This is a genomic window from Sinorhizobium medicae (assembly GCF_007827695.1).
Classification (GTDB): domain Bacteria; phylum Pseudomonadota; class Alphaproteobacteria; order Rhizobiales; family Rhizobiaceae; genus Sinorhizobium; species Sinorhizobium medicae.
In genome coordinates, this window is record NZ_VITA01000013.1 from 1 (window position 1) to 114,535 (window position 114,535).

A 114,535-nucleotide genomic window follows, 5' to 3' on the forward strand; every position below is an offset into this window, starting at 1 on the left:
AACACAAGATCACCGTGCTCTTCCTCGTCGGCGATGCGGGCGCACCGGTCGGCATCCTGCATATTCACGATCTGCTGCGCGCCGGCGTCGCCTGATCCTTCATCTTCACCGGCTTTTGCCGGGGCGGGGGATCGACGAAGGCACCGGGCTCATTGACATCGTTGCGATGCAGGCGCTCGGCGATCGCCTTGGCGCCGGCGTCCGTTCCTGCACGGGAATAGAAGTTGCCGCGCACCTGGATCGAAGCGGCCATCAACCTGAACGTTGCCGTGGCCAGGGCGGGGTCCGGTGCCTGTGGTGCCTCCCAGAAAAGGTCGAGTGGCTGCTGATCCGTCAGGCCGGCGATGTCGAAGACCGCCGTGCCCAGGATCTTCACGGGCTTGCCCTGCTTCAGGGCATGCAGTCCGGCGGTCGAGTTGACCGTTACCATGCCGGAACTGTTCTGCATGAGAAGGTCGAGATTGCCTCCATCGAGAAAGAAAACCCTCTCCCAGATGCCGAGCGAGGCGGCGATGCCTGCAGTGATCTTGCGCCAGGGGATCAGGCCGTTGTCGAGCGGGTGTAGCTTGATGGCCAGCCTGGTTCCAGCGGGCGCATGCCGCGCGAAAGAGGCAAGGATGGCGTCGATCGCTTCCCGCTGACTGCTGAAAGGTGAATGCGCACGCAACTGGTAGTCCGTTTCGAGCTGAAGCGGGTAGACGAAGTATGGCGCACCTGCACCGGCCAGTGATCGGATCAGTGCATCCGACTTCCGCCGTTCAGCCCTGCCGGTCGCCAGCCGCCGGATCCAGCCGGCATATTCGGCAAGCGGGTGGAAGATCGCGTGACGGCGATAGCCGGGAAAGAGGAAACAGAGAAAGACGTTCGGCAGATTGTAGAGGAGGTCGTAAGCAGCTTCGGCAATAAAGGTCTGACGGTAACGCCGCTTCCAGTCCGGCTCGGGCAGTCCTGCCGATGCACGCAGGATTTGCACGGGGTCCGTCGGAAAATGCGAGTTTGACGACATGCCGCCGCGCTCGAGGGTCAGCCAGTCGGGCCTGAGATATCCCATCTCGACGACGAAGACGCGAATGCCGGCGTTTCGCGCGGCGGCTGTGGCAGTGCGATGATAGGGGCGCTCTTCGCCAAGCAGCACAAGATCGGTGACGGAGTGGCGGCGGATGAAGGTCTCCACGAAAGCCGGCCATTCGGCAAGCGAGCCACGATAATCCTGGCCGCCCCGGCGGCGCCAGAATATCCGGTCGCCGACATTGAGATTGATGCGAAGACAGGTGTTGCCCAAGGCCTCGAGATGCCCGGCAATCTTGGCGAAGATCGGCGACGACGGACCCTGAAGGAACAGGAAGGTCCTTGGCGTCGCAGGGTTGTTCATCTTGTCTGCCGTCATCGGTGGCGAAAGGCGCTATTGCAGCGCGTCCTTGTGCAGATTGGCGTGCTTCAGCATGGACCCGAGCAGGTTCCAGGGATCCTCGTCTTTCGCTTGCTTCGAGCTATGGGCCGAAGCGCGCGCCTTGGCGAGCGGCACGATGAAATAATCCGAGCGGGGATCCGGGAAGGGGTCCGCGAAAGACTTCAGAAGGGGCGCATGGTCGCCATAGAAGACGAGCCAGACCGGCCGGTCGAGCTTGTTGAGGCCGTCGACCAACTGCTTCAGCGCGGCGTCCGACTGCTCGAGAATTGCCAGATAGATGTCGACCGGGTTGGTGAGCGTTCCGACACGTCCTGGCTCCCAGGGGCCGTGGTTGGCCATTGATGCGACGAAGAAGAAACCGCTTTCCTCTTCCGGCAGCTTCTGGACCTCGCTCAGCACGCGCGCCGCCAGCGTCGCGTCGGAGACATAGAGTCCGTCACGCTCCGGATTGTGGTCGAAGGCATCGAGCATGGTCAGCTTCTCGAATCCGAGAAGGGGCATTGCCTTATGCCTCAGGAAGAATGTCCGGTCGTAGGGGTGGATGAAATGCGTGCGCCAACCGGCACGCTTCAGCTTTCCCGGCCAGACGACGTCGGCATAGTGCGCGGCGCGGAGATAGGGATAGCTTGCGTCGACGTGAATATCGTCGGGAACGAGGCCGCTGAGGACCGCAAACTCGGTCCGCAGCGTATATCCGCCTTCGAAGACATTGCTCAATCGGCCCCATTGCACCGCCTGCTTGCGCAGCCGGTCGATCGTCGGAAGCTTGATGGAATCGACGCCGAAGTGCCGCATGTCGATGAAGGACTCCGATTGCCATACTACGATGAGCGGGGCTTCCTCGTGACCGATGAGGTCGTGTACTGCGGCGCGCAGCATTCCCGACAATTCGGCGACGATCTTGTCGCGCTTGACGCCGAGCCAGATGATGAAGTGGAAGACGACGGAAGCGAAGGTGCCGAAACGCACCGTGTTGATCTTGACGTTGATCGCCTTCACAAGCCTCTGCACGAGAGCGGCTGTCGGGCGGTTGACCGGTCCGTAGAACAGCAGGGCCCAGGGCCCGGCGGCAATTCCGATCAAGACGAGAACCCAGAAGAGCCGGTTTCTCTCGGGCAGGATAGCAGGCTCGAAATACATATAGAGCCCCGACACGCCAAACACGTACAGGAAGGCGACGATCCAGAAGACGACGTTCAGTGAGGTCGCATAGAAGATGGACTTGTATTTGAATACGTCCGCGACCAGGGCGATGTCGGAAAAGACCAATGGCTCGCGGATGAACTTGTACTTGGCGCGGGAAATGCCGGTGAAGATGATGAAGAAACTCATCGTTCCGGCAGCGGCATAGAGCGGCCTCCACGAAATAGCGAAAAAGCCGGCGAAAACGAGTGCGATGACCGGCAGCCGGGCGAGGCGGTCTATCCTGTCGTGATGGCGACCATATCGAGGTGCGTTCTTCCGGCGTTCGCGCGCCGGCAGAGCGAAACGGTCCGTATGGAAGATCACCGCGCAGGCCAGCAGATAGCAGCCAAGGGTCAAGGCTAAGGGGTAGTCATGCAGTTGGAAGGGAATGAGCGCCAAGCCGTTACCTTTTAGCCGTTTCGCCGCCGTCTCCGTCTCGGCACAAGACCGTTCCGCGAGAGTTAGGGTCGTTCTGCTTTATCCGAAGCGCGGAATCGCCCAGACTTTATGTTCTCCCGCAATTTCAGGACGGAAACCGCCATGCACTTGTCCTGGAATTGCTCTAAAGCCTAATGATAACCGGCACAAGCATTCCGGGGGACATCGGCATCATCGTCCACTGCGACGCGCAATCGCCCGATCGAACCACCAATCGATGAGGGGCCGGACCGCTGGCCCGAAGCGGCCGAGCAGATGCAAGGCCATCCCGAAATAGATCTCGAACCGCCGCTGGTCGACACCCTTGACGATCTTCCGCGCGACCGCCTCGGCCGTCCATGGCCGGACCGCTCCCATGACCACGCTTGCCTCCTCGGGTCGGGCGGCAAGCTCTCTCCTGAACTGCGGCGTCTCCGTATCGGGCGGAAAGCAGATCGATATCCGGACATTGTGGCAGCGCGCTTCGCTGCGCAGCGCCTGGGCGAACCCGCTGAGCGCGAACTTCGAGGCGCAATAGGCGGTATAACCGTATATGCCGATCAGTCCGGCACCCGAAGAGACCAGCACGATATGGCCGTTGCGCCGTTTCACCATCTCGGGGTAAACGGCGCGGATGGCGTGCACCGAGCCGGAAAAGTTCGTCTCGATCTGGCGGGTGAAGGCGGCGCCCGGCAAAGCCTCGAAGGCGGCAGGTTCGACGATGCCTGCCGAGGTCACGAGAATGTCGCAGGGCCCGAACCTGTCCATACAGCGCGAGATCGCCGCTCCGACCTCCTCTTCCTTGGAGACATCGGCGGCTTCCACATGAACCGCTCCGGTCTCTATGCCACCTTCCTGCACCAGCTTCTGCGCCGCCTGCTCCAGGAGGTCGCGGGACCGGGCGATAAGCGAGAGCCTGGCTCCACGTGCAGCATAGATCGAGGCGAGTGCCAACCCGATCCCGCTCGAGCCGCCGGTAATGATCACATGTGTCATGGACAAACCCGTTGGCGGACTGCTTGCAGCAGGTTGTGATCAGCGTGCAGAGAGTGCACTCAGCATCTTCTCGATATCGACGCCACCGAGGCCGAAATTCCGATCGGTAAGATCCTTCAGCCGTTCAGCCGTCAACGCGACGGTGCGGCGGATCTGTTCGTCCGTATGGTCGCAGGTGATGAAGAAGCGCAACCGCGCCAGACCTTCCGGCACTGCCGGGTGGATGATCGGCAGCACGTTGACGCCGGCTGCGAGCAGGTCGTTCGAAAGCTGGACGGCGCGAAGCGAATCTCCGACGATGACGGGCACGACCGAAAAGCCGCCGCTCAGACCCGTGTCGAGGCCGGCCTCCTTGGCAAGTTTCAGGAACAGGCTGCCGTTGCGTCTCACCGCCGCCGTGCGCTCCGGCTCTCTCGCCAGGATGTCGAGGCTGGCGACAGCCGATGCGGCGAGCACGGGCGCGAGACCAACGCTATACACGAAGCCGCCGGCGGAAGCCTTCAGGACGGCCGCAAGCGCGGCGCTTCCCGCTATGTAGCCGCCGCAACTCGACGTGGTCTTCGACAGCGTTCCCATCCAGATGTCGACTTCGTGCGGATCGACCCCGAAATGTTCGGCAAGGCCCCTGCCGTGCCGGCCGAGGACCCCAAGCGAATGCGCTTCGTCGACCATGAGCCAGAAGCCGTATTCGGCCCGAAGCTTCAGAAGCGCCGGCAGATTGGCGACATCGCCATCCATCGAATAAATGCCCTCGACGATCACCAGTATGCGCCGGTAATCGCCGGCGACGGTGCGCAGGACGTGCTCTAGATCCGCTGTGTCGTTGTGCTTGAAGAAGCGGCGTGTCGCGCCGGAAAGCTTGATGCCGGCAAGCGCGCTGTTGTGGATGAACTCGTCGTGGATGACGAGGTCCTTCGGTCCCATCAGGCAACTGATGGCAGCGACATTCGTCAGATAGCCGCTTACGAAACAAACGGCGGCATCGACGCCGTAGAACTGCGCGATCTTGTCTTCCAGCTCCACATGCTGCGGCCGCTCGCCGGCCACGAGGCGGCTCGCAGAGGCGGAAATCCCGAAATCGGCGATCGTGTCACGCGCCCGCTCGAGAACGTGAGCATGTCGATTGAGACCGAGATAGTCGTAGGAGGCAAAGTTGATCAGCTTGCGGCCGTCGATCATCGTCGTCGCGCCGGCTGCCGTCTGATGGGCGCGGTAAAACGGATTGGCGATGCCGAGCTGCTCGCTGGCGATCTTTTGTGTAAGAACCTGCTTATATTCAGGCAGGTCCTCGAACCGCGCCTGCTCGCGGCGCGGGGCAGGCGGCAGCTCCCGTTCCGAACGCGCCATTCGGTTGCGCTCGGACGACTGATGGGTGTTCCTCATCCTGTCCAGCAGGCTCTCCTTGAGCGTGCTGTTCATTTTGGGGAAGGTCTGGCCTTTTCCGTCGCTCATTGGGTCAGTGCTTTTTCCTTGGCCGCGCCGACATGACGCTGCGTGAGCGCTGTTACGATCTTGTCGTCTCCGGCCTCGCCCTCATTGCTCTGGTCGCGCTTGCTTACCTTTTCATGCAGCTTGCGTGCGATATCGCCGACCGTCGTGTTATCAGCGACGCCGCTCAACGGCATGTCGAAGCCGGTGTTCTGCTGGAAACTCATGCCCAGTTCCACGGCCATGAGGCTGTCCAGGCCGATCTCTTTCAAGATCTTTCCGCGCGTGACCGTATCCTTCGACACGCGCAGGATGGCAGCGATCTCGCCGGCCACCAGATCGAAGAGGATGTCCTCGGCCTCCTGTGGCGACTTGCCTTCGATCATTGCGACGAGATCCATCTTCGTGCCCTCGGCGCCGGCGGCATGCTGATCGGCGCTTCGCAGGATTACCTCGAAGAGCGCGTTGCGGGCGACCGGCAAATTGCGGGCAGCCGTCCAGTCGATCTCCGAGATCATCACGACGGCCGCGTCGACAGTGCCCGGATCCGCGGCAATATGGCTTTCGACCATGTCGAGTGCCAGCTGAGCCTTCAACGCCGTTTTACCGATTCGCTTGGCAAGCAGGTCGTTGACTTCGGCGTTCTGCGTGAGGTAGCCGGCATCGGCGATCGCGCCGAAGCCCACGGCAAGGCCCGCAAGGCCCTCTTGGCGCCGTGCGCGGGCAAGGCCCTCGAGATAGCCGTTGGCGGCGACGTAATTCGCCTGGCCCGGATTGCCGACCAGCGTCGTTGCCGACGAGAACAGGATGAAGTTGTCGAGCCTGTCGCCACGGGTGAGACGATCGAGAATGGCCGCTCCCTTGGCCTTTGTGTCGATGACCGGGCGGTTGCGCTCGCGATTGAGATTGCTGATCAGCGCGTCGTCGAGCACCATCGCCGCATGAATGACGGAGCGAAGCGGCGCTTCGGAACGAAGCGCATCCAGAAGCGTCTCCACGGCCGCGGGATCCGTGATGTCGCAAGCGTGAACCGATGCGACGACGCCGTCGTTCTGCCAGCGTTCGATCATGGCGCGCGTTTCCGCATCCGGCAGACCGCGGCGGGAGCACAGCGCAATCCGGCGCGCACCTCTTTCTACGAGCCAGTTGGCGGTGACGAGGCCGAAGCCGCCGATGCCGCCCACGACGAGATGGATGCCGTGCGGATCGACCTTCATGTCTCTCTCAGGCTTCTTCATTACCTCGTGCCTTCCGGCCACGGGCGGCAGCACGACGATCTTGCCAATGTGTCCGGCATTCTGCATCAGCCGGAAAGCGTTGCCGATTTCATCGTAATCGAAGGCGCGGTAGGGAAGCGGCGTAAGCTTGCCTTCCTCGAACAGCGCTCCAATCTCCATGAAGATGCGTTTCGTCAGATCCGGAGCCTTCACGAGCAGCTGGTCGGCATCGATACCGAAATAGCTGACATTGCGGCGGAATGGCCTCAGCCCGATCTTGCTATCGGCGTAGTAGTCGCGCTTGCCAAGCTCCAGGAACCGGCCGAAAGGTTTCACCAGCGAGAGGCTCTGCTCCATCGCCTCGGCAAAAAGTGAGTTGAGCACGAGGTCCACGCCTTCGCCGCCGGTGACCGAACGGACATCGTTGACGAAGCCGAGCGAACGAGAGTCGAAGACGTAGTCGGCCCCGAGCATCGTCAGGAAGCGCCGTTTTTCGCGCGTTCCCGCCGTGGCGATGACCTTGGCTCCCTTCAACTTAGCGACCTGAAGCGCGGCGAGACCGACGCCGCCGGCAGCACCGTGGATCAGGATCGTTTCCCCGGCCTGAATGCGGCCGAGTTCGACAATGGCATAATAGGCGGTAAGGAAGGCGACCGGTAGGGTGGCCGCGGCCACCGGGTTCATGGCGCGCGGCAACTTGGCAATGCCGGCGCGAGCGACAATCGCATGTGTCGAGAACGCGGAGGAGGCGATCGCCATCACCGCATCGCCGACGGCGAGGTCGTCGACCTCTTCGCCAACCGCGACCACATGGCCGGAGAGTTCCATGCCGATCGTCGCTCCGGCAAAGCCATCCTCCAACGCCTCTTCGGGCAGCAGACCCATGGCCCACATTACGTCGCGGAAATTCAGGCCGGTCGCCGCGACGGCAACGAGGACTTCACCGCGACCCGGCTCCGGTATGTTCGTCTCTTCCCAGGCGATGCTTGCGATCTGAGAGCTGACACGCTGGCGAATGGTCGCGGCCGTGAAGGCGGTCGTTTTACCATCAGCCTTGTTCGTAGCGCCGGGAACCGCCCGGAGCTCGGAAAGCAGGCCCGTCTTCCGGTCAAACAGCCATTCCCGGTTCAATCCCGAAACCGTCAGCAGGGGGATCGCCAAGGAGAGAATATCCTTGCGGCCGATATCGGCATCGCCGGCAAGATCGAGCGTATGGATATCGATGAACTCATATTCGTTCTGCAGAACCCGGGCAAACGCCCACAATCCGGAATTCAATCCGCAGCTTGCCGACGCCTTGACCGGAGCGCCGCCCGGGGCCACGAGCACGAGGCGCGGCCGGTCGTCGCCATCGGGTTCTGCACCGGCCAGGTGCTGTTTCAGTGCCTCGGCGAAGGCGCTGAGCGCCAGCACGCGGGACTGCAGCAGGGCAGAATCCTCATCTGCGGCGCGGTCCGCCTCGGACATGAAGATCGCGCGGACCGGCCTGTCGCCAAGGGCTGCAAGGGCGTCGCGCAGGGTCGCAAGATCTGCGGCAATGTCGCCGGTCACACGGACGTGGTTAGCCCCCTTACCGGCGGCCAAAATCTTCTGCGTTGCGGGCTCTATCAGCAGATATGGCGCCGCGCCGCCGCCCGGCACTTCACCGACGCTTGCGGCTGCTGTGCCGCGGGCTTCGATCAGGATGGTGCTGCCATGAGGGCATTCGCGATCCGTCACGACAACGTCGCCAAGGTCCAGGTCTTCAAGGCATTTCTGCCAATGCGGTACCGCCGCGATCTTGCCGATAGGGAACTCCGCCGCCTGGCTGCGCTCGAACCATCCGCCCGAGAGACCCAGGGCGAAGTCGGCGAAGATGGAAGGGGCACTGACGGCCGCAATGAGGCCGCTTCCGGGAAGCATGGAGCGAAGGGCCGATCGCACCCCGCTCCCCTCTTCGATCAGATGGTAGAGATTATCCGAAGCGCTGACGGCGAGGTCGAACGAGCCGATATCGGCGAATTCGCTCTTCTTGAGCACGCGCACATGCGCATCCTCCTCGAAGGCGATTTCGAGGTTGCGCTGTGCATTGTCGCGCGGCTCGAAAATGGAAAGCGCCGCACCATGGCGGGCCGCGAGATCGGCCAACCGGCGGCTGAAGCCGGCAGAGACGCTGCCGAGTTCGATAAGCCGCAGACGGGACCCGGCAGGTTGGGCAGCGAGAGCGCCTGCAAGCGTATGAAGAACGTGGTCCATGCGCGATCGGCTCGCCGCGGAATGCACGGCCTGATGGTCGAGCGTCGCTTCGCTCATGAAAGCGGCATTGAAAGAAGCCGACGCGTCACCGGCCGGTGCCGGCGCAAGCAGCGCATCGAGACGGCTGAGTGCTTCCGTATAGGCGTTGTTGACGAGGACCGCTTCTACGGCACGATCGGGGCGATCGCCGTAAAGTTCGCCAAGGATCTCCGGCACGGTCGGAAGCATGAACTCGGGGGCGACCTTCCAGGTGCCGTTCTGGTGCTCGCAGAGTCCCGCATCCTCGAGCGTCAGGAGGCAGCTCGTCAGGAAGCATTGGAAATCGAGGTCCCCGGGCAGCGCGTCACTGCGAACCGTGGCTGTCCCCTTGCCGAGCTTCAGGGCGATCTCCTGACAGGCGCGATATATGGCGGCGTTGAAGAGCAGGGTCGCATTGTCGAGGCCATCGTTGTCGATTGGCTCAACCAGCTTCGCAGGCATGGCGGCTGCGCGTTTCATGCCGGGCACGAGCACGTCGGAAAGCACGGCTTCATAGTGGAAGGAAAGACCTTCCAGCGTCTTGTGCTTGCGCAGATAGGTACGGCGGAAGCGGCAATCCTCGAAATGCGCGATCGCGGCGCCGGTCTCGTCGAAGAAATGGAACTTCGCCTTGATCGAATTGGCGCTGACCCTCTCTATCTCGATCATCGCGCGGGCGATCCGCCGGCCGGCATTGACGACGCGTACCGAGCCGAAGCGGACAGGAATGTAGGGCGCGCCGCCCCTGTCGCCGGTGAAGCGGTCGAAGAGCGCGACCAGTCCGTGAAAGGTCGCATCGACCGAGATCGGATGAAGCGCATAGGTGAGGTGGGGGTGCCCCGATGCCTGAGGTTGCTTCAGCTCGACCTCGATGAGCCGGTCTCCATAGGCGACCGCTTTGGAGAGAAGCTGGAAACGCGGTCCGTAGTCCAGACCGAATTGCTTCGCGGTTCCATAGGCTTTGGCTGCAGAAACGCTCGCCGTCCTCGCCAGACCCTTGGTGGACGGACACTCGTTGCGCGTCGCCGGCAGAGGTTTGCGGCTTCGGGCGACGGCATGCACGGTCCAATCGTCTTCCGAGAGGCGCTCGCGCGAGCGGATTTCTATGTCTCCGGTCTCGGGCGACAGGATGGTCGAGAGCTCCATGATACGGCTGTCGCTGAGTTCCAGCGGGCGAACGATCTCCAGATTGGTGATCTCGACCTCGTCGCTGCCGTGATATTGCTGTGCGGCGGAGACGGCGATTTCGATGAAACCGCTGCCCGGCAGAATGGCCTTGCCATCGACCACGTGTTCGGCGAGATCCGGAAACAGATGCGCGTCGACGTGGTTCTTCCAGCTGCCCGCATTGGGGTCGCCACGCCAGCCGTTGAGGCGGTAGGGCTTTGCGGAGCGTCCGAAGAGATCCGTTGCATCGGTCGTGGTGGCCGGTCGCAGTTCCACGGGCTCGAAGGGCAGGGCGGGCAGTTCGACGAATGCATTCCGCTTGCCGTAGACGCGTGACCGGTCGACGGCGGCGCCATGAGCGACGGCGCGCGCCATGGATGCCGAAATCGGGTCGTGGCCGCTGCCGCCGGCGTCGCGCAGCAATGTCGGTACGACCAATGCCGGCACGGCCGCCTGCTTGATCGTCTCCTTGACGTAGGATCCGAGGATCGGTCGCGGCGAGATCTCGATGAACAGCCTGCAGCCGAGTTCGAGCGCGGCCTCGGCGGCGGCCTGGAAACGGACCGGCTCGCGAACGTTCTTCCACCAGTAGTCGGGATCGAGCTCGGTCCCGTCGAGCGCGGCACCGGTGACGGTCGAGAGATAGGTCAGTTCTGTCCGGCGGGGGGCGATGTCCGGGATGTCGGAGAGGAACGCCTCTTTCGCCCGATCGATGATCGGATGGTGGAACGGATAGTTGATGTCGAGGATTTGAACCGGGATTTTCGCCTTGCGGGCCGCGTCCCGGTAAGCCGAGATCTCGTCCGCCGGACCGGAAATCGTTACCGAATTATGGGCGTTGATCGCTGCGACGCAGATATCCTCGAGCCCGCGCTCCGCCGCAAAGGCCTTGGCTGCCTCTGCGCCGAACATCACGGCGGCCATCGTGCCCTGGCCTGCCAGAAGGTCCTGGTGCAGCGATCGCTTGGCGACGATCGACACTGCGTCGACGAGCGACAGCGCCCCCGCCGCATAGGCAGCCGCGATCTCGCCAACCGAGTGACCGAACACGGCCGTCGGCTTGATGCCCATCGCCACGAGCGAGTCGGAGAGCGCGGCCTGGATCGCGAACAGCAGTGGTTGGGCGACTTTCGTATCCGCGAGCTTCCCGTCGAGTTCGGGGTCGGTCAGAAGGTCGGTGAGGACGACATCCGAATGGAACCGGAAGAGGGCGCTGACCGAGGTGAACGATTGACGGAAATGCAGGTTCTCGCGGAACGCCTCGATGCCCATGCCTGCCCATTGCGAGCCGTTGCCTGAAAAGACGAAGGCGACCTTTGCGTCCTTCGCCGCCGCTTCACCCGTCTCGCCGATATCGGATCCGGGCTTTTCGAGGTGGTTGGCAATCGCCCGGACGATATCCTCGGGATGGTCGCTGCGGACCGCAAACCGATGGCGCAAATGCGTCCGATTGGCGCCGGAGGCGGCGACGATGGCCCGCATCTCCTCCTTGTTCGCGTGCGCGAAGGCGGCTTTATAGTCTCTGAGCAGGTTTTCGAGGCTCGATACTGTGTGGGCGCTTGCGAGGAACACGTGGCCCGCCGGCGAGGTCGTGGCCTTTTCTCCCTGAGCCGGATCCGGATCGCTGATGACGACATGGGCATTGGCGCCGCCGAAACCGAAGGAATTGATGCCGGCGAGCCGTGCCCGCTTGCCCTTCAGAAGCTCGATCGGGTTGGCGGTCACGCGGACATTGAGGCCATCGAAGTCGATCTGCTCGTTCGGTGTCTCGAAATGCAGCGAGGCCGGCAGGTAGTTGTTCTCGAGGGCCAGAACCGCCTTCATCATCCCGAACAGGCCGGAGGCCGGCTCGGTGTGGCCGATATTCGACTTTATCGAGCCGATCGGCACCGGAGCCCGGCGCTTGGCGCCGATCACCGTACCGATGGACCATACCTCCGCCGGGTCCCCCACCTTGGTGCCGGTACCATGGCCCTCCACGAAGGCGACCTGATTGGCGTCGATGCCGTTGCCTTCGTAGATCATCTTCAGAAGATTGGCCTGCGCCTCGCGGGAGGGCAGCGAAATGCCGTTTGTGCGGCCGGCCGAATTGACGCCCGAGGCAACGATCCGTGCGTAGCTGCGGTCACGTTCGCGCTGCGCCCTGTCGGTGCGGCGCAGAACGAAAACGACGCCGCCTTCGGCGCGCACATAGCCGGCGCCGTCGTTGTCATAGGCGCGGCAGAGTCCTTCGGGCGAGAGCATGCGCGCCTGAGCGAAGCCGACGAAGGGTAGCGGGTGGGCAAGGACATTGATACCGCCGACGATCGCCGTGTCGATCTCGCCCGCGTTCAGCGCCCGCATCGCCTGATCAAGCGCCACGAGCGAAGAGGAACAGGCCGTGTCGACGGTCATGCTCGGACCGCTCAGGCCGAAGACGTGGGAAATACGGTTGGAGACGATCGACAGGGTGTTCCCCGTCATGAAATAAGGTCCGGCGGCTGCCGGATCGTCGACCGTCAGGTTGGCGTGGTCGAGGCTGGAGGCGCCGACATAGACGCCGACATTTTCACCGTGCAGCGAGGCGACGGAGATATTGGCGTCCTCGAGCGCGCGCCAGGCGAGCTGCAACAGAACCCGCTGCTGCGGGTCCATATACATGGCCTCGCGCTGCGACATCCCGAATACGGCGGGGTCGAAATCATAGATCTGGTCGAGAACGCCCGCGGCAAAGGAATAGGTCTTGCCTGGGGTGCCCATGACCGGGTGCCAGAATCGCGCCATATCCCAGCGGTCCGCAGGGACGCGTGTCACGGTGCATTTGCCCTGACGAAGAATTTTGAACAGCGCCTGCGGAGATTTCGCTCCGGGTGCAAGGCATGCACGCCCTATGATTTCAACCGTCATGTATGATCGAACGCTCTGAACTGCCGTTAAAATTGTTCTAGCCCATTGCAACCTATAACGTAAATTGCAACCGGTGACATTCTGTTCTTTGGGGGGCCCTGCTTTTTCCCCTCCGCTGTATTAGGGAGCTTTTAACTCATAGTGCCTAGCTTTCAACCCCGAAGGGCTAGATATACGTCTCCTGCGGGCCATCCAATACAATTACCGCGACGGTCCGTAACCAAGATCGAGGCAGTATGGCCGGAATGGCGCAGTCCCGATTATTTTGCCGGCTGTGGCGGCGAGGTGGCTTGTTGTGGGACGACCTTTGTGCTTTTCAGTGACCGGCGGATTCCCTGCCGGGAAAATGCGGCGCAGATATCTGTTTGGATTCATTGCTGTGCCGAAGACGGAGTGTCGTAGTGAAACGAGTGACTGCCCTTCTGCTCTGTACCGCGCTTGCGGGATGCCAGGCCGTACCGGGCGAGGGCCCTTTGACAACCGATATCGTGTCGGATGCCGGCCAGTCCGGATCCGAGATCGGCAGAAGGAATGCCACGGTTTTTGATATCGTCGATGTCGACGGGCAGTCGGCGCGGCTTGTTTCCGAGTATGTTTCCACAACCCTCAGCCGCCGCTTCGGGATTGGCGGTGGCGTCGGCCAAGTAGTCATCGGCATCGGTGACCAGTTGAAGGTCACGATCTTCGAGGCGGGCAGCGACGGCCTGTTTTCCACAACTGAATCGAAGCAGACGAGCATCGACCTCGTCGTCCAGCCCGATGGCAAGGCCGCGATTCCCTATGTTGGATCTGTCCGCTTTGCCGGTCTGACGCTCGAGCAGGCGCGGCAGGCGATCCTGGAGGCGCTGAAGCAGAAGGCGGTGGAACCGGATGTGATCGTGACGTCGACATCGACGGCATCGCGCAACGTGACTGTCTCCGGCGCGGTCGGCCGCCCCTCGGTCGTGCCGCTCAATCTCGTCAGCGAGACGATCAATGAGGTGATCGCCAAGGCGGGCGGCCCCTCGGCGCAGCCTTACGAGACCTACGTCACCCTCGTGCGCGGCAAGAAGACCGGCACGGTCCTGCTGAAGTCGATGATTGAAAGCCCTTCGGAAAACATTCACGTAAAGCCCGGCGACCAGATCTTCGTTACGCGCGATCCGCGCACCTTCACGGTCCTCGGCCAGGTCCGGGCCAATCAGCGCGTCGAGTTCGGCGCCAACGACCTCAACCTGCTCGAAGCCGTGGCGCTCGGAGGCGGCGGCTCGGATCGCACGGTGGACGCCAAGGGCTACTTCGTCTTCCGGTTCGAGGAGCCGGACATCGTCATGAGCCTGCTTGGGCAGGAGCGTTTCCATCAGATGCTGAGCAAGGGCATGAAAGCCGATCGCGTGGGGCGCTATCCCATCGTCTACCGGTTCGACATGACCAACCCGGACAGTCTCATCGTCGGCCAGACCTTCCCGATCAAGAATCGCGACGTCATCTACGCCTCGCGCCATCCCTCGGTCGATATCACGAAATTCCTCGACTTCGTCGCACGTCCGATCGGTATCGTGAATTCCGGCGTAAACATCGCCGACAATATCGACGACTTCAGAAACTGAGGCTGCAGGGGCAACTGTCACCCCCTTGCGCCGCGATGCTGCGATGTTCTGCAGCATGCCGCCAGAATCCCGCGGCGTGCGCCGAACATGCTTGCCGCCGGGCGCATTCTATGGTTGGACTGGGTTTAAATCGATTTGTGGAAGGCCGGTGCGGCTCGGGATTGCGAGGAGGCCATGGCTGACGAAGCCCTGATCGTCATCGATATGCAGAACGACTTCTGCCCGGGCGGCGCACTCGCAGTCGACGGCGGAGACGAAATCATTCCTGCCGTCAATCGCCTCATCGAGACGTCTCCGCATGTCGTGCTGACGCAGGACTGGCATCCGGCCGACCATTCGAGTTTCGCCTCCAGCCATCCTGGCAGGCTGGCGTTTCAAACCGTCACGATGCCCTATGGCGAGCAGACTCTCTGGCCCGCGCATTGCGTTCAGGCAAGCGTCGGCGCCGATTTCCATCCATCGCTGCGATGGACCTCGGCGGAACTCGTCATCCGCAAGGGTTTCCGCCGCGAGATCGATAGCTATTCGGCCTTTTTCGAGAACGATCACCGGACGCCGACGGGGCTTGCAGGCTATCTGCGCGAGCGTGGCATATCGAGCGTGACGCTTTGCGGCCTCGCCACGGATTTCTGCGTTGCCTTTTCGGCACTCGATGCGGTCGCACAAGGCTTTTCTACATCCGTGGTGCTGGACGCCTGCCGCGGCATAAATCTGAACGGCTCGCTGGCGGCCATGACGTTTCGCATGCGCGATGCCGGCGTCAGGCTGAGCTAGCCCACCGGTGCGGGAAGCGCATATCCCGGCACCGCTTTACGAGATCGACCGCGATGGCCCGTTTCAAAGGGCTGTCATCACGGTTCAAGAGGAGCATGTCGCAGATGCCAAAGACCGATATCGCGCGGCGGGTCTATAACCACACCTGGAAGCTCGATCCGATTATTCGCAGTCTGCTGGACACGGATTTCTACAAGCTTCTGATGCTGCAGATGATATGGCAGCTTTATCCGGACGTCGACGCGACCTTTTCGCTGATCAACCGTACGAAGACCGTCCGGCTTGCCGACGAGATAGACGAGCAGGAACTGCGGGACCAGCTCGACCACGCGCGTGGCCTGCGCTTCACCAAGAAGGAAATGATCTGGCTAGCGGGTAACAGCTTCTATGGCCGCAAGCAGATATTTGCGCCCGAGTTCCTCGTCTGGCTGGCGAAATTCCGTCTCCCGCCATACGAGCTGTCGCGCCGCGACGGTCAGTTCGAACTGACGTTTCGTGGCCGGTGGGCCGAGACGACGATGTGGGAAATTCCTGCGCTCGCGATCATCAACGAGCTGCGCTCGCGCGCGGCGATGAAGGGGCTCGGCCCCTTCACGCTGGACGTTCTCTATGCCCGGGCCAAGGCCAGGATGTGGTTGAAGGTCGAGCAGTTGCGGGAGCATCCGAACCTTCGCATTTCCGACTTTGGAACGCGCCGGCGGCACAGCTTCCTGTGGCAGCGCTGGTGCGTCGAGGCGCTCAAGGAAGGCATCGGCCCCTCCTTCACCGGGTCGAGCAACGTGCTTCTGGCGATGGACAACGATCTCGAGGCGGTCGGGACCAATGCGCATGAGCTGCCGATGGTGGCCGCCGCGCTCGCCCGCAACGACAGGGAGCTTGCGGCCGCACCCTACAAGGTTCTGCAGGATTGGAATCAGCTCTACGGCGGCAATCTCCTGATCGTGTTGCCGGACGCGTTCGGGACGGCCGCATTCCTCCGGGATGCGCCCGATTGGGTCGCCGACTGGACCGGTTTCCGGCCGGACAGCGCGCCGCCGATCGAGGGAGGCGAGAAGATCATCGCCTGGTGGAAGAAGATGGGCCGGGATCCGCGCGAGAAGCTTCTGATCTTCTCCGACGGCCTCGACGTCGATACGATAGTCAAGACCTACTGCCATTTCGAAGGGCGCGTGCGGATGAGCTTCGGTTGGGGAACCAATCTGACCAATGATTTCGCCGGCTGCGCTCCAACCGAAATCAACGGTCTCAACCCGATCTCCGTCGTCTGCAAGGTCAGCGAAGCGAATGGCCACCCGGCCGTCAAGCTCTCGGACAACCCGCGCAAGGCGACGGGGGATCCCGGCGAAGTCGAGCGCTATCTCAGATTTTTCGGCTCCGAGGACTTTGTGGAGCAATCTGTACGGGTGTGATAAAAGCCGAAAAAACCGGCGGATGCGGATTCGAATTTGCGAATCATATGACTTATTGCGGTACCTCACTATTCCCTTGAATTTCCCCCCGGATACCCCATGATGAGGAGGTCGAGGTACACCTTGGGAGGGGTTCGTGCGTCAGGCCTATTCTCCGGATGACGTGGATGTCATGCGTGGAGCGCTCGATATCTGGTGCGCTTTGCACAATGTGGGCAGGGATGGTGCGGAGGCCAACAGGGCCGCCAAACGCATTCTCGACCTGATGGACAGGAAGAAATGCTCCTGCGACGAGCTGCTGGCGCAGCTGGGTGACTTCGGCCCGGAACAGCGCCGCCGGGTGTCCTGACCGATTGCGCAGCGCTCGCGCCTCTGAGCTTCACGATTGGATCGGCCGGAGCGCCTGGACGAAGCCGTCTGCGGCGCTCGATCGTTTTTCACCGGGGTATCGACGAGGTGATTTCACCCGACACGCCGGCCTGTGCTTCCGGCCGGTAATTGGACAGGGCAAAATGAAGGACGCCGCTGACTGCGACGGACACGATGAGAACCGCGACGGTTACGCCAAGCCCCGATTTGATCATGCCATCTTCTCCAGCCGTTGTTTGCGCATCCGAGAAAGCGTGAAATGGAGTTATTCCTGTGGCCTCGATCCGGCTGTTCCCCAAGGAACGTCGGACAGGGTTAACAAACTCTTGCCTTTTTCGGCGGCAAGGCGCCGCGGCTGCGAATGGCGAGCCTGTGTTCGAGGACGTGGCGCGATCATGTTTTGGACATCTTTCTGCGAACGACTGCGGGGCAGATGCTGACTGCGTAAATGCAATGGCTTGATCGAGAGCGAGATGGCGCAAAGCGATGCCGGATCTGATGGTCCGCCCGGGGGCGACGATGCGGATTCCGGTCTTTCCCCGGATCGTCCGTCCCCCCGGGATTGTCCACCTGCCCCCGAGGCGGCGGTATTCGCCGAGACGGGGAGGGCGCTTGCCGGACTGGGGCATGCGCTTTTGAGGCTCGGTCGGGCCATTCGCGAGGAAGTACCTGCCGCCTCGCGCCGAGCGCTGCAGATATTTGGCGGGCTCCGACGGAATAACACGAGGTTGCCAGCTGTTTTCCGTCCGCAATCGCGGCAAAGCGAAGCCCCTGCGCGCGATCGGAGTTCCACGCGAAAGCACCGGCGCAGCAGGCGGTTGGTGCTGTTGACGAGGGCCGCCGCTGCGGGTGCTGCATGTCTTCTGCTTCTTGCGGCCGTATTTGCCTGGGCTTTGCGCGACGTGCCGTGGGACGAGATCGCCGAGGGTTCGCTGAAGCCCGTCGTGGTGCTCGAGACGGCCGACGGCAAGCCGCTGGTGAGCCAGGGGCCGTTTCAGGGCTCCTATGCCGAGCGAAAAGACTTTCCGCCCCATCTTGTCGACGCAGTTCTCGCTAGGGAGGACCGGCGTTTTTACGAGCATTCCGGGATCGATTTGAGGGGCATCGCCCGAGCCATCTATAGGAATATCGGGGCCGGCGAAGTGGTGCAGGGCGGCAGCACGATCACGCAGCAATTGATCAAGATCCTTTATCTCGAGCGCGACCGCACCTGGAAACGAAAGATCCAGGAGGCGGTGATCGCCTTCTGGCTGGAAAAGAAGCTCGGCAAGGACGAGATCCTCACCCGCTATCTGAACAACATCTATCTCGGAGCCGGCGCAACGGGCGTGCCTGCCGCTGCCCGCATCTATTTCGACAAGGACGTGCAGGAACTCGACGTCGCCGAATCGGCGATGCTTGCGGCGATCATCCGCGCACCCTCGCAGCTGAATCCGCTCACCAATCCCGAAGGCGCGCGCCAGCAGACGGAACTGGTCCTCGATGCCATGGTGAGGAATGACCTGCTCACCCCGGAACAGGCGAAGAGCGCGCGCGCCGACTTCGGCAAGTTGCAGCCTTCCAGTCCGGCGGTCCGGTCCGGAAGCTGGTTCGCGGACTGGATCATCCAGGATGCCCGCGAACTCGCCGGTCCCTATAGAGGCACGATCAAGATCAGGACGACGATGATACCGCGGCTGCAGGTGATCGCCGAGAAGGTGGTTGCGGAAGCGCTCGGACGCGAAGGCGGCAAGGTGGGCGCGTCGCAGGCTGCCCTCGTGGCGATGACGCCGGAGGGCGCCGTGGTCGCCATGGTGGGCGGCCGCGACTATAGCAAGAGCACCTTCAACCGGGCGGTTTCCGCCATGCGTCAGCCGGGCTCCACCTTCAAGCTGTTCGTCTATTATGCCGCCCTGAAGGCAGGCCTTACGCCTTATGATCCGGTCGAGGATGCTCCCATCGATATCAACGGCTGGTCTCCGGAAAACTCCGGTGGCGGCTATAGAGGACTCGTCAGCATGGCGGAGGCCTTTGCGCGTTCGCTCAATGCCGCGACCGTCGCCCTGGCGATGGAGGTCGGCATCGACAAGGTCGCCGCAGCGGCTCGAGAGCTCGGCATCGACGCCAATCTTTCGGAGACCCCAAGCCTCGCGCTTGGCTCTTCGGAGGTGAACCTGCTCGATCTCACCGGCGCCTATGCCTCGGTTCGGGCAGGCAAGGCTCCGATCGAGCCCTGGGGCATCGAATCCCTGCACGCTGAGGATCAGCCGCAAGCCTTCCGGGTTGGACCGTCCACGCAAGCTTCAACGGATGTCAGTCAGTACAGCCCTGATCTGGTCGGAATGCTCAGGCTCGTCGTCGAACGGGGCACGGGCCGCGAAGCCGACATCGCAGCGCCGGCGGCAGGCAAGACCGGAACCAGCCAGAACAACCGTGACGCCTGGTTCGTAGGCTTCACCGAACAATTGGTGGTCGGCGTCTGGGTGGGCAATGACGACGAAACTCCGATGAAGGACGTCACCGGCGGCAAACTGCCGGCGCGGATCTGGCGAAACTTCATGACCGCGGCGATGGCGGAAGGCGATCCGCTGGAGCCGGGCGCCCAGGTGACGGGCCCCGCCCCCGCCTGCAACTTCCGCGCCTGCGCCAGGGCCTATCGTTCGTTCCGGCCGGACGATTGCACCTTCCAGCCCTATAGCGGGCCGAGGAGGATTTGTGAGAGATAGCGTTTGGGGCGGGGTCTGAAGTGTTGGAAGTGCAGGCCTTCGGCATGCCCCGGCTCGCCTGGTCTCGATTCTTCGAACCGCCCGTTGCGATCGCATGCCGGGTGATTTGGCAGAGCGGTCATAAAAACCGACTCCTATGCCGATCTGTATTGACTGGTGAACGCATGAGTTGCAATCTCGCTGTTGTTGGTAGCGATGAGGGTAAATCGTGAATTTCTTCAAATGCGTGTTGGCGCTTTCGGGCGCTTTCCTTCTTCTGAGCGGAGCGGCACAGGCTCGTGACTGGGGCACCGAGACCAAGGAGGATGTATTCACCGGCAAGCAGACTGCCGTCATGATCGCTGGTCTCTCCAAGCCGATGTCGCTGTATTTCAGCTGCGATGCCGATCACCAGGTACGGCTTGCCGTTATCTTCAAGGTCAACGAGGTCGCGGAAGATGTACCCGCCACACTGGTGATGAAGGTCGACAATGGGGAGGCGGTCAAGTTTGACGTGACTTCCTACCAGCACAACGACGAGTATGGCGGCTTTCATACTGTATCCGGCAACATTCTGGTCGCTGATTTGGTCAAGTCTGTCGGGCAGGCGAAGAGCCGGCTGCTCGTCGGTCTTGATATCCCTTTGACGGGCGTTAAGGACTCTGACGAATTCTCAATTCGCGGTTCCACTGCAGCTGCGAACGAATTCATCAAGGCCTGCGAAATAAAGTAGCTATCGATCTGCCTTCTGCAGCGGTGTTGGCGGCAGATCACCTGCACGGGCCGCGACAGCTTCGTGATCGTCGCAGACTGCAGCCGGCGCGAATTGCTCCAAGCGTGTGTGACGAAAATTGCCAGCGATGACTTCAGGCGGAAGAATGCCGGTTAACGAGCCGGTGATGATAGCTTTAGAGGAAAACTGGTGCTGCTAGAGAGATTTGAACTCTCGGCCTCTCCCTTACCAAGGGAGTGCTCTACCCCTGAGCTATAGCAGCATCCGGCGGCTCTTCGTGATGAGCCGCAGCAGGCGAGGGGCCTATTGCCATAGCTTGACGGGGAGCGCAAGCCGCATTTCGAAGTTTTTGGGCGGGCCGCGCCGGGAAGATGGCGGGACCACGAGGTCCGGGATACCGAAGCTCTGCCATTGCAGGCTGTCGCGGCGCGGAACAACGCGGAAACAGCTTTGCGTTTTTCCCCGGTTTCGCTTCCGTCTGAACCGGCTTGACGCTTCCGAAGCCCCCTGTTTTGCGGTAATGGATGGCCATGAAGAGCGACGATCATAAAAACAGGGCGGCAAAGGGCGGGGCGCATTCGAAAGAGGCCGAGGCGAAGCGGCAGCGGCTGGCAAAGAACCTGCGCGACAATCTTCAGCGGCGCAAGCAGCAGATGCGCGCGCGCCGGGCAGGTGCTGCCGACGAGACATCCGGGCTGCCCGCCGCAAAAACGGACGAATCGCAAGATTAGGTCCTGCAGCCGGCGGCAGGCGGGGCCGTCCGGCTCCGCGCTTCCCCACCCGCAAGGTACTTCTAATTTCACCGCATCTCCACTAAGAGACGCCCTTCAACAATGCCGGTCGGCATCGATTTTCCAGAAAGGCGGGCAGCGCCCGTGCGAGAGGTCTCATGGATCGCATCAGGATTGTAGGCGGAAATGAACTCCACGGGGTGATCCCCATCTCCGGCGCGAAGAACGCCGCCTTGCCGCTGATGATCGCGTCGCTCCTGACCGATGACACGCTGACGCTCGAAAATGTGCCGCATCTCGCCGATGTCGAGCAATTGATCCGCATCCTCGGCAATCATGGTGCCGACATTTCCGTCAATGGCCGGCGCGAGCGTCAGGGCGAGAGCTACGCCCGCACGGTCCATTTCACCAGCCGCAACATCGTTTCGACGACTGCACCCTATGAGCTCGTCTCGAAGATGCGCGCGAGCTTCTGGGTCATCGGGCCGCTGCTCGCGCGTGAGGGCAGGGCGCGCGTGTCGCTGCCCGGCGGTTGCGCCATCGGAACGCGCCCGGTTGATCTCTTCATCGAGGGGCTGACCGCGCTTGGCGCCAGCATTGAGATCGACGGCGGCTACGTCAATGCAACGGCACCGGCGGGCGGGCTCATCGGCGGGCGTTACACCTTCCCGAAAGTTTCCGTCGGCGCGACCCATGTGCTGATGATGGCGGCAACGCTTGCCAATGGCACGACGGTGCTCGGCAACGCCGCGCGTGAGCCCGAAGTGGTGGACCTTGCCAAATGCCTGAACGCCATGGGCGCGAAGATCAGCGGCCAGGGGACGAGCACGATCACCATCGAGGGCGTGCGCTCGCTCTCGGGCGCCCGCCACCGGGTGCTGCCCGATCGCATCGAGACAGGGACCTATGCGATGGCCGTCGCCATGGCGGGCGGCGACGTCATTCTCGAAGACACCGAGGCGAGCCTCCTCGATACAGCGCTTGAAGCGATCCGCCGCGCCGGCGCCGAGATCAGCGACACGAACAACGGCATCCGGATCGTCCGCAACGGCGCCGGCATCAGGCCGGTCGACATCGTCACCGATCCCTTCCCCGGCTTCCCGACCGACCTTCAGGCGCAGTTCATGGGGTTGATGACCCGGTCAAGCGGCGTTTCCCACATCACCGAGACGATCTTTGAAAACCGCTTCATGCATGTTCAGGAGCTGGCGCGGCTCGGCGCCAAGATATCGCTCTCCGGCCAGACGGCGAAGGTCGAGGGTGTATCGCGGCTGAAGGGCGCACCGGTCATGGCAACGGACCTCAGGGCTTCCGTCTCGCTCGTCATTGCGGGCCTCGCGGCCGAGGGCGAAACCATGGTTTCGCGGGTTTACCACCTCGACCGCGGCTTCGAGCGCCTGGAAGAGAAGCTCACGCGTTGCGGCGCCCATGTCGAGCGCGTCAGCGACTGATTGTTCAGCTCAGCGCCGGGAGCCGTTGCGGTTTCCGGCGCAACGTCCTATGTCCTACAGCTGTAGCATGACAAGGACGGGGTGGATCGCATGGATGCTTTGAAACTGCTGGCACTCGACGGGGAAGACCTTGGTGTCGTCTCGGCCCATGTGCAGGACGCAGTGTTCAAGGTGGGGGGCATCGCCTATGACGCGCGCCGTCGGCAGTTCACCCTGGTGGTCAACCGGTTCGTCTGGGAAAAGGCGCAAGGCAAGCGCCGCAACTTCGAGCGGCGTCGCGCCGTGCTTCTGTTCAAATGCGTTACGGCCGTGCGCTCCGTCGGCTTCGATCGTGCCGACGCGGAGGCAGTGCTCGATCTCCTCGCACTGCGCTTCGACGTGAAGGGAGAGGGGCCGGAAGGTACGATCGAGCTCGTGCTGGCGGGCGACGCATCGATCGAGCTCGATGTGGAGTGCATTGAGGCGCAGCTTGCCGACACGGGCGGCGCCTGGGAGACGGCGTTCAAGCCGCGTCACCCCGAAGGCGCCTGAGCCTCTCCGCTTGAGCACCTCCGCCGGCCAACATCCAAAAGGATCATCGCATTGGCAATCAGGCTGAACTATCTCGATACCGGCTTTGAGCGCGATTTCGCCGCATTCCTGACGACCAAGCGGGAAGTTTCCGAAGACGTAAACGCCGTCGTGCGCGACATTATCGACGATGTCCGCGCGCGCGGCGATGCGGCGCTTGCAGATTATTCGGCGCGTTTTGACGGAATAGACTTCAATGTCACGGGCATGGCGGTGACGGCGGCGGAGATAGATGCGGCGATCCACGCCGTTGCTCCGGAGGTTCTCGGCGCCCTGAAGGTCGCCGCGACCCGCATCGAGGCGCATCACCGGCGGCAATTGCCGAAGGACGACATCTATGAAGACCAGATGGGCGTCGGCCTCGGCTCCCGCTGGACGCCGATCGATGCGGTGGGCCTCTATGTTCCGGGTGGCACGGCGAGCTATCCGAGCTCGGTTCTGATGAACGCTCTGCCGGCAAAGGTCGCCGGCGTCCCCCGCATCGTCATGGTCGTGCCGGCAATGGGCGGTGCGGTCAATCCTGCGGTGCTTGCGGCGGCGCGGCTCGCCGGCGTGGAAGAAATCTATCGCATCGGTGGTGCCCAGGCCGTCGCGGCCCTTGCCTACGGGACCGGGACGATCGCGCCGGTGGCCAAAATCATGGGCCCCGGAAACGCCTATGTCGCGGCCGCCAAGCGACAGGTTTTCGGCACCGTCGGCATCGACATGATCGCCGGACCTTCGGAAGTGCTGGTGATTGCGGATCGCGACAACGATCCGGATTGGATCGCCGCGGACATGCTTGCTCAGGCAGAGCACGATGCCGGCGCTCAGGCGATCCTGATCACCGACGATGCCGCTTTCGGCGATGCAGTCGAAGAGGCTGTGGAGCGTCAGTTGAAGACGCTGCCGCGTGCCGACACGGCGGCAGCGAGCTGGCGCGATTTCGGTGCCATCATTCTGGTTCCGGATTTCGACAAGGCCATCCCGCTCGCCAACCGCATCGCTCCCGAACATCTCGAACTGGCGACGGCCGATCCGGACGCGATGGTCCCCGCCATCCGCAATGCCGGCGCGATCTTCATCGGCAGGCACACGCCCGAAGTCATCGGCGATTATGTGGGCGGTTCCAACCACGTGCTGCCGACGGCGCGTTCGGCGCGCTTCTCGTCCGGCCTCGGCGTGCTCGACTATATGAAGCGAACGTCTATCCTGCGGCTCGATCCGGAACAGTTGCGCATACTCGGCCCCGCCGCGATCGCGCTGGCGAGATCGGAAGGGCTCGAGGCTCACGCCCGATCGGTCGCAATCCGCCTCAACCTCGGGGAAAAGGGATGAGGGCCGATCGCAATCTGCGCCTCTGCGATGTCGTGCTGGACGAGACGATCGGCCGCTCGACGCCGGATGTGGAGCACGAGCGCGCAGTTGCGATCTTCGACCTGCTCGAAGACAATATGTTCGAGCCCGTCGGGCATCCCGGAGGGCCTTACAGGCTCAATCTATCGCTGGTCGACGCCAAGCTGGTCTTCCGTATTTCGACCGACGGCGGCGCGGACGTCGCCACGCACATACTCTCACTCACGCCCTTTCGCCGGATCGTGAAGGACTATTTCATGATCTGCGAGAGCTACTATGAGGCGATCCGGTCGGCGACGCCGAGCCAGATCGAGGCGATCGACATGGGACGGCGCGGCATCCACAACGAAGGCTCGCAGACCCTGATGGACAGGCTGTCCGGTAAAATAAGACTGGATTTCGATACGGCACGCCGGCTCTTCACACTCGTCTGTGTGCTCTACTGGCGCGGCTGACGGGGAGGCGGACATGATCGGACCCGCCACATCGCAATCCAAGACGCTCCGCTCGGTTCTGTTCATGTGCGGTATGAACGCCATCCGTTCTCCGATGGCCGAAGCGCTCGCCCGCGCGGCACTGCCAAAAGGCACCTATGTTGCCTCAGCCGGCGTCCGCCAGGGCGAGCGGGACCCCTTCGTGGACGTGGTTCTCGACGAGATTGGACTGACCATCGGCCGGCATCAGCCGCGCACCCTCGAAGAGCTCGAAGACGATTACTTCGACCTGATTGTGACGCTCGCGCCCGAAGCCCACCATATGGCGCTCGAATTGACCCGCTCCATGGCGGTCGATGTGGTATATTGGCCCACACCCGACCCGACGGTTGCGACCGGGACACGGGAACAGATCGTGTCTGCCTACCGGTCGGTGCGGGATCACCTGGCCGCGCTGATCGCAAGCCGTCTCGCCGCCGAGGACCACCGGAAAGGCAGTCCTCCGGCGGCATGATCCCGGTCCTTGTACGGTGATCCGGGGCGCACGGATCGGGTACCCGAAAAAGCCTTATCAAAGCGGTTCACAAAGCCGCGGCGATTGTGTAGTTTCCGGCAACTTTTTGAGGATGCCTGTTGCATCCGCTATTGAACACGAGAAAGAACATTTCTGCATGGCGAAAGAAGAAGTCCTCGAATTTCCGGGCGTGGTCACCGAATTGCTTCCCAACGCGACATTTCGCGTGAAGCTTGAAAACGAGCACGAGATCATCGCCCACACGGCGGGCCGCATGCGCAAGAACCGTATCCGGGTTCTGGCCGGCGACAAGGTGCTGGTCGAGATGACGCCCTACGATCTGACCAAGGGCCGTATCACCTACCGCTTCAAGTAGGCCCCGGCCAATTGCACGTCGCCCAGAAGTGCAAAGCCGTTTTGGGCAGCGACATGCATGACATTGGCGCAAACCTCCGGGAACCACGGCTCGCATCGATGGCAGTGACCAAGAAACTGATACTGGCGTCCGGATCGCCGCGTCGCGTCGAGCTCCTGGCGCAGTCGGGGATCGAGCCCGCGCGCCTGATGCCCATGGACCTCGACGAAACGCCGAAGCGCTCGGAGCATCCGCGGTCGCTCGCCCGCAGGCTGTCCGCCGAAAAGGCGAAGGCTGCGCTTTCCGCCATCACTGGCGATCCTGCCTGGGAAGGCAGCTACATTCTCGCAGCCGACACCGTCGTGTGCGTCGGCCGCCGGATTTTGCCGAAGCCGGAACTGGTGAGCGAGGCATCGGCCGCATTGCACCTTCTCTCGGGCCGCAGCCATCGCGTCTATACGGGCATCTGCCTCGTCACGCCCGACCGCACGCTTCGTCAGAAGGTGATCGACACCAAGGTGCGCTTCAAGCGGCTTTCCACGATGGATATCGAGAGCTATCTCGCGTCCGGCCAATGGCGCGGCAAGGCCGGGGCTTACGGCATCCAGGGCATTGCCGGAAGCTTCGTCGTGAAGCTGGTCGGCTCTTACACCAATGTGGTAGGCTTGCCGCTTTATGAGACTGTCAATCTCCTGGTCGGCGAAGGATACGACGTGCACGATCGTTGGCTGGAAGGCTGAGAAGATGCGCGGCGGAGGCAAGAAAAACGCTTCGAACGTAGAACCCTTGCGCGCAACGCGGCCCTGTGCGGAATGCGGGCGGCCGTCCGTGCGCGAGCATTATCCCTTCTGCTCCGAGCGATGCCGGAACGTCGACCTCAATCGCTGGCTATCCGGTTCCTACGCCATCCCGGTTGCCGACGACGAGTCGAAGGCCGACGACGAAGACGAGCGGTAGGAACGCGGCCCTCATGCGGGCTTGCCCGCCATCCGTTGCCTTGATCCTTCTGAATTTCTTCAACTTTCGCGTCATTCCCATCAGCAGCTAAATTCCTTCGAAAAAGTGTCATTTGGTGCTGGACACGGCCGAACAAGATGTTATAACCCCGCTCGCTTCCGGGGCGAACGACACGCCCCAGCGGTTTCCAAAAGGGAACTGCCGCCGTCAAGGCAGGATGCCCGGATAGCTCAGTTGGTAGAGCAGCGGATTGAAAATCCGCGTGTCGGTGGTTCAAATCCGCCTCCGGGCACCATTCACCTAGTTCATTGAAATGCTTGAAGCTCTCTTGATTTTCTCCTGTTCCGTCGGAACCCTTTGTTTTGGCGCTTGGGGCGGAAAACGGCCGCGCCTTGGAGCCTTGTCCGGAGACAGGGAAGACGTATCTGTTTCGTGTGGACCGATCAGGGTCCGGCGGAAGTTGGGATTGTGGATCATCACCGAGGTCTGGCTAGGAGCATGATCAAGAATCCTGTGCACCCGGATCGAACGGCGGCGAGCACAGGGTGCTGAGGGTCATGGGCCAGATGATGCTCGCGGCGGCCCTATGGTGCTTTCTGCGATCGACCCCATGAAGCCCCGATCATCCGTTCCGAGCCTCTTTCGGCCAGGCGGTGACCGCCAGAACCCATAGTCCTATGATGTTCGCGAGCGGGATGAATGCAAGAATCGCCCACCACCCGGAAAAACCGATCCGCTTGAGGATTTTGGAGAGTGGCAAGCCGACCGCCAGTAACCAAACGATCACCATCAGCCAATGCCATATACTGAAGGAGCCCATTGCCAATTCCCTGTTGCAGCCGAGTTGTCCTGCAATCCAATACAACTTAAGAGATATGTAAAGTTCTGCCGCCTACAATGCCGGCCTGTGCCGCGAAGCGGAACGAGGAAAACTGGCTCTCACCCAAGCTGTTTATTTCATCGGCGAATAATATATCTTTAGCAGTATCCATTGGAGTACTCAGCGTTAAAACGCGCCAATGGGGCTGGCGGGAGCGTATATTTTCGATCACAAGTAAGGAATCTGTGAGGCGAGGTTGGGATGAAGTTCCGCGTCTCCGATGGGGCACGATTTTTTCTGCTTGGACAACGCAAGACTATTTTCGTTGAAGCGTCGCAGCAGATTTTTGAGGTCGATGATCTCACGGCCTATCTCACCTGCGTGCTCGCCGTGCCTGCGTCTCAGCGCCAGCTCGAAGTCGATCTCGTCGCGCGTGGCGCCGAACGGGCCGAGGCCCGGAGATCGGTGCGGGAATATCTTCACTACTGGTGCCGCCATGGTCTGCTGGAGATTGCCTTCGACGCCGAGGAGGGGGAGCCGCTGCACACGCATGTGCTTGATTTACAGGGAGCTGCCGCCTCGATAGCCTATCACGACAAAGGGCTCCTCGATCTTCTCCTGCCCATATTCGGTCATCTGGCATCACCGGGCCTCAAGCCTTCCGTCTCCTATGGCGTGGCAAGGTTCGGCAGCCAAGCGTGCATCAGCCGCAACCGTTCCCCAGGCCGAATCGTCCGGGTTGAAGAGGTGGCGCCGGTGCTGAAAGCGCTGCTGACGGAGGATGTGCTGGCAAGCCTCGGCCCTGACGTCGCGCTTCACGCCGCTCTTCTGGTCAGGAACGCAAAGGGCCTTCTGATTTGCGGCGCGCCCGGGGCGGGCAAATCGACGCTAACGCTTGCGCTCCTCGAAGCAGGCTTTGCCTGCGGCGGTGACGATATCACGCTGATGAGGCCAGACGGCCTGCTTCAGGGCGTGCCCTTTGCACCCGCCCTGAAGCGCGGCTCCTGGCGCCTTCTCGAAAACATGCGCGCTTCGGTCGAGGCGGCGCCGGTCCACCGTCGCCTCGACAACAGACATGTCCGCTATCTCGCGTCGATCCCCTTCGCATCCGACGATCCCGTCAAGCTCGGCACTATCGTGCTTCTGCGCCGCCGCAAGGGACGGGCGGCAATTGCCGCCGTCGAGCCGGCGCGGGTTCTGTCGGAACTCTTTCGCGGCGCTTTCACTCCGGCACGCGGGCTCGGTCTGCCGCAATTCGACGCTTTGCTGAGTGCTGTCCGCGGCGCCAGCGCCATCGAGCTATCCTATACGCGGCTGGATGAGGCCGTAGAGATGCTGAGCAGCCATCATGAAGGCGCGTAGCTCCGGAAATCTTCTTGCGCTTGCATCCTGCCTCAATGGCAGGCCTCCGACCGGCGTCGATTGGGAGCAGGTCATCGCACTTGCGAATGAAAGCCTGACGGTTGCTTCCCTGGCGGTCGCGGCGAGAAAATACGCGGATGACATACCAGAGGATGTCCGCCAATACCTATCGCTGATCTACGACAGAAATGCGCAGCGCAATCGCAGATTGCTGGCGCAGCTGACGGAGGCGGCATCTTGTCTCAATCGCATCGGCGTCGAGCCCGTCCTGATGAAGGGCGCGGCAATCCTGATCTCTCAGAAAATGGACGAAATCGGAGCGCGGATGCTGACGGACCTGGACATTCTCGTCCGCCCCGCCGATATGGTCTCATCGATCGGCGCGTTGAAGGACATCGGATACGAGGTTCGGCTTGCCGGGGGCAACGGGTCCTGGCCGGGCAACCGCAAGTTTCACCTGCCCGCCGTGCTGGAGCGCCCGACGGATGCGGGAAGTATCGACCTTCAATGCCGGCCGAAGGGCCCAGCCTCCTTCAGTGACATGGAATGGCTGGACGGGCACAGCCGCAAGGTCGACCTTGATGGAGGAAAGTTCCATATACCGTCGGCTTTTGCCCAGATTGTTTTCCTGATCTTGCACGATCAGTTCCAGGACGGGGACTACTGGCGCGGCCTGATCGATCTGCGACACCTTCTCGATCTGTCGAAGCTCGCAGCTTCGGAAGATGTCGACTGGAAGCAGTTGATGTCGCTTTTCGCCAGAGGATACGAGAGAAATGCGGTTGAGACACAAATCCTGACGGCTGACAAATTGTTCGGGATAAATGGTGCTCCCGATTTGTCCGCCGGGAAGCTGCCGCGGTTTCAATTGCAAAGGCGATGGGTCCAGCTCGGAAGGGATTATCTTTTCGTCCCCTCCACGGTTTTCACGCTCCTGAGCGAGCTTTCCCACTACCGGTCCTGGGACCGGTACGGCGGTGAGCCATATCCGTCGCGGCGTCAGGAGGCGGGTCGCAAGATCCGCGAGCTGCGACGCGTATTCCGCCCGAGGGCGTCCGGAAAGATCTAGCCACATCAATATTTCAAAGTGAAAATACCATGCGTCTTTGTATCGTACGAAAGATAAGGCGAATTATTCCTTGTAGCGTCTTGTGATTAATCAATTTTGATTATCGAATATTCTATATTGCAGGGAAGAGCCCAAATGTAACACTATGTATGGATCGAATGTTGTTGTACCATTCGGCGAGATAGTCAACGCGCATGGGAGTCTTTCATGAATTCCGAAATGCCAGAAGAGCTGCCGTCGCGCAGTGACGAAGACCGTCGTGAGTTCCTGAAAAGCTGTGGGCGCTTTGCGATCGTGACCCCGCCGGCCGTCACCATGCTGCTTTCCACGAGCCTCACCTCGAATGCGATCGCCAAGTCGGGTGGCGGCGGTGGTGGCGGTGCGAAGGGCAATAACGGCTACGGCAACGGGCCGGACGGAACAAATCCCGGTAGCGGGCATGGCGGCGGCGTTTCCCAGGGCGGCCCGGGAGGCGGGCAGTCGCAGAGCGGTTCGAAGTCAGGCGGCGTCCTGCGTTGATCGCGCGCCTTGCGGAGTTATGGGCGGAGCAAGCCGCTGATGGAAGTGATGGTTTGTTAACCACTTTGCTACAAAATTCTTGACGCCGATGAGGACGGGTCAACTGGCCCGTCGGACCTGGCGCAGGTGCGGCATTCGTCTTCCTGGGGAGTCGGGTAGGATGTACGACATGACGGAACACATGATGAAGGTGCTGATGACCATCATCGCTGCACTGTCGCTCGGATCCGTCGTGTTCCTGATGGCGGTCCTTTAGAGCATCTCCGCTGTTCTCCGAATCGCGGAATCTCTCTAGCCATTTGTTTTTAGGCCTTTAGGTTCTGATAGTCTGGAGAGGGATGCCGCTGGCTCGCTCACGGATAAAGGTAGAACTGGTCCCACTTCTCCCGGGGCACACGTTCGCCGATCTTGTATTCGAAGGACAGCACCTCGAGGTGCTCGGAATCCGTCTTGCACCTGAATGCCAGTTTGTACCAGTCGCCCTTGCTTCGGAATACCGCGCCCGTCGCCTTCATCTTGTCGCCTTTCATGACGGGATCGGCGAAGGCATAGGCAATGACCTTGTCCGGCTCGAACCGATTCTTGTCGGCGCCGATCCGCTCCATCGCCTCCGTGTCGCAACGCTGCTCCAGCCGCGTCTGGGGATCAAGCTTCTCGAATTGCCGGACGAGGGACCGGTCCATCGCTTGCGTCGGGTACGCCGCCAATGTGGCCAGGGTAAAGGCGCATGCGAGTGCTTTCATTCTCCATACCACTCCAGATCTACAGCGCGGCGGCATTCCGACTCATCGGGCTGCTGCGCGGGTGCTGTCAGCATTCAGTTAAACTATGTGGCCATTCCAAGGCAGCTGTTCCAAGCTCTGCCTCGGGTCAAGCATCCGGTGTTGGAGACCTCAAACTGCCGAGACGTCGATCCATTCCGCGCCGGTCAGCTCGGCCATGCGCGCCGGGCTGATATGGACGGCCGCATTGGTCGCACCGGCAGCGGGCACCACCACGTCGAACGACTTGAGAGACTCGTCACAATAGATGCTGTGGGGTTTTGCAAGACCGAAGGGGCAGACTCCGCCGACCGGATGGCCGGTTTCCGTCTCGACCTCGCCAAAGTCCAGCATGCGCGCCTTGGTCCCGAACCGCGCCTTGTATTTCTTGTTGTCCAGACGCGCGTCTCCGCGCGTGACGATCAGGATGACTTCGTCGCCGACCTTAAGTGCGAGCGTCTTGGCGATCTGCGCCGGCTCGACGCCATGGCCCTGCGCCGCCAGCGCCACGGTGGCGGTGCTCTGTTCGAGCTCGATGACGGCAATGTCCGGTGCGTGTTGGGAAAAGAACTGTTTGACGGAAGCGAGGCTCATTCTGGCACTATGGTTGTGGGTGAAGAATGTCTTTGACGACGAATGAGGCGACGTCGCTTAAGGAGCGACACGCCTCAATCGTCGTTTGAAGCGTCAAGATCCTCGGGACGCAGCCCCTCTTGCCGCGATGGCAGGTAGCCATGACTTGCGAACCAGTTTTCGAGGATGGTGGAGATAGCCTGTTCGCGGGTCAGGGTACCGGGGTGGTCCGCGATGTAGGACTTGAGCGCGTTCTCGATCTTTTCCGCATAGCATCCGGTCATTTATGCCTCCGCCCGTTGACTTGCGATAGCCGGTCCGCGCTGCCGCGGACCGGCCGCGCGCATCAGGCCTGTTTAACAACGCGAATCAGTACCAGAAGGATCACCGCTCCGATCGTCGAATGAATGATGGCGGAAAAGATGCCGGTACCGATACTGATGCCGATGGCCGGAAAAAGAAGGCCGGCAATGAAGGCGCCGACGATGCCGATGACGATATTCCCGAGCAGACCGAAGCCGCCCCCGCTGACGATCAGCCCGGCAAGCCAGCCGGCAACCGCGCCGACAATCAGGAACACCAGAATGCTTTCGATACCCATGAATCAGTCCCTCTCTATGCATTTCGAAGGAGAGGATAGACCATGTTTCGGAATCGGACAGGGGGTATTTCAATCATGCGTTGATTTTCCCGCCGTGATCGGAGCGGCCCCTCTGCAAGGGGTAACCCGAGGAGAGGGGCGAATGCTGCCGGATCAGACTATACCGCCGCCTCCGCCTGCGACCGCCGGCCGCTCGGCCGCTACCCGGGCGCGATAGCCGCTTGCCCGGTATGCCGCAACCGGCGCGATGGCGCCGCCGTTTTCGAGACGGGCCATGGAAAGGATCGGCTCGACATCCGTCCGGAACGCGGCCTTCAACGTTTCGGATGCCATTAGCGCATCGTTGTCTTCCTGGAACCCTGCAAGTGCCGAACGATCGACGATGAGCGCCTGCGCATAGGCGCGGCCGACCTCCATGGCGCTTGTCATCAGGCTTTCGATCGGATCCGTGACGTTGTGGCTCTGATCGAGCATGTGCGCGGGGTCGAAACCATCCGCCGCGCGTGCCTCGGCATCGACGAGTTCGTTGAAGACGAGGAAAAGGCGATAGGGGTCGATCGAGCCGGTGTCGAGATCGTCGTCGCCGTATTTGGAATCGTTGAAGTGAAAGCCGCCGAGCTTTTTGAACTGGATGAGCCGGGCGACGATCATCTCGATATTGACGTTCGGTGCATGGTGCCCGAGGTCGACGAGGCAGAAGGCCTTGGGTCCGAGTTCCCGGGCGATCAGGTAGTTCGTTCCCCAGTCCTGCACGACCGTAGAGTAGAAGGCAGGTTCGAACATCTTGTGTTCGGTGAACACGCGCCAGTCATTCGGAAGCCCCGCGTAGACAGCCTTCATCGAGTCCAGATAGCGCTCGAAGGTCCGGGTGAAGTGGCTCTGCCCGGGGAAATTGGAGCCGTCGCCGATCCAGACCGTCAAGGCCCTGGAGCCGAGCGCCGTGCCGATCTCGATGCATTCGAGATTGTGCTCGATCGCCTGGCGGCGGGTCGCGGCATCCGTGTGGGACAGAGAGCCGAACTTGTAGGAATGTGCCTGACCTGGGGCGTCCGAGAAGGTGTTCGAGTTCATCGCGTCGAAGGTCAAGCCGAGGGCGGTGCCCTTCTCCTTCAGCTCCTTGAGGTCAGAGACCTTGTCCCAGGGGATGTGAAGCGATACGGCGGGCGTCGCCCGCGTCAATTGGTGGATGACGGCGCAATCCTCAAGCTTGTCGAAGATGTTGCGCGGCTCGCCTGCTCCGGGAAAGCGGGCAAAACGCGTGCCGCCGCTACCCACACCCCACGAGGGAACCGCAACGCCGTAGGCCGCCACCTTGTTTTTCACGGCGTCGATATCGATGCCGCGGCGGGACAGCCGCTCGCCCAGGCTTTCGTAGTCCCGGCCGAGGGCATCGCGCCGGGCCGCGTTATCGGCGTCGAGGACGGATGTGCTGATTATCGGGGTCATCGGAGCCTTCTCCTCAGCGCGTGAACGACTGGGCATTGCCCGCGTCGACATTGACGATGTTACCGGTGGACTTCGCCGACATGTCGGAAGCAAGGAAGTAGATTGCCTCGGCGATATCTTCCGGGAATACGCTGAGCTTCAGCATGGAGCGCTCGCGGTAATGCGCCTCCAGTTCATCGACGTCCATATTGTAGGCGGCGGCGCGCTGTTCCTTCCATTCGCCGGTCCAGATCTTGGAACCGCGCAGTACCGCGTCGGGATTGACCACGTTGACGCGAATCTGCGCCGAAGCCCCCTCGAGCGCCAGGCAGCGGGCGAGGTGGATTTCGGCCGCTTTGGCAGTGCAATAGGCAGAAGCTCCGGGCGAGGCCGCAAGCCCGTTCTTCGAAGCGACGAAGACGACATTTCCGCCGGTCTTCTGGTTGCGGAAGATGCGGAAAGCCTCGCGCGAGACCAGGAAATAGCCCGTCGCGAGAATGTCCATATTCTTGTTCCAGAGCGCCAGCGTGGTGTCCTCGACAGCAGCCGACGTCGCGAGACCCGCATTGGAGACGAGAATATCGAGACCGCCGAAGGCCAGGAGCGCGTCGCCGAAACCCGACGCGACGGCCGCCTCATCGGTGACGTTCATGTTGACGGAGCGGACGAAATCCTTGCCATAGCGGTTCGAAAGCTCGTTCTGCGCAGCCTCGAGCGCCGTTTCGTCGATATCTGCAAGCACGACGCAGGCGCCTTCCTGCATCAGCCGGTTGGCTGTCGCCTTGCCTATGCCGCCGGCGCCGCCGGTGACGAGAGCGATGCGCCCGGCAAGGCTCTTCGGCTTCGGCATGCGCTGAAGCTTGGCTTCTTCGAGCAGCCAGTATTCGATGTCGAAAGCTTCCTGCTCCGGCAGGCCGACATAGGTCGAGACGCCGGACGCGCCGCGCATGACATTGATGGCGTTGACGTAGAACTCCGCGGAGATGCGCGCCGTCGCCTTGTCCTTGGCGAAGGTGATCATGCCGACGCCCGGCAGGAGATAGACGACGGCGTTCGGATCACGGATCGCCGGGCTGTCGGCGCGCTTGCAGCGGTCGTAATAGGCCGCGTAATCGGCGCGATAGGTCGCGATCGCCTCGGGCAGGCCCGCAAGCGTCTTTTCGAGGTCCGGCTGGGCCGGGTCGAAGTCGACGATCAGCGGGCGGATCTTGGTGCGCAGGAAGTGATCGGGGCAACTGGTGCCGAGTGCTGCCAACGGCTCCAGATTTGTAGAGGTTACGAAATCGAGCACGGCCTCGCTGTCGTCGAAGTGCCCGACCTTGCTTTCCGCTCCGCTGATGAGACCGCGGATGACAGGCATCAGTTTCCTGGCGATGGCGACGCGTTCACCGCCGGCGAGCGCCGGTTTCGCCGGTCCACCGAAGGCCGGACCCGTGTTTTCCGTCTCGAACCAGGCAATGGCGCGATTGATGATTTCGATCGTCGTCTCGTAGGCCTGCTTGGCCGTGTCGCCCCAGGTGAAGAGGCCGTGGCTTTCGAGCACGACGCCGCGCGCTTCCGGGTTCTCACGGCAGAATCTTTCAAGCCAGAGACCGAGTTCGTAGCCGGGCCGTTTCCACGGCAGCCAGCCGATCTCAGTTCCGAATATCTTGCTCGTCAGTTCCTTGCTGTTCTTCGAGGCGGCGATGGCAATGATCGCATCCGGATGCATGTGGTCGACATGCACCTTCGGAACATAGGCATGCAGCGGCGTGTCGATCGAAGCGGCGCGCGGGTTGAGATTGAAGGTGCAATGCGGCAGATACCCGAACATCTCGTCTTCGAATTCGACCCCGCGATAGATGCCCTCGAGGGCCCGCAGCTTGTCCATATAGAGGGTGGCGAAGCCGTCCATCTTGATCGTGCCGACGTCGCCGCCGGAGCCCTTGACCCAGAGGACCTCGACCATCTCGCCCGTCAACGGATCCTTTTCCATGACCTTGGCCGAGGTGTTGCCGCCGCCGTAATTGGTGATCCTCTTGTCAGATCCGAGCAGGTTCGAGCGATAGAGGAGCCTTTCAGGCTCGGTCATTCCTGCCGCCTTGCCGTCGTCCCAAAGATTGGCAAGGCGCGCGCCCTGTTGCTTGCCGAGCATGTCAAACTCCTCCCGCTGAGCTGGCCGCCGCCACATGGGCAGCTGATGATCGGCATCAGATCACACGCTGAAGACGCGCGTGTCAATCAAAAACGATCAAAAACCCTCATGATGCACCGCACAATGAAAAAACATGATTGTTTGTGATTGACAATGCTCGGGAGTGATGGAAGCATGCGGAGCATCGGAGGAGCGCATGCACGAGAAAGAAAGACATAGGATCATCCTGTCGGCCGTACAGGAAAAACCGGTCGCGACCGTGCCTGAACTCGTCGATCTCACCGGCAGCTCGGAGGCGACGATCCGCCGGGACATTGCGGCGCTGCATGTGCAGAAGCGCCTGCGACGCGTCAGGGGCGGCGCCGAGGCGATCAACCCGCCGCAGTTCGTCGGCCTTGCCGGCCGGCCCTTCAGAGTGAACGAAGGTTTGCATGCGCGGGAGAAACAGGCGATTGCCCGGGAAGCGGTGGCGCTTTGTCAGGACGGCGAACCGATCATCATCAATGGCGGCACGACGACATTTCAAATGGTTCATTTCCTCGCCAATCGCCGGATGCAGGTCTTCACCAATTCATTTCCGATCGCCGAACACCTGCTCAAGCATTCCAAGAACACCGTCATGTTGTCGGGCGGGACGATCTATCGCGAGCAGAACATCATATTGAGCCCTTTCGAAAATGACGTGACGCGCAACTTCTATGCGCGGCGCATGTTCATGGGGGCGCAGGGGCTCGGGCCTCTCGGGCTGATGGAAGCAGATCCCCTGCTGATCCAGGCCGAGCAGAAGCTTATCGACCAGGCCGACGATCTCGTCGTGCTCGTCGACTCCTCGAAGTTTCACAGGCGCTCGAGTCTCATTCTGTGTGGCCTCAAGCGCATCGCCACCGTCATCACGGACGCGGGCATCGAGGACCGTCATGCCTCGATGCTTGAAAATGCCGGCGTCAGCCTGATCGTCGCCGCTCAGAGCGCTAGGGCCGATGCCGAAAAGGCTTCGACATCCGCATGAGGAATGGGCGGAGGAGCTGATGTCCCGAGCTTCCGGATGAAGATCGGGAAATGATTGTTCGGGCAGGAAGACGCAGCCACTCCGGATGCGGGCCCATGGGAGGAAGAAAACGATGAAAATACTGAAATCATTGATGGTGACGGCCGCCGTTACCGCGGCGCTGATGGCCAATGCAGCGCATGCGGAAAACAAGAAGATAGCGCTTGTCGTCAAGGCACTGGGCATCGGCTTCTTCGAAGCCGCCAACAAGGGTGCGCAGGAGGCGGCGAAAGAACTCGGTGACGTCGAGATCATCTATACCGGCCCAACCTCGACGACCGCGGAAGGCCAGATCGAAGTGATCAACTCGCTGATCGCTCAGAAAGTCGATGCCATCGCCGTGTCGGCCAACGACACCGACGCGCTCGTTCCGGCGCTGAAGAAGGCGATGGACCGCGGCATCAAGGTCATCTCCTGGGATTCGGGCGTGGCCAAGGAAGGCCGCATGATGCATCTCAACCCGTCATCAAGCCCGCTGATCGGCAACATGATCATCAAGCTCGCTGCCGACAATCTGCCCGAGGGCGGCGATGTCGCGGTGCTTTCGGCCTCGGCAACAGCGACCAACCAGAACACCTGGATCGCCGAAATGAAGAAGGTCCAGGGCAACTACAAGGGCATCAATGTGGTCGCTACCGTCTATGGCGACGACCTAGCGGACAAGTCCTATCGCGAGACCCAGGGGCTCATCCAGTCCCATCCGAACCTGAAGGCCATCATTGCCCCGACATCCGTCGGCATCGTCGCCGCGGCGCAGGCCGTGACCGACGCCGGCAAGATCGGTCAGATCAACGTCACGGGCCTCGGCCTTCCCTCGGAGATGGCAGGGCATGTGAAGTCCGGTGCCTCGAAATCCTTCGCCATCTGGAACCCGATCGACCTCGGTTATTCGGCAACGATGATCGCCTATGAGCTCATCAACGGTGCCGAAGCCAAGCCCGGCGCGGAACTCAAGATGGGCCGCATGGGAGCCGTCAAGCTCGACGAAAACAATGAAGGCGCCATGGCCGACCCGTTCGTCTATGATGCTTCGAACGTCGAGGAATTCGCGAAGATCTTCTGATCGGCGGGGGGGCGTTTGCCCCCTCATCCGGCCTGCCGGCCACCTTCCCGTTCTACGGGGAGAGGGACACAAGCGGCGCCACCTGAACCCGCCGTCACCGCGCCCCTACCGAGGAGCGAGCGGGCGCAGCAAGCCCCTTCTCCCCGCCTGCGGGGAGAAGGTCGCGGCAGCGGGATGAGGGGCGGCAGCGGACGGAGAGGTTTTTACACCCTTCGTTCTCGCGGTGACGGCACGGCTCCTTGAAACGACCGAGATATTGGTGGACCCACTCTTGTTGCAGGACACAACCACATCGCGGATGAAGCCCGCCATCGCGCTTGAGGGCATATCGAAGTCCTTTCCGGGCGTGCGCGCGCTTTCCGATGTCTCACTCGCGCTCTATCCGGGCTCGGTGACGGCGCTCGTCGGCGAGAACGGCGCCGGCAAGTCGACCCTCGTGAAGATACTGACCGGCATTTATCAACCCGATGCGGGCGCAATCCGGCTCGCTGACAGGGAGACGACATTTCCGACAGCCCTTGCCGCGTCCCGCGCCGGCGTGACCGCGATCCACCAGGAGACGGTCCTCTTCGACGAGCTCTCCGTCGCGGAGAATATTTTCCTCGGTCATGCTCCGCGCAATCGCTTCGGCCTCATCGACTGGAAGAAGCTCAACGCCGACGCCAAGACCCTGTTGAACCGGGCAGGCGCCGATTTCGACCCGACGATCCGCCTCCGCGACCTCGGCATCGCCAAGAAGCACCTGGTCGCGATCGCCCGGGCGCTCTCGGTCGATGCGCGCGTCGTCATCATGGACGAGCCGACGGCCGCTCTGTCGCACAAGGAAATTCACGAGCTCTACGCGCTGATCGAACGGCTCAAGGCCAACGGCAAGGCCATCCTCTTCATCAGTCACAAATTCGATGAGATCTTCCGCATCGCCGACCGCTACACCGTCTTCCGCGACGGAGCGATGATCGGCGAAGGGCTGATCGCCGATGTCAGCCAGGACGATCTCGTCCGCATGATGGTCGGCCGCGCGGTCGGCTCCGTGTACCCGAAGAAGGAGGTGGCCATCGGTCAGCCGGTGCTTACCGTTTCCGGTTATCGCCACCCGACCGAATTCGAGGACATCAACTTCGAGCTCAGGCGCGGCGAGATTCTCGGCTTCTATGGCCTCGTCGGCGCGGGACGTTCGGAGTTCATGCAGTCGCTGATCGGCATCACCCGGCCGTCGGCCGGTGCGGTCAAGCTCGATGGGGAGGTGCTGGTTATCCGCAGCCCGGCGGAGGCGATCCGCGCCGGCATCGTCTATGTGCCGGAAGAGCGCGGGCGGCAGGGGGCGATCATCGGCATGCCGATCTTTCAGAACATCACGCTGCCATCGCTCTCGCAGACCTCGCGTTCGGGGTTCCTGAGGCTCGCCCAGGAATTCGCCTTGGCACGCGAATATACCTCGCGTCTCGACCTGCGCGCCGCCTCGCTCGATCAGGATGTCGGCACGCTGTCCGGTGGAAACCAGCAGAAGGTGGTGATCGCCAAGTGGCTCGCCACCCGGCCGAAGGTCATCATCCTCGACGAGCCGACCAAAGGCATAGACATCGGATCCAAGGCTGCCGTCCATGCCTTCATGAGCGAACTCGCCGCCCAGGGCCTGAGCGTCATCATGGTATCCTCGGAAATCCCGGAGATCATGGGAATGTCCGACCGCGTCATCGTCATGCGCGAGGGCCGCGTCGCCGGAAGGTTCGAACGATCGGAACTGACTGCCGAGAAGCTGGTGCGGGCTGCCGCGGGCATCGAAACGCAAGCCGGCGGGGGAGCAGCATGATGGCCAAGCTCCTCAAGAACCGTGAAATCCTGCTCGTCGTTGCGATTGCGGTGCTGCTCGCTATCATCGCCTTGCGCTTCCCGGCTTTCGTGGCGCCGTCCAATCTCGCGCGCGTCTATAACGACACCTCGATCCTCGTCATCCTGGCGCTTGGACAGATGGCGGTTATTCTTACCCGCTGCATCGACCTGTCGATGGCGGCCAACCTCGCGCTCTGCGGCATGGTGGCAGCCATGCTGAACAATTTCTTCCCCGGCCTGCCGATCCCACTCATCATTTTTGCCGCCATGGCGCTGGGCGGGTTCCTCGGCGCGATCAACGGTACGCTGGTCTGGAAGCTCAACATTCCGCCGATCGTCGTGACCCTAGGGACTTTGACGATCTACCGCGGTCTCATCTTCGTTTTGACGAACGGCAAATGGATCAATGCGCATGAGATGAGCGACCCCTTCAAGGCGCTGCCGCGGCTGGTCGTCGCCGGCATGCCGGTGCTTTCCTGGCTCTCCTTCCTCATGATAGCGCTGATGTTCCTGGTCATCGGACGTACGCCGCTCGGCCGCGCCTTCTATGCCGTCGGGGGCAATCCGCATGCGGCCGTCTACACCGGCATCGATGTCGGCCGGACGCGCTTCTTCGCCTATTGTCTCTCGGGTACGCTTGCGGGCCTGTCAGGTTATCTCTGGGTATCGCGTTATGCCGTCGCCTATGTGGACATCGCCGCCGGATTCGAGCTCGACATCATCGCGGCCTGCGTCATCGGCGGCATTTCGATTGCCGGCGGCATCGGCTCCGTGGCTGGTGCGGTGCTCGGAGCACTCTTCCTCGGCGTGATCAAGAACGCGCTGCCGGTCATCGATATCTCGCCCTTCGCGCAGTTGGCGATATCCGGAACGGTCATCATCATCGCGGTTGCCGTCAATGCCCGCGCCGAGCGGCGCAAGGGCAGGGTCATTCTCAAGAAAGCGGAGGCGGTCTGATGGCTGACGCGCAAATCTCTCCCCGCAACATTCCCGACCGACTGGAGGGGCGCGGCGCTCGCCTCCTGAAGAGCTGGGAAGCGCTGCTCGTGGTGGTCGCCGCCGTGATCTTCCTCGGCAATTCGCTGGCGTCGCCTTATTTCCTCGATCCTTGGAACCTCTCGGACGCCACGTTCAACTTCACCGAAAAGGCGATGATCGCCTTTGCCATGGCACTGGTGATCATCTCCGGCGAGATCGACCTGTCGGTTGCGTCCATCATTGCGCTCGCCTCGACCGCCATGGGTTACGCCGTGCAGTTCGGTTTCGACACCCCGGCGCTCGTCGCGATCGGGCTCGGCGTCGGTCTCCTCTGCGGCCTCGTCAATGGAGTGCTGATCACCGGTCTTGACCTTCCGTCCATCGTGGTGACGATCGGCACCATGAGCCTGTTTCGCGGGCTCTCCTTTGTCGTCCTCGGCGATCAGGCCTTTACCGGTTATCCCGAAAGCTTCGCCTGGTTCGGCCAGGGCTACGTCTGGTGGGTCTTCTCCTTCGAATTCACTCTCTTCGTCGTACTCGCCGTCATTTATGGAGTTCTTCTCCACAGAACGAATTTCGGTCGCGCCGTCTATGCCATCGGCAACAATCAGACGGCCGCGCTCTTCTCCGGCGTGCGCGTGCCCCGGGTCAAATTCACGCTCTTCCTGTTGACGGGCCTGCTGGCCGGGCTCGCCTCGGTCTGCCTCACCTCGCGGCTCGGCTCTACACGCCCATCGATCGCGCTCGGCTGGGAACTCGAGGTCGTGACCATGGTGGTGCTTGGAGGCGTCAGCATTCTCGGCGGCTCCGGCACGATACCCGGTATCGTGTTGGCGGCGCTGATCATGGGCATGGTCACCTTCGGCTTCGGCCTTTTGAACGTGCCCGGCATCGTCATGTCGATCTTCATCGGCCTGCTCCTGATCTCGGTCATCGCGCTGCCGATCCTCTGGCAGCGTGCCCGCCGCCGTCCTGTTCATTGAGGTGGAAGTCATGGAAAAATACGCCTTCCGCATGCGACTCCATCCCGGCAAGGCCGCCGAATACCAGGCGCGTCACGACGCGATCCGGCCGGAGCTGGTGGCGCTTCTGAAGGACGCCGGGATTTCCGATTATTCGATCCACCTCGATGAGGAGAACGATCTGCTCTTCGGTGTGCTCTGGCGGTCCGACGATCACAAGATGGCCGATCTTCCTTCGCACCCGGTGATGCGGAAATGGTGGGCGCATATGGCCGATATCATGGAGACGCATGCCGACAACGAGCCGGTCGCCGCACCGCTCAAGACGGTCTTTCATCTGAGATGACAATGAAGACTGTGGCCGTCATCGACATCGGAAAGACGAATGCCAAGATCGCCTTGGTCGAACTCGAGCGCTTCGAGGAGATTGCCGTGCGGAAGGCGGGCAATGGCGTCAAAGATGACGGACCTTACCCGCATTTCGACACCGAGCGTCTTTGGCGCTTCATTCTCGACAGCCTCGCGGCGCTCAACCGTGAGCACCCGATCGACGCGATTTCGGTCACCACCCACGGCGCGACCGCCGTGTTGCTCGACAGTTCCGGTGCGCTCGCTTTGCCCGTTCTGGACTATGAATTCGCCGGCCCAGATGCGCTCGCGGACGAATATGACAAGGTGCGCCCCCGTTTCTCCGAAACCGGCTCGGCGCGCCTGCCTATGGGGCTTAATGTCGGCGCTCAGCTCTTCTGGCAGCAGCGCATGTTTCCAGATCATTTCGCCCGCGTCGCCACGATACTCACCTATGCGCAATACTGGTCCTACCGGCTGACAGGCATCAGGGCCAATGAGCTGACGTCGCTCGGCTGCCACACCGATCTCTGGAACCCGGCGACGGCGGACTTTTCGTCGATGGTCGATCAGCAGGGCTGGCGCCCTGTCTTTGCGCCGGTCCGACGGGCGGGGGATGTGCTTGGTCCCGTGCTTCGGCAGGTTGCGGATGAAACAGGCCTGCCGCCGGAAACGCCCGTCCATTGCGGCATTCATGATTCCAACGCCTCGCTGCTGCCGCATCTGATCACGCGCCAGGCGCCATTCTCTGTCGCCTCCACCGGGACCTGGATCGTCATGCTCGCAGTGGGCGCCAGACCCGTGAAACTCGACGAGCGGCGCGACACGCTGATCAATGTCAACGCGCTTGGCGATCCGGTGCCTTCGGCCCGTTTCATGGGTGGCCGCGCCTTCTCCCTGCTCATCGGCGGCGATCCGCCGCCGGCATCGCCCGAGGCCGAAGCGAGCGTCCTGGAGAACGGGCATATGCTGCTGCCGTCGTTGCCTGGGGGATCGGGGCCTTTTCCGACTTCGAGCCCGCGTTGGACGACCGACGAAGACAGGCTCACGCCTGCCGAAAGGCTTGCGGCCGTGTCCTTTCATCTCGCTCTGATGACGGCGACCTGTCTCGACCTGATCGGTGCAAGGGGCGAAATCCTCGTCGAGGGACCGTTTGCTTCCAACGAGGCCTATTTGCGGATGCTCGCCGCGGCTACCGGCCGGCCTGTCCTTGCAAACAGGCTGAACAGCACCGGAACGAGCCTCGGCGCCGCGTGCCTCGTCGCGGGTGCCCACGTAAGAACGGGGGCCGAGCCGGTCGCGCTGCAGATGCCGGTCGCCTATGCCGGCTATGCCGATTTATGGCGCCGGCTCACGGCTGCGCATGTGCAGGCTGGTTCGCAGTAGGTCGGTTCACAGGGATGAAGAAGAAGGACCGCGCAGGTTCTCAGAAGACGGATGTTCTGCTCGCTATCCGGCTCTGATCCAGATTGACGACGATCGAGATCGCCGTCATGGCGAGCGTTGCGGTGATGATGGCGCCTATTCCAAGAACAATCATTGTTCGCGTCCCGTGGCGCTTCGTCATGATGCGCCTGTGCCTGAAGATGCTACTCAACGCGTATTTCGCGCCATTCCCTGCATGCTTGATCCCCGACCGATCCAGAAACATGCAGCACCTCAAATGCTGGAGTGACCCCGCGCGTTAGGACGCACGGCGCACTATGCTTCGATACTGGACGCCGGTTAGATCCACAATCCCTGAACAATCATCATTGAAAACCTGTGGCTGCACTCGGCAAAAACGTTGTATCGTCAGCGTCCGATACCGCCACGGTTGAATTTTAGCGATACCGGTTAAGAGCCATGTGCCGTTAACCTTCAGGCAAGGAATTAACCATAAACATGGTCCAACACGGCGGAATGGGAAGCCTCGGCTTCTCCTCAAGGCATGATGCCGCACCGCCGTACCGGTCTAGGTCCGGTATCCATTTTCACTGAAATCACTGTGGACGAACGATGGCGGGCGCTTCGGAGCGCGCTGTTCTCATCGCTTGCGTGTGACCGGCCGCCGGCTGCGATCCTCTTCCCGGGACGATTTCTATCAGGCGCGCGTCAATAGCCGGGGACCAGCGTGAAACAGGAAGCGTCAGAACAGGCGAGAAGGGGTCAGGCGGCCAGTCTGCTGGAACGCTTGCGCTTTGCCGGTCTCGACGAAGATGCCTGCGCGCTGCTTCGCGATCACCGGCAGGCTCTTTCGCCACGCATCGAGCTTGCGCTGCGTGCACTCTCGCACCGCCTGCAGACCCATCCCGACGCGGCGCGTCATTTCGACAGCGACCGACAGGTCGACCGTCTTCACGATCTGCAATCATCGCACTGGAATGTGCTCACGGACGCCCGTTTCGACGGCCTTTATGCCGAGCGAGTGAAGGTGCTTGCCGACACCGAGAGCCGCATGGGTCTCGACCCGCGCTGGCAGATTGCAAGCCACGCCGTCGTGCTCGAGCACCTGATCATGGGCGCGATCGAGGACGCCTGGCCGAAATCGATCATCTCCCTCGGCAAAGCTCGCAAGAAGGAACTGCGCGACCTGGTCGCTGCGCTCGTGCGCACCGCATTCGTCGATACCGAAATTGCGGTCTCCCTCCGCTTCAACGCGTTGCGCCAGCAGCACCAGCGGCAGCTTTCCCAGAGCCGGCGGGACGGCGAAGCCGAGCTGCAGGCGCTCTTCGCGGATTTCCTGAATGCTCTCGCGGAGGGCGACCTAACCGCGCGGCTTCCCGAGGATGCGCCGGAAACCTACATGCCCATCGTCGCGGGCCTCAACACGGCACTGGGCGAGATCAGGAATGCGCTGGTCGCGGCGGATGAACGCGCCGCGGCGGCCGAGGCCATCGTCTCGGATCTGCGCGGCAGCGCCGCCGATTTATCGAGCAAAGCCGGGGCAGAGGTGAAAACGCTCGATCAGCATCTCGCGACCCTCGTCAGCGCGACCGAGCGTATTCGCTCCGGTTCGATCCGTATCGGCGCCACCGAGGCCAAGGCAAGCGAGACCCGCATTGCGGTGGAGCGCAGCGGCGAGATCGCCGGCCAGGCGATCTCTGCCATGGCGGACATCGAAGCGTCTGCCGAAAAAATCGGGCAGATCATCGGCGTCATCGACGAGATCGCCTTCCAGACCAACCTCCTGGCTCTCAATGCGGGCATCGAAGCGGCCCGGGCAGGCGAAAGCGGTCGCGGTTTCGCGGTTGTCGCACAGGAGGTGCGTGCGCTCGCGCAACGGTCCGGCGAAGCCGCGCGCGAGATCAAGCAGCTCGTGACAGGAACGAAAGGCCAGGTCGCGGCCGGCGTCGAGACCGTCGGACGGACCCAGCACGCCATCAGCAGCATCGCCGAACAGGTCATTTCCATAAACGAGGCCGTCACCGGCATCGCACGTGAGGCGGAATATCAGGTGAGGGATCTTTCCTCCGCAGCCTCGGAAATCGGCGCGGTCGCCGAGGCGATGAACCGAAGCACCGCACTCGCGGAGGTGGCACTGGCGTCCTCCGGCGACCTTCACGACGTCATTATGGAACTGGGCGAGACCGTCCGTCGCTTCCATCTCGAGCGTGAGGCGAGATCGGGCGCGCGCTTCTTACCGTCAAGAGTAGAGGCGACCGACGACCAAAACGAAATGCCGTTCGGCGAGGCCGCGTCCGAACGGCACTTCGCCGGATGGCGACGTTAGTGCACGCACTTGAAGCGAGGGAAAAATGGCCAGCAGAAACACCGCAGGAAAAACACTGAAGCTCGCTCCGGTATTGGACCTGAACGAGGCAACGGTGCTGCATGAGAGGCTCCTCGCCCTGAAGGGCGGGGCGGTGACCATCGATGCGTCCGGTGTTGAGCGGGTAGGGGCACTTTGCGTTCAGGTCCTGATGGCGGCTGCAAAGAGCTGGGAAGAAGACCGCTTGTCTTTCACCTTTGCCGAGGCGTCGGACGCTTTCGTTAAAACGACACAGCTCATCGGGGCGGAGATCGGTCCCCTGATGGCAAAGGAGATTTGAGCAATGAAGAAGAGAGTTCTGACTGTCGACGACTCCCGGACGATCCGCAACATGCTTCTCGCCACCCTCAACAATGCGGGATTCGAAACGATCCAGGCGGAGGATGGCGTCGAGGGCCTCGAGAAGCTCGACACGGCCAACCCCGACGTCATCGTGACGGACATCAATATGCCGCGTCTCGACGGTTTCGGATTCATCGAGGGTGTGCGCAAGAACGACCGCTACCGTGCAGTGCCGATCCTCGTCCTGACGACCGAGAGCGATGCGGAAAAGAAGAACCGCGCGCGGCAGGCGGGTGCCACGGGCTGGATCGTGAAACCGTTCGACCCGACCAAGCTGATCGATGCCATCGAGCGCGTAACGGCCTGAATCCGGGGACAGCCATCCAATGGATATGAACGAAATCAAAGAGATCTTCTTCCAGGAATGCGAGGAGCAACTCGCGGAACTGGAAACGGGTCTCCTAAAGCTCAATGACGGCGATCGCGACCCGGAAACGGTGAATGCCGTTTTCCGTGCGGTCCATTCCATCAAGGGTGGCGCCGGCGCTTTCGGGCTCGACGATCTCGTCTCCTTCGCGCATGTATTCGAAACGACGCTCGACTGCGTTCGATCCAACAGGCTGGAACCCACTCAGGACGTTCTGAAAGTCATGCTGAGATCGGCGGATGTGCTCGCCGATCTGACCAATGCCGCCCGCGACGGCGGCAGCGTCGACGGGGGGCGCAGCCGTCAGCTCATCAAGGAGCTCGAAGCGCTCGCCAATGGCGAATTGCCGCAGGCCGCTACCGAGCCTGTGCCGAAGGCGGTCCCGTCCGCCGCTGCCCCCGTTGCTCCCGTCGTCAACGAGGAAGGCTTCCAGCCGGTTGCCTTCTCCTTCGACGATTTCGAAGCGGGCGACGAGCTGACCATCGAGCCGGTCGCCTATGAGATCGTCTTCAAGCCCAAGTCCGACCTCTACGCCAAGGGCAATGATGCCACGCTGCTCCTGCGCGATCTGTCTCGGCTGGGCGAGATGAGCATCCATTGTGACATGGACGGCCTGCCGCCGCTGGATCGGCTGAATCCGGAGGAGGCCTACTTCTCCTGGAAGATTTCGCTCAGCACCGACAAGGGCGAGGAAGCGATACGCTCGGTGTTCGAATTCGCGGAGTGGGATTGCGACCTCGAGGTCGCGGTCGCCGGCGGCTTGATCGGGATGGACGAGGAACTGCCGATGCAGCCCGTACCCTTCGATCTGTCGATCCTCGATGAAGAAGCCCAGATGCCTGCCGGGGAAGAGGATCGGGCATATCCTCACGAGGGTGAGGCCCAAAATGCGACCATCCCGGCGGCAGAGACGGCGAGCAACGTGCTGCAAATGGCGCAGTCCGCGGCGCGTGTCTCCCCGGAAAATGTCAGGAATCCGACATCGGCATCAACGGCGCAGAACATTGCCGCGCAACAGGCCGCTTCGGCCGCGACCCCGACCATTCGCGTCGATCTCGATCGTGTCGATCGTCTGATCAACCTTGTCGGCGAACTCGTCATCAACCAGGCGATGCTGTCTCAGAGCGTAATCGAGAACGATACCAACGGCACGTCGTCGATCAATATGGGGCTGGAGGAGCTGCAGCAGCTTACGCGCGAAATCCAGGATAGCGTCATGGCGATCCGCGCGCAGCCGGTAAAGCCGGTCTTCCAGCGCATGTCCCGCATTGTCCGCGAAATCGCCGACATGACCGGCAAATCCGTTCGTCTCATCACCGAGGGTGAAAACACGGAAGTCGACAAGACGGTCATCGACAAGCTCGCCGAGCCGCTCACGCACATGATCCGCAACGCGGTCGATCACGGCCTGGAAACGCCCGATAAGCGCATTGCCGCGGGCAAGAGCCCCGAAGGCACCGTGCGGCTCACGGCCAAGCATCGCTCCGGACGCATCGTCATCGAGCTGGCAGACGACGGCGCCGGCATCAATCGCGAAAAGGTGCGCCAGAAGGCGATCGACAATGATCTCATTGCGGCCGATGCAAACCTTTCCGACGAGGAGATCGATAACCTGATCTTCCATGCGGGTTTCTCCACGGCCGACAAGATATCGGATATTTCCGGCCGCGGCGTCGGCATGGATGTCGTCAAGCGCTCCATCCAGGCGCTCGGCGGGCGCATCAACATTTCGTCGAGGCCCGGCCAGGGTTCGATCTTCACCATGAGCCTCCCGCTGACGCTCGCCGTACTCGACGGCATGGTGGTGACCGTCGCGAACCAGACGCTCGTCGTGCCCCTGACGGCAATTGTCGAGACGCTGCAGCCGGAAGCCTCCGCTATTCACAGCTTCGGCGCCAGTCAGCGCCTGATTGCGATCCGCGACTCCTTCTGCCCGCTCGTTGACGTGGGCCGCATCCTGAACTTCCGCGGAGCCCAGGCCAATCCGGTCGAGGGTGTGGCACTTCTCGTCGAATCCGAGGGCGGCGGCCAGCGCGCGCTGATGGTCGATGCCATCCAGGGCCAGCGCCAAGTGGTGATCAAGAGCCTCGAAGCCAACTATACGCATGTGCCGGGCATTGCCGCAGCCACCATTCTCGGCGACGGACGCGTGGCGCTCATCCTTGATGTGGACGCCATCGTTGCTGCATCGCGCGGACAATCCTTGAGACCCGAAATGCCTCTTGCTGCTGCCGGATGATGCCCATGACCAATGCCGCTAAACACCTGACAAATGGCGGACGGGAGCTGATCGCTTTCCGCGTCGGCGACCAGGAATTCTGCGTGAACATCATGTCGGTGCGCGAAATTCGCGGATGGACGCCGGCCACTCCGATGCCGCATGCGCCGTCCTATATGCTCGGCGTCATCAATCTGCGCGGCGCGGTGCTGCCGATCATCGATTTCTCCGCGCGTCTCGGGATGCCGCCGGCCCAGCCGACGGTTCGGCACGTGATCATCGTGGCGCAGGTCAACCGCCAGGTGGTCGGCCTGCTGGTCGATGCCGTTTCCGACATACTGACCGTTTCCGACAGCGATATTCAGCCGACGCCGGATATCGCGTCCGAGTTTGATCGGAGCTTCGCGCGTGGTGTCTTGGCGATCGAGGGCCGGATGATCTGCCTCGTTGAACTCGACTCGGTTTTCCAGGGCGAGGAAAGGGAGGCTGCATGAGGATCCAGGCTGCGCACGAACAAAGATTGCCGCCGGACGAATGTCTTGCGAGCGGCGAATATCCCCTGACACGCCGCGACCTCGGCGAGATCGCTGCGATGATCTATGCGGACGCCGGCATCTATCTCAACGAATCCAAGGCGTCGCTCGTTTATTCGCGGCTTTCGAAACATATCCGCAATCTCGGGCTGAAAGGGTTCCGCGACTATTGCCAGCTCGTCGCTTCGCCTGCCGGTGCGGCGGCGCGCCGCGACATGCTCTCGCATCTGACGACGAATTTCACCCGCTTCTTCCGCGAGAACCATCATTTCGATCACTTGAGAACCGACGTCCTGCCGGGTCTCATCGCCCGCGCGAAGAGCGGCGGCCGTGTCCGCATCTGGTCGGCGGCGTGCTCGGATGGGCAAGAACCCTATTCGATAGCGCTGACGGTCCTGTCGCTGCTGCCCAATGCCGCGGACTACGACTTCCGCATCCTCGCGACCGACATCGATCCGAAGATCCTGGCGCTTGCCCGCGCGGGCGCCTATGACGCGACGGCGCTCGAGACGGTGAACCCTGCCATGCGCAAACAATGGTTCAGCGAAGTCGAATTCGGCGGCCGGCGCAAGTGGCAGGTCGACGACCGGGTCAAGCGGCTGATCACCTTCAACGAGCTCAACCTGATGGCGAAGTGGCCGATCAAGGGACCGTTTGACGTCATCTTCTGCCGCAACGTCGTTATCTATTTCGACGAGCCCACGCAGATGAAGATCTGGTCGCGCTTCGCCGGCGTTCTCGATACCGGCGGCCACCTCTATATCGGCCATTCGGAACGCGTATCGGGTGACGCCAAAAGTCTATTCGACAATATCGGCATCACGACCTACCGCCATACCGGCAGGTTCCACACAGGCCGGTTCCACGGAGATACGGCATGAGCGTTCCCGCACGTGTTCTCGTCGTCGACGACTCGGCCACCATGCGCGGCCTTATCTCGGCCGTGCTCAACGCCGACCCGGATATTACGGTCGTCGGCCAGGCTGCCGACGCGCTGGAGGCGCGCCAGGCGATCAAGCGGCTCGATCCCGATGTCGTGACCCTCGATATCGAGATGCCGAACATGAATGGTCTCGAATTCCTCGACAAGATCATGCGACTGAGGCCGATGCCGGTGCTCATGGTTTCGACGCTTACCCAGAGGGGTGCCGAAGCAACGATCGCCGCGCTCGAGATCGGCGCCTTCGACTGCGTCGGCAAGCCCCGGCCGGGGGATCCGCATCCGTTCGGCGATCTCGCCGATAAGGTCAAGGCGGCCGCCCGTTCGCAGCGCAAGGCCATGATCACCAGCAACAGGACGGCTGCGCCGGCCGTGGCGACGGCTTCCGACTACCGGGCAGGGCGCAAGATCATCGCGATCGGCGCCTCGACTGGTGGGGTCGAGGCCCTGATCACGGTGCTGCAGAAGTTCCCGGCGAATTGCCCGCCGACGGTGATAACCCAGCACATGCCGCACACCTTCACCAAGAGTTTCGCCGAACGGCTGAACCGTCTTTGCGCCCCGACCGTACAGGAGGCGACGGATGGCGCCCGGCTCGAAATCGGCAGGGTCTACCTGGCTCCGGGCGGCGAACGGCATCTTCAGGTCGCCAACGCGTCCGCACCGTGCTGCCGTCTCGTCGATCACCCGCCGGTCAACGGACATCGTCCCTCGGTCGACGTTCTGTTCGATTCGGTCGCCGAACTGGCCGGGCGGAACGCCATCGGGGTGATCTTGACCGGAATGGGCCGCGACGGTGCCGCCGGACTTCTGAAATTGCGGCATGCCGGAGCACGCACCTTCGGCCAGAACGAAAAGACCTCAGTCGTCTACGGCATGCCGCGCGTCGCCTATGAATTGGGTGCTGTCGAAACGCAGCTCCCCCTCGGATCGATCGGGGAGGAGATATTGAAGACGGCGGCAGCCCGAAAAGAAGGAATGGAATAATGTCCCTCGCCGAAAAGATAAAAGTTCTGATCGTCGACGATCAGGTCACGAGCCGGCTGCTGTTGGGCGATGCGCTCCAGCAACTGGGCTTCAAGCAGATCACTGCGGCAGGTGACGGGGAGCAGGGCCTGAAGATCATGGCTCAGAACCCGCATCATCTGGTGATCTCCGATTTCAACATGCCGAAAATGGACGGGCTCGGCCTGCTGCAGGCGGTGCGTGCGAACCCTGCCACGAAGAAGGCGGCTTTCATCATTCTGACGGCGCAGGGTGACCGTGCACTGGTGCAGAAGGCGGCCGCCCTCGGCGCCAACAACGTGCTGGCCAAGCCATTCACGATCGAAAAGATGAAGGCGGCGATCGAGGCCGTGTTCGGGGCGCTGAAATGAACACCGAGGCTGCCGGCAAGCGCGTCCACGTCATTCAGGGCGAGTTCAAGGTTGTCAACGATCCCCATATCGTGCTTTCGACCATTCTCGGCTCCTGCGTGGCCGCCTGCCTGCGCGATCCGGTGACCGGCGTCGGGGGCATGAATCACTTCCTGCTGCCGGGCTCCGCAAGCTCGCCGAGTTCGGGTGCGGACGCAACGCGCTACGGCGTGCACCTGATGGAGCTTCTCATCAACGGCCTTCTGAAGCAGGGGGCGCGCCGCGATCGGCTGGAGGCGAAAATTTTCGGTGGCGCCCGGACGATCGCGCGCTTCTCGAATGTCGGCGAGCAGAATGCCGCTTTCGCGCGCCGGTTCCTGATGGACGAAGGTATCCGCATCGTCGGCGAGAGCACTGGAGGCGACCACGGACGCAAGCTAGAATATTGGCCGTCGTCGGGACGGGCCCGCCAATATGCCCTGACCGGAGTGGAGGCACAGCGCGCCATGCAGATGGACCAGCGGCCCGCCGCGCCGAAGCCGGTAGAAAGCTCCATTGAATTCTTCTGATCGTGCCGGTCGTCAGCGCCGGCGATTTCGTCTCGCATGCCTCGTGAGGAAATAATGAAGCCAGACCACAACCATGTACCTCATGCGGAAGAATCCTTGCCGGACGTGCTGGTGCGGGTCGTCACCGAACTCCACGATGTGGCTCGTCTGATCGAGCGCATAGAGCCTCAGCTCATGAGCGCGGAGGCTGCAAGCGCGGAAAGAGTGATGGTGTTGCAGGGAATCGATCTTGCGGTTCAAAAGACGCGCGGACTTGCGGAATTCCTGGACACGATCACCGCCTCCATTCCGGACACGTGTCTGGTCGACGTCACCACGGCCGTTAATCTGATCAAGCTCGGCGACATGAAAAGGGCGCTCGGCACCGGCGTCCTGCAGCACGGGCACTCGCATCCGCTGACGAAGACCTCAGGCGATTTCGAGGCGTTCTGAAGCGGAGACAAGCTCCGGAGCGGGATAAAGGATTGCCGCACCGGTTGAATGACCGATCCCGCCCTCCCACCAAGTTCGCGCAAGTTTCGTCCCCTAGCTTCGCTTCCGGGGCTGGTAGATTCGCGGCTAATGCAGAACGGCCAAGCGCAGGCCGTTTTCCAGCAAACCCGAATGTTGGATCTGCGCAGGGCATCGGCCGGGTAACCGGAGCGGGTGCCGTGCGACACTGGGTGCGGAAACAGAATGAATCTGTTCGATCAATTCTCGACGTTTACCAAGAATCTGAGCAATCTCGGACAAGGGAAGCTCATTGCGCTGGCCGTGGCCGGCATCGTGGCGATCGGCTTCGTCCTCGGGGCCGGCGTCTATGTCAATCGGCCGTCCTTCGAGACGCTATATGTCGGGCTCGAACGCAGCGACGTCACCCAGATCAGCATTGCGCTTGCAGAGGCCAATGTCGATTTCGAAGTCGGTACCGACGGCGGCAGCATCCAGGTGCCGGTGGGCATGACCGGCAAGGCTCGCCTGCTGCTTGCCGAACGCGGCTTGCCGAGCAGCGCGAATGCCGGATACGAACTCTTCGACAATGTCGGTTCGCTCGGGCTCACCTCTTTCATGCAGGAAGTCACGCGCGTCCGAGCACTCGAGGGGGAAATCGCGCGCACGATCCAGCAGATCTCCGGCATCGCCGCCGCGCGTGTCCACATCGTGATGCCGGAACGCGGCAGCTTCCGCAAGGCCGAACAGACGCCGACCGCCTCCGTAATGATACGCGCAAGCGCCACGGTCGGTCGCAGCGCCGCCGCTTCGATCCGCCATCTGGTCGCGTCCTCCGTGCCGGGCCTCGACGTTGATGACGTCACCGTGCTCGATTCGACCGGCCAGCTTCTTGCATCCGGCGACGATCCTGCAAACAGCGCGCTCAACCAATCGCTTGGCGTCGTCCAGAACGTCCAGACCGATCTTGAAAAAAAGATCGACAATGCGCTCGCGCCGTTCCTCGGAATGGACAATTTCCGCACCAGCGTGACGGCCAGGCTCAACACGGATGCGCAGCAGATTCAGGAGACGGTTTTCGATCCGGAATCGCGGGTCGAGCGTTCGACGCGTGTGATCAAGGAAGAGCAGAAGTCCAGCCAGCAGCAGCCGGATAATGCCGCAACTGTACAGCAGAACGTGCCCCAGGCGGCGCCAACCGGCGGAGCCGGCCAACAGTCGAGCGACGAGGCGGCGAAAAAGGAAGAACAGACGAATTACGAGATCAACAGCAAGACGATCGCGACCGTCAAGAACAGCTATTCGATCGAGCGGCTTTCGATCGCGGTGGTCGTCAATCGCGGCCGCCTCGCTGCCATGGCCGGCGAACCGGCGGACCAGGCTAAGATCGATGCCTATCTTGTGCAGATGCAGAAGATCGTTGCCTCCGCCGCCGGTATCGATCCTGGTCGCGGCGATGTCGTTACGCTGAACGCAATGGACTTCGTGGAGACACAGCTGCTCGACCAGGCGGTGCCTGGCCCGGGGATGATGGAAGTCCTGACACGGAACATCGGCGGCATCATCAACGCGCTTGCTTTCGTTGCGGTTGCCTTCCTGGTGGTATGGTTCGGGATGAGGCCGCTTGCGCGGCAGATGGGCTTCGGAGGTCAGTCGGGCCAGCTCGCAGGCGAAGCCGCCGGTCTGGAACTGCCGGACTTCTCACCCGCCGCTGCCGGTGCAGGAGGAGCACTCATGGAGGGTTTTGGCTCCGACTTCGGCTTCGACGGTGGCGACGACCTTCTCAATCTCGGCGACGAGGCCGGTTTCAACCGCCGCGTCAAGGAAGGGCCGGAACGGCGACTTGCCCGGATGGTGGAGATCAGCGAGGAGCGTGCGGCAAAGATCCTGCGAAAATGGGCACTCGACCGCGCCGCTTGATAACCTCCGGCAGATCTGCATCAGAAGCAAGTCCCGCTCCGCAGGCGGGCCTTGCTTGTTTTTAACGCGCGCCCCCGTCCAAGGCCGGTCAGGCGGACTTTCTGCGAGTATTGGCGAGTCTAGGTCGGCCCGGCGGCGGTGCAGTCGAGTCGGCACAAAGAATCCGGCGGGCGCCTGGAGGCGTGTCGGCTGTTTGACGGAAAATTTAAACAAATTTTAACGGATTTAGATTCATGAGCCGCGCGTCAGGGCGCGGCGACCGGTCCGGGTTACTCCACGTTGTTTGGTTCTCAAGAGATACGTCTAACTATATATGCAAAGGAATCAAATACAGTTTGACGCCCGCTCTTTCTCTTCGCCCTGGGTTGCTTCGAAGAGTCACGCGGCGATTGATGCATTTGGGCAACATCTTCCCTCATAAAGTTTAGACCAGCTGAATAAGTATGGCGCCACGCAAGCATTCGCCTGCAACGAGAAGACGAATTTCCTTCCGGTTTCCTTGCTCATCAATGGCCAGATAATCTGCAGCCGTTACATTATCTCTTTTATTATCAATGGCTTGTTTAGTAGTGCGGCTGTCCGGGAGGATTAAAAACCCCTTTGAGGACTCACGCAAATGCGAAAGAGTTCAAGGCAGGGTTGCCAAGTATTCGCGTTGGCGGACGCCGTGTTTTTTTGGGGGCGCCGATGTAAAGTTTAGCAATTGATTCGCGTCCTGAGATTCGCTTGGTGGCAAAAATACCGGCGAAGCCGGCTGTCGAGGACGACAGGGCAAGCGTGAGATTTCAAGGCGTCGAATTCGGCACGGGGGCTGAAAGTTATGGAGATGTCGCGGTCAGACGCAGTCTGGTCTTCGGAGACCGCTGCGCGGCGAATGTATGGTCGCAGAATATCGAGGGAACAACTGATCCGAAGGCTGGGCGAGTTGGCTTCGGGTACGGGCCTCGGCAACGGACTGGCCGTGCTGACGGAATATGTCGGCGCCACGCATTACCTTCTCGCCCGGCACGATGTTTCGCAGGACGGTGGCCTCGATTTTGTCGTCTGTTCCGACTGGCCGTTCGACATCGTCCGGCGCCTCTCCGGCATCATCGCGGGGCTCAATTCCAAGACCACGGAACTGGAAAAATGCCGCGCACAGCTGCAGCCGGTCTTCCATGCGATGCCCGATGATATCGGTTTGCCACGAGGCGTCAGCCGCAGCTATTGCGCTGTCACCTTCAGCATCGGGCCGACGCGGTTTTCCTTGATGCTGCTCTTCCCCGAGGACGTTATCCTCTCGCAAGACGCACTGCGCGATGTCGCGGTGCTTGCCGGATACGTCGCCAGTCACAAGATCAAGGCCGACGTGCGGCATGATCGGGAATGCGAGTTGACCGAACGTGAGCTCGAATGTCTGTTCTGGATTGCCGAAGGCAAGACCAGCGACGAAATCGCGGTCATACTCGGGATCTCCCGCAACACGATAAACAATTACATCACCAGTGTGATGCGCAAGACGGCGACGCGAACGAGGTCCGAGGCGATCGCTCACGCGGTGCGCAACAATCTGGTTTAGGAGCGGGAAAATGACTTATCTCGTGACCGAAAACCGTGGCTGCGACGCTGGCCGGCCGGGCCGAAACGGGCGCGCGGCGCAAGCGGCGGGGCTCGTGACGCGACTGCAGGCCATGCAACGGCAGATCAACGCGAGGAACTTCGCGGTTCTGCGGACGAATGGAAGGGGCTTGCCTGCAGCGCGCAAGCTAACCTGCGTGCTCCACAACTGGGGAACCTCTTGCGAGGAAATCGCGCGCGATCTGATAGATCATTATGGCGAGGAACTGCTTCAGCACCTCGACCATTCGCTGCTGCCGGTGCTTTGGGACGGCAAGGGCGAGCACCAGACTGCCGAAACCTCCGATTTCGGTCCCTTCACGCGCCGGCTGAAGGACCGCAAGCTCCCATATTCGGGGATCGCGTTGCCGATACGGCTCGGCGCGCAAGGCAACGGCTACGTGGTTTTCGCCGGAAGCTACATCGATGCTTCGGGCGAACAGATAGTGGAGCTGCACGGCCGCAGCGCGCAGATCATGACAGACCTGCTGACCTTTGACGAGAAGCGCCCGCTCAAGGCCGAGGCCCTGAGCGATCGCGAAATCTCCTGTCTGCAGATGGCCGGCGACGGTCATATAAGTGAAGAGATCGCCGAAAAGATGGGTCTCTCCGTGCACACCGTGAACGCTTATCTCGGCGCCGCGACGACGAAGCTCGACTCGGTCAACCGCATACAGGCGATCGCCAAGGCGATACGGCTCGGCTATATCAGCTGACTGTTCCATCGGCCCGCTCAACCGCCGCATCCTGCGCTTGATCGCCATGTTTCGAGGTCGGTTCGACCTGAAAACATGGCGATTCAGCTCGCGAGCGTCAGCGGATAGGATCTGACGAATTTCGCCTCCGCCAGGCTCCTGGCGAGAAAGGCCGTATTCTCGTCCGGGTCGCTCGATGGCTGTTGAAAATTGATATGGCTGATTTCGATGCCGGCCGTATTGCCCGCAAGCACGAGGCGTATATAGACCGTTACGCCGCGCGGCTTCAATTCGAGGTCGAGGATGATCTCGGGGCGGCTGTCCCAGTCGAGACTGTAATTGCCGCCGAGGCCGAAATTCACGGTGCCGGGCAGAAAGTAAAGTTCTGCCGCAGAGTCCACCAGGTCGGCGATGCTTGCATAGGACTCGAACCGCAGGAGCGCGATGAAATCCGCAGCATCGATGAGGCGCAGTTCCGTCGCAACCGGACGGATTGCCTCCGCAACTATCTGCTCTCGTTGTTCGGAGAATTGGCACTTTTTCAAGATCATGTCACCCGTCTTTGTTGCGGCTGAGCTGCATAAACCCGGTGGATCAGTTCGGCGACTGCCTTGTAAAACACCGGCGGAATGACACTATCCACCGAGACTTGTGCAAACATGGAGCGTGCAAGCGGCGGATCCTCGAAGACGGGAATACCGTTCTTCTCCGCGGTTTCACGTATCTTCAGGGCGACCAGGTCCTTCCCCATGGCGACGACCACCGGAGCATCGCTCTCCTCGCGCACATAACGGAGCGCTACGGCATAGTGGGTCGGGTTGGCGATGATCAGGGTCGCCCGCGGCACGGAGGAGATCATCCGCTTGCGGGCACGGTCGCGCTGTAGCGATCTGAGCCGCGACTTGACGATGGGGTCGCCCTGCGACTGTTTCAGCTCGTCCTTCACCTCCTGCTTCGTCATCTTGAGTTCCGTGTACCAGTGATGGCGCGTCCAGAAGAGGTCGACGATGGCGAGCGTTGCGGTGGCGAAGAGAACGACGATGATGATCTGCTTGAGATCGGAGGTCATGGTGGTGAAGATCATGACCGGATCGGAGAACATCATGTCGAGCGTGGCGAAGTAATCGTTCCAAAGCACGAGGACCACGACGATCGAAACGACAATCACCTTGAACAGGGATTTTCCGAATTCCACCAGGCCCGGCACACCGTAGATCCGTTTGAAACCGGCGACCGGCGAGACGCGGTTCCATTTCGGCTGGATGCGGTCGAGGACCGGCCGAGGCAGGTTCTGGAAGATCGACGACCCGACACCGAAGAGGATGAGCAGGATGAAGATCGGCATGAGCAGAGTGGCGGATTTCAGAACGACATGCGAAATCAGGGCCACGGCGTCGGTCGCCGTATCGAGACGCCAGGCTTCCGGCTGCTCGAAAATGTCCTTCAGCGCCTCGGCCACGTTTGCCGCGCCGTCGGCAAGGAAAAAGACGACGAAAATATAGATGGCGAGCGTCGAGGCGAAGGCAGTCACCTCGCGCGAGAAAGGGACATTGCCTTTGTCGGTCGCGTCGGAAATCTTCTTCTCCGACGGTGCTTCGGTCTTACTGTCCTTGTCCTGATCATCTGCCATGAATCAGCAAGCTCCCCATCCGCGGCAACTTCAACGAAAGCCTCTACGAATTGCGCGGCTCCCCGTTGGTGAGCCTCGGCAGCCTCTTGCGCAAGAGCACGGGCGTGACCAGCCCGCCCGGGTCAACAGAAATCGCAACAGGAGGCGGCGGATACCGGGCAGGGCGGAGGCGTCAGGCCGCCTCCGGTTCCTTTTCCTTGAGCTCGAGTTGTCCGTTGGCGGAGAGGCGAATCGCCTCCTGCGTGATCGAACGTCGCGCTATCGCGATATCGCGGGGGTTGATGCCGGCCTCGCCGACGGCGAGGTCCGATTCGATCATGCGCCGCTGCCGCGCGCCGATCGACGCGAGAATGGACTCGCGCAGCTCCGAAGCAGATCCTCTGAGCGCCATGGTGATGACATCGGTGGAGACGTCGTTGAACAGCTGCACGCGGCTCCTCTGCGGCATGAAGAGGATGTCGTCGAAGAGGAAGATCTTCGGCCGGACCTTCTTGGCCGAAGCGGTGCTTATCGTTTCGAGCGAGGCGAGCAGCGTGTCGACCTGCGGTTTGTCGAGCTCGTTCATCACTTCCGCGATCTTCGCCGGGCCGGGCGAGTTGCGTTCGGCCTCCATCTCTTCGATGATTTCGAACACCCGTGCTTCGATAATGGCGGCCGCCTTCGGGTTGACGTTCTTGATGTTGACGGCACGGTTGAGGATCTCCGGCCGCTGCTTGTCGGAAAGCTGCAGCAGCACCTTGGCGCCGAAGCTCGACGGCATCATCGACAGAACATAGGCGATCGTCTGCGGATGTTCCTGGGCGAGCAATCGGGCAATGATGATCGGATCGCAATCCATCAGCCGGTCCCAGATGTTCGCTTCGTAGGACTGGAAGGTTGCTCTGCGCCCAAGGAGCCCGTCCACCTCGTCCGGCGTCAGGCCCTCTTCGAGTATGCTCTCCATGGCCTTGGCATTGTCCATGAGGCCTGCACCCTCGGTGAAGAGGTCCTCGAATTCGTTGACGAGGGCTTCCAGCTCGTGCGGCGGAACGGCTCTGAGCGACTGAGCCGCGGCGATGATGGCCTGCAGCTCGCTCTGCGTGAAGAATTTCAGCAGCTTCCCGGCAATCGACTTGCCCATGGCGAGCAGCACCGCGGCGGCCTTTTCCGTCTGGCTCAGCGGCTGGGCAAGTGCCTGAGCCTGTGCCTCGAAACTTCCGAAATCCGTCATGGATTCATCCCTCGCCCTATCATCGGGTTCTCAATACGTTGAAGCGGATGCGGGCGGAAAACCGCTTACGCTTTCCCTCATCCCGCCCTATTTCCTGCTGCCTTTGATCTCAAGGAGCTTGACGCCGAAGCGGGTCACATCGCCCTCGAGAACGGTGATTTCTCCGCGGCCGATCACCCGCCCATTGACCATGATCTCTACCGGTTCGCCGATCTTGCGGTCGAGCGCGATCGTTGCGCCCTCGGTGAGGTTCATGAGGCTGGAAACCTGCATCCGGCTGGTCCCGAGCACGATCTGGATATCGATCGGGATATCCATGATCAGGTCCAGATTAGCGCTCATTCCGCTGCCGGGCGTTGGTTCGGCAGCAGCCGGCGTCGCATCGAACTCGCCGCCGGCAAACCCCGGACCCGCGGCGAAGCCTCCGCTCACTCCGGTTTCGGCGAAATCGCCGCCAAAACCGCCGTCAAAGGAGGCGTCAGAAAGATCGCCGAACCCGGCTCCGCCGGAGGGAGCGAACCCGCTGCTGAAATCCATCGACTCTTCGAGCGGCCCCGAAGCGGCGGAATCGGCGCCGAAGTCAGGCGTTTCGCCGTCCTTCTTCAGGACGCCGCGCAGGTCGTCGATCGCCTGGTCGAGCTCGGCGTCTGCCGCGAATACGGCCGGTTCTGCGATGGGTGCTGCTTTCTTGGGTGCCATGTGCCGAATATTCCAGTTGAAGCTTGCCTCAGGCATTCTGCCGGGTGAGGGCGGATTAACTCATGATGTGGCGCAGGATATCCTGTTCGGAGCCGTGGGTGTCCTTGACCCGCACGGTGTATTTCGATCCGGAACGCCCGAACTCGCAGACATAAAGGTCGCGTCCGTTGGCGCTCACCTCCACGCGGACATCCTGTCCGTCGTGGAAGGGAATGACATCTCCGGCCTGCAAACGGGCGATCGTGTCGAGCGTCAAGCTTTCGAGCCGAATTCGTGCCTCGAGGGCGACAGCCGAGCGGCGGACCTGCTCTTCCAGCTGTTCCGTCCATTCGGTCTTCGCATTCTGGTCCTTGCCCGCACCCTTCGGAGAGACGAACCGCGTCTTCAGAAGCGTGCTTTGCGGCACGATGACCGAGAAGGTCGAGAGCACCGGCCCCAGGCCGATGGTCATGTCGATGGAGGCCGCGTAGACATCTTCGAGCGCCGGGTCGGGCTTTGCCCGCTCCGCACTGTTATACGGACGGCCGACGACGGGCTCGAAGCCGCCGGGCGCGTTCACCGCGATGCGCAGGACCTCGGCGATGCCGTGGAATACCGGCAAAGCAACATCGATCTCGATCTTCGACAGCGAGCGCGGCGCCGGCTCCTCGATCCCAGCGGGTTCGGCCCCGAGCAGAGCCTCCACAAGGGCGATCAGAACCGGGCTGTCGCAACCGATCTGGAAGTCGGTGCACCAGTTGCGCAGCGAAAGATCGCCGATAAGCACCCCGTCGCCAAGTCCCGCGACGAGCTCGTTGCGGAGCCCCGCTCGGAAGCCCGCATAGGCGATGGTGACGTCGCAGCCGGTCTCAGATCGGAGCACCCCCGGCAGAAGTTCGTCGAAGATCTGCGCAAGCTCGAGCGCGAGACGGTCGATGACCTTGTCGTCGCCGAGCGCACCGATCATGCGCGCGAGCAGCCTTTTGTCGAATGCGTGGATGTTTGATGCGGTGTTCATACTCATCTCAGGCTGCCTTGCTCTCGCTGCCGCCGCCTGGATTCATCATTTCCTGTTCGACCGCGTCGATGGACGGCCGTTCATAGGCGGAGATGGTCTTGCGGCCATATTCGAGTGCGACCTGCGGAACCGAGCCGTTCATGTAGGCAAGCAGCGTCTGCTTGACGATGACATAGAGCCGGTTCTGCTTTTCACGAACGGATTTGATGTTTGCGACGAGAGGGCCGACGATCGAATAGGAAAGGAACACGCCGAGCAGCGTTCCGACGAGTGCGGCCGCGATCTTGGCGCCCAGCACTTCCGGTGCCTCGCTGATCGCGCCCATCGCCTTGATGACGCCGAGGACCGCAGCGACGATACCGATCGCCGGCAGCGCGTCGCCCATGCTCGTCAGCGCGTGGTAGCACTTCATCTTGTCGTGGGTGATCGTCTGGATTTCCTCGTCCATCAAAGCTTCGATCTCATGCGAGCGGGCGTTACCGATGATGATCAGCCGCACATAGTCGCAGATGAAGGCGGTCAGCTCCTTGTTCTGCAGAACGGTCGGCGCGGACTGGAAGATCGAGGATTCTTCCGGGTTGTCGATGTGGCTCTCGATTTCGTTGCGCGACTTTGTTCTCAGGTCGCGCATCAGGCTGTAGAGGACGCCGAGCGTATCGAGGTATTGGCGTTCCTTGGGCACCTTGTGCTTGAAGGCTTCGACGAGCGCCTTGCCGGTGTCTTTGACCACCTTCATCGAGTTCGCCATGATGAAGCCGCCGATACCGGCCCCGCCTATGATCATCAGCTCGAAAGGCTGGTTCAGGACTTCCAGGTGGCCGCCCATGGCCATGTAGCCGCCGAGGATACAGCCGAAAGTCACAAGAAGCCCGATGATGATGTTCATTGCCGATACCTGCCGCGATCGTGATTTTCCACCGATGGCATAGGGTTCGATCCTTGCGTGAGGCTGGCCCCGGAGACTGTCGGAGACTTGGGGGGGCGGACGTCCGGGACAGGTTCGCGCAAGCCAATTCGGTCAGGGTTGGCCAATTCATTGCGACAGGGCGGCCGACCGTGACGACGACCTATACGAGCTACAAGCTGATCACTGCCGATCTCACGAAATCGCTTGAGCGCGTTTCGGAGCAGCCGGATGTTGCCCGTGAGACGGAATATTACCTTTCGAAGATCGGCAGCATCAAAACGCTCGACGAGTTCTTCGCCGACAGCCGGCTTTACGACTACGCTATGAAGGCGCACGGCCTCGAGGACATGGCCTACGCCAAGGCGTTCATGCGCAAGGTGCTTGGCGAAGGCATAGACAGCGATGATGCCTTTGCCAATAAACTGGCGGACGGGCGCTACAAGTCTCTGGTCGAGTCGTTGAATTTCGCTCGGCACGGCGAAGCCGCCACGTCCTTCGAGCGGGCGCAGAAAGGCGTGGCCGAAAAATACACTCGGCAGACGCTGGAGCAGAAAGCCGGAGAAGAAAACACCGGCGTGCGGCTTGCGCTCTATTTCCAGCGCATGGCGCCGACAATCGCCAATGGCTATGAAATCATTGCCGACGAGGCTCTCTCGCATGTGGTCCGGACCGTCCTGCAGCTGCCCGAGGAATTCGCGGCCACCGACGTGGATCGCCAGGCGGCGGCCTACGAGTCGGCGGTCGACCTCAAGGATTTCCAGGACCCACACAAGGTCGCCGAGTTTCTGGACCGCTTCACCGCCCTTTGGGAGATCGACAATTCTTCCGACGGCTACGATCCGCTTGCGGTTTTCGGCTCCTCCAGCGGATACGGAATTTCTCCCGACCTGCTTCTGACCATCAACAATCTGAAACTCGGGGGACGCTGACTTGCAGACCGGTCTTTATGTCGCGCTTTCGTCGCAGATGGCGCTTGAAAAGCGCCTGAACACGCTGGCTGACAACATTGCCAACTCCAACACGGTGGGCTTCCGCGCGACGGAAGTGAAGTTCAACCAGGTGCTTGGCGACACCAAGCCGACCAAGGTGTCCTACGTGTCCGAGGGCGAAGAATTCCTGAGCACGAAAACCGGAGCGCTCGCGCGCACGGGCTCCGCGCTCGACTTCGCGGTCAAGGGTGACGCCTGGTTTTCGATCGACACGCCCGGCGGTCCGGCCCTGACGCGCGACGGACGGTTCACGCTGACCGAGGCCGGCGAGCTCGTGACGATCAAGGGATATCCGGTGCTCGACGCCGGCGGCGCGCCGATCCAGCTGAACGGCGGTGCCGGCGAAATTACCGTCGGCGCCGATGGAGCCATTCACCAGAACGGTGTCCAGGTCGCTCTGCTCGGGCTCCACGAGGCGGATTTCAGCAAAGGCTTCATGCGTTACGACAACAGCGCCGTCATGCCGGCCGCTCAACCGGAACCGGTCGTGGACCGTTTCGATGTCGGCGTGATGCAGGGCTTCCTGGAGGAGTCGAACGTGAACGCCGTCCAGGAAATGTCGCAGCTGATCATGATCACTCGGGCCTTCGATAACGTCACCGCGCTGATGCGCGATAGCGAGGGATCGATCGACAAAGCCATCGAAACGCTCGGCGGCAGCCGTTGATGATTTCGATGCAATCTTAGGCGGGACGGAACGGAATTCGGGATGGCACGTGAAGCCACTGAAAAATCTGCGGCATCGACGTCGCTGGCGGCGCTCGCCGGATTGGTCGAGCGCTATGCGAACCCTGAATTCGCCATCGCGCCCGGGGGTCATGTCCAGACGATCTCTCCCGGGCATTACACCGTCAGCGGTCTGTCGCGGCACGTTCGGCTTGGCGACTTCGTCGCGCATAAGAGCGCAACCGGAACCCATCTCGGCGAAGTCGTCCGCGTCGAGCCCGAGCGGGTGGTCGTCTGCCCGATCGAACCCGGGGACCCGATCGGCATCCATGATATCGTCATTCGCAAGGGTGCCTTCCGCATAGCGCCGACCGACAAGTGGTGCGGCCGCACCATCAACGCGCTGGCCGAGCCGATAGACAGTCTGGGTGTGCTGCTGCAGGGCGACGTCCGCCGCTCGATCGCGAACGTGGCGCCCCCTTCCATGACACGCAAGCGGGTGGAGCACGGATTCAAGACGGGTGTGCGGGCGATAGACATCTTCTCCCCGCTCTGCCTCGGACAGCGCCTCGGCATCTTCGCAGGCTCCGGCGTCGGCAAGTCGACGCTGCTCTCCATGCTGGCGCGGGCCGACGCCTTCGACAAAGTGGTGATCGCGCTGGTGGGCGAGCGCGGCCGTGAGGTGCGCGAATTCATCGAAGACACGCTCGGCAGCAATCTCTCGAAATCCGTCGCCGTGGTCGCTACCAGCGACGAGAGTCCCATGCTTCGGAAGATGGCACCGCTGACCGCGGTGACGATCGCCGAACATTATCGCGATCAGGGCGACAACGTGCTGCTGATCGTCGACAGCGTTACCCGTTTTGCCCATGCGATTCGTGAGGTGGCGACCGCTGCGGGGGAGCCGCCGATCGCCCGCGGCTATCCCGCATCCGTCTTCACCGAACTGCCTCGGCTGCTCGAGCGCGCCGGACCCGGCGCGGAGGGGACCGGTACGATCACCGCCATCATTTCGATCCTGGTCGACGGGGACAACCACAACGACCCGGTCGCCGACTCGGCGCGCGGCATTCTCGACGGGCACATCGTTCTCGAACGCAGCCTTGCCGAAGAGGGTCGCTACCCTCCCGTCAATCCGCTTTCTTCCATCTCGCGTCTTGCCAGAAAGGCCTGGACGCCGGATCAGGAGAAGCTCGTTGCCCGGCTGAAATCCCTGATCCACCGCTTCGAGGAGACCCGCGATCTCAGGCTGATCGGCGGCTACCGTCCCGGCGGCGACGCCGACCTCGACATGGCGATCAGGCAGGTCCCGGTTATCTACGACGTACTGATGCAGACACCCGGCGAGAGGCCCGCCTTCGACGCGTTCACGGACCTCGCCAACGCCTTGAAGGCGGCCGCGACGGGCAATCAGCCGGGCGGCGCCGGTCCGCGCGGAAGGGGATGAAATTGACGGATTTCGATGCAGACGAGGTCGTGCGCCAGATTCACCGCGAAGTCGGGATGCCGCTGATCGACAAGCTTCTCGGGGCAGTCGGTCTGGCCATGGCTGCCTGTGCCACATTCCTGCCGTGGTACGTTTATCTGCACCCGGAGAAGTTCTCGATGCCCTCGCTCTGGCAGGGAACGATGCGCGACCTGCCGGAGGGCCAGGAACGGTCGGTCGTGTCGGTGTCGCCGCTCGCGATGACGGACATGGACGAGGAGACCGCCGCCACGGTCGATCGCCTGACGACGGCTACGGTGCCGGGACTCGAGCGGGATCCCCCGGAAAGCCGCGACATAGGCGCCCCCGATCAACCGTTCCCCGGTCGCGCGAGCTTCAAACTCATGCATGTCGCCAATGGGCGCGCCTTGATCGAGGATGAGAGCGGCATGTATATCGTCCGGATCGGTTCGCTCTTGCCGGACCACAGCCGGCTTGCCACCTTCGAAGAGCGCAACGGTCGCTGGGTGATGATCACGTCCAGGGGCGAGGTCTACGAGGCGAGGAATAGACAGGCGATAAGGTGGCGGGGCTAGCTCCCGTCGCAGCTTGTCCCTCATCCGCCTGCCGGCACCTCCTTCACTGCAGTCCTTCCGCACTTCCCGACAAGTCCCACGCAAGATTACCGCCCTAAGGTCGGCCTCATCAGCAGGAGCTCTTGATGGAACCGATTCAGCTTTTCGAACTCGCGTCGCGGCAGGCCCAGTGGCTCTCCGTTCGCCAGAACGTCGTGGCGGGCAACATCGCAAATGCCAACACGCCGCATTACAAGGCGAGAGACGTCCAGCCCTTCGAAAGCGTGCTCCAGAACACCGGGGTGCAAATGGCCGCGACCCATCGCGCCCATTTTACCGAGAGTGCGGATGCCGCGCAGGTCACAGAGGTCAGCGCTCTCGACGATGTCGCCGTACAGCAATCCGGCAACACGGTCGCGCTCGAAGAAGAATTGATGAAGACCGGTGCGATCAAGCGCGACTACGAGCTCAATGCCGGGCTCGTGAAGTCCTTTCACCGGATGATACTCATGACGGTACGGAAGTAAGTGCAATGGACCCTTTGACTTCGGCCCTCAAGGTCTCGGCCTCCGGTCTCCAGGCGGAATCGACGCGCTTGCGCATCGTCTCGGAAAACATCGCCAATGCGCGCTCCACCGGCGACGCCCCCGGAACCGACCCCTATCGCCGCAAGACGATCAGCTTCGCCGCGGAAGTCGACAGGGCAAGCGGCGCCTCGCTCGTGGAGGTCGAACGCCTCGGCACGGACGATTCGGATTTCAACGTCGAGTTCGACCCAGGCAATCCGGCTGCCGACGAGAAGGGCATGGTGAAGTTGCCCAACGTCAACATCCTGATCGAGATGGCCGACATGCGCGAGGCCAACCGCGCTTACGAGGCCAACCTGCAGACCATCAAGCAGGCGCGCGATCTCATCTCCCAGACAATCGACCTGTTGAGGGCTTCGCAATAATGATCGATGCAATTCAGTCCATAGGTGCGTTTTCGGCCGTCAAGGAGACCGAAGCCGCCGGTTCGAGCTCGTCCGCCTCGCTCGCAACGCCGGGTACAGGCGCGGCCGCTCCTCAGGCGGGCAGCTTCGCGGAAGTCCTCGGAAACATGACCACGGATGCCATTCGCTCGATGAAATCGGCCGAGGGCGTCTCGCTCCAGGCGATCCGCGGGGAAGCGAATACGCGTGAGGTCGTCGACGCCGTGATGAGCGCCGAGCAGTCTCTCCAGACGGCGATCGCGATACGCGACAAAGTGGTCACCGCCTATCTCGAAATCGCGCGCATGCAGATCTGAGGAAAAGAGACATGAAGGCCCTTTCCATCGCCGCCACGGGAATGAATGCCCAGCAGCTGAACCTCGAAGTCATCGCGAACAACATCGCGAACATCAACACGACCGGCTACAAGCGCGCGCGCGCGGAATTTTCGGACCTGCTCTATCAGACCGAGCGGGCGCAGGGCGTCCCCAACCGCTCCAACCAGGCGATCGTGCCGGAAGGCGCGATCATTGGTCTGGGCGTCCAGACCTCCGCCGTGCGCAACCTCCATATCCAGGGCAGCCTGGTCAATACCGGCAACGACTACGATCTCGCGCTTGTCGGCCGCGGATGGTTTCAGATCGAGACGCCCGACGGCGAAACGGTCTACACCCGTTCGGGCGCCTTCAACACCAATGCAACGGGGCAGCTCGTTACGATCGACGGCTACACCGTCGTCCCCGGCGTGACCGTGCCGCAGGACGCCACCGAGATCGTCTTCACCTCGTCGGGCCAGGTGATGGTGCGCATCGGTAACGACACGGAACTGCAGGAAATCGGCCAGTTGACGGTTGCCAACTTCGTCAACGAGGCGGGTCTCGAGCCGATGGGCGAAAATCTGTTCCGACAGACACCGGCTTCCGGCGATGCGATCGTCGGCACGCCGGCCGATCCGGGCTTCGCGCAGATCAAGCAGAACTATCTGGAGTCCTCGAACGTCGACCCGGTCAAGGAGATTACCGACCTCATCTCGGCCCAGCGCGCCTATGAGATGAACTCCAAGATCATTCAGGCCGCGGACGAGATGGCGGCCACAGTGAGCAAGAACCTGAGGTAACAGGAAGAGGAGGCAAACATGATGTTTCGCCGATCCGCCGGAGGAAAAGCAATCGCAGGCGGTCGCGCGCGGCCAGTCCGTGCCGTCCTGCTTGCCGCGGTTGCGAGTTGCATGCTTCCGCCGGCCTCTGCCCTCGCAGAGAAGCCGACGGCCGTCATCCCGAAGCAGACGATCTATCCCGGCGAGACGCTCGATGCGAGCATGCTGGAGGTGGTCGACGTGACCAACCCGGACCTGCGCGACGGCTATGTGCGCTCTCTCGACGAGGTCGACGGAATGGTGACCAAGCGGACCCTTCTTCCCGGTCGGGTGATCCTCGCCTCGGCGCTGCGCGAGCAATATGCGGTGGAGCGCGGTTCCACGGTTCGAATCGTTTTCAGCAATGGCGGTCTGACGATAACGGCCGCCGGCTCGCCGCTGCAGGACGGCGCCATCGGCGAGTTGATCCGCGTTCGCAATATCGACACCGGCGTGATCGTCTCCGGGACGGTGATGGCGGACAGCACGATCCATGTGGTGGCGAAATGAAAATGCGTGCATGCAAGTGGCTGCTGACCCTCGCCGTGGCCTTCGCCGCGACACTGAGCTCCGCCTACGCGGCTTCGCGCATCAAGGACGTAGCGTCCCTGCAGGCGGGCCGGGACAACCAGCTCATCGGTTACGGTCTGGTGGTCGGTTTGCAGGGAACCGGCGACAGCCTGCGCTCCTCTCCTTTCACGGATCAGTCGATTCGCGCAATGCTGCAGAACCTCGGCATCTCCACGCAGGGCGGGGATTCGCGCACGCGCAACGTCGCGGCGGTGCTCGTCACCGCGACACTGCCGCCGTTCGCGAGCCCCGGCAGCCGCCTCGACGTGACCGTCGGCTCGCTGGGTGATGCGACGTCGCTGCGCGGCGGGACGCTGGTCATGACCTCTCTCTCGGGCGCCGACGGTCAGATCTATGCGGTGGCGCAGGGATCGGTGGTCGTCAGCGGTTTCAACGCACAAGGGGAAGCCGCCCAGCTGAACCAGGGCGTGACCACTGCGGGGCGGGTCCCGAACGGCGCCATCATAGAGCGGGAACTGCCGTCGAAGTTCAAGGACGGCTTCAACCTCGTGCTGCAGCTCCGCAATCCGGATTTTTCGACCGCCGTCGGCATGGCCGCGGCGATCAACAGATATGCTGCCGCCCAGTTCGGGGGCCGAATTGCCGAAGCCTTGGATTCGCAATCTGTCCTGGTTCAGAAACCGAAAATGGCGGATCTCGCGCGCCTGATGGCGGATGTGGAGAACCTGGTGATCGAGACGGACGCACCGGCCCGCGTCGTGATCAACGAACGCACCGGCACGATCGTCATCGGTCAGGACGTCCGCGTCGCTCAGGTGGCCGTGAGCTACGGCACGCTTACCGTCCAGGTCAGCGAAACACCGACGATCGTCCAGCCGGAGCCGTTTTCGCGCGGCCAGACCGCATACGAGCCCAATACCACGATAGAGGCGCAATCCGATGGCGGCACGGTCGCGATCCTCAACGGCTCAAGCCTGCGTTCGCTCGTCGCGGGTCTGAACAGCATCGGCGTCAAACCGGATGGGATCATCGCGATCCTCCAGAGCATCAAATCGGCGGGAGCCCTACAGGCGGAGCTTGTTCTGCAATGACCGGACACTTCGAAGATTTTATCGCCAGGGCGCGCCGCGCGCTCCTGGGCTCGGTCGCCGGCGCATTCCTGCTTTCGATTTCAGGTGCTTTCGCACAGGACGTCACGGCGCCGCCGGCCGACAGCGCGGCGGCCAGCGAAATCGAGAAGTTCTGCACCAACATCGCGGATGCCGCGCGCGACCAGCGCTATGTTCTGCAGCGCAAGGACCTGGAGAAATTGAAGGCGAATGTCGACGAGCGGATCGCGACGCTGGAGACCCGCCGGGCGGAATACGAAGACTGGCTCAAGCGCCGCAACGATTTTCTCAAGCAGGCGGAGCTCGGTCTCGTCGACATCTATAAGTCGATGAAGCCGGATGCCGCCGCGGGCAAGTTGGAGATGGTGCGCCCGGAAATCGCGGCTGCGATCGTCATGCGCCTGCCGCCGCGCCAGTCGTCGCTGATCCTGAGCGAGATGAGCGACGAGAAGGCGGCGATGCTCACCAATATCATTTCGAGCGCGAGCGATCCCGATACCTCCAAGGAGCCATCATGAGAATGCGAATCACGGCCATATTGGCCGCAGGGCTCCTGGCGGGGTGCCAGAACCAGGCCTTCAACGAGATCGGGCGAGCGCCGGCCATGAGCCCGATCGGCAGCGGACTGCAATATACGCAGACGCCTCAGCTCGCCATGTATCCAAAGCAGCCGCGCCACGTCACGAACGGATATTCGCTCTGGAACGACCAGCAGGCGGCCCTCTTCAAGGATGCACGCGCGATCAATATCGGCGACATATTGACCGTGGACATCCGCATCGATGACAAGGCTTCCTTCGAAAACGAGACGGACCGCAGCCGCAAGAACTCGAGCGGCTTCAATCTGGGCGCCAGCGGGGAGTCGCAGACGAGCGATTTTGCCTGGTCGGGCGATCTCGAATACGGCTCCAACACAAAGACGGAAGGCGACGGCAAGACAGAGCGCTCGGAGAAGCTCAGGCTGCTCGTCGCGGCGGTCGTCACCGGGGTCCTCGAAAACGGCAACCTCCTCATCAGCGGCTCGCAGGAAGTGCGCGTCAATCACGAGCTGCGTATCCTCAACGTGGCAGGCATCGTCCGGCCGCGCGACGTGGATGCCGACAACGTCATCTCCTACGACCGCATCGCCGAGGCACGCATCTCCTATGGCGGCCGCGGCCGCCTGACGGAAGTCCAGCAGCCGCCATGGGGACAGCAGCTCGTCGACCTCGTCTCGCCCCTCTGATCGGCCGGAACGCACAATGGAAGAAATCGAGAGCAAAGAAACGAAATCGCCTTCGCGGGTGATGACCATCGCGGCGGTGGCGGCGCTGACGCTCGTCGCCGGCGGTGGCGGCTGGCTCGCAGGCATGCTCCTGGCACCGCCCGCGGCCGAGAAGACGGAAGCCGCGGTCGAGCTTCCGGCGAATGCGACCGGCGAGGAGGAAATAGCCAGGATCGCAACGGTCGCGAACGGCATCGTGCAGCTCGATCCCATTACGACGAACCTTGCCTATCCAGCCGAAAACTGGGTTCGCCTCGAAGTCGCTCTTCAGTTCAACGGCGTTCCCGACGTTGCGTTGGCGGAGACGATACACCAGGACATTGCAGCCTACCTCAAGACCGTGTCGCTGCAGCAGGTTCAAGGGCCGCGCGGCTTCCAATATCTCCGGGATGACATTCAGGAGCGGGTTGACCTGCGCTCCGAGGGCCGCGTAACGAGTGTGATGTTCCGCACCTTCGTCATCCAATGATTCGCTGATGCTCCGGTTCGCCACGTTCATAATCGCCATGATGGCGATGTCGGGAATTGCCGGGGCTCAAGGGTTTCCGGCCGATATCCTGAATACGCCGGTCGATGGCTCCGTCGCCTCATGGATCATCCGCACCTTCGGCCTGCTGACCGTTCTTTCGGTCGCTCCCGGCATCCTGATCATGGTGACGAGCTTCCCACGCTTCGTGATCGCCTTCGCGATCCTGCGCTCAGGCATGGGGCTTGCGACGACCCCCTCCAACATGATCATGGTGTCGCTCGCTTTGTTCATGACCTTCTACGTCATGGCGCCCACCTTCGACCGCGCCTGGCGCGACGGCATCGATCCGCTTCTGAAAAACGAGATCTCCGAAACGGAGGCAATGCAGCGGATGTCCGAACCTTTCCGCGAATTCATGCTGGCCAACACCCGCGACAAGGACCTGCAGCTGTTCATCGACATTGCCCAGGAAAAGGGCCAGACCGTCGTCGTGGACGAGAAGGTGGACCTGCGCGCCGTCGTTCCGGCCTTCATGATCTCGGAAATCCGTCGCGGCTTCGAGATCGGCTTCCTGATCATGCTGCCCTTCCTTGTGATCGACCTGATCGTCGCGACGATCACCATGGCTATGGGCATGATGATGCTTCCCCCGACGGCGATTTCGCTGCCCTTCAAAATCCTGTTTTTCGTGCTGATCGACGGCTGGAACCTGCTCGTCGGCAGCCTCGTGCGGTCCTTCATCTGAGGCTGCGGAGGCACATTTCCCGTCCTCGCAGGACTTCGTTAAGCATAGGATTTTACAGGAGATTAACCACATCTTCGCCGGGGCCGCACGCGCCTTCTCCGGTTAAACACTTGGCAATGAATGACTGCGAATTTCGTCCTCACACGACGGGTTTGGTATCCATCACGAGTTGAGCGGAGCCGAGTGGCATGATGCCGGACCGCCGTGACCGGTAGCGTTCTTTCAGTCCGGTATGTCCCCCCAATCAGTATTTCGTAGGGACAAACGAGTATGACCAGCATTCTCACCAACAATTCCGCAATGGCTGCGCTTTCGACGCTGCGCTCGATCTCTTCCAGCATGGAAGACACCCAGAGCCGCATCTCGTCGGGCCTCCGCGTCGGTTCGGCCTCCGACAACGCCGCCTACTGGTCGATCGCGACCACCATGCGTTCCGACAATCAGGCGCTCTCCGCCGTTCAGGACGCCCTTGGCCTCGGCGCCGCCAAGGTTGATACCGCCTATTCCGGTATGGAATCGGCCATCGAAGTCGTTAAGGAAATCAAGGCCAAGCTCGTCGCCGCCACCGAAGACGGTGTCGACAAGGCGAAGATCCAGGAAGAAATCACCCAGCTGAAAGACCAGCTCACGAGCATTGCCGAGGCGGCTTCGTTCTCCGGCGAAAACTGGCTTCAGGCGGACCTCAGCGGCGGCGCCGTCACCAAGAGCGTCGTGGGGTCGTTCGTCCGTGACGCAAGCGGTTCCGTATCTGTCAAGAAGGTCGACTACAGCCTCAACGCCAACTCGGTTCTCTTCGATACTGTCGGCGACACCGGCATCCTGGACAAGGTCTACGACGTCTCGCAGGCAAGCGTTACGCTGACGGTCAACACCAACGGCGTCGAATCGCAGCATACTGTTGCTGCCTATTCGCTGGAGTCTCTCACCGAAGCCGGTGCGGAGTTCCAGGGCAACTACGCTCTTCAGGGCGGTAACAGCTACGTCAAGGTCGAGAACGTCTGGGTTCGCGCCGAGACCGCTACAGCCGGTGCCACCGGTCAGGAAATCGCCGCCACCACAACGGCAGCCGGTACCATCACTGCCGACAGCTGGGTCGTCGACGTTGACAACGCACCTGCCGTCAGCGTTTCGGCCGGTCAGTCCGTTGCCGGGATCAACATCGTCGGAATGGGGGCAGCCGCCCTCGATGCGCTGATCAGCGGTGTCGACGCTGCACTGACCGACATGACCAGCGCTGCCGCCTCGCTCGGCTCCATCTCCTCGCGCATCGACCTGCAGAGCGAATTCGTCAACAAGCTCTCGGACTCGATCGACTCGGGCGTTGGCCGTCTCGTCGATGCGGACATGAACGAGGAATCGACCCGCCTCAAGGCTCTGCAGACCCAGCAGCAGCTCGCCATTCAGGCCCTGTCGATCGCCAACTCGGACTCGCAGAACGTCCTGTCGCTCTTCCGCTAAGAAGACATGCAATAGCGGGATGCAGGCGATTGCCTGCCTTCCGATACTTCGAACCGCGCCCCGGAAACCGGGCGCGGTTTTTGTTTCTTCCATCAGAGACCGGCGCTTCACTTTTTTTTAAACATGATGTGGCACGCGCGCACGCGCAAAGGTTGAGAAAATTGCGGAATAGCTCTCAGCTACTTAGTGCTTCATTAACCAAACCCGGATTATCTAGATCCATCGAAAGAACGGGCTAGCCCATAGATATCAGCTGGTTAGCAAGCATGACGTTGACCGTCTTTCGCCGGTGGAACCGGAATGTCCCTTCTCATCAGCCATCAAGGGGCACTAAACCATGACGAGCATTCTCACCAACATTGCGGCTATGGCCGCTCTCCAGACTCTGCGCACGATCGGCTCCAACATGGAAGAGACGCAGGCGCATGTCTCCTCCGGTCTGCGCGTCGGCCAAGCCGCCGACAACGCCGCCTATTGGTCGATCGCAACGACCATGCGCTCCGACAATATGGCGCTTTCCGCCGTTCAGGACGCCCTCGGCCTCGGCGCCGCCAAGGTTGATACTGCCTATTCCGGTATGGAATCGGCCATCGAAGTCGTTAAGGAAATCAAGAAGAAACTCGTTGCCGCTACTGAAGACGGTGTTGACAAGGCCAAGATTCAGGAAGAAATCGATCAGCTCAAGGATCAGCTCACGAGCATTTCCGAGGCGGCGTCGTTCTCCGGTGAAAACTGGCTTCAGGCGGACCTCAGCGGCGGCGCAGTCATCAAGAGCGTCGTCGGATCGTTCGTCCGGGATGCGAGCGGTGCCGTGTCGGTCAAGAAGGTCGACTACAGCCTCAACACCAACTCGGTTCTCTTCGATACTGTCGGCGACACCGGCATCCTGGACAAGGTCTACGACGTCTCGCAGGCAAGCGTTACGCTGACGATCAACACCAACGGTGTCGCGTCGCAGCATACGGTCGCTGCCTATTCGCTGGAGTCTCTCACCGAAGCTGGTGCGGAGTTCCAGGGCAACTACGCCCTCCAGGGCGGTAACAGCTACGTCAAGGTCGAGAACGTCTGGGTTCGCGCCGAGACCGCTGCAGCCGGCGCCACCGGCCAGGAGCTTGCCGCCACCACAACGGCAGCCGGCACCATTACCGCGGACAGCTGGGTCGTCGACGTTGACAACGCACCTGCCGTCAGCGTTTCGGCCGGTCAGTCCGTTGCCGGGATCAACATCGTCGGAATGGGTGCAGCCGCACTCGATGCGCTGATCAGCGGTGTCGATGCTGCTCTGACCGACATGACGAGCGCAGCAGCCGACCTCGGCTCGATCGCCATGCGCATCGACCTGCAGAGCGACTTCGTCAACAAGCTCTCGGACTCGATCGACTCGGGCGTTGGCCGTCTCGTCGATGCGGACATGAACGAGGAATCGACCCGCCTGAAGGCTCTTCAGACCCAGCAGCAGCTTGCTATCCAGTCGCTGTCGATCGCGAACTCGGCCTCGGAAAGCGTCCTCACGCTCTTCCGCTAATCAGACGCGGAAAGGCGGTCGCGAACTGAACGACCGCCATCCTGACCGACCTTAACAAGGGCCACGCTCATCGAGCGTGGCCCTTGTTGTTGTTGTCGGCAAATAGCCGTTTAATCTTTGTTAACCATAGCCGCGCTAATTGGACTCAACGCAACGAACGGTTAACCAAGACGAAGAAGCGGTTAACGGCATGAGGCCTCGCGTTCGCTTCCCCGTGACAGACGGGATGTCCCTTTCCAACTAGCCATTCAAAGGGGCCCTTAATGACCAGCATTCTCACCAATGTCGCAGCGATGGCTGCACTCCAGACCCTGCGCGGCATCGACTCCAATATGGAGGAAACGCAGGCTCGGGTGTCCTCGGGCCTTCGCGTCGGAACAGCTTCGGACAACGCTGCCTACTGGTCGATCGCCACTACGATGCGTTCGGACAATATGGCGCTTTCCGCCGTTCAGGACGCGCTGGGCCTGGGCGCCGCAAAGGTCGACACAGCCTATGCCGGTGTGGAGAATGCGGTCGAGGTCGTGAAGGAAATTCGTGCCAAACTCGTCGCTGCGACCGAAGACGGTGTCGACAAGGCCAAGATTCAGGAAGAGATCGAACAGCTCAAGCAACAGCTGACGAGCATTGCAACGGCCGCTTCCTTCAGCGGCGAAAACTGGCTCCAGGCTGACATCACCACGCCTGTTACGAAGAGCGTAGTGGGTTCCTTTGTCCGCGACTCCTCAGGCGTCGTGTCCGTAAAGACGATCGACTATGTCCTCGACGGCAACTCAGTCCTCTTCGATACGGTGGGCAATACCGGCATTCTGGACAAGGTCTATGACGTGTCAGAGTCCAGCGTCACGCTTTCGATCAACACGGGCGGCGTTGTTTCCGAGCATACGGTCGCAGCCTATACCGTTGACGACCTCATCGCCGGCGGCGCGGTATTCCAGAACAATTATGCGCTTGCGGGCGGCGTCAGCTATGTTCAGGTCGAAGGCGCTTGGGTCAGAGCAGTGGCTTCCTCTACGGTTCCCGGACAGGAGGTTGCTGCGGTGACGACGGCCGCAGCTCCCATCACCGCCGATTCCTGGATCGTAGACACGACTGCTGGGCCGGCAGCAAGTGTACCTGCACCCGCATCGGTCGAGAATATCGACATCACCGACGCTACCCAGGCCGCAAACCTCGATGCCCTGATCAGGGGGGTCGACGAAGCGCTCGAGGATCTGATCAGCGCCACATCGGCTCTCGGATCGATCTCCATGCGCATCGGCATGCAGGAAGAGTTCGTATCGAAGCTCACCGACTCGATCGACTCGGGCATCGGCCGCCTCGTAGACGCCGACATGAACGAGGAATCGACCAGGCTCAAGGCGCTGCAGACGCAGCAGCAGCTCGCCATCCAGTCGCTGTCGATCGCCAACACCAATTCGGAAAACATCCTCCAGCTCTTCCGTCAGTAAGCGGCGCCCCGGCTAGGGGGCGACTTCGTCCCGCCCTGAAGGAGAAAACTCCGCGGTCTCGCAAGGGGCCGCGGATTTTCGTGCTGGCGCGGGGCTTGCGCCGGACTTGCCGAATTAACGAATTCTTCACCTCCGTTACCGATCCGTTTACGCCGTTAACCTTTTCTTAACCATCTTTGTTAAAGGTCCAGTAAGAACGGCGGCTGTCACCCAGGGCAAAAAGGTGTCAGCGTGCATGATGCCCCACCGTCGTTGCCGGCATTCCGGAATGGTACGATTCTCCCAGCCAGGTGACCACCAATGACCAGCATCATGACCAACCCCGCCGCCATGGCGGCGTTGCAGACGTTGCGCGCGATCAATCACAATCTGGAGACCACGCAGGGCCGCATCTCGTCCGGTTATCGGGTGGAGACGGCGGCCGACAACGCCGCCTACTGGTCGATCGCAACGACGATGCGATCGGACAATGCCGCGCTGTCGACGGTCCACGACGCCTTGGGCCTCGGCGCTGCCAAAGTCGACACGTTCTACTCGGCCATGGATACGGTCATCGACGTGATGACGGAGATCAAGGCGAAGCTCGTCGCGGCAAGTGAGCCGGGCGTGGACAAGGACAAGATCAACAAGGAAGTTGCCGAACTCAAGAGCCAGCTGAAGTCGGCCGCGCAATCTGCCTCCTTTTCCGGCGAAAACTGGCTTTATAACGGCGCCGCGGCAGCACTTGGCACCAAATCGATCGTTGCCTCCTTCAACCGTAGCGCCGACGGCAGCGTTGCGGTCTCGACGCTCAATTATGACACCGCCAAATCCGTCCTGATCGACGTTGCCGACCCCGCGCGCGGCATGCTCACCAAGGCCGTCGATGCGGATGCCCTCCAGTCAACTCCGGCGGGCACGGCGCGCAATTATTATCTCATCGATGCCGGCGCCGCCCCGGCAGGCGCGACCGAGATAGAGATCGACAGCGCAACGACCGGTGCTCAGCTCGGCGACATGATCAGCGTCGTCGACGAGCTCATCAGCCAGCTGACCGACTCCGCCGCCACGCTGGGGGCGATCACCAGCCGCATCGAAATGCAGGAAAGCTTCGTCGCCAATCTTATGGACGTGATCGACAAGGGCGTAGGCCGCCTCGTCGATGCCGACATGAACGAGGAATCGACGCGGCTGAAGGCTCTGCAGACGCAGCAGCAGCTCGGCATTCAATCGCTGTCGATCGCAAACACCACCTCGGAAAACATTCTCCGCCTGTTCCAGGAGTAAGGTCATCGCTTTCCGCCGTGCCGCCGGTCATCGGCATCGGGTGGAAAAAGGTTGGACCGCGCTGTTGCCCTGGCGCGGTCCAACACCTTCGCACAAGTTTGACCGGATAACCTTCCTTCGCAGTCATGTTGGAGATTGCCGGCCGGAGACCATTCCGGCTGCCGCTTGCATCGCCTTCGCCTTGGCGGGCCGCTGCACAAACGAGAATGCTGGTCCGTCGCTGCTTCCGGCGGCGGCCGAGGGAGACGGTGAAAACGTGTCGGCTTCTTTAGGTTTCCGGGCCGTGAGGCCGCTCTTGCAGTTGCGGCAGGCTCTCGCCCGGCTGAGGTGGGGGGCGTGCCGATGAGCGCATCGATTTCCCGTTATCTCAAAGACTTCAGTCCACCGAAGATCGAGTTCAAGCGGATACCGCAGGGATATTTCCCGGACCTCGATGCAGAGCATCTGGAAGAGAGAACCGGTGCGAGGCCGGCCGTGCCCGAGGTTGATATCGACGCGGAGCGCCGCGAGGCATATGCGCAGGGCCGGGCCGAAGCCCGCGCCGAGATCTCCCTGGAGCATCAGAAAGAAATCGCCGATCTGAAAGCGCGTCATTCAGAAGAGATGGTGGCCCTGACACGGCGCCTGGAGGAACAGGCTGCCGGAAAGATCGCAGCCGGCTTCGGTGAAATGGCGGATCGGCTGGCGCTCTTGCTCGGCGACCAGACGGCGCGCGTCCTCGCTCCGGTGATGGACGACGCGCTCGCAAAACGCGCCGTCGACAATCTCGCCGGCATGGTCCGACACGGCCTTTCTGCCGGTGAAGGGATCACGGTCACGGTGCGGGGCCCGCTTGCGCTCTTCGAAACGTTGAAAGCCCTGCTGCCCGAGACGACGGCATTTCATTATGTCGAAAGCGGAGATGTCGACCTGACCGTCGAAGTAGGCGAGGCGATACTGGTGACGCGAATGGCCGCGTGGTCCGATACTGTTCGCAAGGTTCTGGCATGAGCGACGAAAGCCATCACAACGGCAAGAATGAAATCATCATCGTCCGGCGTTCCGCAGGTAGCCACGAAGGCCATCACGGCGGCGGATGGAAGATCGCATATGCCGATTTCATGACGGCAATGATGGCCTTCTTCCTGGTTATGTGGCTGATCAACGCCGCGAATGAGGAGACCAAGGCGGCGATCGCCGCCTATTTCAATCCGGTGCAGCTGACCGATCAAAAGCCGGCGGAAAAAGGGTTGAAGGATCCGGCCAAGGATGCGCAGGGCGAAAAGACGCAGCAACGCTCCAAGGTCGACGGCGACCAGACGAAGTCGGGCGGCTCGGCAAAGTCCGGCGATCAGCTGACGGCGACTTCGGGCGAAGAGACCAAATATTCTGACGCCGACTTCTTCGAAAATCCCTATTCGGTCCTGTCGGAGATCGCCCGCGAAGTAGGCCACGAAGCGAATATCAGCGTCAAGGGCGACGGCGGTGCCGCCGAGTCGGGTCCTTCGACGGGCGCCGCCGGGGGCGAAGCCTATCGTGACCCCTTCGACCCGGACTTCTGGACCAAGCAGGTGGAAGTGAAGGACGCCGGCAACACGGTCGAGAGCGACGTGGCGATTGCGGCGAATGCGGCCGCCGAAGAGAAGTTCGTGCCCGAAGAAACATCCGCAAAAGCTTTACAGAACCAGGCGAATGCTGAGGACCGCACCGAGAACGAAGCGGCGGCCGAAGACCGGCAGCAGGAGGCGGAAGCCTTGAAAGCCGAGATCGAAAGGGAGCTCGGCGGCGAGGCCGGGCGGCTTCTCGAAGGCCTGGTGGTGGCGCCGGCCGAGGGCGGCCTGCTGGTGACGATCAGCGAGCAGACGGACGCGCCGATGTTCGCAGTCGGATCCGCCGTTCCGCAAAAGGAGCTGGTGCTTGCGATGGAGAAAATCGGCAGGCTGCTCGCGCAGCGCCCTGGCGCCGTAGCCGTCCGCGGCCATACCGACGGACGGCCGTTCAAGGACGGAACCTATGACAATTGGCGCCTTTCCGCAGCACGCGCCCAGAGTGCCTATTACATGCTGGTCCGCGGCGGCTTGAAGGAAGAGCGCGTGAAACAGATCAGCGGCTTTGCCGACCGGCGGCTCCAGGTGCCGAACGATCCTTACGCGCCCGCCAACCGCAGGATTGAAATCCTGCTGCAATCGGGCCAGGGCTGAAGAATGCTGAAGCGGCTCGGCACCATATTTGCGGCATCGGTCCTCGCCGTTCCCCTTGCGCTTGGCCCTGCCCGCGCCAGCGGGACGGAAGAGCTCGCGCCTTTCAAGATGATAAGGTCTCTGCAATATGTGCAGGATTCGGTGGTGCTCGGTGACCACTCCGCGATCGAGATGCAGCGCTTCATGCTCGGCGCGATCGACGAACGGCTGAGAGCCGCCGATCCTTCCGCCTTTCGCGATCCGCGCAATGTCGACGCAGCTCTCGTCTATGTCATGAGTGGCGGTAATCCGGCGACCCTCGACCTTCTCGCCGACCGCGACATCGAGGGCAATTTCGATTCACGGGTGACCGACGCACTCAGGCAGTATCTGAACGGCAAGGGTCCTCTGATCGTCGAGAATCTCACCAAGGCCGCTCCGGAATACAAGAACTCGCGTATCGGCCCGTATCTGTTCCTGATCCTCGGCAACGCCATGTCGCAGCAGGATCCGATCGAGGCGATGAAACATTACGATTGGGCACGCCTGACGGCACCGGGCACCATAATCGAGGAGGCTGCCCTTCGCCGTTCGGTTTCGCTGGCGGCGCAGGCGGGCCTTCCGGAGAAGGGCTTTCGCTATGCGCTGAACTACGCGCGCCGCTACCTGACATCACCCTATGCGAGCCAGTTTGCCGATGTCTTCGTCGAGCTGGCGGTCGCCCATTTCGACGAGTCGGCCGATGGGCGGGTCTCGGAGATACTCTCCTTCATGGACAGCGCCCGCCAGCGCGAGGTTTATCTGCGGGTGGCGCGCCGCGCGGCGATTGCCGGAAATCAGGCCCTGGCGCGTGTTGCTTCCAAGCGAGCTGAAGAGCTCGTGGGGGACGACGGCTCGCGCTCTCAGATGCTCGCGAGCTTCTACGAGGGGCTTGCCGCAGTCCCTTCGGCTGACGTCTTCTCCGCTGCCGAAGCGCTTGCCGCGATCCCGGACGACAAGCTGTCGCCGCGCGATCGCGCCTTGCGCGAAGCGGCCAGGGCGGTTGCCGATGCGGTGGTCCGCCCGCCAGCGATAGAAAGCCTGGCGCAAGCGCCCTTCCCTATAGCGGAAAGGCGGCCTGGGCAGGAAGACGGAGTGGCTGCGGAGGAAGACGGGAGTGGCATGAGTCCCTTCGGCCAGCCTGTCGAGGAGTCGCCCAGCAGGCCATCCGAGATGACGGCCGAAGCCGATGCCGCCTCAGGCGATCCGGCGATCGACGGCTTTCTTGCCAGCGGTCGTTCTAAAATCGAGGAGATCGATGCGCTGCTGAAGGGGGAAGGACAATGAGACCTCTTGACGAGAGTTTGCGTGCGCCCGTCGCCAGCAGGCCGGCGCTTTCCCCGGGAAGTCGCGATCAGGCGGAGCCATCGCCCGGTGCCTTTGGCGAGGCGATCGCCGACGCGGGCCGTCGGAGGGCGCAGGGCCAGGGCGATTCGCAATCCCATGGCCTGCAACAGATCATAACTGCGAAAGACGGCCGGCCATCGGTTCAATCGACGGTGGACGGATTTGGCGAGAACGATCCGGCGCCTCTGACGAATATCGCATCGCCGGACGGTGGTCTCGCGCCCCGACGCGCGAACACCACGCGGGACGTGGCGGTAAAACCGTTGCCGCAAGACCCTCTCGCGGACACGCCGCGCCAGTCGTCGGAAGGGGAGGACGTCGCCGTGCCGGCGCATCGGGCGGCGGGTCGCGGACGCGATGCGGTGCGGACTTCGGCCGATGCCTCGGACGAAGCGTCGGGAGTGGCCGCAACGGCGGGTGGCAAAACCGGAGAGCCTGCCGGCGAAACCGTCTCCGATCTCCTGTCGATGCTCGCAGGTGCACCACCCGTTGCGGCTGCCGGTCCCCATCCGGAGGGTAAGACAAGGCCCGCCTCGGCCGCTCGCGATGGCGTGGACAGTCCGACGAGGACGGCCGATGGGCGGTCGCTCGAAACTGCCGACGGTGAGCATATGACGAACGGAGAGGTGACCGGCGAAAGCGAGCCGGACCGGCTTTTCCGCTTCGCCCGCGCCGACGGCAGGGGACAGGCCGTTTCGATGAGTGTTTCGCCAGATGGCGAGCGGGCGACCGTGGAGAACGGGCGATCGTCAGTCGGCTCAAGGGCGGAAGCTGTGACGGTTCTGGAGGCGCGCCGCTATCTCGGGCTTGCCGTGAACGAGAACGCCAGTTCCGTGACCAGCGCGATCGCCGGCGATAGCGGCTGGGCCGAGGCGCTGCAGTCCGGCTCTGCGATGCCGAAACCCGAAGCCTGGAGCCAGGCGGGCAAGACGCTCAACACGCTGAAGATCCAGATGCACCCGGTCGATCTCGGCATGGTGACGGCGACGCTGAGGCTGAAGGACGACGAGCTGCAGGTCGATCTGAAGGTGGAAACGGGCGAGGCCTTCCGCCAGTTGCGCGACGACCAGAGCGAAATGGTGAAAACCCTGCGGGCGCAAGGATTTACGGTCGATCAGGTGAACATCGTTTTCAATGGAGGCGGAGATAACACAAGCAATGGCGGCGGACAGTCGCAGGCTCAGGCACAGTTTGGTCAGGAGGGGCGTGAGCGGGCAGGGGAAGAAGGAAGCCAGGGGCGCCAGCCACGCGACGGCGGTCGGGCGGCGGCGGAAAGGTGGGCGGGCAATGATGGAACGGACGATGTGCCTGATGCTGCCGGGCGTTCTCGTGCTGGCCACGTCTACATGTAGCGCCTTTGCGAGTGCGGGGGTCTGTGAGCGCGAGATCGCGTCCGCCGCCGCCAAATACGGCGTTCCGACAGGGATACTCTATTCCGTCGGATTGACCGAGACGGGGCGCAAAGGGTCCCTGCAGCCCTATGCGATGAACATCGAAGGCAAGGCCTTTTTCGGAGCCAGTGCCGAGGATGTTCTCACGCGTTTCGGGGTCGCGCGCGCCGAGGGCGCCAAGCTCATTGATCTCGGCTGCATGCAGATCAATTATCACTTCCACGGCGAGCATTTCAGCTCCCCGGCGGAGATGCTCGATCCGCGCAAGAACGTCGAATATGCGGCACGTTTTCTGTCCGACCTCCACGCCAGGCACGAGACCTGGACGATGGCCGTCGCCCGCTATCATGCCGGACCGAATAACGATCCGGCGCAGAAGAAATATGTCTGCCGCGTCATCGCAAACCTCGTCGCAACCGGCTATGGCAAGTGGACGCCGAACGCGCAGAGCTTTTGTCAATAATCAATCCCAGATTGCAGAACAGAGGGCAAAGCCGCATTGTGGCGACAATGCGGACAGAATGTGATCGCAAGCGATTTCATCGCGCGGCGTTAACTTTTCAACATCATGTTTGTGCCATGGTTAACAGCTACATACTAGATATAGACCAAATCGGCAGGCAAATCTTAATCAACTATTAAAATCACCCATTAATTTCCTCTAGTTGTTCCTGAATCGCGGGATTCGTACCTCTGTACCAACGAGGTACCCATACTGATTCGGAGGCTGACGAATGATCGTGGTGGTTGATGAAAGAGCGCTTGTAAAGGACGGCTATGCGTCCCTATTCGGCCGCGAGGGCATTCCCTCGTCGGGCTTCGATCCCAAGGAGTTCGGCGAATGGGTCAGCACCGCTGCCGATTCCGACATAGATGCTGTAGAAGCTTTCCTGATAGGGCAAGGCGATAGCGCTTTGAGCCTTCCGCGCGCGATCCGCGACCGCTCCCGGGCGCCGGTTATAGCCATGAGCGACACGCCGTCGCTGGAGAACACGCTAGCCCTCTTCGACTGCGGCGTCGATGACGTGGTCCGCAAGCCGGTGCATCCGCGGGAAATCCTCGCCCGCGTCGCGGCGATCCGCCGGCGTTTGACGGCCATCGCCAATTTCACGGACATCGGGCCGATCCGCGTTTTCGCCGACGGGCGTGATCCGGAGATCAACGGCGAAGTCTTCGCGCTTCCCCGCCGCGAGCGGCGCATTCTCGAATATCTCGTCGCCAATCGCGGCCGCCGTGTTTCCAAGGCGCAGATTTTCAACGCGATCTACGGGATCTTCGACGAGGATGTCGAAGAGAATGTCGTCGAAAGCCACATCAGCAAGCTGCGCAAGAAACTGCGCAAAAAGCTCGGCTTCGACCCGATCGATTCCAAACGTTTCCTTGGCTACTGCATCGACTGGAACTGAGCCCGCGCCGGACAGGCAGGGCGGACCAAGACAGGTTCACGCAAGGCCCGGCTTCTAGTGTCGCCGCAACAAGGAAATGAGGATCCGATATGAGTCTCTACGGTACCATGAGAACGGGCGTGTCCGGCATGAACGCCCAGTCGAACCGGCTCAGCACAGTCGCCGAGAACATCGCCAACGCCAATACCACCGGCTACAAGCGGGCGTCGACGGAATTCTCATCGATGATCCTGCCGTCGGGCAACGGCGCTTACAATTCCGGCGGCGTACAGACGGAGGTGCGCTACAGTATTTCCCAGCAGGGCGCGACGACCTTCACCACCTCGGCGAGCGACCTCGCCATCGACGGCGGCGGCTTCTTCATCGTCGAAGGCGCAAACGGCCAGGAATATCTGACCCGCGCCGGCTCCTTCGTTCCGGACAGTGAGGGCAATCTGGTCAACGCCGCCGGCTTCACGCTGATGGGCTACGAATACGAGGCTGGCGTCGATCCGACCGTGGTCGTCAACGGTTTCGACGGGCTGACGAGGGTCAATCTCGCTTCCAAAGGCCTCATCGCAGCGGGGTCGACCACCGGCTCCATGGGCGCGAACCTGCCTTCGGGCGCAGCGGTCGGCGACATTTCTACAACTTCGCTCGTCGTCTATGACAGCCAGGGCAATACCCGCATCCTGGACTTCAACTACGAAAAGACCGCTGCGAACGCCTGGTCGGTCGAAGTCGTCGACCGGACCTCGTCGACGGTTCTCGGTACGCAAACGTTGAATTTCAACGCGGATGGTTCCCTCACAGCGACGCCAGCCACCTTGACGACGTCCGCGATGGCAAGCCTTCCCGGTACGGGTGCAAACCTTTCGGCGCTGACCATCGACCTGACGAAGACGACCCAGCTTGGCTACGCCTTCAACGCCGACGGCGGCTCGATCGACGGCAATGCGCCAAGCAAGGTTGCCGGCTACCAGATCGACTCCGACGGTATCGTCTATGTCAAATACGAGAACGGCAAACTCGATCCGCGCTATCGCATCGCTCTCGCCAACGTCCAGAGCCCGGACAAGCTGAAGCCTGAATCGGGCAACGTCTATTCGCAGGGCGTCGATTCCGGTGTCATCATCACCGGTTTCGCCGGATCGGGCGATTTTGGTGAAATCCTCTCCGGCGCTCTCGAAAGCTCCAATGTCGACATTGCCGAGGAACTGACGGCGATGATCGAGTCGCAGCGCAACTACACGGCAAACTCCAAGGTCTTCCAGACCGGCTCGGAGCTGCTCGAAGTGCTCGTGAATCTGAAGCGCTAATCTCCAGGAAAACGGTCCCGGCATGTCGTTGTCTTCTGCAATTGCCATCGCGCAATCCGCGTTCAGCACCACGGCGCAACAAACCGCCACGGTCTCGAAGAACATTGCCAATTCGGGCAATGCGGATTACTCGCGCCGCATGGCCATGCTCGGGACCACCCCTGGCGGCGCCCAGATCGTATCGATCTATCGGGCGCAGAATGAAGCGCTTCTCAAGCAGAACCTGATCAGCATTTCGCAGTCCTCCGCGCAGAGCAGTCTCCTGTCCGGACTGGAGATCATGAAATCCGCCCTCGGCGGGAATGATTACGAGTCGGCGCCATCCACCTATCTTTCGGCCTTCCGCAACAGTCTGCAGACCTTCGCGTCGACGCCCGGCAATGCGACGATCGCGGCCACGGTCGTGTCGGATGCCTCGGATCTTGCCAATTCCATCAGCAGAACCTCGGCCGCTGTTCAGGACCTTCGTCTCGACACGGACAAGAAAATCGCTGAGGATGTCGCCAATCTGAACCGCCTTCTCGCGCAGTTCGAAACGGCGAACAATGCCGTCAGACAGGCGACGGCAGCGGGGACGGACGCGACCGCAGCACTCGACGACCGCGACAGGATCCTCAAGCAGGTATCGGAGCTCGTCGGCATCTCGACCGTCACACGGGCGAACAACGACACCGTCATCTATACCGCAGGCGGCACCGTTCTGTTCGAGACTCTCCCGAGAGAGGTCACCTTTGCGCCGAAGAGCGCTTACGATGCCACCGTCACCGGCAACGGCATATTCATCGACGGGGTGCCGCTCGCGGCCGGCAACGGCGCCGACACCAATGCTCAAGGGAAGCTCGCCGGTCTGCTTCAGCTGCGCGACGATATCGCTCCGACCTTCCAAACGCAGCTCGACGAGATGGCCAGGGGCCTGGTCAGCCTGTTCCAGGAAGGCGGCCTGCCCGGGCTCTTCACGTGGTCCGGCGGCAACGTGCCCGCTGCGGGCGCCGTGGAAGCAGGGATCGCCGCGTACCTTTCGGTCAATCCTGCGGCGAAATCCAATCCCTTCCTCCTGCGCGATGGCGGTTTCAACGGCATCGTTTCGAACCCGGGCAACAATGCCGGCTTTACGGACCTGCTCGACAGCTTCGTCGCAGCCATGGACGGCGACATGGCATTCGACTCTGCGGCCGGGCTCGATGGCACGAGCTCGATCATGGAGTTCGCGGCTTCGTCCGTCGGCTGGTTCGAGCAGATACGCAGCGGCGCCTCCACCGCCGACGACAACAAGGCGGCGCTCCTGGCGCGAACGCAGGAGGCACTCGGCAGCGTGACCGGCGTGAGCATCGACGAGGAACTTTCGCTGCTTCTCGATCTGGAGCAGTCCTACAAGGCCTCGGCCAAGTTGATCAGCACAGTCGACGCCATGATGGCGTCGCTTCTGGAAGCCGTGAGGTAATCATGAAGACATCCTTCGTTTCTAACCTGGCCGTGCAGAACGCCATGCGCCTGACCATTCAGCAGGGGCAGGCGGAACTGCTGAAGCTCCAGACGGAGGTGACGACCGGCCGTCATGCTGATGTAGGGCTGGCGCTCGGTTCCTCGACGGCGCGTTCCGTCAGCCTGCAGCGCGAGCTGGCGCGGCTCGGCACCCTCGTTGATACCAATTCCGTCGTTACCCAGCGGCTTGCGGCGTCGCAATCGGCCCTCGCCGCGATGGCCGAAGCGGCCCAGCAGGTGCGCAACACCCTTGTCACCTTCAAGGGTAACGATGCAGCCGATCAGCTCGCCATCCAGAACACTGAAATACAGAGCGCCATATCGGCCTTCTCGTCGGCGGCGAACCTGTCATTCAACGGAGAATTTCTCTTCGCCGGCATCAACACCGACGTAAGGCCGTTTAACGATTACAGTGCTGCCGGCTCGACGGCGAAGACGACCTTCGACAACGCGCTGGCCACCTACATGTCGGCGAACGGCATCGCCTCCATGAGCGACTTCACCAAGGCGCAGATGGAGGACTTCATCACCAACACGCTCGAGCCGCTCTATGCCAGCGACGCGCAATGGGCCGCCGATTGGTCAGATGCCTCGAGCCAGAACATGACGAGCCGCATCAGCACGACGGAGGTGGTTCAAAGCTCCGCCAATGCCACGACGGAAGGCTTCCGGAAATTCGCTCTCGCCAGCGTGATCGCGCTGGAACTGATGGACGAAAACGTAAGCTCCGAGGTTCGGGCCTATATCGGGGAGGCGGCGCTCGGCTATGTCGAACAGGCCAACACGCAGATCACCGCGGAGCGCAGCACCCTGGGTATTTCGGAGGCGCGCGTGAAGAAGGCGAACACCTCCCTCCAGGCCCAGATCAAGCTGATCAAAACACACATCACCGACCTCGAAGGCGTCGACACCTACGAGGCCTCGACGCGGATGAACACACTGCTGACGCAGGTAGAGACCTCCTACACTCTGACGTCGCGGATCCAGCGGTTGAGTTTGATAGACTTCCTCTGATGACTAGAGGATACGGACAAGCATGAGGGACGTCTGAATGTATCAGTTTGCATACGCCGAGATCATGGAGGAAGGCGTAGCCGTTTCCAAGGATCGGGAGAAGCAGGTTCTCGATCGTTCCATCGCGCTCTTGCAGGCGGCGAAGGAAAAGAACGGATACACCCGAGAGGCGATCGAAGCGGTTTATTTCACCCGGCGCCTCTGGATACGGTTCATCGAAGATTTGCGTGCGCCGGACAATCAGCTCAACGAAGAGCTGCGCGCCAACCTCATCTCGATCGGGATCTGGATTCTGAACGAGACGGAAAAAATCCGCAAACGCGAATCTTCCAACTTCCAAGGCATAATAGACATCACCACCATCATCAGGGATGGACTGAAATGAAGAGCACACTGCGTATTTCGCTGAAATCGGGCGAGAGGATCTTCGTAAACGGCGCAGTGCTTCGCGTCGACCGCAAGGTTGCGATCGAATTCCTGAACGACGTGACGTTCCTGCTGGAGAACCACGTTTTGCAGCCCGAAGATGCGACGACACCGCTCAGGCAGCTCTACTTCATCGCCCAGATGATCCTGATCAATCCGGAAGGCGCGGACCAGTCGACCTCGATGTTCCGCAAGTCGATCGTCATGCTGGTCAACTGCTTCAGGAACGATGAGGTGCTTGCCGAGCTGAAGCGCATCGACGGGCTGGTCACGCAGGGACGCGCCTTCGAGGCGCTGAAAGCGATTCGGGCGCTTTACCCGATCGAGGACCAGATCCTCAACGCGCAGGAGATGACGCCTGCGACGGTGGAACAGATACGCAAGGAGATCGCGCCATGGCGGTAAGCGGCGTCAACAACACGTCCAACAGCTACACGCCCATTGTTTCAGGCACGGAATCGGCCGGCGATGCGAGTGCGGCGACGCTCAACTACGAGAGCTTCCTCAAGCTGCTCGTGGCGCAGATGAAGAACCAGGATCCCACCCAGCCGATGGACGCAACGCAGCAGATCGCGCAGCTTGCGACCTTCTCCCAGGTGGAGCAGACGATCAAGACCAACAAGAACCTGGAGAGCCTGCTGCAGCGCACGTCGCTCAGCGAGGCGGATGCGGTGATCGGCAGGACTGTCACCAGCGCTGACGGCAAGACCACTGGTGTCGTCAAGGAGGTGAAACTATACTCCGACGGAATCATCGCAGTGCTCGATACGGGCAAGGAGCTCGTCATCGGTCCGGGCGTTAAAGTGAAGTGAGTTCCCATGAATGAGGCAGATGCCCTCGACATCGTACAGGCGGCGATCTGGACCGTGATCGTGGCCTCGGGGCCTGCCGTTCTCGCCGCAATGGTGGTCGGCGTTGGCATCGCCTTCATCCAGGCCCTGACCCAGGTCCAGGAGATGACGCTGACTTTCGTGCCGAAGATTCTTGCCGTGATGATCACGGCCGCCATTTCCGCACCCTTCGTCGGCGCGCAGATTTCCATCTTCACGGATATCGTTTTCTCGCGGATACAGAGCGGGTTCTAGCTTAAGCTCGGATGGCGTGGCAGCACGCGCTTTCTCCCCCGGATACCACCTTCGCGCAAGCTTGGTGCTCTAGGTCTTCTGCCATAACCTTGGGCAGATCATATGACCGCTGCCCGCCTCTCATGAAGAGACGGAAGAGACATGGCACAACAGGCTACGCTGATCATCCCGAAACTTGCACCCAAGGGCCGGGACATCGGCTTTGCGCTTGGGATCGTGATGATCCTGTCGATTCTGTTCCTGCCGATCCCTCCTTTCCTGATCGACCTCGGGCTTGCCTTCTCCATTTCATTCTCGGTGCTGATCCTGATGGTCGCGCTGTGGATACAGCGGCCGCTCGATTTCTCGTCCTTTCCGACGATCCTGCTGATCTCGACCATGACCCGCCTGGCGCTGAACATCGCCACCACGCGTGTCATCCTTTCCCATGGTCATGAGGGCCATGGTGCCGCCGGCGGAGTCATCTCCGGCTTCGCAAGCCTGGTCATGTCCGGCGATTTCGTCATCGGCCTTATCGTTTTCCTGATCCTGATCACCGTGAACTTCATCGTCATCACGAAAGGTGCCACGCGCATCGCCGAAGTTGGCGCGCGCTTCACCCTTGATGCTATCCCCGGCAAGCAGATGTCCATCGATGCCGATCTCTCGGCCGGTCTGATCGACGAAAAGGAAGCCCAGCGCCGCCGCCGCGAACTGGAGGAGGAAAGCTCCTTTTTCGGCGCCATGGACGGCGCGTCGAAATTTGTGCGGGGCGATGCAATCGCCGGCCTGATCATCACCGCGATCAACGTCTTCGGCGGGATCATCATCGGCTATCTCCGTCACGACATGGAGATCGGCGAGGCGGCCGACGTCTTCGTCAAGCTTTCCGTCGGCGACGGTCTCGTCTCCCAGATCCCGGCGCTGATCGTATCGCTCGCCGCCGGCCTGCTCGTCTCGCGCGGGGGCACCGCCGGCTCCACCGATCAGGCGGTCATGGGCCAGCTCAGCAACTATCCCCGCGCCCTGATGGTCGCCTCCGGTCTTATCGTCTTGCTCTCCGTCATGCCGGGCCTGCCTTTCCTTCCCTTCGCGGCACTTGGCGGCGGCATGGCATTCCTCAGCTGGTTCATTCCGCGGCAAGTAGAGGCCCAGAAGGCGGCAAAGCGGGATGAGGAGGCAGCAAAGGCGCAGCAGAGCAAGGAAAGTGACAAGGATTCCGTCAAATCGGTGCTGAAGACGGCGGAGATCGAGCTCTTGCTTGGCAAGCAGGTCTCCACGAGGCTGCTGGGCGCCCACCAGGAACTCGCTTTCCGTGTTGGCAAAATGCGCCGGAAATTCGCGCTTCAGTACGGTCTCGTCGTTCCGGAGATCAAGGTTTCCGATGACATCACAATACCCGACAAGGCTTACCATGTCCGGATTCACGGAACCACGATCGCCTCCAACACCGTCCGCGTGGGCGAAGTGCTCGTGGTAACCGGGGGCGGGCGGCGGCCGAGCGTGCCCGGCGACGACATCCGGGAACCGGCTTTCGGTATGCCCGCGGTATCGATTCTCGAGACGTTCACGGAAGACCTCAAGCGCGAGGGCTTCCACCCGATCGACAATGTGTCGGTGGTGCTGACGCATCTGAGCGAAGTGATCCGCAACAACCTGCCGCAGCTTCTCTCCTACAAGGACGTAAAGGTCCTGATCGAACGGCTGGACCCGGAATACCGCAAGCTTGCGGACGAGATCTGTACCTCACACATGTCCTACTCCGGCCTGCAGGCGGTGTTGAAGCTGCTGCTCGCCGAGCGCGTCTCGATCCGCAACCTGCATCTGATCCTCGAAGCCGTGGCGGAGCTGGCCCCGCATGTGCGCAAGACAGAGCAGATCGTCGAACATGTACGCGTGCGCATGTCGCAGCAGCTCTGCGGAGATCTCGCCGACAACGGCGTGCTGCGCGTGCTGCGGCTGGGCAATAAGTGGGACATGGTCTTCCACCAGGCGCTGAAGCGTGACGCCAAGGGCGAGATCGTCGAGTTCGATATCGATCCGCGCCATCTCGAGGAATTCAGCGAGCAGGCGACGAAGGTTATCCGTGAACATCTCGACCGGGGCATGCCGTTCGTGCTGGTAAGTTCGCCCGAATCCCGCTCTTATGTGCGCATGATCATCGAACGCCTCTTCGCCACATTGCCCGTGCTCTCGCATGTCGAACTCGCCAAGGGGCTCGAGATCAAGATCATCGGCTCGATTTCATGATCACCGATCCCGAGGGTACGGTGCTGGCGCTGTTTGCGGCCTTCTGCCGGATCGGCGGCTGCATCATGATCATGCCCGGCTTCTCGACCGCACGCGTCCCGATGCAGATCAGGCTGTTCGTGGCAGTGGCGATCTCCATGGCCATCCTGCCGGTCATGTGGACGGACATCTATCCGCAGGTGACGGGCAAAGGTCACGATTATCTCTACCTGGTCGCGACCGAGACCGCGGTCGGCGCCGTGATAGGGCTCGTCGCGCGATATTATGTGCTTGGCCTGCAGTTTGCCGGAACCGCGATGACGATGATGATGGGGTTCAGCCCGCCGCCGACGGCGGATGTGCTGGAGGATACCGCGGAGAACCAGCTCACCAGCCTGATCAGTTTCGCCGGATTGATGATTCTCTTCATGCTGGATTTCCATCACGTGATCTTCGAGGCCATCGCACAGTCCTATAGAGTGATGCCTATAGGCGCGGGTTTCGACCCGCAGGGAATGCTGATCACGCTGACCAACTCGCTCGAACAGACCTTCATGATCATGCTCAGGCTCGCCAGCCCCTTGGTGATTTACGGCCTTCTGTTCAACGTCGCGATCGGCATGGTGAACAAGCTGGCGCCGCAGATCCCGGTCTACTTCATATCGCAGCCCTATCTTATCATGGGCGGCCTGTTCCTCCTCTATCTCGGCATCGCGGCGATGCTGCGCCTCTTTGCGGACGGTTTCGCTCCCGTCATGCAGGGTGGCTAGCTCCATGAAGGCTCGGTCGGAGAAGCTGAAACGCCTGGTCGCCGTTCAGCGGCACCTGGAGCGGATGGCGGAAAGCGAAGTAGCGGAGACCGCCCGGCAGCGCGTGGAACTTGCCGGAACGATCGACGTGGTCGTCGATGCTATGGGGTCGGCCCATCCGATGCATCGCGTGTTCTCAGGTCACTATTCCTCCCAACTCGGGCGCCTCGTGCACAAGGATCAGATGCTGCTTGGAATTCAGCAGGTGCACGAAGCGCGAATGGTGAAGGAGCGCGCCAAGGGCGACAGGCTGGAGGAAAATATGAAGGACGCCCGGTTGCAGGAGGACCGCGAATCCGCCGACAATTCGGTTCTCGATCTGATCGACCAGTATGTTTCGCTCGGAGCGCCAGCTTCCCGTAAGGTTGACGGGCGATAGTGGCTCGATCGACGCCCCAGCACGGGCATCATCTGGTTCACGAACATGGCGTTGCCCGGCGAACGAAGTGCCGGCCTCGGCCTTGAAAAGGATCTGACATGGCAATTTCCCCGCCCAGCGATCTGGTGATGGATGTCGTACGCGCGGCGGATCCGGCGGAGGTTCAAGAGGCCCAGGCGCGGCTCAAAGCCAACCGTGCCGCTTTCCAGGCGACCAGCCTTGCGGAAAACGGAGATGGGTTCGCGGCTGCGGTTTCGGTGCTCAACACCTCCGAGGGATCGAGCGGCCTTGGCGACATCAGCAACCGGGCCGAAGCGAAGAAGATCCCTGAGACCTATCGGAAATTCGAGGCAATGGTCCTGCAGAATTTCGTGAAGTCCATGCTTCCGAGCGACAGCGAGAACGTCTACGGCAAAGGCACGTCCGGCGACATCTGGAAGAGCATGATGGCCGAGCAGATCGGCGATGTGCTTTCCAAGGGCGGTGGGATCGGGATCGCCGATCAGATGGTTGGAGACGACGCCGCCGGCCAGGTGAATGCCTCGCTCGATGGCGACAGTCGGAATCTCGCCGCCGGGATGGTCCAGGAATATGAGCGCAAGGCGCTCGCGTCTTTCTTGCCCGATGACGAAAAGAAGAAACAGGCCTGATGTCAGGCTCCAGGGCTCTAAGGGCCGGGGGCACGAGATTCACAATCAGCGGGTGAGGAGCACCTCCGGTGTTCCGCATCTCATACAAAATTGGAACAAGCGGGCGGGAAAATGCCTGGGCATCGTTTCGCCCGCGCCCAGCGAAGTGCATATGGGGAGTTGATAATGGAAGCTCTGGCATCCAATGACCTGCGAATCCAAAACGTTCTCGGCCGGCTGGAGATGATTATCGACAACGAGAACAGCCGTATCGGTGCAGATCCCGAATTTGATCTGAAGACATCGAATGCTCACAAGAGCCGTTGCCTCTATGAGTTGACCATGCTTCATCGCGACGCCGGGCCGGGTGAGATTTCGCCCGCCTTCGCCGCCCAGACGCGCCATCTCAGGAACAAGCTGGAGGTCAACGCGCAGAAGGTCGCTGCGCATCTGGAAGCGGTTCGCTCCGTCGTCGACCTGCTCAAGACCGCCGCCCAGGATGCCGACGCGGATGGCATCTATACCGAAGCCCAGTTCCGCTACAGCGATTTCTGATGTTGAAGCTCGTCCTCACCGGGGTCTGGGTCTGCGTCGTCACGCTCGGATCCGTCTATTTTTCGATGCAGCATGCGTCGGCACCCGTGCTTTCGGATGCGGAGGCGGACCGGCGCGCGTCGCAGGAGTATGTCCCCGGGGAGATGATAACGGTGCCGTCCATCCGGGACGGGGCAGTGCAGGGTTATTTTCTCGCAAAGCTCTCCTTCTCGGCATCGCGGGAAGGTATCGCCGGGCTGCACGCGCCGCTGCGACAGCTCGTTACCGACGAGCTCTACGACATGCTCGTGGGCTCGAAGTTCATCGATGTCGCCAATACGGCCGCGTTCGACCTCCCAAGCTTCAAGCTCGCGGTCAGGGAAGGTCTCAACAAAAAGTTCGGAGGCGAGGTCATCTCCGAAGTTCTGGTCGAGCAGCTTGAATATCTCACCAAAGACGACGTCGAGCGTCTCGCCAACAGCCAGAACCAGCCGCATCAGAAGCCCGTGCCGATCGTCGACAGGCGCGGCAAAGTGGCCTCGGACCGCCTCCCGGAAGGTGCGGTGCAGGCGACGAGCGGCGGGCGCTGACGCACGCGTTGCCCGGAGCGAAAACGGTTCAGAACGTCGACCATATCAGGCCTTGTCGTCGTCTCGGCCACGTGTGTCGGCCGGGCCGATCCTTGCCGTCAGCCGCCCGATCGCCACGTGGAGAGGGTAGAGACTGGCCGCGGCAAGGCCAGTCTCGGCCCAGAGACTGACCCCGACCGGCAGCGATGAGATCAGCAGCCGCAGGGACTTGCGCAGCGACTTCAGCCGGCCCGTGAACGTCGCATCCCGCTGATGTTCCATAAGCGCTGAGATCGCACCTTTTTCGAGGCTGCGGGCGCGCGTCCATGAAGCCGTCGTGTGATGAGCAGGAACCGATTCCGCGACCCATGCATCCGCTGCCCATGCGAAGGAGAAGCCTTTCGCCCTGCATCTGTCGAAGAAATCCGCATCGCCGATGCCAACGACATTGAGAGCCGGATCCAGGAATGGTCGCGGCATGCCGTCGAGCACTCTGCGCGTGACAAGGACGTTGCCGGCGGAGTAGAGGGCAGGCACAGGTCCGTTCTGGTTATAGGGAGGGGCGAATACCGGGTGTCGCTTCCACTTCTGCTCCTGCGGGTGTCCGAAGACGGGAAGCTGCGGCCCGCCGACGATGTCGGCATCATGCGCCTCCTGCACCGCCATCAGGCCGCTCAGCCATTCGGGAGCGGCGACCTCGTCATCGTAGATGAAGGCAACGGCACGGACATTGGGGAAGAGGTCGAGGGCGGCCGTCAGCCCGGCGTTGCAGGCATGTGCATGCCCGAGGCGCCGCGCGACGGCGACGACGCAATCGAAGGAATGGCCGCTGAAGAAGTTCTTCGCCGCCTGCGCACCGGCAAGCCCCTCTGCGTCGTTTTCGACGACGATGGTCGCCAAGGGGACGTCCGGCCGCTGCGAGACGATGGTCTTCAGCGTCTTGACTATATGATGGGGACGCCGGAACGTCGGCACGACCACGACGAGCTCGATGTAGGCCGCATCTTCCAGTTTCGCCTGGAAGTGGATGAAACTGTCTTGGCCGTCCGACGTCATCGTCAAAGCCTGTTCGTGTTTAAAAGCAATTACTACAACAATCTTTCTGAACAGAGGTTGAATGGGAAAACAGCGTTTCGAATGAAGAGTTTACGCCCGGGGTCGGTATTGCAAAAGCCGGAATCGCCAGCGTGGCCGATCCGGATTCTTCTGTTCCGAAAAGGCTTGCATGTCGGGTGGAGAGGTCTCCTGCCGGTTCAAGGAACAACAACCCGGAGAACAGGTAGCACTTCCCTGCGGCCCGGGCACTTGCAATTATGCGTTTGGAACAGCATAGGGCGCATGCAGGCAATCGCCGGATGCGGCTTGAATTAGAGTGTGCCGCGTTCGGGACAAATCGGGAGATACCCCATGACGACTGTGATTGATGGCAAGGATGTTGCTGCTTCGGTCATCGAAACCGTAAAAACCGCCACCAGCACGCTGGAACGCGAAACGGGCGTGCGCGCGGGCCTCGCGGTCGTCATTGTCGGGGACGATCCGGCAAGCCACACTTATGTTTCGGCGAAGAGCAGGATGGCCAAGGAATGCGGCTTTCTGTCCGTCCAGCATACGCTGCCGGAGGAGACGTCGCAGGAGGAACTGGCGGCGCTTGTCGCTCAGCTCAATGCGGACGCGGCCATCCACGGCATTCTCGTGCAACTGCCTTTGCCGAAGCATCTCCGATCGGAGCCGATCATCCAATCGATCCTCCCCGAGAAGGACGTCGACGGCCTGCATGTGGTCAATGCGGGCAAGCTTGCAACCGGCGACCTCGAAGGTGGGCTGGTCTCCTGCACGCCGGCCGGTGCGATGGTTTTCGTGCGCCGGACGTATGGCGACGACCTCTCCGGACTCAGCGCGGTCGTGATCGGCCGCTCCAACCTCTTCGGCAAGCCGATGGGTGCCCTGCTCCTCGCAGCCAATGCGACGGTTACGACGGCGCATTCGCGCACCAAGAACCTTCCGGAAGTTTGCCGAAATGCGGATATTCTCGTTGCTGCGGTCGGTCGTCCGGAGATGGTCAAGGCGGACTGGGTCAAGCCCGGTGCGATGGTGATCGACGTCGGCATCAACCGCGTTCCTGCGCCGGAGCGAGGCGAGGGTAAGACCAAGCTCGTCGGTGATGTCGCTTTCAAGGAGTGCGCCGAGCTCGCAAGCGTGATTACGCCTGTGCCGGGCGGCGTCGGACCCATGACGATCGCCATGCTGATGGCGAATACGATCATCGCCGCCCATCGCAAAGCCGGCCGTCGGCCGCCGAAGTTCTGACGGCTGCCGCGCGACGCCGCACGACGCTACACAGTTTTCCCTGAATTGCGCTGGCGATCGGGTGCGGGCCCGGTCGAGGCTCGCACGATCAATTCGGCGCGCCAAAGCTCCTGCTCGGGATAGTCTCCCTGATCGAGGATCCCGCCGATCAGCCGCTTTGCGATGCGCGCACCCGCCGCGCGAAGCGAGGAGCGTGTCGTCGTCAGCGGGACGCTGAAGTTCTCGGGCTTCAGCATGGGCAGGACATCGTCATGGGCGATGAGCGAAATGTCGGTGCCGATGACGAGGCCGGCCTGGTTGATCGCACGCACCGCACCAAGTGCCGTCACGGTGCTGGAGCAGAGAACGGCGGTCGGCGGGTTCGGGCGTTTGAGAAAACGCTGCATGCTTCGGTAGCCGTGTTCGTCGGTCATTGCCGAGTGGTGGACGAGCGCCTCGTCGAGATTGAAACCCTTCTCCGCGAGTGCGCGCATCAGGCCCTTTTTCCGGCGGATCGCAAAGGTGAGGTGCTCCGGTCCGTTGATAAGAGCGATACGTTGATGTCCCAACTGCATGAGAAGCCTGGCAGCGTCGTAGAAGGCGCCGGTATTGTCCACATCGAGATACGGATAGTCCCGCGGCCCACCGATCGATCGGCCGTGAACCACGAAGGGGATGGAGAGGGCCTTTAGCATCTCGATGCGAGGATCGTTTGCGCGCATATAGGCGATGAAGACCGCGTCGACATTGCCGCTCGCCGCCAGGCGGCGGAACGTCGCCTCCTCGTCTTCGGGAGCACTGGGGTTCAGCACGAAGTGAAAATCATGCTCGACGGCTTCCTCCGCCAGCCCCGCCAGGAACTCACCAAAATGGATGTCGGAATCGATGCCAGACGCGATCGGCATGACGAGGCCGATCGAAAAGGCTTTCCCGGTCGCGAGGCGTTGTGCTGCGCGATTGGGCCTGTAGCCCGTCTCCCTGACCGCTTCCAACACCCGCGCCCGCGTCTCCGCATTGACCTCGGGGTACCCGTTAAGCGCCCGGCTGACCGTGGTCTGCGACAGACTGAGCAGCTCCGCTAACTGCTTGAGGTTGACCGCCATGCCCGAAATCCTCCCAAAGCGCTTTGAGTAATCTTTTTTGTTTTTCATGCTTCGGCAAGCACCTCCCATGTCCTGTATCATCGCCACCTCGTCGAAAAAAGCGAAAAGCCTGCATTTCGCGCCGCAAAACGTTGCCGCACGGCAAAAGCACGCGTCGTGTTTGATAGGACGGAAAGGCTCTTGACTCTTTCTCTGCGGCAATGGAGTGTGGAACGAGCTCAAAGCGCTTTGAGTTCGCGCCTGAATGCGCGCTTTGACGATCCGCCCGTGGCGTGCCCGCCCGGGCTTCTTTTTGGGGAGGACAAGAGGTGAAAAGATCGTTTCTGATCGGCGTGGCCGCACTCGCATTGCTTGCAGGAGCCGCCGGCGCTGCCGACCTGAAGTTCAAGCCGGGCGAGGATTCCAAATTCAATTGGGCGAGCCTGGAGGAATTCAAGAAGGGCCACGACCTCAAGGGTCAGACGCTCACGATCTTCGGTCCCTGGCGCGGCGAGGACGAGGCTCTGTTCAAGAGCGTATATGCCTATTTCGTCGAGGCGACCGGTGTTGAGCTGAAATATTCGTCCTCCGAGAACTACGAGCAGCAGATCGTAATCGATACGCAGGCGGGAAGCCCGCCTGATATCGCAATCCTGCCGCAGCCCGGTCTGATCGCCGATCTCGCCGCCAAGGGGCTCCTGACGCCGCTCGGCGACGAGACCAAGCAATGGCTTCTCGACAACTATGCTGCGGGCCAGTCATGGGTCGACCTCTCCACCTATAACGGCAAGGACGGCACGCCCGCGCTTTACGCTTTTCCATACAAGATCGACGTCAAGTCGCTCGTCTGGTACGTGCCGGAGAACTTCGAGGATGCCGGCTATGAAGTTCCGAAAACCATGGAGGAACTGAAGGCACTGACGGAGAAGATCGCCGAAGACGGCGAAAAGCCGTGGTGCATTGGTCTCGGTTCGGGCGGCGCGACCGGCTGGCCGGCCACCGACTGGGTCGAGGACCTGATGCTGCGGACCCAGCCCGCCGAGACCTATGACAAATGGGTGAAGAACGAGATACCGTTCACCGATGCGGCGGTCACGGGTGCGCTTGAGGAGTTCGGCTGGTTCGCCCGCAACGACGCCTTCGTCGAAGGCGGCGCAGCAGCGGTGGCGTCGGCCGACTTCCGAGACAGCCCGAAAGGCCTCTTCAGTTCTCCGCCGAAATGTTATCTGCACCACCAGGCCTCGTTCATTCCGTCCTTCTTCCCGGAAGGTAAGGTCGTCGGAGAGGATGCCGACTTCTTCTACATGCCGCCTTATGAGAGCAAAAAGGAGCTCGGCAATCCGGTGCTCGGCGCAGGCACGCTTGCCATGATCACCAGGGACACTCCAGCCGCGCGCGCCTTCATCGAGTTCCTGAAGACCCCGATCGCGCACGAGGTTTGGATGGCGCAGACGAGCTTCCTCACGCCGTATAAGAGCGTCAACGTCGACGTCTACGGAAATCCGCCATTGAAGAAGCAGGGTGAAATCCTGCTGAACGCCACGACGTTTCGCTTCGACGGTTCCGACCTGATGCCTGGCAAGATCGGCGCCGGCGCCTTCTGGACCGGCATGGTCGATTTCGTCGGGGGCAAGCCTGCTGCCGACGTCGCCGCCGGCGTGCAGAAGGCCTGGGACTCGATCAAGTAAAGTCAGGCAAGGCGGAGGGTGGGGGCACCGTCCGCCTTTTTCCTCGATTTCGGGCGGCTCTCCGGCAAGAGGGCCGCCGATGAAACGGCAGCGGCCGCTATACAAAGCGCCTGGAGCAGATTCCAGAGGCGTGAGAGGGGAGGAATGTGTCATGGAGCAGTTGATTGCTGCCATTCTCACGATGGTGGCCGGCGTCCTGGTCTGCGCAGCCTATTTCTGGAGCTCGAATCTTCTTCTCGACTGGATATTTCCTTGCAAAGGGAAATTCGGTGCCGCCGCCTCGCGCAACCTGCGCTTCGCGAACATGGTACGCCCCTGGCTGTTTCTCGCCCCGGCTCTGCTGGCGCTTGCGATCTATCTCGTCTATCCCGTCATCAAATCGGTCTTGCTAAGCTTCAACGATCGTGGAGGCCAGGATTTCGTGGGCCTGCGCAACTACCTGTGGATGATCAATGACGGCGAGTTCCGTCAGTCGATTTTCAACAATTTCCTCTGGCTCCTCGTCGTGCCGGCGCTTTCGACTTTCTTCGGCCTGATCATTGCGGCGCTGACCGACCGCATCTGGTGGGGCAATATCGCCAAGACGCTGATCTTCATGCCGATGGCGATTTCCTTCGTCGGCGCGGCCGTCATCTGGAAATTCATCTATGACTACCGCGCGGCAGGCTCCGACCAGATCGGCCTTTTAAATGCGCTCGTCGTCGCGCTCGGCGGCGAGCCCCAGGCCTGGATCACGCTCCCCTTCTGGAACAACTTCTTTTTGATGGTCATCCTCATCTGGATTCAGACCGGCTTTGCCATGGTCATTCTTTCGGCGGCGCTGCGCGGCATCCCCGAGGAGACGATCGAGGCGGCGGTCATCGACGGCGCCAATGGCTGGCAGATTTTCTTCAAGATCATGGTGCCGCAGATCTGGGGCACGATCGCCGTCGTCTGGACCACGATCACCATACTGGTCCTCAAGGTCTTCGACATCGTACTCGCGATGACGAACGGCCAATGGCAGAGCCAGGTGCTCGCCAATCTCATGTTCGACTGGATGTTCCGCGGCGGCGGCGACTTCGGTCGCGGCGCAGCCATCGCAGTGGTCATCATGATCCTGGTCGTTCCGATCATGATCTGGAACATCCGCAACGCGACCCGGGAAACGGGGGGGCACTGAGATGAATCCGTCTAGGCGTTCTCCGCTCACCTGGGCGGTGCATCTCTCCGTCCTGCTTCTGGTCCTGCTCTGGACTCTGCCGACCGCCGGTCTGCTGATTTCCTCCCTGCGCGACAAGGACCAGCTCGCCGTTTCCGGCTGGTGGACGGCCCTTTCCAGCTCGTCGCGAAACGCCGTCGCACGCGCTCCCTCGGCCGAGAGCCAGGTGGAGCGCGACGGCAAGTTCGTGATTTCCGGAAACCTGCTGGACGGGCGGGGTGAGGTCTCCGCCTTCGGCTTTTCCAGCCGTGAACCCACCAAGTTCGAGGCGGGAGAAACGGCGGAACTCAACGACGGCGAAAGACTGACGGTTCAGGCCGACGGCAGTTTTGAAATCGTGTCGGATCAACGAATGGAAGGTTCGCGAGGACAGCGCATCTTCTATACGGCCACGACGCCGCCACGCTTCACCCTGGAAAACTACGCCGAGGTCCTGAGTGCGGCAGGGATCGGCAGATCCTTCCTGAATTCGCTGACGGTCGCCATTCCTTCGACCGTCATTCCCATCCTGATCGCCGCTTTCGCAGCCTATGCGCTGGCGTGGATGCCCTTCCCGGGGCGTGCGATCCTGCTCGCCGCCGTCGTCGGTCTTCTGGTCGTGCCGCTGCAGATGTCGCTCATCCCGCTGCTGCAGCTTTATAATGGAGTAAGCGCCTTTTTCGGTGTTCCCGCCAAGACCTATATGGGCATCTGGCTTGCGCATACCGGCTTCGGCCTGCCGCTCGCCATCTATCTCCTGCGCAACTACATGGCCGGCCTGCCGCGCGAGATCATGGAATCGGCGCGCGTCGACGGCGCCAGCGATTTTGAAATCTTCGTAAAAATCATTCTGCCTCTGTCTTTCCCGGCGCTCGCTTCCTTTGCGATTTTCCAGTTCCTGTGGACATGGAACGACCTGCTCGTCGCCCTCGTCTTCCTCGGCGCGGGGAACGACGAATTGGTGCTGACCGGACGCCTCGTCAATCTCCTCGGCTCACGCGGCGGCAATTGGGAAATTCTTACCGCCTCAGCCTTCATCACCATCGTCGTTCCGCTGATCGTCTTCTTGGCCCTGCAACGCTACCTCGTGCGCGGCCTGCTGGCTGGGTCGGTCAAGGGCGGCTGATCCATTCGGACAAGGAAAACTGAACAGCATGACACTGAGCGAAACGACGAGCTCCCTTCTCGAGCCGGACAGGGACTGGTGGCGCGGAGCGGTAATCTACCAGATCTATCCCCGTTCCTTCCAGGACACCAATGGCGACGGGATCGGGGATCTGCAGGGGATCACGGCTCGGTTGCCTCACATTGCCGGGCTCGGCGCGGACGCGATCTGGATATCGCCCTTTTTCACGTCCCCGATGAAGGATTTCGGCTACGATGTCTCGAATTATGTCGATGTCGACCCGATCTTCGGCGCGCTCGACGACTTCGATGCGCTGATCGCCGAGGCGCATCGGCTCGGTCTTCGAGTGATGATCGACCTCGTCCTGTCGCACAGCTCGGACCAGCATCCCTGGTTCGTCGAAAGCCGGTCGACCCGCAGCAATGCAAAAGCGGATTGGTACGTCTGGGCGGATTCGAAGCCAGACGGAACACCTCCGAACAACTGGCTGTCGATTTTCGGCGGTTCCGCCTGGCAATGGGATCCAACGCGGCTGCAATATTACCTGCACAATTTCCTGATCTCGCAGCCCGACCTCAATCTGCATAATTCCGAGGTTCAGGACGCACTGCTCTCTGTCGCACGCTTCTGGCTGGAGCGTGGCGTCGACGGTTTTCGGCTCGACACGATCAACTTCTATTTCCATGACCGTGAGCTGCGCGACAACCCGGCTCTGGCACCAGAACGCCGCAACGCCTCGACCGCGCCGGCGGTTAATCCCTATAACTACCAGGAGCATATCTACGACAAGAACCGGCCGGAGAACCTGGAATTCCTGCAGCGCTTCCGTGCGTTGATGGATGAGTTCCCGGCGATTGCCGCCGTCGGGGAAGTCGGCGACAGCCAGCGTGGTCTCGACATCGCCGCCGAATACACCTCCGGTGGCGACAAGGTGCATATGTGCTACGCCTTCGAGTTCCTGGCACCGGATCAGCTGACGCCGCAAAGGGTGGCCGAGGTCCTGCGCGACTTCCAGAGGGCGGCTCCCGAAGGCTGGGCCTGCTGGGCCTTCTCGAACCATGATGTCGTTCGCCATATCAGTCGCTGGGCACATGGAGTCACCAGCCGTGATGCGCATGCGAAGCTGCTCGCCAGTCTGCTGATGTCGCTGCGTGGAAGCGTCTGCATCTATCAGGGCGAGGAACTTGCGCTTGCCGAAGCGGAACTCGCCTATGAGGACCTCAAGGATCCCTATGGCATTCAGTTCTGGCCCGACTTCAAGGGCCGGGACGGCTGCCGTACGCCGATGGTCTGGGAGAGCCTCCCCGATGGCGGCTTCAGCAGCACGAGGCCTTGGCTGCCGATTTGCAAGAGTCACGTTCCGGGGGCAGTCGCCGTGCAGGAGAGCGATCCGAACTCCGTGCTGCATCACTACCGCCGCTTTCTCGCCTTCAGAAAAGCGCACCGGGCATTCGCCAAGGGAGAGATCGAGTTCGTCGAGACCAAGGGGGCTCTGCTTGGCTTCCTTCGCATTCATGGCGATGAGAAGCTGTTCTGCCTGTTCAATATGAGCGACCAGCCAGCGACGAAGGAATTACCGATCAAGCGGCTTGAGCCGCTCGATGGTCACGGCTTCGTCTTTGAGATAATGGATCACGAGGTCAAGCTACCGGCCTGGGGCGCGTTTTTCGCGCGTCTGGCTTGAGAACTGAGGGGAGGGTGCCATGACAGGCCTGCTGCTGAAAAATATCCGTAAGTCCTACGGGGCGGTCGACGTTATTCACGGCATCAATCTCGAGATCAAGGAGGGCGAGTTCGTCGTCTTCGTCGGACCGTCCGGTTGCGGAAAGTCGACGCTTTTGCGCATGATCGCCGGACTCGAGGAAATAACCGGCGGCGACATGTTCATCGCCGGCGAGCGGGTCAACGATGTGCCGCCTTCGAAACGCGGCATCGCCATGGTGTTCCAGTCCTATGCGCTCTATCCGCATATGACCGTCTACGACAACATGGCCTTCGGCATGCGGATTGCCAGGGAATCGAAAGAGGAGATCGATCGCCGCGTGCGCGCAGCGGCGGACATGCTTCAGCTTACGCCCTATCTCGACCGGCTTCCGAAGGCGCTGTCCGGCGGCCAGCGGCAGCGCGTGGCCATCGGCCGGGCGATCTGCCGGAACCCCAAGGTCTTCCTCTTCGACGAGCCGCTTTCCAACCTCGACGCCGCTCTCCGCGTGGCGACACGCATCGAGATTGCCAAGCTCAGTGAGCAGATGTCGGATACGACGATGATCTACGTCACCCATGACCAGGTGGAGGCGATGACGCTCGCCGACCGGATCGTGGTCCTTTCCGCCGGGCACATCGAGCAGGTCGGCGCCCCTCTCGAACTCTATGAACGCCCGGCAAACCTCTTCGTTGCCCGCTTCATCGGCTCGCCGGCCATGAACGTCATCCCGGCGGCAATCACCGCGACCGGGCAGCAAACCGCCGTCACGCTCGCGGGCGGAAAATCGGTAACGCTCGACATCCCGACGAACGCCTCCGAAAACGGCAAGACTGCAAGCTTCGGCGTGCGTCCGGAAGACCTGCAGGTGACCGGGACCGACGATTTCCTGTTCGAGGGCACCGTCTCGATCGTCGAGGCGCTGGGGGAGGTGACTTTGCTCTATATCGAGGGACTGGTCGAGAACGAGCCGATCATCGCCAAGATGCCCGGCATTGCCCAGGTCGGCCGCGGCGACAAGGTGCGGTTCACCGCCGACAAGGCGAAGCTGCATCTCTTCGACACCAGGGGGCAAAGCTATCGGGCGTAGTTCAGCGGGGGGTGGATGATGGGCATTTTCGGCGTGAAGCCTTGAACTCTCTGTTAAATTTCATGGGCTAGGCTCGCCGAAATTGGAATGCAGAAGGCGAGTTCGATGAGCAGTGCAGCCCCCGGGATCATCAGGCACTTCCTGAACAGGGAAGAGTCGTTCATGTACGATCGGGAGGCGAGTTACCCGTTGGAGGATACGCGCAACGAAGCGCGGATAGAGTTCACCGAAAAGGGCATGCAGCATCTCTCCTCGCGCCGCTGCGAGATCATCAAGATCTCGAAGAGCAGCGCGCTGATCGGCATCCTGACCCAGTTCCAGCTGCCGGAGAACTTCTATCTCGACATACCGAGCGCCCGCATTCCCCTGATCGGCTGCCTTTTGAAGCGCGTCCACTCCAACAACATCATCGAGGCGCGCTTCCTGCGGCTCCTGAGTGACCGGGACCTCAACCGGATCTTCGTTTACAGCACCCATCCGAACCACCGGAACCGCACGCTCGACATCTATCGGTGACCGGTGGGCCCCAGGGCGAGCCCGGAGCCGTTCTGATTTTTTGGAATGATCATTCCCGCGCGGCATTATCCGGGATCCCGTGAGCTGGTGACGGAAGCGCTTTTCTCTCCCTCTTCCCTGTACTCGTCACGGGAATGAATGACCATCACGCACGCCCGGAAGTGATCTAATTGAAGAGCACGCTTCCGCCACGGTCGGCTGCACCGGCGATCTGCCTGAAGGGAGCGAAGAGTTCGCGGCCCATACCGAACTCGTTGTCGGACAGATCGATATGCGCCGGCACGCGCGTCTTAAGCGCGATATCCTCGACGAGCACCTCGATCTTGCCTTTGATCGCATCGATGCGGACGATGTCGCCCTCCTGGATGCGCGCGATCGGACCGCCTTCCTTCGCTTCCGGGGTCACATGGATTGCCGCCGGAACCTTGCCGGACGCGCCGGACATGCGCCCGTCGGTGAGTATTGCAACTTTCTGGCCGCGGTCCTGCAGGATCCCGAGCACCGTCGTCAGCTTGTGCAGTTCGGGCATGCCATTGGCCTTGGGGCCCTGAAAGCGCACGACAGCCACGAAATCGCCTTCGAGCTTACCCGCCTTGAAGGCGGCGTTGAGTTCACCCTGGCCGTTGAAGATCTTGGCGGGCGCCTCGATGACATGGCTTTCCGGTTTGACGGCGGAGATCTTGATGACCGCCTTGCCGATATTGCCGCTCAGCATCTTGAGGCCGCCAGTGTGCTGGAACGGACGGTCGATGGTTGCGAGGACCTTCGGATCGGCGCTCACAGCCGGCGCCGGCTCGCGTTTGACGCTGCCTTTTTCGCCGAGCTTCACGTCGATGGCATAGGCACTGAGCCCCTGGCCGTAGACGGTGCGGACGTCGTCATGCAGCAAGCCTTTGCTGAGGAGCTGAGCGATCATGAAACCCATCCCGCCTGCGGCGTGGAAATGGTTCACGTCAGCCAGCCCGTTCGGATAGACGCGCGCGAGCAGCGGCACTAGGTCGGAAAGCTCCGAAATGTCCTGCCAGGTCAGCACGATGCCCGCTGCGCGAGCCATTGCGACAAGGTGCAGCGTGTGGTTCGTGGAACCGCCGGTCGCATGCAGGCCGACGACGCCGTTGACGATCGACCGCTCGTCTATCATCTCGCCGGCCGGGGTGAATTCGTTGCCCAGCGCCGTGATCGCAAGCGCCCGCTTCGTGGCTTCCTTGGTCAGCGCGTCGCGAAGCGGCGTGCCGGGATTGATGAAGGAAGCGCCGGGCAAGTGGAAGCCCATGATTTCCATCAGCATCTGATTGGAATTGGCGGTGCCGTAGAAGGTACAGGTGCCGGGGCCGTGATAGGATTTGGACTCCGCCTCCAGCAATTCGTCGCGGCCGACCTTGCCCTCGGCGAAGAGCTGCCGGATCTTGGCCTTCTCGTCGTTCGGCAGGCCTGAGGTCATCGGCCCGGCGGGAATGAAGACCGCCGGCAGATGGCCGAAGGTGAGCGCGGCGATCGCAAGCCCGGGTACGATCTTGTCGCAGACGCCGAGATAGACGGCCGCGTCGAACATGTTGTGCGACAGGCCGATGCCGGCCGCCATGGCGATGACATCGCGCGAGAAGAGCGACAGCTCCATGCCGGGCTGCCCCTGGGTGACGCCGTCGCACATGGCCGGCACACCGCCGGCGACCTGCGCGACACCGCCGGCCTCGTGCGCGGCCTCACGGATCAGCGCCGGATAGGTTTCGAACGGCTGATGCGCCGAAAGCATGTCGTTGTAGGAGGTGATGATGCCGAGATTTGCCACGCGGTCGCCCGCAAGCGCCACCTTCTCGGCGGGGGAACAGACCGCAAATCCATGCGCGAGGTTGCCGCAGCCGAGCACCGTGCGGTGCGGCCCGTTCGCTGCGGCCCCGCGTACACGGTCAATATAGGGCTCCCGGTAGGGCTTTGAGCGTTCGACGATGCGTGCGGTAATGGCGGCTATGCGGGAATCGGCGGACATGGCACATCCTCTTCCGGAGTCCTGACGACTCCTGTTTTCATCGGTCATCGGTTTCGGGCGCTACAGCGCCAGGTTGCGCCGCGGCGCTTTGCGGGCCGCCTCAAGGCGCCCAGTATATCTGCAGCGGCGATGCGGCCCGCCTGAGCATGGCCCGGATCGGCATCTCTGCCTCCGCGCCGGGGGCCTCTGCCTGAGCAAGCACCTCTTTCTTGCTGCCTTCGATATGCAGCACCAGATAGCCGGCATCCTGCAAGCTGGAGAAAGTGAAGGTGAGACGGGGTTCGCCGGCGCCTTCCGCTTCCATGGTGATCACGCCGCGCGGGGTCGCCGGGTCGAGTGCTTCACCAAGGCGCGATCCTCCGGGAAAGAACGAGGCCGTGTGGCCGTCCGTTCCCATTCCAAGCACCACGACATCGAGAGGTGCGCCGAGATCAGCCGTTTTCTGGCTCGCGATTGCCGCAGCCGCTGGCACAGTCTCTGCCGCGTAGTAGAGCGGAACGAAACGCGCCTCCGCAGCCCTGTGCTTGAGCAGGTTGTCGGCAACCAGACGATGATTGGAGCGCTCGTTCTCCGGCGGCACGAAGCGCTCATCGACGAGGGTGACCGTCACTTTCGGCCAATCGATTTCGCGACGGGAAAGCGACTGGAAAAACGCCTTTGGCGTCGAGCCCCCCGACACCGCGAGGCTCGCAGTACCTCTCGCCGCGATTGCAGCGGCAAGCCTTGCGCCGACGTCGTCCGCGAGGGCCTCCGCCACTGCGGACGCGTTTTCGAATATGTGCATGTTCGCGCTCATGATCGGCCCTAGATCGCATCGTTCCAGGTACGGCCGTCGCGCTCGATCAGCGCGATCGACTGGCTCGGCCCCCAGGTTCCGGCCGTATAGCCTTGCACCTGCTGCCCGGTCATTTCCCAGGCCTTGAGGATCGGGTCGATCCACTGCCAGGCGGCTTCCACCTCGTCGCGCCGCACGAACAGGGTCTGGTTGTTGCGGATCACGTCGAGCAGCAGGCGCTCATAGGCGTCGGCATTGCGCACGGCGAAGGCCTCCGCGAAGCTCATGTCGAGCGGAACGTTCCTCAGCCGCATGCCGCCCGGCCCCGGGTCCTTGATCATGAGGGACTGCTTGACGCCCTCATTCGGCTGCAGGCGGATCATCAGCTGGTTGGCCGAAATGCGTCCGGCGCTCTGGTCGAAGATCGAGTGCGGAATCTGTTTGAAGGTGATGACGATCTCCGACATGCGGCCGGCCATTCGCTTTCCGGTGCGCAGATAGAAAGGCACGCCCGCCCAGCGCCAATTGCTGATCTCGGCTTTGATCGCGACGAAGGTTTCCGTGTTGGAAACGCCTCCCTCGAGCTCTTCGAGATAGCCCTTGACCGGGCCGCCGGATGATGCGCCCGCACGATACTGGCCGCGGACCGTCACCTGTTCCGCATTGGACGCGGTGATCGGTTTCAGCGCGCGAAGCACCTTGAGCTTCTCGTCGCGCACGGCCTCCGCGTCCATCGAGGTCGGCGCCTCCATGGCCACGAAACAGAGGAGCTGGAGAATATGGTTCTGCACCATGTCTCGCAGTGCGCCCGCCTTGTCATAGTAGCCGGCCCGATTTTCGAGCCCGACGGATTCGGAAACGGTGATCTGTATGTGATCGATATGGGCGGAATTCCACAAGGGTTCATAAAGCGCATTGGCAAAACGGAGCGCCATAAGGTTTTGCACCGTTTCCTTGCCGAGATAGTGATCGATGCGGAAAATCTGCTCTTCACGAAAGACCTTGCCGATCGTGTCGTTGAGCTCCGTCGCGGAGGCGAGGTCGCGGCCGATAGGCTTCTCGACGACGATGCGCGTGTTCCTGGTGATCAGCTTGTGATCGCGTATTTTCTCGGAAATGTCGCCGAAGATCGCCGGCCCTACAGCGAGGTAAAAGGCGCGGGTGCGCTCCTTGCCTTCGTCCAGAAGCTTCTTCAGATCGTCCCATCCCTGCTCGGACTTGGCGTCGACGGACACGTAGAAGAGCCGCGCGGTGAATTTTTCGACTTCCGCCTCGTTGAACTCCCCGGATTTCAGATGTTCCTTCAGGGCGTCGGCCGCGAAGTTGCGGTATTCTTCGTGGGAGAGGCTTGCGCGCGAGGCGCCGATGATCCGCGTCGGCTCCGAAAACTGGCCTTCCATCTGACGGTGGTAAAGCGCCGGCAGCAGCTTGCGCTCCGCTAGATCGCCGGTGCCCCCGAACACCACATAGTCAAACGGTTCGACGGGAATGATCTGGCTGCTCATAGGAAATCTCGATCTCGTTGAGGTCTGGCTGATATAATCTAATCGATTTAAAATGGCTAGGGTGCGCCGCAACAAAATGGGTGAGTGCCGCGCTTTCCGACGCACCGTCGCTGATATCGTCGTCGATCAGGCGCCGGAATTATGCAACAATTCAAGGCTTTGCGCGACCGTCCGAAAATAGGGGCCAGTCGTTTCAGCTTATCCGCTACATTCTGTCGCGCAATGCGTACCAGGTGAGAGCGAGGAACAGAAGAGCCGAGCGGAACCGCGTCCCTCCGGGAAAGGCCGGAATTTTGAGCTCTTTCAGCAGATCGAGCTCCGTGGCTTTACCAAGCGCGAGATCGGCATAGAGCTTGCCGCAGTAGTTGGCGAGCATGACGCCATGGCCGGAATATCCCCCGATCGAGGTGATGCCCGGCATGACGTCGCGGCAGAAGGGTTGGCGCGGCATGGTGATGCCGACCGAGCCTCCCCAGGCGTGCGTGACCTCGATGTCCGCAAGCGCCGGATAGATTTCGCATATCTGACGGCGGATATGCGCAGAGATGTCGCGCGGATTGTCGGCCGTGTAGGCCTCGCGCCCGCCGAAGAGCAGCCGCCCGTCCTTCGATTTGCGGAAATAGCGCACGACGAAGCGCGAGTCGTCGACCGATTCGCCGCCGGGCAGAACTTCGGGATGGTCGGCCAGCACCGACGTCGCGCCGATGAAGGAACGGATCGGCATGACATGGGCCGCGGTAACCGGCTCGAGATTGCCGATATAGGCATTGCAGGCGATCAGCGCCCGATCGGCCGTTATCGTGCCGCTCGTCGTCTCTATGACGACCAGGCCGCCCTTCTTCTCGATCCTCAGCGCCTTCGTCTGCTCGTAGAGATTGGCGCCCGCTCGCGCTGCCTGTCGCGTGAGCCCCACGACCAGCTTCATGGGGTGGATGTGCCCGGTCCCGACATCCCGGATGCCGAAGTGGTAATGGCTGGAGCCGAGCCGGCTTACGGTTTCCTCACGATCCATGAAGGAAAGGTGCGGATAGCCGAATCGCTCCGTCATCGCCTCGACATGGTCGCGATAGTCCCGTTCGAGGCTTTTCTTGTGACTGACCGAGAGTTGGCCCGGCATGAATTCGATATCGATCGCATGCTCTTCGGCAAAGCCCAGGACATAGCGCTTGGCGTTTTCGGCCATGTCGAAGAGCCGCTGGGCCCGTTCGCGGCCGAGCATCTCCTCCGCTTCCTCCGCCCAGAGACGCTGACCGGTGCCGAACTGCCCGCCATTGCGCCCCGAGGCGCCGTCGCCGAAGCGGCAGGAGTCTATCAGCGTGACGTCCGTCCCGCTCCGGGCGAGGTTATAAGCCGCCTGCAGACCGGTATAGCCACCGCCGATAATGGCGACATCGGCCCTGCGGGAGCCGGGCATGACCGGAAAGGCAGGCCTCTCCGGGATAGTGGCCTCATACCAGGAATATCCGGGCGAGATCGGGCTTTGCCAGCTCATGGAACCGTCTTCCGGGTCAGACATTCAGGAGCAGGAACTCGCGTTCCCACGGGCTGATGACCTGCATGAACGTTTCGAACTCGCCGCGTTTGACGCCGGCATAGATGGCGATGAACTCGGCGCTGAAGACTTCCGTCAGCGCCGGCGCCGATTCGAGCAGCGAGACTGCCTCGAGCAGCCCTCGCGGCAACTCGATCGCACCTTCGTTTGCCGTGTGCTCCGACGGCGGCGTCGGCAGCAGGCCCTCGACGATGCCGAGATAGCCGCATCCGAGCGAGGCGGCCAGCGCAAGATAGGGGTTCGCGTCGGAGCTCGGAAGACGGTTCTCGATCCGTCTGGCGACCGGATCGGAAACGGGGATACGAAACGCCGTCGTCCTGTTGTCGTAGCCCCAGGCGGTGTTGACCGGCGCGGACATGTCCGGTGTCAAGCGCCGGTAGGAATTCACATAGGGTGCCATCATCGACAAGGTCCGTGGCACATAGTGCTGCATGCCGCCGATGAAGAAAAAGAACTCCTGGGACGGTGAGCCGTCAGGATTGGAAAAAATATTACGGCCGGTTTCGATGTCGATCACCGACTGGTGGATGTGCATGGCGGAGCCCGGCTGGCCCTGCATGGGCTTGGCCATGAACGTCGCATAAATTCCATGCTTCAATGCCGCTTCGCGGATCGTGCGCTTGAACAGGAAGACCTGGTCGGCAAGCTCGACCGGATCGCCGTGCCTGAGATTGATCTCGAGTTGAGCCGGGCCCTCCTCGTGGATCAGCGTGTCGATCTCCAGACCCTGCTTTTCGGAGAAATGGTAGATGTCGTCGATAAGCTCGTCGAACTCGTTGATGCCGGCAATCGAATAACCCTGGCCGCCGAGGATGGACCGGCCGGACCGGCCCTTCGGCGGCCGCAGCGGGTAGTCGGGGTCGTCGTTCTGGGCGACGAGATAGAATTCGATCTCCGGTGCGACCACCGGTTTCCAGCCCTTCTGCCGATATAGCTCGATAACACGCTTGAGCACGTTGCGTGGAGTGTAGCTGATCTGCTCGCCCTGCGAGCCGACGATATCACAGATGACCTGTGCAGTCGGGTCGGTCTCCCAGGGAACGATCGAAAGGGTTGAGAGATCAGGAACGAGCTTGATGTCGCTGTCGCGGGCGTCGTAACGGAACTGGCCGGTTTCCTCGGGATACTCGCCGGAGATCGTGTGGCGGTAGATCGCCGATGGCAAGGCGAGCGAGGTATTGGATGTGAACTTGGACGTCGGCATCATCTTGCCGCGCGCAACGCCCGCAAGGTCCGGGGTGATGCATTCGATATCTTCGATACCACGGATCTTTAGCCAGTCGACGGCTTCGGTCCAGGTCTTCACGCCACGGGCGGAATGAAGGGCGGGGGGGATTTTCGAACTTTTGCTGACCTTTGCTGTCTCTTGGGCAACACTTCTCTTGGAAGACATAAATCACCGGGGTTGGCTTCGGATGCCGCAATCATAACCGCAGTTTGGCAATTAGCTAGACACAGGCGATTGACTTTCGCCATGGTCGCCGGGAAGGAGGAGGCGAAGACAGGAGGAAGGCTGCGTGGCGGAAAAGCAGGACGTGGTGATCATCGGGGCGGGTGCCGCCGGCATGATGTGCGCCATCGAGGCAGGCAAGCGGGGGCGCCGCGTGCTCGTACTCGACCATGCCAAGGCACCCGGTGAGAAGATCCGCATTTCCGGCGGCGGCCGCTGCAATTTCACGAACATAGATGCGAGCCCGAGAAACTTTCTCTCCGGCAACCCGCATTTTTGCAAGTCGGCGCTTGCCCGCTACCGGCCGCAGGACTTTGTCGCGCTCGTCGAGCGCCATGGCATAAGCTGGCACGAGAAAACGCTCGGGCAACTCTTCTGCGATCATTCGGCCAAGGACATCATCCGCATGCTGACGGCGGAGATGAGCGAGGCGGGTGTGCAGTTGGCGCTCGAGACAGCGATTTCGGCGGTCGAGAGGATTGCCTCCGGCTTCCGTATCACCACGAGTGCCGGGAGCGTCGACGCCGCGTCGCTGGTCCTGGCGAGCGGCGGCAAGTCCATCCCGAAGATGGGAGCGACGGGTTTTGCCTACCGCATCGCGGAGCAGTTCGATATGCCGCTCGTCGAAACCCGACCCGCGCTGGTTCCCCTCACGCTCGATCAGGCGCAGCTTGCGAAGCTCGGCGGGCTTGCCGGTGTTGCGGCAGATGCCGAGGCCCGGTTCGGGAAGGAGGCCTTCCGCGAAGCTGTTCTCATTACCCATCGCGGCCTGAGCGGACCGGCAATCCTGCAGATTTCATCCTACTGGCGCGAAGGCGAGGAGATCGTGCTTCGGCTCATGCCGGACATCGATATCGCTTCGATCCTCAAGGGAATGCGCCGGACGAATGGCCGGCAGGCAGCCCAGACGGCTCTTGCCGACATCCTGCCGCGCCGGCTCGCGCAATTCTTCGCCGATGAAGCAAAGGTGACGGGGCGCATGCTTGCCGATCTCTCCGACAAGGCGATCGACGCGCTTTCCAACTCCATTCAGGCCTGGGCGATCAAACCGGCGGGATCGGAAGGGTACCGCACCGCCGAGGTCACGCTTGGCGGCGTCGATACGCGCGCGCTCGACTCCCGCAGCATGCAGACAAGGGAAGTTCCCGGCCTTTACTTCATCGGCGAGTGTGTCGATGTGACCGGTTGGCTCGGTGGGTACAATTTTCAATGGGCGTGGTCGTCGGGCTTCGTCGCCGGTCAAGACGTGTAACCGTCCGGCAAAATTGGTGATTTGCATATTCAGCCATTCTTAAGGGAAATAACGAAAGCATGGATTCATGGCGCTACCTCCGCAAAGGCTGTGGTAGTCAACAAATGGCAACCACATTGTTTCCATTTCGAGGACTTTCTTCAGCCGCACGATGGATGCACCATAATCCGCGAAGGCAAGGGCTAACCGGTCTTTGCCAGCAACTCGAAGTGCTACAGCGAGCTCTACGCGTCGAGGACGTTAGATGCTGTAGCGGCAAGGACAAGAGGCCATGAACCAGCAACGCCGCCGTCCCCGTGCAATAGCCATCGCCCGTGCAGACAAGAGCAGCCGGCAGAACGAAATGGCGGCTTACCTCGCCACGCTCGTGCTGTGTGCATTGACGGCGATTGCTCTCTTTTCCTCGCTTTGAGGCGTCGCTTCCGACCGAGCACGTCGGCGCGCCGGGCGCAATCCCGTTTATGGAATTCTTAA

At 61.6% G+C, this 114,535-nt stretch carries 110 protein-coding genes and 2 tRNA genes; 85 read left to right on the forward strand and 27 right to left on the reverse strand.

Annotated features, from left to right (window positions below):
* Positions 1–64 precede the first annotated feature (64 nt).
* The 5 genes from FB009_RS20885 to FB009_RS20905 form a co-directional block, all read right to left on the reverse strand.
* Positions 65–1,387: a capsule biosynthesis protein gene (locus tag FB009_RS20885; protein ID WP_011974404.1), complete on the reverse strand. Its 1,323-nt coding sequence runs from the start codon at positions 1,385–1,387 to the stop codon at positions 65–67.
* A 15-nt stretch (positions 1,388–1,402) separates the two neighbouring features.
* Positions 1,403–2,995, reverse strand: a complete 1,593-nt coding sequence (locus FB009_RS20890) for an LTA synthase family protein (protein ID WP_011974405.1) — start codon at positions 2,993–2,995, stop codon at positions 1,403–1,405.
* Positions 2,996–3,205: 210 nt separating this feature from the next.
* A complete protein-coding gene (locus FB009_RS20895) occupies positions 3,206–4,009 on the reverse strand; it encodes an SDR family oxidoreductase (protein WP_011974406.1) in 804 nt (267 codons plus the stop codon).
* 39 nt (positions 4,010–4,048) lie between these two features.
* Entirely contained in the window at positions 4,049–5,461 is a 1,413-nt protein-coding gene (locus tag FB009_RS20900) for an aminotransferase class I/II-fold pyridoxal phosphate-dependent enzyme (protein ID WP_018010276.1), read from the reverse strand.
* Complete coding sequence (locus tag FB009_RS20905) at positions 5,458–12,960, reverse strand: type I polyketide synthase (RefSeq protein WP_011974408.1); 7,503 nt, start codon at positions 12,958–12,960, stop codon at positions 5,458–5,460. Before FB009_RS20905 ends, FB009_RS20900 begins: the two co-directional genes overlap by 4 nt.
* A 401-nt stretch (positions 12,961–13,361) precedes the next feature.
* On the opposite strand from FB009_RS20905, the gene FB009_RS20910 reads away from it, so the two are divergent.
* The 4 genes from FB009_RS20910 to FB009_RS20925 all read left to right on the forward strand — a co-directional run bounded on the left by FB009_RS20910 (position 13,362) and on the right by FB009_RS20925 (position 17,081).
* Positions 13,362–14,549 (forward strand): polysaccharide biosynthesis/export family protein, encoded by a 1,188-nt coding sequence (locus FB009_RS20910; RefSeq protein ID WP_011974409.1) that lies wholly within the window; start codon positions 13,362–13,364, stop codon positions 14,547–14,549.
* A gap of 174 nt (positions 14,550–14,723) precedes the next feature.
* Positions 14,724–15,323 (forward strand): bifunctional nicotinamidase/pyrazinamidase, encoded by a 600-nt coding sequence (pncA, locus tag FB009_RS20915; RefSeq protein WP_011974410.1) that lies wholly within the window; start codon positions 14,724–14,726, stop codon positions 15,321–15,323.
* Positions 15,324–15,427: 104 nt separating this feature from the next.
* Positions 15,428–16,732, forward strand: a complete 1,305-nt coding sequence (pncB, locus tag FB009_RS20920) for a nicotinate phosphoribosyltransferase (RefSeq protein ID WP_011974411.1) — start codon at positions 15,428–15,430, stop codon at positions 16,730–16,732.
* Between the two features lie 136 nt (positions 16,733–16,868).
* The gene (locus FB009_RS20925) at positions 16,869–17,081 is read left to right on the forward strand and encodes a hypothetical protein (protein ID WP_011974412.1); all 213 of its coding nucleotides are present in this window, start codon (positions 16,869–16,871) and stop codon (positions 17,079–17,081) included.
* 88 nt (positions 17,082–17,169) lie between these two features.
* Here the strand turns inward: FB009_RS20925 and FB009_RS32790 are convergent, their stop codons facing one another.
* A complete protein-coding gene (locus tag FB009_RS32790) occupies positions 17,170–17,316 on the reverse strand; it encodes a hypothetical protein (protein WP_018010273.1) in 147 nt (48 codons plus the stop codon).
* 258 nt (positions 17,317–17,574) lie between these two features.
* Between FB009_RS32790 and FB009_RS20935 the strand changes: the two genes are divergently transcribed.
* Positions 17,575–19,806 (forward strand): PBP1A family penicillin-binding protein, encoded by a 2,232-nt coding sequence (locus tag FB009_RS20935; RefSeq protein ID WP_018208980.1) that lies wholly within the window; start codon positions 17,575–17,577, stop codon positions 19,804–19,806.
* 208 nt (positions 19,807–20,014) lie between these two features.
* On the forward strand, positions 20,015–20,518 hold the full coding sequence (locus tag FB009_RS20940) for a hypothetical protein (RefSeq protein WP_011974415.1): 504 nt from the start codon (positions 20,015–20,017) through the stop codon (positions 20,516–20,518).
* 187 nt (positions 20,519–20,705) lie between these two features.
* Here FB009_RS20940 and FB009_RS20945 read toward each other — a convergent pair.
* Positions 20,706–20,780: transfer RNA gene (locus FB009_RS20945), tRNA-Thr, on the reverse strand.
* Between the two features lie 262 nt (positions 20,781–21,042).
* On the opposite strand from FB009_RS20945, the gene FB009_RS20950 reads away from it, so the two are divergent.
* From FB009_RS20950 to FB009_RS20995, 10 genes are all read left to right on the forward strand, one after another.
* On the forward strand, positions 21,043–21,249 hold the full coding sequence (locus FB009_RS20950) for a hypothetical protein (RefSeq protein ID WP_011974416.1): 207 nt from the start codon (positions 21,043–21,045) through the stop codon (positions 21,247–21,249).
* A 158-nt stretch (positions 21,250–21,407) separates the two neighbouring features.
* The gene (murA, locus tag FB009_RS20955; protein ID WP_011974417.1) at positions 21,408–22,700 is read left to right on the forward strand and encodes a UDP-N-acetylglucosamine 1-carboxyvinyltransferase; all 1,293 of its coding nucleotides are present in this window, start codon (positions 21,408–21,410) and stop codon (positions 22,698–22,700) included.
* 90 nt (positions 22,701–22,790) lie between these two features.
* Positions 22,791–23,231 carry a DUF2948 family protein gene (locus FB009_RS20960; protein WP_011974418.1) on the forward strand — a complete coding sequence of 147 codons (441 nt, stop codon included), beginning with the start codon at positions 22,791–22,793 and terminating at the stop codon, positions 23,229–23,231.
* A gap of 51 nt (positions 23,232–23,282) precedes the next feature.
* Positions 23,283–24,587 (forward strand): histidinol dehydrogenase, encoded by a 1,305-nt coding sequence (hisD, locus tag FB009_RS20965; protein WP_011974419.1) that lies wholly within the window; start codon positions 23,283–23,285, stop codon positions 24,585–24,587.
* The gene (locus FB009_RS20970) at positions 24,584–25,060 is read left to right on the forward strand and encodes a UPF0262 family protein (RefSeq protein ID WP_011974420.1); all 477 of its coding nucleotides are present in this window, start codon (positions 24,584–24,586) and stop codon (positions 25,058–25,060) included. The genes hisD and FB009_RS20970 overlap by 4 nt, the downstream gene beginning before the upstream one ends.
* A 13-nt stretch (positions 25,061–25,073) precedes the next feature.
* Positions 25,074–25,553 (forward strand): arsenate-mycothiol transferase ArsC, encoded by a 480-nt coding sequence (locus FB009_RS20975; protein ID WP_011974421.1) that lies wholly within the window; start codon positions 25,074–25,076, stop codon positions 25,551–25,553.
* Positions 25,554–25,710: 157 nt separating this feature from the next.
* Positions 25,711–25,929 carry a translation initiation factor IF-1 gene (gene infA / locus FB009_RS20980; protein ID WP_004435948.1) on the forward strand — a complete coding sequence of 73 codons (219 nt, stop codon included), beginning with the start codon at positions 25,711–25,713 and terminating at the stop codon, positions 25,927–25,929.
* Positions 25,930–26,027: 98 nt separating this feature from the next.
* A complete protein-coding gene (locus FB009_RS20985; protein WP_024311125.1) occupies positions 26,028–26,648 on the forward strand; it encodes a Maf-like protein in 621 nt (206 codons plus the stop codon).
* Positions 26,649–26,652: 4 nt separating this feature from the next.
* Complete coding sequence (gene yacG, locus FB009_RS20990; RefSeq protein ID WP_011974424.1) at positions 26,653–26,865, forward strand: DNA gyrase inhibitor YacG; 213 nt, start codon at positions 26,653–26,655, stop codon at positions 26,863–26,865.
* A gap of 219 nt (positions 26,866–27,084) precedes the next feature.
* A tRNA-Phe gene (locus tag FB009_RS20995) sits at positions 27,085–27,160 on the forward strand.
* A gap of 327 nt (positions 27,161–27,487) precedes the next feature.
* Here the strand turns inward: FB009_RS20995 and FB009_RS21005 are convergent.
* The gene (locus FB009_RS21005) at positions 27,488–27,685 is read right to left on the reverse strand and encodes a hypothetical protein (protein ID WP_018208932.1); all 198 of its coding nucleotides are present in this window, start codon (positions 27,683–27,685) and stop codon (positions 27,488–27,490) included.
* Positions 27,686–27,946: 261 nt separating this feature from the next.
* Here FB009_RS21005 and FB009_RS21010 point away from each other — a divergent pair, with 261 nt between their 5' ends.
* The 3 genes from FB009_RS21010 to FB009_RS21020 all read left to right on the forward strand — a co-directional run bounded on the left by FB009_RS21010 (position 27,947) and on the right by FB009_RS21020 (position 30,635).
* Complete coding sequence (locus FB009_RS21010) at positions 27,947–29,047, forward strand: HPr kinase (protein WP_011974426.1); 1,101 nt, start codon at positions 27,947–27,949, stop codon at positions 29,045–29,047.
* Complete coding sequence (locus tag FB009_RS21015) at positions 29,034–30,116, forward strand: nucleotidyltransferase family protein (protein WP_011974427.1); 1,083 nt, start codon at positions 29,034–29,036, stop codon at positions 30,114–30,116. The genes FB009_RS21010 and FB009_RS21015 overlap by 14 nt, the downstream gene beginning before the upstream one ends.
* 207 nt (positions 30,117–30,323) lie before the next feature.
* On the forward strand, positions 30,324–30,635 hold the full coding sequence (locus FB009_RS21020; RefSeq protein ID WP_011974428.1) for a hypothetical protein: 312 nt from the start codon (positions 30,324–30,326) through the stop codon (positions 30,633–30,635).
* Positions 30,636–30,988: 353 nt separating this feature from the next.
* Here FB009_RS21020 and FB009_RS21025 read toward each other — a convergent pair whose 3' ends face one another.
* From FB009_RS21025 to FB009_RS21050, 6 genes are all read right to left on the reverse strand, one after another.
* Positions 30,989–31,378 (reverse strand): DUF930 domain-containing protein, encoded by a 390-nt coding sequence (locus tag FB009_RS21025; protein WP_127580529.1) that lies wholly within the window; start codon positions 31,376–31,378, stop codon positions 30,989–30,991.
* Positions 31,379–31,528: 150 nt separating this feature from the next.
* Positions 31,529–31,990: a YbaK/EbsC family protein gene (locus FB009_RS21030; protein ID WP_011974430.1), complete on the reverse strand. Its 462-nt coding sequence runs from the start codon at positions 31,988–31,990 to the stop codon at positions 31,529–31,531.
* A 74-nt stretch (positions 31,991–32,064) separates the two neighbouring features.
* Positions 32,065–32,253 (reverse strand): hypothetical protein, encoded by a 189-nt coding sequence (locus FB009_RS21035; protein WP_011974431.1) that lies wholly within the window; start codon positions 32,251–32,253, stop codon positions 32,065–32,067.
* Between the two features lie 62 nt (positions 32,254–32,315).
* Positions 32,316–32,570, reverse strand: coding sequence for a GlsB/YeaQ/YmgE family stress response membrane protein (locus FB009_RS21040; protein WP_004435988.1), 255 nt, complete (start codon positions 32,568–32,570; stop codon positions 32,316–32,318).
* A gap of 153 nt (positions 32,571–32,723) precedes the next feature.
* Positions 32,724–34,016: an L-rhamnose catabolism isomerase gene (gene rhaI, locus FB009_RS21045; protein ID WP_011974432.1), complete on the reverse strand. Its 1,293-nt coding sequence runs from the start codon at positions 34,014–34,016 to the stop codon at positions 32,724–32,726.
* 13 nt (positions 34,017–34,029) lie between these two features.
* Positions 34,030–36,129 carry a bifunctional rhamnulose-1-phosphate aldolase/short-chain dehydrogenase gene (locus FB009_RS21050; RefSeq protein WP_028054058.1) on the reverse strand — a complete coding sequence of 700 codons (2,100 nt, stop codon included), beginning with the start codon at positions 36,127–36,129 and terminating at the stop codon, positions 34,030–34,032.
* 196 nt (positions 36,130–36,325) lie between these two features.
* On the opposite strand from FB009_RS21050, the gene FB009_RS21055 reads away from it, so the two are divergent.
* The 20 genes from FB009_RS21055 to visR all read left to right on the forward strand — a co-directional run bounded on the left by FB009_RS21055 (position 36,326) and on the right by visR (position 57,094).
* Positions 36,326–37,138: a DeoR/GlpR family DNA-binding transcription regulator gene (locus tag FB009_RS21055; protein WP_011974434.1), complete on the forward strand. Its 813-nt coding sequence runs from the start codon at positions 36,326–36,328 to the stop codon at positions 37,136–37,138.
* A 112-nt stretch (positions 37,139–37,250) separates the two neighbouring features.
* Positions 37,251–38,240 carry a rhamnose ABC transporter substrate-binding protein gene (gene rhaS / locus FB009_RS21060; protein ID WP_011974435.1) on the forward strand — a complete coding sequence of 330 codons (990 nt, stop codon included), beginning with the start codon at positions 37,251–37,253 and terminating at the stop codon, positions 38,238–38,240.
* Positions 38,241–38,538: 298 nt separating this feature from the next.
* On the forward strand, positions 38,539–40,050 hold the full coding sequence (locus tag FB009_RS21065; protein WP_011974436.1) for a sugar ABC transporter ATP-binding protein: 1,512 nt from the start codon (positions 38,539–38,541) through the stop codon (positions 40,048–40,050).
* Complete coding sequence (locus tag FB009_RS21070) at positions 40,047–41,027, forward strand: ABC transporter permease (RefSeq protein WP_011974437.1); 981 nt, start codon at positions 40,047–40,049, stop codon at positions 41,025–41,027. The genes FB009_RS21065 and FB009_RS21070 overlap by 4 nt, the downstream gene beginning before the upstream one ends.
* The gene (locus FB009_RS21075; RefSeq protein ID WP_011974438.1) at positions 41,027–42,031 is read left to right on the forward strand and encodes an ABC transporter permease; all 1,005 of its coding nucleotides are present in this window, start codon (positions 41,027–41,029) and stop codon (positions 42,029–42,031) included. The genes FB009_RS21070 and FB009_RS21075 overlap by 1 nt, the downstream gene beginning before the upstream one ends.
* 10 nt (positions 42,032–42,041) lie before the next feature.
* Entirely contained in the window at positions 42,042–42,356 is a 315-nt protein-coding gene (gene rhaM, locus FB009_RS21080; RefSeq protein WP_011974439.1) for an L-rhamnose mutarotase, read from the forward strand.
* Positions 42,353–43,744 carry an FGGY-family carbohydrate kinase gene (locus FB009_RS21085; RefSeq protein WP_011974440.1) on the forward strand — a complete coding sequence of 464 codons (1,392 nt, stop codon included), beginning with the start codon at positions 42,353–42,355 and terminating at the stop codon, positions 43,742–43,744. Before rhaM ends, FB009_RS21085 begins: the two co-directional genes overlap by 4 nt.
* 727 nt (positions 43,745–44,471) lie before the next feature.
* A complete protein-coding gene (locus tag FB009_RS21095; protein WP_127580525.1) occupies positions 44,472–46,070 on the forward strand; it encodes a globin-coupled sensor protein in 1,599 nt (532 codons plus the stop codon).
* A gap of 25 nt (positions 46,071–46,095) precedes the next feature.
* Entirely contained in the window at positions 46,096–46,389 is a 294-nt protein-coding gene (locus tag FB009_RS21100; protein WP_011974443.1) for an STAS domain-containing protein, read from the forward strand.
* Between the two features lie 3 nt (positions 46,390–46,392).
* Entirely contained in the window at positions 46,393–46,758 is a 366-nt protein-coding gene (locus FB009_RS21105) for a response regulator (RefSeq protein ID WP_011974444.1), read from the forward strand.
* Positions 46,759–46,777: 19 nt separating this feature from the next.
* Entirely contained in the window at positions 46,778–49,057 is a 2,280-nt protein-coding gene (locus FB009_RS21110) for a chemotaxis protein CheA (protein WP_011974445.1), read from the forward strand.
* 5 nt (positions 49,058–49,062) lie between these two features.
* Complete coding sequence (locus FB009_RS21115) at positions 49,063–49,530, forward strand: chemotaxis protein CheW (protein ID WP_024324555.1); 468 nt, start codon at positions 49,063–49,065, stop codon at positions 49,528–49,530.
* The gene (gene cheR, locus FB009_RS21120; protein ID WP_011974447.1) at positions 49,527–50,450 is read left to right on the forward strand and encodes a protein-glutamate O-methyltransferase CheR; all 924 of its coding nucleotides are present in this window, start codon (positions 49,527–49,529) and stop codon (positions 50,448–50,450) included. The genes FB009_RS21115 and cheR overlap by 4 nt, the downstream gene beginning before the upstream one ends.
* Positions 50,447–51,496 carry a protein-glutamate O-methylesterase CheB gene (gene cheB / locus FB009_RS21125; RefSeq protein ID WP_011974448.1) on the forward strand — a complete coding sequence of 350 codons (1,050 nt, stop codon included), beginning with the start codon at positions 50,447–50,449 and terminating at the stop codon, positions 51,494–51,496. The genes cheR and cheB overlap by 4 nt, the downstream gene beginning before the upstream one ends.
* Complete coding sequence (locus tag FB009_RS21130; RefSeq protein ID WP_011974449.1) at positions 51,496–51,885, forward strand: response regulator; 390 nt, start codon at positions 51,496–51,498, stop codon at positions 51,883–51,885. Before cheB ends, FB009_RS21130 begins: the two co-directional genes overlap by 1 nt.
* Positions 51,882–52,433, forward strand: coding sequence for a chemoreceptor glutamine deamidase CheD (gene cheD, locus FB009_RS21135; RefSeq protein WP_011974450.1), 552 nt, complete (start codon positions 51,882–51,884; stop codon positions 52,431–52,433). Before FB009_RS21130 ends, cheD begins: the two co-directional genes overlap by 4 nt.
* Positions 52,434–52,487: 54 nt before the next feature.
* Positions 52,488–52,865 carry a chemotaxis protein CheT gene (gene cheT, locus FB009_RS21140; protein ID WP_011974451.1) on the forward strand — a complete coding sequence of 126 codons (378 nt, stop codon included), beginning with the start codon at positions 52,488–52,490 and terminating at the stop codon, positions 52,863–52,865.
* A gap of 243 nt (positions 52,866–53,108) precedes the next feature.
* Positions 53,109–54,782: a flagellar basal-body MS-ring/collar protein FliF gene (gene fliF, locus FB009_RS21145; protein ID WP_011974452.1), complete on the forward strand. Its 1,674-nt coding sequence runs from the start codon at positions 53,109–53,111 to the stop codon at positions 54,780–54,782.
* Between the two features lie 820 nt (positions 54,783–55,602).
* Positions 55,603–56,340, forward strand: coding sequence for a transcriptional regulator VisN (visN, locus tag FB009_RS21150; protein WP_011974453.1), 738 nt, complete (start codon positions 55,603–55,605; stop codon positions 56,338–56,340).
* A gap of 10 nt (positions 56,341–56,350) precedes the next feature.
* Positions 56,351–57,094 (forward strand): transcriptional regulator VisR, encoded by a 744-nt coding sequence (visR, locus tag FB009_RS21155; RefSeq protein WP_011974454.1) that lies wholly within the window; start codon positions 56,351–56,353, stop codon positions 57,092–57,094.
* An 83-nt stretch (positions 57,095–57,177) separates the two neighbouring features.
* On the opposite strand, the gene FB009_RS21160 is transcribed toward visR, so the two are convergent.
* From FB009_RS21160 to motA, 6 genes are all read right to left on the reverse strand, one after another.
* The gene (locus FB009_RS21160; protein WP_018011390.1) at positions 57,178–57,624 is read right to left on the reverse strand and encodes a hypothetical protein; all 447 of its coding nucleotides are present in this window, start codon (positions 57,622–57,624) and stop codon (positions 57,178–57,180) included.
* Positions 57,621–58,703: a flagellar biosynthesis protein FlhB gene (flhB, locus tag FB009_RS21165; RefSeq protein ID WP_145161941.1), complete on the reverse strand. Its 1,083-nt coding sequence runs from the start codon at positions 58,701–58,703 to the stop codon at positions 57,621–57,623. Before flhB ends, FB009_RS21160 begins: the two co-directional genes overlap by 4 nt.
* Positions 58,704–58,875: 172 nt before the next feature.
* Complete coding sequence (gene fliG, locus FB009_RS21170; RefSeq protein WP_011974457.1) at positions 58,876–59,913, reverse strand: flagellar motor switch protein FliG; 1,038 nt, start codon at positions 59,911–59,913, stop codon at positions 58,876–58,878.
* An 87-nt stretch (positions 59,914–60,000) separates the two neighbouring features.
* The gene (fliN, locus tag FB009_RS21175; RefSeq protein WP_024311129.1) at positions 60,001–60,612 is read right to left on the reverse strand and encodes a flagellar motor switch protein FliN; all 612 of its coding nucleotides are present in this window, start codon (positions 60,610–60,612) and stop codon (positions 60,001–60,003) included.
* A 55-nt stretch (positions 60,613–60,667) separates the two neighbouring features.
* Entirely contained in the window at positions 60,668–61,615 is a 948-nt protein-coding gene (locus FB009_RS21180; RefSeq protein ID WP_011974459.1) for a FliM/FliN family flagellar motor switch protein, read from the reverse strand.
* A gap of 1 nt (position 61,616) precedes the next feature.
* Positions 61,617–62,495, reverse strand: coding sequence for a flagellar motor stator protein MotA (motA, locus tag FB009_RS21185; RefSeq protein WP_018011388.1), 879 nt, complete (start codon positions 62,493–62,495; stop codon positions 61,617–61,619).
* 170 nt (positions 62,496–62,665) lie between these two features.
* Between motA and FB009_RS21190 the strand changes: the two genes are divergently transcribed.
* From FB009_RS21190 to FB009_RS21375, 37 genes are all read left to right on the forward strand, one after another.
* Positions 62,666–63,445 (forward strand): DUF1217 domain-containing protein, encoded by a 780-nt coding sequence (locus FB009_RS21190; RefSeq protein ID WP_011974461.1) that lies wholly within the window; start codon positions 62,666–62,668, stop codon positions 63,443–63,445.
* 1 nt (position 63,446) lies between these two features.
* A complete protein-coding gene (gene flgF, locus FB009_RS21195) occupies positions 63,447–64,172 on the forward strand; it encodes a flagellar basal-body rod protein FlgF (RefSeq protein ID WP_011974462.1) in 726 nt (241 codons plus the stop codon).
* A gap of 42 nt (positions 64,173–64,214) precedes the next feature.
* The gene (gene fliI / locus FB009_RS21200) at positions 64,215–65,618 is read left to right on the forward strand and encodes a flagellar protein export ATPase FliI (protein ID WP_011974463.1); all 1,404 of its coding nucleotides are present in this window, start codon (positions 64,215–64,217) and stop codon (positions 65,616–65,618) included.
* Complete coding sequence (locus tag FB009_RS21205) at positions 65,615–66,193, forward strand: hypothetical protein (protein WP_018208922.1); 579 nt, start codon at positions 65,615–65,617, stop codon at positions 66,191–66,193. The genes fliI and FB009_RS21205 overlap by 4 nt, the downstream gene beginning before the upstream one ends.
* Before the next feature lie 125 nt (positions 66,194–66,318).
* The gene (gene flgB, locus FB009_RS21210) at positions 66,319–66,699 is read left to right on the forward strand and encodes a flagellar basal body rod protein FlgB (protein WP_011974465.1); all 381 of its coding nucleotides are present in this window, start codon (positions 66,319–66,321) and stop codon (positions 66,697–66,699) included.
* 5 nt (positions 66,700–66,704) lie between these two features.
* Entirely contained in the window at positions 66,705–67,124 is a 420-nt protein-coding gene (gene flgC / locus FB009_RS21215; protein WP_011974466.1) for a flagellar basal body rod protein FlgC, read from the forward strand.
* Positions 67,124–67,459, forward strand: a complete 336-nt coding sequence (locus tag FB009_RS21220) for a flagellar hook-basal body complex protein FliE (RefSeq protein ID WP_018011383.1) — start codon at positions 67,124–67,126, stop codon at positions 67,457–67,459. Before flgC ends, FB009_RS21220 begins: the two co-directional genes overlap by 1 nt.
* Positions 67,460–67,470: 11 nt before the next feature.
* On the forward strand, positions 67,471–68,259 hold the full coding sequence (gene flgG / locus FB009_RS21225) for a flagellar basal-body rod protein FlgG (protein ID WP_011974468.1): 789 nt from the start codon (positions 67,471–67,473) through the stop codon (positions 68,257–68,259).
* A gap of 18 nt (positions 68,260–68,277) precedes the next feature.
* Complete coding sequence (gene flgA, locus FB009_RS21230; protein WP_011974469.1) at positions 68,278–68,787, forward strand: flagellar basal body P-ring formation chaperone FlgA; 510 nt, start codon at positions 68,278–68,280, stop codon at positions 68,785–68,787.
* Positions 68,784–69,899, forward strand: a complete 1,116-nt coding sequence (locus FB009_RS21235; protein WP_011974470.1) for a flagellar basal body P-ring protein FlgI — start codon at positions 68,784–68,786, stop codon at positions 69,897–69,899. The genes flgA and FB009_RS21235 overlap by 4 nt, the downstream gene beginning before the upstream one ends.
* A complete protein-coding gene (locus FB009_RS21240) occupies positions 69,896–70,435 on the forward strand; it encodes a MotE family protein (RefSeq protein ID WP_011974471.1) in 540 nt (179 codons plus the stop codon). The genes FB009_RS21235 and FB009_RS21240 overlap by 4 nt, the downstream gene beginning before the upstream one ends.
* Complete coding sequence (flgH, locus tag FB009_RS21245; protein ID WP_011974472.1) at positions 70,432–71,142, forward strand: flagellar basal body L-ring protein FlgH; 711 nt, start codon at positions 70,432–70,434, stop codon at positions 71,140–71,142. Before FB009_RS21240 ends, flgH begins: the two co-directional genes overlap by 4 nt.
* Before the next feature lie 16 nt (positions 71,143–71,158).
* Positions 71,159–71,650, forward strand: coding sequence for a flagellar basal body-associated FliL family protein (locus FB009_RS21250; RefSeq protein ID WP_011974473.1), 492 nt, complete (start codon positions 71,159–71,161; stop codon positions 71,648–71,650).
* Between the two features lie 7 nt (positions 71,651–71,657).
* The gene (fliP, locus tag FB009_RS21255; protein ID WP_011974474.1) at positions 71,658–72,395 is read left to right on the forward strand and encodes a flagellar type III secretion system pore protein FliP; all 738 of its coding nucleotides are present in this window, start codon (positions 71,658–71,660) and stop codon (positions 72,393–72,395) included.
* 270 nt (positions 72,396–72,665) lie between these two features.
* Positions 72,666–73,853 (forward strand): flagellin N-terminal helical domain-containing protein, encoded by a 1,188-nt coding sequence (locus FB009_RS21260; RefSeq protein ID WP_011974475.1) that lies wholly within the window; start codon positions 72,666–72,668, stop codon positions 73,851–73,853.
* Between the two features lie 337 nt (positions 73,854–74,190).
* Positions 74,191–75,378 carry a flagellin N-terminal helical domain-containing protein gene (locus FB009_RS21265; RefSeq protein WP_011974476.1) on the forward strand — a complete coding sequence of 396 codons (1,188 nt, stop codon included), beginning with the start codon at positions 74,191–74,193 and terminating at the stop codon, positions 75,376–75,378.
* A gap of 263 nt (positions 75,379–75,641) precedes the next feature.
* On the forward strand, positions 75,642–76,829 hold the full coding sequence (locus tag FB009_RS21270; protein WP_011974477.1) for a flagellin: 1,188 nt from the start codon (positions 75,642–75,644) through the stop codon (positions 76,827–76,829).
* Positions 76,830–77,129: 300 nt separating this feature from the next.
* Positions 77,130–78,095, forward strand: coding sequence for a flagellin N-terminal helical domain-containing protein (locus FB009_RS21275; protein ID WP_011974478.1), 966 nt, complete (start codon positions 77,130–77,132; stop codon positions 78,093–78,095).
* A gap of 342 nt (positions 78,096–78,437) precedes the next feature.
* A complete protein-coding gene (locus FB009_RS21285) occupies positions 78,438–79,085 on the forward strand; it encodes a hypothetical protein (protein ID WP_011974480.1) in 648 nt (215 codons plus the stop codon).
* Positions 79,082–80,275: a flagellar motor protein MotB gene (locus FB009_RS21290; protein WP_011974481.1), complete on the forward strand. Its 1,194-nt coding sequence runs from the start codon at positions 79,082–79,084 to the stop codon at positions 80,273–80,275. The genes FB009_RS21285 and FB009_RS21290 overlap by 4 nt, the downstream gene beginning before the upstream one ends.
* 3 nt (positions 80,276–80,278) lie before the next feature.
* The gene (motC, locus tag FB009_RS21295; protein WP_011974482.1) at positions 80,279–81,580 is read left to right on the forward strand and encodes a chemotaxis protein MotC; all 1,302 of its coding nucleotides are present in this window, start codon (positions 80,279–80,281) and stop codon (positions 81,578–81,580) included.
* Positions 81,577–82,992, forward strand: a complete 1,416-nt coding sequence (gene fliK / locus FB009_RS21300) for a flagellar hook-length control protein FliK (protein ID WP_011974483.1) — start codon at positions 81,577–81,579, stop codon at positions 82,990–82,992. The genes motC and fliK overlap by 4 nt, the downstream gene beginning before the upstream one ends.
* On the forward strand, positions 82,931–83,494 hold the full coding sequence (locus FB009_RS21305) for a transglycosylase SLT domain-containing protein (RefSeq protein WP_373365143.1): 564 nt from the start codon (positions 82,931–82,933) through the stop codon (positions 83,492–83,494). Before fliK ends, FB009_RS21305 begins: the two co-directional genes overlap by 62 nt.
* Positions 83,495–83,765: 271 nt before the next feature.
* Positions 83,766–84,437, forward strand: a complete 672-nt coding sequence (gene rem, locus FB009_RS21310; RefSeq protein ID WP_011974485.1) for a transcriptional activator Rem — start codon at positions 83,766–83,768, stop codon at positions 84,435–84,437.
* Positions 84,438–84,526: 89 nt separating this feature from the next.
* Complete coding sequence (locus FB009_RS21315; protein WP_011974486.1) at positions 84,527–85,735, forward strand: flagellar hook protein FlgE; 1,209 nt, start codon at positions 84,527–84,529, stop codon at positions 85,733–85,735.
* A gap of 22 nt (positions 85,736–85,757) precedes the next feature.
* Entirely contained in the window at positions 85,758–87,176 is a 1,419-nt protein-coding gene (flgK, locus tag FB009_RS21320; RefSeq protein WP_011974487.1) for a flagellar hook-associated protein FlgK, read from the forward strand.
* 2 nt (positions 87,177–87,178) lie between these two features.
* Positions 87,179–88,231 carry a flagellar hook-associated family protein gene (locus FB009_RS21325; RefSeq protein WP_011974488.1) on the forward strand — a complete coding sequence of 351 codons (1,053 nt, stop codon included), beginning with the start codon at positions 87,179–87,181 and terminating at the stop codon, positions 88,229–88,231.
* 37 nt (positions 88,232–88,268) lie between these two features.
* Positions 88,269–88,616, forward strand: a complete 348-nt coding sequence (flaF, locus tag FB009_RS21330) for a flagellar biosynthesis regulator FlaF (RefSeq protein WP_011974489.1) — start codon at positions 88,269–88,271, stop codon at positions 88,614–88,616.
* A complete protein-coding gene (gene flbT, locus FB009_RS21335) occupies positions 88,613–89,062 on the forward strand; it encodes a flagellar biosynthesis repressor FlbT (protein WP_011974490.1) in 450 nt (149 codons plus the stop codon). Before flaF ends, flbT begins: the two co-directional genes overlap by 4 nt.
* A complete protein-coding gene (flgD, locus tag FB009_RS21340) occupies positions 89,053–89,469 on the forward strand; it encodes a flagellar hook assembly protein FlgD (RefSeq protein ID WP_011974491.1) in 417 nt (138 codons plus the stop codon). The genes flbT and flgD overlap by 10 nt, the downstream gene beginning before the upstream one ends.
* 6 nt (positions 89,470–89,475) lie before the next feature.
* Positions 89,476–89,742 (forward strand): flagellar biosynthetic protein FliQ, encoded by a 267-nt coding sequence (locus tag FB009_RS21345; RefSeq protein WP_003529857.1) that lies wholly within the window; start codon positions 89,476–89,478, stop codon positions 89,740–89,742.
* Between the two features lie 141 nt (positions 89,743–89,883).
* Entirely contained in the window at positions 89,884–91,971 is a 2,088-nt protein-coding gene (flhA, locus tag FB009_RS21350; protein ID WP_011974492.1) for a flagellar biosynthesis protein FlhA, read from the forward strand.
* Entirely contained in the window at positions 91,968–92,720 is a 753-nt protein-coding gene (gene fliR / locus FB009_RS21355; RefSeq protein ID WP_011974493.1) for a flagellar biosynthetic protein FliR, read from the forward strand. Before flhA ends, fliR begins: the two co-directional genes overlap by 4 nt.
* A gap of 4 nt (positions 92,721–92,724) precedes the next feature.
* A complete protein-coding gene (locus FB009_RS21360; protein ID WP_011974494.1) occupies positions 92,725–93,138 on the forward strand; it encodes a hypothetical protein in 414 nt (137 codons plus the stop codon).
* 98 nt (positions 93,139–93,236) lie between these two features.
* Entirely contained in the window at positions 93,237–93,788 is a 552-nt protein-coding gene (locus FB009_RS21365; RefSeq protein ID WP_011974495.1) for a rod-binding protein, read from the forward strand.
* Positions 93,789–93,953: 165 nt separating this feature from the next.
* A complete protein-coding gene (locus FB009_RS21370) occupies positions 93,954–94,322 on the forward strand; it encodes a hypothetical protein (protein WP_011974496.1) in 369 nt (122 codons plus the stop codon).
* On the forward strand, positions 94,322–94,891 hold the full coding sequence (locus FB009_RS21375) for a hypothetical protein (RefSeq protein ID WP_102045697.1): 570 nt from the start codon (positions 94,322–94,324) through the stop codon (positions 94,889–94,891). The genes FB009_RS21370 and FB009_RS21375 overlap by 1 nt, the downstream gene beginning before the upstream one ends.
* A gap of 45 nt (positions 94,892–94,936) precedes the next feature.
* On the opposite strand, the gene FB009_RS21380 is transcribed toward FB009_RS21375, so the two are convergent.
* Complete coding sequence (locus tag FB009_RS21380; protein ID WP_011974498.1) at positions 94,937–95,926, reverse strand: glycosyltransferase family 2 protein; 990 nt, start codon at positions 95,924–95,926, stop codon at positions 94,937–94,939.
* A 351-nt stretch (positions 95,927–96,277) separates the two neighbouring features.
* Here FB009_RS21380 and folD point away from each other — a divergent pair, with 351 nt between their 5' ends.
* Positions 96,278–97,177 carry a bifunctional methylenetetrahydrofolate dehydrogenase/methenyltetrahydrofolate cyclohydrolase FolD gene (gene folD / locus FB009_RS21385; RefSeq protein ID WP_011974499.1) on the forward strand — a complete coding sequence of 300 codons (900 nt, stop codon included), beginning with the start codon at positions 96,278–96,280 and terminating at the stop codon, positions 97,175–97,177.
* Positions 97,178–97,203: 26 nt separating this feature from the next.
* On the opposite strand, the gene FB009_RS21390 is transcribed toward folD, so the two are convergent.
* Positions 97,204–98,259 (reverse strand): substrate-binding domain-containing protein, encoded by a 1,056-nt coding sequence (locus FB009_RS21390; RefSeq protein ID WP_024311136.1) that lies wholly within the window; start codon positions 98,257–98,259, stop codon positions 97,204–97,206.
* A gap of 308 nt (positions 98,260–98,567) precedes the next feature.
* On the opposite strand from FB009_RS21390, the gene FB009_RS21395 reads away from it, so the two are divergent.
* The 6 genes from FB009_RS21395 to FB009_RS21420 all read left to right on the forward strand — a co-directional run bounded on the left by FB009_RS21395 (position 98,568) and on the right by FB009_RS21420 (position 105,540).
* Complete coding sequence (locus FB009_RS21395; RefSeq protein WP_018010526.1) at positions 98,568–99,926, forward strand: ABC transporter substrate-binding protein; 1,359 nt, start codon at positions 98,568–98,570, stop codon at positions 99,924–99,926.
* A gap of 151 nt (positions 99,927–100,077) precedes the next feature.
* Entirely contained in the window at positions 100,078–101,088 is a 1,011-nt protein-coding gene (locus FB009_RS21400; RefSeq protein ID WP_127580519.1) for a carbohydrate ABC transporter permease, read from the forward strand.
* A gap of 1 nt (position 101,089) precedes the next feature.
* Entirely contained in the window at positions 101,090–102,232 is a 1,143-nt protein-coding gene (locus FB009_RS21405) for a carbohydrate ABC transporter permease (protein ID WP_011974503.1), read from the forward strand.
* Between the two features lie 28 nt (positions 102,233–102,260).
* A complete protein-coding gene (gene bglA, locus FB009_RS21410; protein ID WP_011974504.1) occupies positions 102,261–103,916 on the forward strand; it encodes a beta-galactosidase BglA in 1,656 nt (551 codons plus the stop codon).
* A gap of 19 nt (positions 103,917–103,935) precedes the next feature.
* Positions 103,936–105,024, forward strand: a complete 1,089-nt coding sequence (locus tag FB009_RS21415) for an ABC transporter ATP-binding protein (protein ID WP_011974505.1) — start codon at positions 103,936–103,938, stop codon at positions 105,022–105,024.
* Between the two features lie 105 nt (positions 105,025–105,129).
* Positions 105,130–105,540: a hypothetical protein gene (locus tag FB009_RS21420; RefSeq protein WP_024311138.1), complete on the forward strand. Its 411-nt coding sequence runs from the start codon at positions 105,130–105,132 to the stop codon at positions 105,538–105,540.
* Positions 105,541–105,706: 166 nt separating this feature from the next.
* Here the strand turns inward: FB009_RS21420 and edd are convergent, their stop codons facing one another.
* The 5 genes from edd to FB009_RS21445 form a co-directional block, all read right to left on the reverse strand.
* Positions 105,707–107,527, reverse strand: coding sequence for a phosphogluconate dehydratase (gene edd / locus FB009_RS21425; RefSeq protein ID WP_011974507.1), 1,821 nt, complete (start codon positions 107,525–107,527; stop codon positions 105,707–105,709).
* Positions 107,528–107,627: 100 nt separating this feature from the next.
* Positions 107,628–108,323: a 6-phosphogluconolactonase gene (pgl, locus tag FB009_RS21430; RefSeq protein WP_102045696.1), complete on the reverse strand. Its 696-nt coding sequence runs from the start codon at positions 108,321–108,323 to the stop codon at positions 107,628–107,630.
* A gap of 8 nt (positions 108,324–108,331) precedes the next feature.
* A complete protein-coding gene (zwf, locus tag FB009_RS21435; RefSeq protein ID WP_011974509.1) occupies positions 108,332–109,807 on the reverse strand; it encodes a glucose-6-phosphate dehydrogenase in 1,476 nt (491 codons plus the stop codon).
* Between the two features lie 205 nt (positions 109,808–110,012).
* Positions 110,013–111,299, reverse strand: coding sequence for an NAD(P)/FAD-dependent oxidoreductase (locus FB009_RS21440; protein WP_024311139.1), 1,287 nt, complete (start codon positions 111,297–111,299; stop codon positions 110,013–110,015).
* A gap of 16 nt (positions 111,300–111,315) precedes the next feature.
* Positions 111,316–112,752, reverse strand: a complete 1,437-nt coding sequence (locus FB009_RS21445; RefSeq protein WP_011974511.1) for a glutamine synthetase family protein — start codon at positions 112,750–112,752, stop codon at positions 111,316–111,318.
* A gap of 124 nt (positions 112,753–112,876) precedes the next feature.
* On the opposite strand from FB009_RS21445, the gene FB009_RS21450 reads away from it, so the two are divergent.
* Positions 112,877–114,061, forward strand: a complete 1,185-nt coding sequence (locus tag FB009_RS21450) for a BaiN/RdsA family NAD(P)/FAD-dependent oxidoreductase (protein ID WP_011974512.1) — start codon at positions 112,877–112,879, stop codon at positions 114,059–114,061.
* A gap of 271 nt (positions 114,062–114,332) precedes the next feature.
* Positions 114,333–114,473: a hypothetical protein gene (locus FB009_RS21455; RefSeq protein WP_011974513.1), complete on the forward strand. Its 141-nt coding sequence runs from the start codon at positions 114,333–114,335 to the stop codon at positions 114,471–114,473.
* Positions 114,474–114,535: the final 62 nt, after the last annotated feature.

Excerpts from the sequence above, each read along its gene's own strand:
- FB009_RS20885 (WP_011974404.1), bottom strand. The coding sequence starts at position 1,387 with ATGACGGCAGACAAGATGAACAACCCTGCGACGCCAAGGACCTTCCTG.
- FB009_RS20895 (WP_011974406.1), bottom strand. The coding sequence starts at position 4,009 with ATGACACATGTGATCATTACCGGCGGCTCGAGCGGGATCGGGTTGGCA.
- FB009_RS20900 (WP_018010276.1), bottom strand. The coding sequence starts at position 5,461 with ATGAGCGACGGAAAAGGCCAGACCTTCCCCAAAATGAACAGCACGCTC.
- FB009_RS20905 (WP_011974408.1), bottom strand. The coding sequence starts at position 12,960 with ATGACGGTTGAAATCATAGGGCGTGCATGCCTTGCACCCGGAGCGAAA.
- pncA (WP_011974410.1), top strand. The coding sequence starts at position 14,724 with ATGGCTGACGAAGCCCTGATCGTCATCGATATGCAGAACGACTTCTGC.
- pncB (WP_011974411.1), top strand. The coding sequence starts at position 15,428 with ATGCCAAAGACCGATATCGCGCGGCGGGTCTATAACCACACCTGGAAG.
- FB009_RS32790 (WP_018010273.1), bottom strand. The coding sequence starts at position 17,316 with ATGATCAAATCGGGGCTTGGCGTAACCGTCGCGGTTCTCATCGTGTCC.
- FB009_RS20935 (WP_018208980.1), top strand. The coding sequence starts at position 17,575 with ATGGCGCAAAGCGATGCCGGATCTGATGGTCCGCCCGGGGGCGACGAT.
- FB009_RS20950 (WP_011974416.1), top strand. The coding sequence starts at position 21,043 with ATGGCCATGAAGAGCGACGATCATAAAAACAGGGCGGCAAAGGGCGGG.
- murA (WP_011974417.1), top strand. The coding sequence starts at position 21,408 with ATGGATCGCATCAGGATTGTAGGCGGAAATGAACTCCACGGGGTGATC.
- FB009_RS20960 (WP_011974418.1), top strand. The coding sequence starts at position 22,791 with ATGGATGCTTTGAAACTGCTGGCACTCGACGGGGAAGACCTTGGTGTC.
- FB009_RS20970 (WP_011974420.1), top strand. The coding sequence starts at position 24,584 with ATGAGGGCCGATCGCAATCTGCGCCTCTGCGATGTCGTGCTGGACGAG.
- FB009_RS20975 (WP_011974421.1), top strand. The coding sequence starts at position 25,074 with ATGATCGGACCCGCCACATCGCAATCCAAGACGCTCCGCTCGGTTCTG.
- infA (WP_004435948.1), top strand. The coding sequence starts at position 25,711 with ATGGCGAAAGAAGAAGTCCTCGAATTTCCGGGCGTGGTCACCGAATTG.
- FB009_RS20985 (WP_024311125.1), top strand. The coding sequence starts at position 26,028 with ATGGCAGTGACCAAGAAACTGATACTGGCGTCCGGATCGCCGCGTCGC.
- yacG (WP_011974424.1), top strand. The coding sequence starts at position 26,653 with ATGCGCGGCGGAGGCAAGAAAAACGCTTCGAACGTAGAACCCTTGCGC.
- FB009_RS21005 (WP_018208932.1), bottom strand. The coding sequence starts at position 27,685 with ATGGGCTCCTTCAGTATATGGCATTGGCTGATGGTGATCGTTTGGTTA.
- FB009_RS21010 (WP_011974426.1), top strand. The coding sequence starts at position 27,947 with ATGAAGTTCCGCGTCTCCGATGGGGCACGATTTTTTCTGCTTGGACAA.
- FB009_RS21015 (WP_011974427.1), top strand. The coding sequence starts at position 29,034 with ATGAAGGCGCGTAGCTCCGGAAATCTTCTTGCGCTTGCATCCTGCCTC.
- FB009_RS21020 (WP_011974428.1), top strand. The coding sequence starts at position 30,324 with ATGAATTCCGAAATGCCAGAAGAGCTGCCGTCGCGCAGTGACGAAGAC.
- FB009_RS21025 (WP_127580529.1), bottom strand. The coding sequence starts at position 31,378 with ATGAAAGCACTCGCATGCGCCTTTACCCTGGCCACATTGGCGGCGTAC.
- FB009_RS21030 (WP_011974430.1), bottom strand. The coding sequence starts at position 31,990 with ATGAGCCTCGCTTCCGTCAAACAGTTCTTTTCCCAACACGCACCGGAC.
- FB009_RS21035 (WP_011974431.1), bottom strand. The coding sequence starts at position 32,253 with ATGACCGGATGCTATGCGGAAAAGATCGAGAACGCGCTCAAGTCCTAC.
- FB009_RS21040 (WP_004435988.1), bottom strand. The coding sequence starts at position 32,570 with ATGGGTATCGAAAGCATTCTGGTGTTCCTGATTGTCGGCGCGGTTGCC.
- rhaI (WP_011974432.1), bottom strand. The coding sequence starts at position 34,016 with ATGACCCCGATAATCAGCACATCCGTCCTCGACGCCGATAACGCGGCC.
- FB009_RS21050 (WP_028054058.1), bottom strand. The coding sequence starts at position 36,129 with ATGCTCGGCAAGCAACAGGGCGCGCGCCTTGCCAATCTTTGGGACGAC.
- FB009_RS21055 (WP_011974434.1), top strand. The coding sequence starts at position 36,326 with ATGCACGAGAAAGAAAGACATAGGATCATCCTGTCGGCCGTACAGGAA.
- rhaS (WP_011974435.1), top strand. The coding sequence starts at position 37,251 with ATGAAAATACTGAAATCATTGATGGTGACGGCCGCCGTTACCGCGGCG.
- FB009_RS21065 (WP_011974436.1), top strand. The coding sequence starts at position 38,539 with ATGAAGCCCGCCATCGCGCTTGAGGGCATATCGAAGTCCTTTCCGGGC.
- FB009_RS21070 (WP_011974437.1), top strand. The coding sequence starts at position 40,047 with ATGATGGCCAAGCTCCTCAAGAACCGTGAAATCCTGCTCGTCGTTGCG.
- FB009_RS21075 (WP_011974438.1), top strand. The coding sequence starts at position 41,027 with ATGGCTGACGCGCAAATCTCTCCCCGCAACATTCCCGACCGACTGGAG.
- rhaM (WP_011974439.1), top strand. The coding sequence starts at position 42,042 with ATGGAAAAATACGCCTTCCGCATGCGACTCCATCCCGGCAAGGCCGCC.
- FB009_RS21085 (WP_011974440.1), top strand. The coding sequence starts at position 42,353 with ATGACAATGAAGACTGTGGCCGTCATCGACATCGGAAAGACGAATGCC.
- FB009_RS21100 (WP_011974443.1), top strand. The coding sequence starts at position 46,096 with ATGGCCAGCAGAAACACCGCAGGAAAAACACTGAAGCTCGCTCCGGTA.
- FB009_RS21105 (WP_011974444.1), top strand. The coding sequence starts at position 46,393 with ATGAAGAAGAGAGTTCTGACTGTCGACGACTCCCGGACGATCCGCAAC.
- FB009_RS21110 (WP_011974445.1), top strand. The coding sequence starts at position 46,778 with ATGGATATGAACGAAATCAAAGAGATCTTCTTCCAGGAATGCGAGGAG.
- FB009_RS21115 (WP_024324555.1), top strand. The coding sequence starts at position 49,063 with ATGACCAATGCCGCTAAACACCTGACAAATGGCGGACGGGAGCTGATC.
- cheR (WP_011974447.1), top strand. The coding sequence starts at position 49,527 with ATGAGGATCCAGGCTGCGCACGAACAAAGATTGCCGCCGGACGAATGT.
- cheB (WP_011974448.1), top strand. The coding sequence starts at position 50,447 with ATGAGCGTTCCCGCACGTGTTCTCGTCGTCGACGACTCGGCCACCATG.
- FB009_RS21130 (WP_011974449.1), top strand. The coding sequence starts at position 51,496 with ATGTCCCTCGCCGAAAAGATAAAAGTTCTGATCGTCGACGATCAGGTC.
- cheD (WP_011974450.1), top strand. The coding sequence starts at position 51,882 with ATGAACACCGAGGCTGCCGGCAAGCGCGTCCACGTCATTCAGGGCGAG.
- cheT (WP_011974451.1), top strand. The coding sequence starts at position 52,488 with ATGAAGCCAGACCACAACCATGTACCTCATGCGGAAGAATCCTTGCCG.
- fliF (WP_011974452.1), top strand. The coding sequence starts at position 53,109 with ATGAATCTGTTCGATCAATTCTCGACGTTTACCAAGAATCTGAGCAAT.
- visN (WP_011974453.1), top strand. The coding sequence starts at position 55,603 with ATGGAGATGTCGCGGTCAGACGCAGTCTGGTCTTCGGAGACCGCTGCG.
- visR (WP_011974454.1), top strand. The coding sequence starts at position 56,351 with ATGACTTATCTCGTGACCGAAAACCGTGGCTGCGACGCTGGCCGGCCG.
- FB009_RS21160 (WP_018011390.1), bottom strand. The coding sequence starts at position 57,624 with ATGATCTTGAAAAAGTGCCAATTCTCCGAACAACGAGAGCAGATAGTT.
- flhB (WP_145161941.1), bottom strand. The coding sequence starts at position 58,703 with ATGGCAGATGATCAGGACAAGGACAGTAAGACCGAAGCACCGTCGGAG.
- fliG (WP_011974457.1), bottom strand. The coding sequence starts at position 59,913 with ATGACGGATTTCGGAAGTTTCGAGGCACAGGCTCAGGCACTTGCCCAG.
- fliN (WP_024311129.1), bottom strand. The coding sequence starts at position 60,612 with ATGGCACCCAAGAAAGCAGCACCCATCGCAGAACCGGCCGTATTCGCG.
- FB009_RS21180 (WP_011974459.1), bottom strand. The coding sequence starts at position 61,615 with ATGAGTATGAACACCGCATCAAACATCCACGCATTCGACAAAAGGCTG.
- motA (WP_018011388.1), bottom strand. The coding sequence starts at position 62,495 with ATGAACATCATCATCGGGCTTCTTGTGACTTTCGGCTGTATCCTCGGC.
- fliI (WP_011974463.1), top strand. The coding sequence starts at position 64,215 with ATGGCACGTGAAGCCACTGAAAAATCTGCGGCATCGACGTCGCTGGCG.
- FB009_RS21205 (WP_018208922.1), top strand. The coding sequence starts at position 65,615 with ATGAAATTGACGGATTTCGATGCAGACGAGGTCGTGCGCCAGATTCAC.
- flgB (WP_011974465.1), top strand. The coding sequence starts at position 66,319 with ATGGAACCGATTCAGCTTTTCGAACTCGCGTCGCGGCAGGCCCAGTGG.
- flgC (WP_011974466.1), top strand. The coding sequence starts at position 66,705 with ATGGACCCTTTGACTTCGGCCCTCAAGGTCTCGGCCTCCGGTCTCCAG.
- FB009_RS21220 (WP_018011383.1), top strand. The coding sequence starts at position 67,124 with ATGATCGATGCAATTCAGTCCATAGGTGCGTTTTCGGCCGTCAAGGAG.
- flgG (WP_011974468.1), top strand. The coding sequence starts at position 67,471 with ATGAAGGCCCTTTCCATCGCCGCCACGGGAATGAATGCCCAGCAGCTG.
- flgA (WP_011974469.1), top strand. The coding sequence starts at position 68,278 with ATGATGTTTCGCCGATCCGCCGGAGGAAAAGCAATCGCAGGCGGTCGC.
- FB009_RS21235 (WP_011974470.1), top strand. The coding sequence starts at position 68,784 with ATGAAAATGCGTGCATGCAAGTGGCTGCTGACCCTCGCCGTGGCCTTC.
- FB009_RS21240 (WP_011974471.1), top strand. The coding sequence starts at position 69,896 with ATGACCGGACACTTCGAAGATTTTATCGCCAGGGCGCGCCGCGCGCTC.
- flgH (WP_011974472.1), top strand. The coding sequence starts at position 70,432 with ATGAGAATGCGAATCACGGCCATATTGGCCGCAGGGCTCCTGGCGGGG.
- FB009_RS21250 (WP_011974473.1), top strand. The coding sequence starts at position 71,159 with ATGGAAGAAATCGAGAGCAAAGAAACGAAATCGCCTTCGCGGGTGATG.
- fliP (WP_011974474.1), top strand. The coding sequence starts at position 71,658 with ATGCTCCGGTTCGCCACGTTCATAATCGCCATGATGGCGATGTCGGGA.
- FB009_RS21260 (WP_011974475.1), top strand. The coding sequence starts at position 72,666 with ATGACCAGCATTCTCACCAACAATTCCGCAATGGCTGCGCTTTCGACG.
- FB009_RS21265 (WP_011974476.1), top strand. The coding sequence starts at position 74,191 with ATGACGAGCATTCTCACCAACATTGCGGCTATGGCCGCTCTCCAGACT.
- FB009_RS21270 (WP_011974477.1), top strand. The coding sequence starts at position 75,642 with ATGACCAGCATTCTCACCAATGTCGCAGCGATGGCTGCACTCCAGACC.
- FB009_RS21275 (WP_011974478.1), top strand. The coding sequence starts at position 77,130 with ATGACCAGCATCATGACCAACCCCGCCGCCATGGCGGCGTTGCAGACG.
- FB009_RS21285 (WP_011974480.1), top strand. The coding sequence starts at position 78,438 with ATGAGCGCATCGATTTCCCGTTATCTCAAAGACTTCAGTCCACCGAAG.
- FB009_RS21290 (WP_011974481.1), top strand. The coding sequence starts at position 79,082 with ATGAGCGACGAAAGCCATCACAACGGCAAGAATGAAATCATCATCGTC.
- motC (WP_011974482.1), top strand. The coding sequence starts at position 80,279 with ATGCTGAAGCGGCTCGGCACCATATTTGCGGCATCGGTCCTCGCCGTT.
- fliK (WP_011974483.1), top strand. The coding sequence starts at position 81,577 with ATGAGACCTCTTGACGAGAGTTTGCGTGCGCCCGTCGCCAGCAGGCCG.
- FB009_RS21305 (WP_373365143.1), top strand. The coding sequence starts at position 82,931 with ATGGAACGGACGATGTGCCTGATGCTGCCGGGCGTTCTCGTGCTGGCC.
- rem (WP_011974485.1), top strand. The coding sequence starts at position 83,766 with ATGATCGTGGTGGTTGATGAAAGAGCGCTTGTAAAGGACGGCTATGCG.
- FB009_RS21315 (WP_011974486.1), top strand. The coding sequence starts at position 84,527 with ATGAGTCTCTACGGTACCATGAGAACGGGCGTGTCCGGCATGAACGCC.
- flgK (WP_011974487.1), top strand. The coding sequence starts at position 85,758 with ATGTCGTTGTCTTCTGCAATTGCCATCGCGCAATCCGCGTTCAGCACC.
- FB009_RS21325 (WP_011974488.1), top strand. The coding sequence starts at position 87,179 with ATGAAGACATCCTTCGTTTCTAACCTGGCCGTGCAGAACGCCATGCGC.
- flaF (WP_011974489.1), top strand. The coding sequence starts at position 88,269 with ATGTATCAGTTTGCATACGCCGAGATCATGGAGGAAGGCGTAGCCGTT.
- flbT (WP_011974490.1), top strand. The coding sequence starts at position 88,613 with ATGAAGAGCACACTGCGTATTTCGCTGAAATCGGGCGAGAGGATCTTC.
- flgD (WP_011974491.1), top strand. The coding sequence starts at position 89,053 with ATGGCGGTAAGCGGCGTCAACAACACGTCCAACAGCTACACGCCCATT.
- FB009_RS21345 (WP_003529857.1), top strand. The coding sequence starts at position 89,476 with ATGAATGAGGCAGATGCCCTCGACATCGTACAGGCGGCGATCTGGACC.
- flhA (WP_011974492.1), top strand. The coding sequence starts at position 89,884 with ATGGCACAACAGGCTACGCTGATCATCCCGAAACTTGCACCCAAGGGC.
- fliR (WP_011974493.1), top strand. The coding sequence starts at position 91,968 with ATGATCACCGATCCCGAGGGTACGGTGCTGGCGCTGTTTGCGGCCTTC.
- FB009_RS21360 (WP_011974494.1), top strand. The coding sequence starts at position 92,725 with ATGAAGGCTCGGTCGGAGAAGCTGAAACGCCTGGTCGCCGTTCAGCGG.
- FB009_RS21365 (WP_011974495.1), top strand. The coding sequence starts at position 93,237 with ATGGCAATTTCCCCGCCCAGCGATCTGGTGATGGATGTCGTACGCGCG.
- FB009_RS21370 (WP_011974496.1), top strand. The coding sequence starts at position 93,954 with ATGGAAGCTCTGGCATCCAATGACCTGCGAATCCAAAACGTTCTCGGC.
- FB009_RS21375 (WP_102045697.1), top strand. The coding sequence starts at position 94,322 with ATGTTGAAGCTCGTCCTCACCGGGGTCTGGGTCTGCGTCGTCACGCTC.
- FB009_RS21380 (WP_011974498.1), bottom strand. The coding sequence starts at position 95,926 with ATGACGTCGGACGGCCAAGACAGTTTCATCCACTTCCAGGCGAAACTG.
- folD (WP_011974499.1), top strand. The coding sequence starts at position 96,278 with ATGACGACTGTGATTGATGGCAAGGATGTTGCTGCTTCGGTCATCGAA.
- FB009_RS21390 (WP_024311136.1), bottom strand. The coding sequence starts at position 98,259 with ATGGCGGTCAACCTCAAGCAGTTAGCGGAGCTGCTCAGTCTGTCGCAG.
- FB009_RS21400 (WP_127580519.1), top strand. The coding sequence starts at position 100,078 with ATGGAGCAGTTGATTGCTGCCATTCTCACGATGGTGGCCGGCGTCCTG.
- FB009_RS21405 (WP_011974503.1), top strand. The coding sequence starts at position 101,090 with ATGAATCCGTCTAGGCGTTCTCCGCTCACCTGGGCGGTGCATCTCTCC.
- bglA (WP_011974504.1), top strand. The coding sequence starts at position 102,261 with ATGACACTGAGCGAAACGACGAGCTCCCTTCTCGAGCCGGACAGGGAC.
- FB009_RS21415 (WP_011974505.1), top strand. The coding sequence starts at position 103,936 with ATGACAGGCCTGCTGCTGAAAAATATCCGTAAGTCCTACGGGGCGGTC.
- FB009_RS21420 (WP_024311138.1), top strand. The coding sequence starts at position 105,130 with ATGAGCAGTGCAGCCCCCGGGATCATCAGGCACTTCCTGAACAGGGAA.
- edd (WP_011974507.1), bottom strand. The coding sequence starts at position 107,527 with ATGTCCGCCGATTCCCGCATAGCCGCCATTACCGCACGCATCGTCGAA.
- pgl (WP_102045696.1), bottom strand. The coding sequence starts at position 108,323 with ATGAGCGCGAACATGCACATATTCGAAAACGCGTCCGCAGTGGCGGAG.
- zwf (WP_011974509.1), bottom strand. The coding sequence starts at position 109,807 with ATGAGCAGCCAGATCATTCCCGTCGAACCGTTTGACTATGTGGTGTTC.
- FB009_RS21440 (WP_024311139.1), bottom strand. The coding sequence starts at position 111,299 with ATGAGCTGGCAAAGCCCGATCTCGCCCGGATATTCCTGGTATGAGGCC.
- FB009_RS21445 (WP_011974511.1), bottom strand. The coding sequence starts at position 112,752 with ATGTCTTCCAAGAGAAGTGTTGCCCAAGAGACAGCAAAGGTCAGCAAA.
- FB009_RS21455 (WP_011974513.1), top strand. The coding sequence starts at position 114,333 with ATGAACCAGCAACGCCGCCGTCCCCGTGCAATAGCCATCGCCCGTGCA.